We start from the raw sequence: 115,343 nt of genomic DNA on the forward strand, positions 1-115,343 counted from the left end.
TGGACCGCCCGGAATGGATCGTCGTCAGCCCCAAGGATGGCCAGGTTTATTGCACCCTGACCAACAACGCCAAGCGCGGCGAAGAAGGCCAACCGGTCGGCGGGCCAAATCCACGGGAGAAGAACGTCTACGGGCAGATCCTGCGCTGGCGTACCGACCGTGACGATCACGGCTCGAAAAGCTTTGCCTGGGATCTGTTTGTGGTCGCCGGTAATCCGGGGGTGCACGCCGGCACGCCGAAGGGCGGGTCGTCGAACATCACCCCGCAGAACATGTTCAACAGCCCGGACGGTTTGGGCTTCGACAAGGCCGGGCGCTTGTGGATTCTCACCGATGGCGATTCGAGCAATGCCGCAGACTTCGCGGGCATGGGCAATAACCAGATGCTCTGCGCCGACCCGGTGACCGGGGAAATCCGTCGGTTCATGGTCGGGCCGATTGGTTGCGAAGTGACGGGGATCAGCTTTTCGCCGGACCAGAAAACCCTGTTCGTCGGGATTCAGCATCCGGGGGAAAACGGTGGGTCGACGTTCCCTGAGCATTTGCCCAATGGCAAGCCGCGGTCTTCGGTGATGGCCATTTCTCGGGAAGATGGCGGGGTCGTCGGCGCCTGATAGGCCCTCTTCGCGGGCAAGCCTCGCGCCTACAGGTCGTCATGATCGTTCCCACGCTCTGCGTGGGAATGCAGCCCGGGACGCTCCGCGTCCCACAAGCGGACGCGGAGCGTCCGGTGAGGCATTCCCACGCAGAGCGTGGGAACGATCCCCTAAAGAAGCCCCGTCTGCGCTACCATGCTTGGCCGGACGCGGCAGCCTGCTGCGCGCAGGAGTCAGCATGGCCCACCCGTTTGCAACCCTCACCCCAGACCTCGTCCTCGATGCCGTCGAAAGCATCGGCTTTCTCAGCGACGCGCGCATTCTGGCGCTCAACAGCTACGAAAACCGCGTCTATCAAGTCGGCATCGAAGACTCCGAGCCGCTGATCGCCAAGTTCTACCGCCCGCAACGCTGGACCAACGAAGCGATCCTCGAAGAACACCAATTCACCTTCGAACTCGCCGAATGCGATGTGCCGGTGGTCGCGCCAATGATTCACAACGGCGCCAGCCTGCACGAACACGCAGGGTTCCGCTTCACCCTGTTCCCCCGCCGTGGCGGCCGCGCGCCGGAGCCGGGCAATCTGGATCAACTGTATCGCCTGGGCCAATTGCTCGGGCGCCTGCACGCCGTGGGCGCGACCAAGCCGTTCGAGCACCGCGAAGCACTGGGCGTGAAGAACTTCGGCCACGATTCGCTGAACACTTTGCTTGAAGGCAATTTCATCCCCAAGAGCCTACTGCCGGCCTACGAGTCCGTGGCCCGCGACCTGCTCAAGCGAGTCGAAGAGGTCTACAAGGCGACGCCGCACCAGAACATCCGCATGCACGGCGACTGCCACCCCGGCAACATGATGTGCCGCGACGAAATGTTCCACATCGTCGACCTCGACGACTGCCGCATGGGTCCGGCGGTGCAGGACATCTGGATGATGCTCGCCGGGGATCGTCAGGAATGCCTTGGGCAGTTGTCGGAATTGATGGACGGCTACAACGAGTTTCACGACTTCGACCCACGGGAATTGGCGCTCATCGAACCGTTGCGCGCATTGCGCCTGATGCACTACAGCGCCTGGCTCGCCCGGCGCTGGGATGACCCGGCGTTCCCCCACAGCTTTCCGTGGTTTGGTAGCGAGCGGTATTGGGGCGATCAGGTACTGGCGTTGCGTGAGCAGTTGTCGGCGCTCAACGAAGAACCCCTGAAACTCTTCTAAACGCCGCAACCCCTGTAGGAGCGAGGCTTGCCCGCGAAGAACGATAACGCGATACATCAGACAGACCGCGTCATCGTTCTTCGCGGGCAAGCCTCGCTCCTACAAAAAACGAAACACATCTATACAATCCCCCCTTTGTTAGCTGCCTAAGCAAGGACTCTGCATGCAAGCCGCCAACCCGCGTCGCGGGTACATCCTGGGCCTGAGTGCCTACATCATCTGGGGACTTTTCCCGCTCTACTTCAAAGCCATCGCCTCGGTGCCGGCTGTAGAAATCATCATCCACCGGGTGCTCTGGTCCGCACTGTTTGGCGGTTTGCTGCTGATGGTCTGGAAGCATCCGGGCTGGTGGCAGGAGCTGCGCAACAACCCCAAACGCCTCGCGGTCCTGGCCCTGAGCGGCACGCTGATCGCCGCCAACTGGCTGACTTACGTGTGGTCGGTTAACAACGGTCGCATGCTCGAAGCCAGCCTCGGTTACTACATCAACCCGTTGGTGAACGTGTTGCTGGGGATGTTGATCCTCGGTGAACGGCTGCGGCGCATGCAATGGCTGGCGGTGGGTCTGGCGGCGGTAGGCGTGGCGCAGCAGGTGTGGCAAGTCGGCAGTTTGCCGTGGGTGTCGCTGGTGCTGGCGCTGACCTTCGGCTTCTACGGACTGATCCGCAAACAGGCGCCAGTGAAGGCATTGCCGGGGCTGGTGGTGGAAACCTGGATGCTGGTGCCGATTGCGGTCGCATGGTTGCTGTTCAACCCGGCGGCGGCCAGTGCGCAACCGGCGTTCTGGACCACGTCCGAGGCCTGGTGGCTGGTGGCCGCCGGCCCGGTAACGCTGGTGCCGCTGGTGTGTTTCAACGCCGCCGCACGGCATTTGCCCTACACAACGTTGGGATTTCTCCAGTACCTGGCGCCGACGCTGGTGTTGCTGCAAGCCGTGCTGCTGTTTGACGAACACTTGTCGTCCAGCACCCTGGTGGCATTTATCTTTATCTGGGCCGGCCTGGCGATTTACAGCGTCGATGCCGTGATCAGCATGCGCCGTCGCAGCTGATCAGAAAACGCACAAACCTCTACAGGCCATGTTCTGCGTGGCCTGCATCAATCCTTCCCAAGGTTATCCACAGCGTGATCCCCGCCGTTTGTGCGCAACTTGTTGAAACTGATGGTTTTTTGATCAGAACCTGAAAAGCCCCGGCCGGCGTGGCCTGGCGGGGTGTCTCTACAGGTTATCCACAGGCAGGTGCACGTATAACTTGGATAACCCTGTGTCAGGGTTCGCTGCGCAGCACCAATTCAACCATCAAGTCGTCGGCCAGGGTTTCCAGCCGCGATTGCAGCACGTCCAGAGACAGGGTCAGCGGCACCGCGAGAATGGCTTCGGCGTGAAACAGCGGCTCGCTGCTCATTGGCGCCGGACGTACTTCCGTGACCAGACGTTCCAGGTTCACCCCCTGCTCGCTCAACAAACGCGTGATATCGCGCACAATCCCCGGCCGATCATTGCCCACCAGCTCCATCGCTATCGGCTTCCAGGTGCAGGATTGCTCAATACCGCTTTCCGCGATCAATACGCGAATGCCATGGGCCGACAACGCCTGTAGGGCATCGACCAATTCGTCGTAGGCTTCCGCCGGCACACCCACCCGAAGAATCCCGGCGAACTGCCCGGCCATGCGCGACATGCGGCTTTCCAGCCAGTTACCGCCGTGCTCGGCGATGCATTGGGCAATGCGCTCGACCTGCCCTGCCTTGTCCGGTGCGAATACGGTGAGTACGAGGTGGTCCATGGCGCAGTCCTCTTTTGTTATTGAAAAAGAAGTATAGGCAAGGGCTGGTTCTGCGCTGAATGGGCTGACACCTTCGCGGGCAAGCCTCGCTCCTACAGGGATCGCGCAAAACCTTGTAAGAGCGAAGCTTGCCCGCGAATGGCCCACCACCAATGAGCCTGCGAAAAACAAATCGTGTACAAGTTTTTATATTTAACTGGAACAATCCAATACTTTTTTGAGAACATCCCGTTCCCCGACATGACTGCAATGCGTCATGGGGTCGCAGAACGACGTAATTAGTCTAATTTTCACAAGCGCAATTCATCATGTAGTATGCCGCAGCGCGCACTACATAACGTTGGATCGATGTCTGCCACCGGCATACTCGCAACCCTGAAAGCCCCGTCAGCAAGGCCTCCAAGCCGTTGATTGGACCGAACCCAGCCGCCCGCAAGGGCATGTACTGGCGGACGGGTTTGTGGTTTAAATGGCCAGAGGCTTCATTGTCAAAATTGAAGAGCTGAAAAGCGAAATAGCTGAGCAGAGTGAGGCAAGCAATGACTGAACACGTTCAAGTCGGTGGCCTGCAGGTCGCCAAAGTCCTGTTCGACTTCGTGAACAACGAAGCCATTCCCGGTACCGGCCTCACCGCCGATAAGTTCTGGGCCGGTGCCGACAAGGTCATTCATGACCTGGCGCCGAAGAACAAAGCCCTACTCGCCAAACGCGATGATTTCCAGGCTCGTATCGACGGCTGGCACCAGGCCCGTGCCGGTCAGGCCCACGACGCCGTGGCTTATAAAGCCTTCTTGCAAGACATCGGTTATCTGCTGCCAGAAGCGGCCGATTTCCAGGCAACGACGCAAAACGTCGATGACGAAATCGCCCGCATGGCCGGCCCGCAACTCGTGGTGCCGGTGATGAACGCGCGCTTCGCGCTCAACGCCTCGAACGCCCGCTGGGGTTCGCTGTACGACGCGCTCTACGGCACCGACGCGATCAGCGAAGCGGACGGCGCGGAAAAAGGCAAAGGCTACAACAAGGTGCGCGGCGACAAGGTCATCGCCTTCGCCCGTGCCTTCCTCGACGAAGCGGCACCTTTGGCGGCCGGCACTCATGTCGACTCCACCGCCTACAAAATCATCGACGGCAAACTGGTGGTCACCCTTAAAGGTGGCAGCAACACCGGCCTACGCAACGATGCCCAGTTGATCGGCTTCCACGGCGAGGCCTCGGCCCCGACCGCGATCCTGCTGAAGAACAACGGCCTGCATTTCGAAATCCAGGTCGACGCCAGCACCCCGGTCGGCCAGACCGACGCCGCCGGTGTCAAAGACATCCTGATGGAAGCCGCGCTGACCACCATCATGGACTGCGAAGACTCCGTCGCCGCCGTCGATGCCGATGACAAAGTGGTGATCTACCGCAACTGGCTCGGCCTGATGAAGGGCGACCTGTCGGAAGAAGTCTCCAAGGGCGGCAAGACCTTTACCCGCACCATGAACGCCGATCGCACTTACACCGGTATCGACGGTAAAGAATTGAGCCTGCACGGTCGTTCACTGTTGTTCGTGCGTAACGTTGGCCACTTGATGACCATCGACGCAATCCTCGACAGCCAAGGCAACGAAGTGCCGGAAGGCATTCTCGACGGCCTGGTGACGTCCCTGGCGGCGATCCACAGCCTCAACGGCCACAACTCGCGCAAGAACAGCCGCACGGGCTCGGTCTATATCGTGAAGCCGAAGATGCACGGCCCGGAAGAAGCAGCGTTCACCAACGAGCTGTTCGGGCGCATCGAAGACGTGCTCGACCTGCCGCGCAATACGCTGAAAGTCGGGATCATGGACGAGGAGCGCCGCACCACGGTCAACCTCAAGGCCTGCATCAAGGCCGCCAGCGAGCGCGTGGTGTTCATCAACACCGGTTTCCTCGACCGCACCGGCGATGAAATCCACACCTCCATGGAAGCCGGCCCGATGGTGCGCAAGGCTGACATGAAGGCCGAGAAGTGGATCGGCGCCTACGAAAACTGGAACGTCGATATCGGCTTGAGCACCGGCCTGCAAGGTCGCGCCCAGATCGGTAAAGGCATGTGGGCCATGCCCGACCTGATGGCGGCGATGCTCGAACAGAAAATCGCTCACCCACTGGCCGGCGCCAACACCGCTTGGGTGCCCTCGCCGACCGCCGCTGCGTTGCACGCGCTGCACTACCACAAGGTTGACGTGTTCGCCCGTCAGGCCGAACTGGCCAAACGTGCCCGCGCTTCGGTGGACGACATCCTGACCATCCCGCTGGCCGTCAATCCGAACTGGACGCCCGAGCAGATCAAGAACGAACTGGACAACAACGCCCAGGGCATTCTCGGTTATGTGGTGCGCTGGATCGACCAGGGCGTGGGTTGTTCGAAAGTGCCGGACATCAATGACATCGGCCTGATGGAAGACCGCGCAACGCTGCGCATTTCCAGCCAGCACATCGCCAACTGGCTGCGTCATGGCATCGTGACTGAAGATCAGGTGATGGAAAGCCTCAAGCGCATGGCGCCGGTGGTTGACCGTCAGAACGCCAACGATGCGCTGTACCGTCCTTTGGCACCGAACTTCGACAGCAACATCGCCTTCCAGGCCGCGGTCGAACTGGTGATCGAAGGCACGAAGCAGCCGAACGGCTATACCGAGCCAGTGCTGCACCGTCGTCGTCGCGAGTTCAAGGCTGCCAATGGCTTGTAACTGAGCGTTGATGCCGCACAAAAAAAGGCCCTGATCTTTCGATCAGGGCCTTTTTTCATGGGCGAGCGCAATCTCCTGTGGCGAGGGAGCTTGCTCCCGCTCGGCTGCGCAGCAGTCGTAAAACCAGAAAACGAGGTGTGTCAGGAGTGCCGGAATTGGGGCTGCTTCGCAGCCCAGCGGGAGCAAGCTCCCTCGCCACAAAATGCGCCTCAATCCTGAAGCCTGTGTCAGGGCTCCATCCCCAACTCATGCTTGACCAACACCAGCAACTTGCCGGTATCAATTGGCTTGAGCAGGAAGTCCACCACGCTCAAATGCATGGCGGCAATCGCGTCTTTCACGTCGGCATCGCCGGAGACGATGATGATCGGCATCGCCGCCCGGACCGATTCACGCACCTGGCGGATCAGGTCCAGGCCATCCACATGCCCCATCCGCAGATCAGTGATTACCAGGCCAATCGAGGGGGTCGTGTCCAACAGTTTGAGCGCGGACTCGCCACTGGCGGCGGTCATGCAACGTACGCCATCCAGCGCAAGGATCTCCGATAACAGCTCACGAGCGTCTTTGTCGTCATCAACGATCAACACCCGCTGCGGCGGTAGATCAGGTTCCAGCATGATCGCACTGAGCGCCTCGCGCTCGGCGTCACTCAAAATATCGTGGTCGGACATGGCTTTCTCTACGTTTTCAATTCAATCCCCTAGCACAGTGGTCAGACATCGCTAAGCAGAGCTTCAATGTGCACTTCGTCGGATATTTTGCCTAGAGGAAAAATGAGACGTTTTCCCACTATGGGTGTAGGGCATATCCCAAATTTAGCCAAAAGCACCGACTACCTAGACTTACGTCCAATGGGCACCCCGCGCACGGGGGCCGACCATGGCTGAACGATCCGACAACAACAATTCAAAAAAGACTGCGGTAATAGTTATGAGTAAAGCGGATGCCTTCACCCAGGCAGGGAAAACCGCGGTATTGCAGAACATCCAGGGCACTCTGCAATTCCTCCAGCGCTTCCCGCCCTTCAATCAGATGGAACACGCCCACCTGGCCTACCTGGTGGAGCAATGCCAGCTGCGTTTCTACGGTCCCGGCGAGAGCATCATCAAGCCTGCCGACGGCCCGGTTGAACACTTCTACATCGTCAAACAGGGCCGGGTCGTCGGGGAACGCCCGCACACGGCCAAGGGCGGCACCGAAACCACCTTCGAGATCACCACCGGCGAGTGCTTCCCTCTCGCCGCGTTGCTGGGGGAACGGGCGACCCGCACCGAGCACCTCGCCGCCGAAGATACGTTCTGCCTGCAACTGAACAAACTGGCCTTCATCAAGCTGTTCGCCCTCTCCAACACGTTCCGCGACTTCGCCCTGCGCGGGGTCAGCAGCCTGCTGGATCAGGTCAACCAGCAGGTCCAGCAAAAAGCCGTGGAAACCCTCGGCACGCAATATTCCCTGAACACCCGACTCGGCGAACTGGCAATGCGTCACCCGGTGACGTGCAGCCCGACTACCCCGCTGCGCGAAGCCGTGACCCTGATGCATGAGCAGCAGGTCGGCAGCATCGTGATCGTCGACGAACACAAGGCGCCGCTGGGGATTTTCACCCTGCGCGATTTACGCCATGTGGTGGCCCAAGGCACCAACGATTTCAACGAAGTCATCGAACGGCACATGACCCGGGCACCCTTTTTCCTGACCCCGGACCACAGCGCCTTCGACGCGGCGATCGCCATGACCGAACGGCACATCGCCCACGTCTGCCTGGTCAAGGACCAGCGCCTGTGCGGCGTGGTGTCCGAGCGGGATCTGTTTTCCCTGCAACGGGTCGATCTGGTGCATCTGGCGCGGACCATCCGTAGCGCACAGAAAGTCGACAACCTGGTGGCGATGCGCGGCGAGATCGGCCAATTGGTGGAGCGCATGCTCGCCCACGGCGCGTCCTCAACCCAGATCACCCACATCATTACCCTGCTCAACGACCACACCGTGTCTCGCGTAATCGAGTTGACCCTCGCCGAGAAAGGCGACCCCGGTATTCCATTCAGTTGGCTGTGCTTCGGCAGCGAAGGCCGCCGCGAGCAGACCCTGCACACCGATCAGGACAACGGCATTCTGTTCGAAGCCCGGGACGCGGCGCATGCCGCCGAGATTCGCGGCAAGCTGTTGCCCATCGCCCAGCAGATCAACCACAGCCTGGCGCTGTGCGGCTTTACCCTGTGCAAGGGCAACATCATGGCCGGCAACCCCGAGCTGTGTTTGTCCCGGGCCGAATGGGCGCGGCGCTTTGCGGCGTTCATCCGCGAGGCGACGCCGGAGAATCTGTTGGGTTCGAGCATCTACTTCGACTTGCGGGTGGTCTGGGGCGACGAGCAAGGCTGCGAGCAACTGCGTCGAGGGATTCTCGATCAGGTGGCGGACAACCGTTTGTTCCAGCGGATGATGGCCGAGAATGCGTTGCGCAACCGTCCGCCCGTAGGACGATTCCGCGAGTTCGTGCTGGCGCGCAAGAATGGCGAGAAAGCCACGCTGGACCTGAAAGTCCAGGGCCTCACGCCTTTCGTCGACGGCGCCCGCTTGCTGGCTCTGGCCAATGGCATCGAAGCCAACAACACCCAGGAGCGCTTCCGGCAACTGGTGGAAAAAGAAGTCATCGATCGGCTGGACGGCGCGGCGTACGAAGAGGCCTACCACTTCATTCAGCAAACCCGCATGCAGCAACATCAGCTACAGACCCGGGAGAACTTGCCCTACTCCAACCGCGTCGATCCCGACAGCCTCAATCATCTGGACCGCCGTATCCTGCGTGAATCCCTGCGCCAGGCCCAACGCCTGCAAAGCAGCCTGACCCTGCGGTATCAGCTATGAGCCTGTTTTCATGGTTGCGCCCGGCGACGCCGCTGTTGCCGGAGGATCTGCAACTGCGTTTGCAGCGCTTGCCGGCCGGCGCTGAGCTACGTGAATGCAGCCTGCGCGAGCAGCGCTGGGTGGTGCTGGACCTGGAAACCACCGGGCTGAACCTGAACAAGGATCGGGTGCTGTCCATCGGTGCGGTGGTGATCGAGGACGGGGCGATCGATTTCAGCCAGCAGTTCGAACGCACCCTGCAATGCGTTGATATGAAGCTGGCGCCGAGCATGTTGATTCATGGTCTGGGCCCGAGCGCGATTGCCGCCGGCAGCGACCCCGCCGAGGCGCTGCTGGATTTCATGGAGTTCCTCGGCGACAGTCCGGTGCTGGCGTTTCATGCGCCGTTCGATCAGCACATGCTTGGGCGGGCGCTGAAAGATCATCTGGGCTACAAGTTGCAGCATCCGTTTCTGGATGTAGCCGACATCGCCCCGCTGCTCTGCCCCCAGGCGAATATCCGCGAGGCGGGGCTGGATGAGTGGATCGACTGGTTCAAGCTTGAAGTCTTTGAACGGCATAACGCCAGTGCCGATGCGTTGGCCACGGCGGAACTGGCGCTGATTTTGTTCAGCCGGGCGCGGCAGCAGCAGATTCATAGCCCGTTGAATCTGCAGCAGCGGATCAGCCAGTGGAAGCGGCGGCATCGGGCGCCATCGTTCTGAATCGGCGGCGTCGGTTCTGGCGCCATCGCGGGCAAGCCTTGCTCCTACGGGTTCGAGTCGGACGCGAAATGGACGACGACACAAAACCTGTAGGAGCAAGGCTTGCCCGCGAAGAACGATAACGCGGTCTAACTGAATGCCCCGCTGCGGTCTCCCGACCAGCGTTAATTGCTTACCTCCCCCGCCTCTGCCACAATCGCGAACAATTCTCGTTAGTTAACACTTCCCAATCGGTGATGCTACGTGTCGTCAGTCCAAGGCCCCCACAGTGAGCTCGTTGGTGCGTTATATCGCGACCATCGCGGTTGGCTATTGGCCTGGCTGCGCCGCAATGTGGCCTGCCCGCAACGGGCCGAGGACCTGAGCCAGGACACCTTTGTCCGCCTGCTCGGTCGTGACGAACTCAAGGAACCGCGCGAACCCCGGGCGTTCCTGGTGGCCATCGCCAAGGGCCTGTTGTTCGACTATTTCCGTCGCGCCGCACTGGAACAGGCCTACCTCACCGAATTGATGCTCATCCCCGAGGGCGAACAGCCGTCGGTGGAAGAGCAGCAAATGATCCTCGAAGACCTCAAGGCCATCGACCGCTTGCTCGGCAAACTGTCGAGCAAGGCCCGGGCCGCCTTCCTTTATAACCGCCTCGATGGCCTGACCCACGCCGAAATCGCCGAGAAACTCGGGGTCTCGGTGCCTCGTGTGCGGCAGTACCTGGCCCAGGGCATTCGCCAGTGCTACATCGCGCTGTACGGTGAGCCGGTATGAGCCCGGTCAGCTCCAAACCGGTGTCGGCCCAGGTGCTGGATGCGGCGATTGCCTGGCAGCTGTCCCTGGATTCCAGCAGCCCGATCGAGCGCGAAGAGTTCGCCAAATGGCACGCCGCCCACGAAGAACACGCCCGCGCCTGGCGCCAACTGGGCATGCTCGACCAGCGCTTCAGCGTCGCCAGCGGCCCGGCCCGCACCGCGTTGCTGCAATCGCGCGAAAGCATTCGGCGGCGGGTGCGCAAGCTCGGTAGCGGTTTGGCCAGCGTTGTCGCGGTGATCGGTTTGGCGCTGTTCGCCGGTGATCGCTACCTGCCTGTCGACTATTGGCTCGCCGACCAGCGCACCGCCACCGGCGAGCAGCGCACCCTGCGCCTGGCTGACGGCACCGTGATCAACCTCAACACCCACAGCGCGGTGGATGTGCGCTTCGATGAGAAGCAGCGGCGGATCATCCTTCAGGAAGGCGAGATCCTCGTCGAAACCGGCCACGGCGATGCCCGGCCGTTTATCGTTGAAACCCGCGAAGGCAGCATGCGTGCCTTGGGGACGCGGTTCCTGGTCAAGCGCGAAGAGGAAGGCACCCGCCTGAGTGTCTTGAAGTCGGCGGTGGCGGCGCATCCCGAGTCGAGCCCCGAAGAACAGATTTTGCGCGAAGGCCAGCAGGTGTTGATGCGCAGCAATGGCCTGGGCCCGATTGCCGCGCTCACCCTCGGCGCCGACGCCTGGACCCGGGGCATGCTGGTCGTCGACAACGCGCGCCTGGAAGACCTGGTGCATGAACTCGGCCGCTACCGCCGCGGGCATCTGGGCGTGGCGCCGGAGATTGCCGATTTGCGCATCACCGGCAGCTTCCCGTTGCACGACATCGACAAGGCGTTGAGCGCGTTGTTGCCGACCTTGCCGGTGCAGATTGAACAGCACACGGCGTGGTGGGTGACGGTGGCGAAGGCTGACGTTAAGCCCTGAGATTTTTGGCGTCTGATCTGACGCCTTCGCGGGCAAGCCTCACTCCTACAGGGGTTGTATCGTTCGCAGTATTACCGGTCGACACAAAACCTGTAGGAGCGAGGCTTGCCCGCGAAGAGGCCAGCAGCCCCACCACAAATCCTGAATCGAAATTATTTTCATCCACCCCTATCACTTTTGCATTCTCGTCCGGCACCTAGGCAATTGAGAAATATTTCCATTCAGGAGCCGCTGTATGTCCCGTTCGCTCGACACCTTATTGCGCCCCAGTTTGCTGGCGGTTGCCATTGCCCTTTGTGCCCCCCTGGCCAGCAGCCAACTGATCGCCGCTGAACAGGCGTCGAGCGTTCGCGCCTACAACCTGCCGGCCGCGCCATTGGCCAGCACCCTGAACCAGATCGCCAGCCAGGCCGGTCTGGCGCTGTCGCTGAATCCATCGCTGGCGGCGGGCAAGACCTCGGCACCGGTCAAAGGTCAGTTCGACGCGACCGCCGCCCTGCGTGAAGCCTTGCGCGGCACCGGTCTGCAACTGGAACAGAGCAGCACCGGCACCTACAGCCTGGTGGCCGTGCCCGAGGGCGTGATGGCCTTGCCGGAAACTGCCGTCATTGGTGTGGAGAACACAGAAAGTGCCTGGGGCCCGGTCGAAGGTTACGTCGCCACGCGCACCGCTGCGGGTACCAAGACTGACACCGCATTGGTTGAAGCACCGCGTTCGATTTCCGTCGCGACCCGTCAGCAGATGGATGACCGCAGCGTGCACAGTCTGGATGACGCCGTGCGCTACATGCCCGGCATCACTGCCAGCAGCTATGGCAGCGACACCCGAGCCGACTGGTTGCGGGTACGCGGTTTCGAGCCGACCCAGTTCCTCGACGGATTGCCGCTGCCAAAAGGCGTGTACGCCAACCCGAAACAGGAAACCTGGAACCTTGACCGCCTCGCCCTGCTGCGTGGTCCGGCCTCTTCGGTTTACGGCCAGACCCCGCCGGGCGGCCTGCTGGACATGGTCAGCCGCCGTCCAAGCGACGTGACCAGCAGCGAAATCCAACTGCAATACGGCAGTGACAACCACCGTCAGATCAACTTCGCCAGCACCGGCAAGATCGACGACGCGGGCCAGTTCCTTTATGGCATCAGCGGCGTGGTACGTGACAGCGATACGCAGATCGACCACATCGAAAACAAGCGCTACAACATCGCGCCGAGCCTGACCTGGAACATCGACGAAGACACCAGGTTCACCCTGCTGTCCCAGTTCACTCGCGACGATACCGGCATCACTAGCCAGTTCCTGCCAATTCAAGGCACCAAGATCCGTTCCCCGCTCGGCGATATTTCCCATCACAAAAACCTCGGTGACCCGGACTGGGAATACTACGACCGCACTTATTACGCACTGGGCTATGCGTTTGAACACCGCATCAACGATGTCTGGCAGTTCAAGCAAAACCTGCGCTACACCAAATCCGACCTGTCCTTCCAGGCCCTCACCGTCGGTGCTTTTGAATTCAACCCTGTCGATGCCAATGGCAACGTTGGCCGCACCAGTACCTCCGTCGACGAAGACATCAGCCAATTCGCGGTGGATAACAACTTTCAGGCCGACTTCGCCACGGGCGATGTCCGCCATACCCTGCTGTTGGGTCTGGATCACCAACGCAGCAACACCAATTACACCTCGATTTTCGGCGACGGCCTGAAGACCAACGTCAACAACCCGATCTACGGCCAGCCGATCGTTCGTCCTGCACGCTCCACTGCGTTCTATGACTACGACCAGAAGACCTATCAAACCGGCCTGTACGTGCAGGACCAGATGGCGCTCGACCAATGGCGCCTGACCCTCGGCGGTCGTGAAGACTGGGTACACACCGGTACCCAATTCCTCAACAAGGCCGATGCTACCAACACCCAGCGCGACAAGAACTTCAGTGGCAACGCGGCCCTGAGCTACGTGTTTGATTCGGGCTTCGTACCGTACATTTCTTACGCCGAATCCTTCCAGCCCACGTCCGGCGCCGATGCCTCTTCCACGGGCTCGCTGAAACCGACCGAAGGCAAACAATGGGAAATGGGCGTCAAGTACCAGCCACCGGGCAGCAAGACCCTGCTTACCGCGGCAGTGTATGACCTGACCCAGAAGAACGTAGCCGTAACCACCACCGTCGGCAACACGCCGATCACCAGCCAGACCGGCGAAGTGAAAGTCAAAGGCCTGGAACTGGAAGCAGTTTCTGACCTTACCGACAACCTGAAAGTGATCGCCGCCTACACCCTGGCCAAGTCCGAAGTGCAAAAAGGCGATTTCAAAGGCAATCGCCTGCAACTGATGCCAAACCAGCAAGCCTCGCTGTGGACCGATTACACCTGGCACACCGGCGTGCTCGACGGCTTCGGTATCGGCGGCGGCGTGCGTTACACCGGCAACACTTACGGCGACCAGGCCAACACCTGGCTGGGCAAGGCGGATGCTTACACCGTATTCGATGCCGCCGTGCATTACGATTTGGGCCGTCTGGATAACAGCCTCAAGGGCGCGTCGCTGGCACTCAACGCCACTAACCTGTTCGACAAGGACTACATGTCCACCTGCGACAGTTACAACTGCTACTACGGCGACCAGCGCAGTGTCATCGCCAGCGCCACTTACAAGTGGTAATTGCCTGAGCTGATAGCTCCAAGACCAAGCCGTCCTTCAAGGACGGCTTTGGTATTTCTGAAGGCCATGAAATGAAAAGTAAAACAATTCGCCGCTGGTCCTGCATCCACACCTGGACCAGCCTGATTTGCACGGTGTTCCTGCTGATGCTGGCACTGACCGGTCTTCCGCTGATCTTCCATCACGAGATCGACCATTTGCTGGGGGATGCCGCCGAGTTGAAGGTCATGCCGGCGGACACCCCGCAGCTGAATTTGCAACAGTTGGTGGCCGACGCCGAGCAGCATCGGCCAGGCGACGTCATGCAGTATTTCGGCTACGACGATGAAGACCCCAACGGCGTGATCGCGATCATGGCGAAAACCGCTGGCACCGAGCCCAACTCGTCCCACACCTTCATGCTCGATGCCCGCACCGGCGAAGCGCTGGAGATGCCGTCGGCCAACGGTGGGCTGATGATGGTCATGCTGCGCCTGCACGTGGACATGTTCGCCGGGCTGCCGGGCAAGTTGCTGTTGGCGTTCATGGGGATCATGTTTGTGGCGGCGATTGTGTCCGGCACGGTGTTGTATCTGCCGTTCATGCGTCGCCTGAAGTTCGCCACCGTGCGCCAGGACAAATCCACCCGGCTGCGCTGGCTCGACCTGCACAACCTGATCGGCGTGGTGACCCTGACCTGGGCGCTGGTGGTCGGCGTGACCGGCGTGATCAGCGCCTGCGCCGACTTGCTGATCGCCGCCTGGCGCAACGATAGCCTGAGCGCGATGGTCGCGCCCTATCGCGATGCGCCGCCGCTGACGCAACTGGCACCCGCCACGCGACTGCTCGATATTGCCAAGGAAGTCGCGCCGGGCATGCAGCCGGACTTCATCGCCTTCCCCGGCACGCGTTTCTCCAGCGAACACCATTACGCGGTGTTCATGAAAGGCAGCACGCACCTGACCTCGCACCTGCTGACCCCGGTGCTGATCGACGCCAGCACCCTGCAAGTCACGGCCGTGGCCGAGCGTCCGTGGTACATGGACGCCATGGGCATGTCACAGCCGCTGCACTTCGGGGATTACGGCGGCATGCCGATGAAAATCCTCTGGGCGACCCTGGATGTGCTGACCATCATCGTGCTCGGCAGCGGGGTGTATTTGTGGGTGGTGCGGCGCAAAGCGGCGAAGCCAGTGCTCGATAAAGCGGAGCGTGCGGCATGAAGCCCCGACAGTCGAACTTCTGGAAAGTCTTCGCCACGCCGACGGTAATCGCATTGCTCAGCGCGGCCGGGTTGTTTTCCGCGCTGCTGGGGGATGGCGTGTGGGATGCGTTGAGCTGGCTGGGCCTGGGCATCCCTGCGGCCCTGGCCCTGCGCGGGTTGCTGCAACGGCAGTAAAAACCTTTCACCTTGAGCTATCGGGGCAACACGCTATGCTGCCCGGCATTGCCACCGATCGAGACGCTGCCATGTCCGCCCCGAGCATGACCCTGTTCCACAACCCCGCTTCGCCCTTTGTTCGCAAAGTCACGGTGCTGCTGCACGAGACCGGCCAGACCGACCGCGTGGCCCTGCAACTCAGCCAGTTGACGCCGGTCAGCCCGGACCTGGCGCTGTGCGAAGACAACCCGCTGGGCAAGATCCCGGCCCTGCGCCTGGCCGATGGCAACGTCATCCATGACAGCCGGGTGATCCTCGATTACCTCGATCACCAGCACGTCGGCAATCCGCTGATCCCGCGTGACGGCCCGGCCCGCTGGCGGCGCCTGACCCTGGCCTCCCTGGCCGACGGGGTCATGGACGCTGCGGTGATGATTCGTTACGAACAAGCCCTGCGCGCGCCGGAGAAACACTGGGAGCAATGGCTCGATGGCCAGCGCGAGAAGATTCGCCGTGCCTTGGCCGTGTTGGAAGCGGAGGCGATTGCCGAGCTGACCAGTCATTTCGATGTGGCGGCGATCAGCGTGGCGTGTGCCTTGGGCTACCTCGACCTGCGCCATCCCGATCTGGAATGGCGCGTGGCGAATCCGAAGCTGGGCGAGTGGTTTTTTGAGGTGAGTCAGCGGCCGTCCATGTTGGCCACGATGCCTAAGGCCTGATCTTTGCGATGACTGATCTACCGTCATCGCGGGCAAGCCTTGCCCCTACAGACCGCGTGTTCCTGTAGGAGCAAGGCTTGCCCGCGAAGGGATCACCCCCATCCAGAGGAAACAACCCGGCTATCCGCATCGCCAGTTGTTCGCCCAATCGCTGATCCTCCCGCAACCCCAACGACCGGCTCATTCCACCGCTCCCATATCAAATTCCAACGGCTTGGCGGTCTTCGCGCCGATGCCGTACCAGTCCAGTTTGCGGGTCAGCACCATGAACACACCCAACAGCCCGAACAGCAACAGCGAGCCCATCAACAGCGCGTAATCCTCGGCACTCAACAAGCCATAAAGCAAACCGTACAACGCCGCCAGTCCAGCCGAAAAACTCAAGCCGTGGCGCACGCTGCGCAACACGTGGCAGACGTAGAAGCCAATCAGCAGCACACAGCTACTCGCCGACAACAGATACGCCAGGGCAAAGCCAATGTGCTCGGACAGCGACAGCAGCAACAGGTAGAAGAACGCCAGGGCCACGCCGACCAGCGCGTATTGCACCGGGTGCACCGCCAGGCTTTTCAGCACTTCGAAGAGGAAGAAGCCCGCGAAGGTCAGGACGATAAACAGCAAGGCATATTTGATCGCCCGGTCGCTTTTCAGGTACTGGTCCACCGGGTCGATGAAGCTCACGCCGAAGCTACGAGCGTTGAACGCTTCACAGCCCGCCCCGGACGCGCAACTGTTCAACGCTTCTTGCAAGTTGGTGGAGAAAAACGAGGTTTGCCAATTGGCGGTGAAACCCTGGTCGCTGACTTCGCGCTGGGTCGGCAGGTAGTTGCCGACAAAGCTTGGGTGCGGCCAGTTGGCGGCGAATGCGACTTTGCTGGTCTTGCCCACCGGCAGCACTTGCAACTGACCGGTGCCTTGCAAGCGCAGGTCGAAACCGAAGGCCAATTCCGTGGCCTGCTTCGCATCCAGTGCCGGCAGCATGACGTGCACACCCTCCCCCAAAAAGCCCACCTGGCTACCCGGGACGAAGTCCAGGCGCTGGCCATCGAGTTCCAGTTTCAGGGCATTCTCGATGCCACGAATGTCGCTGATGCCGACCGCCAGAAAGGGCTGGTCGAATTGGTAATCCGCAAAGTCTTCCTTGATGCCCAGTTGTTCCGGGATCGAAAAATGCCCGCTGATGCGGTTGTCGGCATGGAACAGTCGCGCTTCATAAATGCCGCGCGAGCGCAGTTCGGTCTGGACCTGGCCATCCAGTTCAAAGCGTTCCGGGAGAAAGTACAAACGCCCGCGCTCTTCTCCGACGTCCTGATAACGCTCGTTGGTTTTTTCGTTGAGCTTCCAGCTGCGCACTACCTTGCGATACGGCACCACCATCAGCGGCCCGCTCAATTGCTGGCTGAAGCTGGAACTGCGGGCGATGTCTTCCAACACACCATCGCGCAATTGCTGACGGTCCTGGATAACGCCGTTGATCATCAGCAATGGAATCAGCAATAACAGAATCAGTAGGGCAATCGCCCCGAGTTTTATGGCCAGGTTACGGTTCATGGGTTCTCTCCCTGTTCGAATGAGGGAGAGTCTGGAAGCGCTGTGTGGGGGTTTTGTGGGGGCGATGTGGAGATTGCGTGGAAATGCCTGTAAAAGCCGTTTCCACCTTGGCAAACTGCCGTGCCTCAAGGCCAAGTCAGGGTGTTTTAAACCCTCGACGGAGATATTCCGGCCGAATACAACTCAGGATTGTGGACGTTGGTTTGCTCCAGACCCGACCAGACAAGGAATGCTGCATTGCGAAACAACTCGTTTGACCTGATCAGGCACCTTGCCGCCCTTATGGTTCTGGTCAGCCACCACTATGTGCTGGCCGGCATGAGCGAGCCCGCCATCGAGGGTTACAACTCACTGGGTGGTATAGCGGTTCTTTGCTTTTTTGCGATTTCCGGGCTGCTGATCACGCTCAGCTACTTGAATGCCACCAGCGTTCAAAATTACCTCGTAAAGCGCGTCGCACGGATCTTTCCTGCACTCATCGTTTGCTCATTCGTCATGACTTATGTGGCCGGGGCATTTTTTGCCAGCGACTATGTTTCGGGCAAAGGCGCCTTCATCGACTTCCTGCGGATTTCAGCGTTCGGGCGGGCGACGATTGATGAGGTGACCCACGACTTCATATTTAGCGAATCCTTCAACGGAAGCCTCTGGACGCTAAAGATCGAATTTGCTTTTTATATTTTGCTGGCGCTGGCCTTGACCCTTTATCGCAGCGCCTTGATGCCGTGGGCACTGCTCTTGCTGTTTTGCGTGGCGACCTATGTCCTGGGTAACTTCCCCGTCAATGCACTGGCACAGAAGTTTCTGGTCTATTGCGCCGCCGGTATCGCGTTCTTCGCCGGATCGTTGATCGCTTTTTACAAGCACCGCTTCAACAGCGCGCGCACCAAGATCGGCGGCCTGGCGGTTGCCAGTCTTCTGGTGTTTTCATCCCTGGGCACTTCGGCGGCCTGGGTCCTGGCGTCATTGGGAATAAGCCTGGCGACGATCAGCCTGGGTTTGTTGTACGTCGATAAAACCATCAGGGGACGATTCGATATCTCCTATGGCATCTACCTGTACGCCTTTCCCGTCCAGCAATTGATCATCAATAAGACGCAACTGGCCTTTTTCCCTTCCATGGCCGTTTCAGCGCTCATCGTCATTGGCCTGGCAACACTTTCATGGCTGATTATCGAACAGCCGGCCCTGGCGCTGGCCCATCGAGGCACGCTTCGAAAATCGGCGCCTGTGCCGGCGGCGCCCTGAGCCCATCAAGCACCTTGAGGCACACTCACCCGTGCCTCAACGCCACCCGCCACATTGCCGACCCACAGTTGACCACCATGCAACTTGACCACTTCTTCAACGAAGTTAAGTCCCAACCCGGTACTTTTGCGCCCACTGTCCGGCCTCGGCAGCGAGTAGAACCGCTCACTCAACCGCGGTAACGCATAGTCAGGAATCGCCTCAGCCTGGTTGAACAGTTTGAACTCGACCCGCTCGCCAACACGCTCGGCGCTGAACCGCAACACACCCCGAGCCGGGGTGAAGTCCAAGGCATTCTCCAACAGATTGCCCAGCGCCTGACGCAACAAAAACGGCTCACCGATCAACGCCAGATCCGAGGCAATCGTCTGCTCGATCCGCAACTGCTTACCTTCGATCCGCGCCGCTTGAGCGTCCAGCAACTCACTCACTAACGCGGCCAACGGCACCTCGACACGTTCTTCCAACCCTTGCCGCTGCTCAACCTGCGCCAGGTTCAACAACCGCTCGATCAACTGCTGCATCCGCGCGCTTTCGCTGTGGATGTTGCTGACGAAACGCTGCTGCTGGGCCACGGGCATCTCGCCTTGTAACAGTTCCGCCGCGCCGCGAATCGCCGCCAGCGGGCTTTTCAACTCATGGGTCAAGGTGTGCACGTAGCGCTCGACGTAGGCTTTGCCTTCCAGTTGTGTGCGCATCTGCTCCACCGCCGTCGCCAGTTGCTCCAGTTCGCCGCCGCGATAATGCGGCACTTCAACTCGCCGCCCTTCGCTGACGGCTTGGGCGTAAGCGGTCAACCGCCGCAGCGCCGCGCTCAACCACCAGGACAGCACGGCGCCAAACAGCAAGCCGAGGCCGATCAACCCGGCGCCATAAGCGAACAAGCGTCTCTCGGTCCGGTCGACGTAAGGCTGCAATGAGCTGTTGGGCTTGGCCACGGTGACCACACCGATGATCTGACCGTTGTCGCGGATCGGCGCGCCAACGTGCATCGCCGAGGTGCGGGCGTCATTGGGATCGGTGCGGGTCGAGCGGGCGCCGTATTCACCGCGCAGGGTCAGGTAGACGTCGTTCCAGCGCGAGTAGTCCTGACCCACGGCGACGCCGCTGGAGTCCAGCACCACGATGCCTTTGGCGTCAGTGACGTAGATGCGGTGGCTGACCTGATTTTTCGGCAGGCCCCAGATGCTCGCCTTCGGCTGCCGTTCGCCGTAGGCCTTGAGCAGTTGCGGCCAGTGATTCTGGTTGAGGGTGCCGGCCTTGAAGTCATCGCGCAGGATCTCGGCCATCAGGTTGGCGGTGTCCACCAGGGTTTCTTCGGTGGACTGGCGCACGCCGGGGCGGATTTCCTGGATGACGGTGTTGAGCACGAAATAACCGGTCAGGCCGATAAACAGCACGTAGACCAGGAAAATCCGGATCGCCAGTGACATCAGCTGTGTCCCGGGCTGTAGCTGTAGCCGAGGCCGCGATGGGTCTGGATCGGTTCGGCGTCGGCCCGCACCAGGCGCAGTTTGGCGCGCACGCTCTTGATGTGGCTGTCGATGCTGCGCTCGTAGCCGGCATCGGCGGGCACGCCCAGGGCGTCGAGCAATTGCTCGCGACTGAAGACACGCTCAGGTTGTTCGAGCAGGCATTGCAGCAGACGGAACTCATGGCGCGTCAGGCTCAGGGGCTGGCCGCGATAGCTGATCTGCACCCGTTCGCTGTCGATGCGGAACAGCGTCGAGGCCACTTCGGCTGAAGCACGCGGGGTCATGCGCTTGAGGATCGCCCGGACCCGCGCCGCCACTTCTCGCGGGCTGAACGGCTTGACCACGTAATCGTCGGCGCCGATTTCCAGGCCCACCACGCGGTCGATTTCCGCATCACGGGCACTAAGGAAGATCACCGGCACGTCGCTGAAACGCCGCAGTTGCTTGCAGGTTTCGAAGCCGCTGATGTCCGGCAGGCCGATGTCGAGGATGATCAGGTCGGCCGGGGTCTGGCGCTGATGTTCAAGCGCGGCGGCGCCAAGGCTCACCCACGTGGTGGTAAAGCCTTCGCCCTGCAAGGCAAAAATCAACGTATCGGCAATGGCCGCTTCGTCTTCGACAATCAGGATATGAGGCATGGCGTCCGGGCACGGCAATTAAGTTGCGCAACGGTGGCCCAAGCCTCACATCCCGTCAATCAGCAGTCGGGTTTATCCGCGGTAAAACGTCGGGCCGGGTTCACCGCCGCGCCGAATTCACGCAAGGCCTTGGCGCCGATCAGCAGCGGGTAATTGAAGCTGCTGCGGTCGGTGAGGTTGACCTCGACCGTGCGCTTGACGTTGCCCAGGCACAGCTCCAGATCGACGACCGGACGCTTGGTGGGTGCGGCTTCGTCCTTCTCGTCCTCGTCTTCTTCGGAGCGGGTCTTGATCTTGCTGATCCGCGCGATCTTGTGCTCGTAGACCTTGTTGCTCGCGTCCTTGGTGGCGAGGCGGAAGCGCACCCAATCGTCGCCGTCGCGGGTGAACATTTCGATGTCCTTGGCCGACAGCGATGCCGTCAGGGCGCCGGTGTCCATCTTGGCCTTGAGGACTTCACCGCCGATTTCCGGCAGCGCGATGTATTCGTAACGCCCGTACAGGGTCGGCTCGGCGGCCATGACCGGCAGGGCCACGAGGGTCAGCAATGCAAGGAGGGATTTCACGTATTGGGCATCCATAAGGAGTGGGCAGCGGGATTTTAGACCTTTATCGGTTAGATCGTTCCCACGCTCTGCGTGGGAATGCCGCCATGGACGCTCTGCGTCCGCTTTGGGACGCGGAGCGTCCCGGGATGCATTCCCACGCAGAGCGTGGGAACGATCAGTACCGCGTGCGTCGGGTTGACGACTGTTTCGCAGCCGAAGCGGGAGCAAGCTCCCTCGCCACAGGGGATCTTCATGATTCTGAGCATATCGCTTCAAAGGTGAAACATTCGTCACCCCCGATTTGGCCTGCCGCCCGAAGCTGCTTATCATGGCGCGCCCAAATGCTTTCAAGAGTTACTTATGCGCCGCCTGCTCACCGGCTGTTTCGTTACCCTGCTGCTGTTGCTCAACACCCTGGTCCTGTTCGGGCCGCTGATGGTGTTTGCCCTGCTCAAACTGGTCCTGCCCGGCCGTTATCGCGATTACGCCTCGTGGTCGGTGATGTGGATCGCCGAGACCTGGGCCGAAATCGACAAGCTGATCTTCCGCCTGTGCATCCCCACCCAATGGGACATTCGCGGGGGCGCTGACCTGCGAGTTGATACGTCCTATCTGGTGATCAGCAACCACCAGTCCTGGGTGGATATCCCGGCGCTGATCCAGACCCTGAACCGGCGCACGCCGTTCTTCAAATTCTTCCTCAAGAAAGAGCTGATCTGGGTGCCGTTCCTGGGCCTGGCCTGGTGGGCGCTGGATTACCCGTTCATGAAGCGCTACACCAAGGCGTTCCTGGCGAAAAACCCTGAATTGGCCGGGCATGATCTGGAGATCACCAAGGCTGCGTGCGAGCTGTATAAGCGTCAGCCGGTGACGGTGGTCAATTACCTGGAAGGCACCCGGTTTACGGCGGCAAAAAGCACCGAGCAGCAATCACCCTTCACCCACCTGCTCAAGCCCAAGGCCGGCGGCGTGGCGTTTGTGCTGGCGGCGATGGGCGAACAGCTGGATGCGATTCTGGATGTGACGGTGGTGTATCCGCAGCAGGCGATTCCGGGGTTCTGGGATTTGATCAGCGGTAACGTGCCGAAGGTCATCATCGACATCCAGACCCGCGAACTGGACCCGGCGTTGTGGCAGGGGGATTACGAAAACGATCCGCTGTTTCGCGAAACGGTCCAGAACTGGGTCAACCAGCTCTGGATCGAGAAGGACAAGCGCATCGACGCGTTGCGCACCGAGCGCCGCTGAATCAGCTACCGGAGCCGGCGCCCCAGATCCCGCCCAGGCTTTCCAGCAATGGACCTCCAACGCCCTGGCCACCGAGGTACTGGAGAATCACCGGGGCAAATTGGCCGATCATGCTGCTGTCCATGCCCAAGGCGCTGAATGCGCTGTTCAGGTCATTGGTGTTCTTCACATTGCCCAAGGCGTTTTCCAGGCCGGCCGATTTGCCGGACGAACCGAGCAAGCCGCTGAGGGCGCCCAGCTCACCGCCACCCGACAGTTTGTCGATCCCCGGTACGCTTTTGGCCAACTCTGAGTAATCCGTCGAACTCAATTGATTTTTGGCCAGACCGAGCATCGCCCCGGTGCCGCCAACGGCTTGTTGCGGGGTCACGTTCAATTGGCTGAGCGCACTCAGCAGGCCGGCCGTCTGCGAGGTGGGCGCGGCTGCGGCGGCGGCGTTGTCGCCTTTCATGCCGGAGATGGCATTGGCCGCATCGTTCAGGTTGAACTGAGCAAACACCGGGCTGGCCGCGAGGGTCATGAGCGAAGCCAGTGCAAAACCGCGTGAAATCTTCATCGAGACAACCTCTATAGGCATAAACCGCCCACCCATGAGCGGCGCAAAACTGTGCGTTCGACTGGTATCGCGCAGGATTGTTCCCACCCCCTGTGGGAGCGGGCTTTTGTGGCGAGGGGGCCACGCTCAGAAAAGAATTCCCTGGCGCTGCATCCAGTCTAGCCCCGCCCGCGTATATCAAGCACGGACAGACACTCCTGGCCGATTCTCCCCACAAGGATCACCACCATGAACCGCACTTCGATCAAAACCCCGTTGATTGCCAGCCTGCTGACCCTGGCCCTTGGCGGCGGACTCGCCCTCAATACCGTGCAAGCGGCAGACATGAGCCACGATAGCGTCATGGTCGGCGGCCAAAGCATGCTGCCGAGCAAGGACATCGTCGATAACGCGGTGAACTCCGCCGACCACACCACCCTGGTGGCTGCGGTAAAAGCCGCCGGTCTGGTCGACACCCTCAAAGGCAAAGGCCCGTTCACCGTGTTCGCCCCGGTCAACTCGGCGTTCACCGCCCTGCCCGCCGGCACGGTCGATACGCTGCTCAAACCCGAGAACAAAGGCACCCTGACCAAGCTCCTCACCTACCACGTCGTCGCCGGCAAACTCGACATGATGACCCTGGCCGCGAAGATCAAGGCGGGCGGCGGCAAAGCCGAACTCACCACCGTCGCGGGCGGCAAGCTGTGGGTGATGATGAACGGCCCGCACAACATCACGCTCAAGGATGAAAAGGGTGACGTCGCCGACATCACCACCTATGACGTGTACCAGTCCAACGGTGTGATTCAGGTCATCGACAAAGTGCTGATGCCCAAAGGTTGAGCAGTGCTCGCCGGCCCTGCGCATCGGGGCCGGCATTTTTCCGAGGTGCCCGTCCGTGAATGGAACAACCCCGCGCGGTGAACTAACCTCTGCCTGCAACCGGCACCGTACGCGGCCCATCGTCGCGAGCTCGATTGCCTGGAGAACCGTCATTTCCATCGCCGACACCGATCAGCTCCGACAGCTTCTGGCCCAGTGTTCACTGGGGGACCGCCGCGCGTTCGAGACGCTTTACCGTAGCGTCGGCCCGCGCTTGCACGGTATCGCCCTGCGTTTCATGGGCCGCCACGACCTGGCCGAAGAAGTGTTGCAGGAAAGCTTCGTGCGCATCTGGAACAACGCCTCGCGCTATGAATCGCACCTGTCGGCACCGTTGACCTGGATGATCAACATCACCCGCAATCAAGCCATCGACCAGCTGCGCAAACACCGCGACCGGCCGCTGACCGATCAGGAAGAACTGGCGCTGGTGGACGAAAGCCCCTCCGCCCACGAATTACTGAACGCCGCCCGCGAGGCCAATGCCTTGAACCGCTGCCTGGAAAGCCTCGAAGGCAGGCAGCGCCAATCGATTACCGTGGCGTACTTTCAGGGGCTGTCCTGCTCCGAATTGGCGGAGCATCTGGCCGCGCCGCTGGGCTCGGTCAAGTCCTGGATCCGCCGTGGCATGGAGCGCCTGCGCAGGTGCCTTGAATCATGAATTACCAAACCCCCACCCTGCGCCGCGCCCTCGCCGCCGACTACGCCATTGGCTTGATGCCCGCCGCGGCTCGCCGACGTTTTGAACAGTTGCTGCTGGAGGATGCGGCATTGCGCGCAGAACTGGCGCACTGGCAGGAAAGCCTCGCCAGCCTGACCGAAGCATTGCCCGAGCAACCGGTGCCAGAGCATGTGTGGCAGGGAATCACCGCACGGATCGAACCGCAGAGGCTGCACGTGCCCGAGAAGCGTTCATTCTGGAACTGGATGCGGGTGACGGCGGCGCTGTGTTCGCTGGTGGTCGTCGTGTTCCTGAGCATGCTCTACAACCGCGACGATGCCCGCTACAGCGCCACTTTGCTCAGCGCCGACGCACAACCTGCGTTGAAAGTTGAAGCGCACGCGAACTTCCTGAACGTCGAGCCGCTGACATTGGCTGCGGTTGATCCAGGACGCAGCCTGGAGTTGTGGGCGATACCAGCGAACGGCAAACCGATTTCCCTCGGCGTGATTCCGGCGGGCGGCAAGGGCAAGGTTGAGTTGAGCGATGCGCAGAAGGCGTTGATCGGCAAACCGATTGCGTTGGCGGTGAGTCTTGAGCCCAAGGGTGGCTCGCCGACCGGACAGCCGACGGGGCCGGTGTTGTATCAAGGGGCGTTGGCGGCGCTTTGAAGCTGATCGTTCCCACGCGCAGCAAAGGAATGCCTCCAGTGACGCTCCGCGTTACGCTTTGGGACGCGGAGCGTCCCGGGCTGCATTCCTTTGCTGCGCGTGGGAACGATCAGTGCTCCAAAAAACGGCGACCCGAAGGTCGCCGTTTTGCATTGCGGTAAAGTCTTACGCCGCGCTGAACAACTTGTGCGGGTCGATCACAAACTTCTTCGGTACGCCGGCATCGAACTCGCCATAGCCACGTGGTGCGTCGTCGAGGCTGATGACTTCCACGCCGACGATGTCGGCAATGTGGATGCGGTCCCACATGATCGCCTGCATCAGCTGGCGGTTGTACTTCATCACGGGCGTCTGGCCGGTGTGGAAGCTGTGGGATTTGGCCCAGCCCAGACCGAAGCGAATGCTCAGGCTGCCCATTTTCGCGGCCGCATCCACAGCGCCCGGATCTTCCGTCACGTACAGGCCCGGAATACCGATTTTGCCCGCCACGCGAACCACGCCCATCAGCGAGTTGAGCACGGTAGCCGGAGCCTCGTGTTTCACGCCGTCATGCCCGTGACCGCGCGCTTCGAAGCCTACGGCGTCGACGGCGCAATCCACTTCCGGTTCGCCCAGCAGTGCAGCGATTTGTTCGTGCAGCGGGGTGTCGAGGGACAGGTCGGCGATTTCGAAACCCTGAGCCTTGGCGTGCGCCAGGCGCACGGTGTTGACGTCACCGATGATCACCACCGCCGCGCCCAGCAGACGCGCGGAAGCCGCAGCGGCCAGACCGACTGGACCAGCGCCCGCGATGTACACGGTGCTGCCAGGGCCAACGCCGGCCGTCACGGCGCCGTGATAACCGGTCGGCAGGATGTCGGAGAGGCAGGTCAGGTCGCGGATTTTTTCCATCGCGCGATCACGGTCCGGCAGTTTCAGCAGGTTGAAGTCGGCGTACGGCACCATGGCGTATTCCGCCTGGCCGCCGGTCCAGTCGCCCATGTCGACATAACCGTAAGCACCGCCGGGACGGGCCGGGTTGACGCTCAGGCAGACACCGGTGTGCATCTCTTTGCAGGAACGGCAGCGCCCGCAAGCGACGTTGAACGGAACGGACACCAGGTCGCCGATTTGCAGGTTTTCGACGTCGCTGCCCTTCTCGATCACTTCACCGGTGATTTCGTGGCCCAGGACCAGGCCGGTTTGAGCGGTGGTACGACCGCGCACCATGTGCTGATCGGAACCACAGATGTTGGTGGAGACTACGCGCAGGATGACAGCGTGATTGATCTTCCTGCCGCGCGGGTCCTGCATTTTGGGATAGTCGATTTTCTGTATTTCGACCTTGCCGTTGCCGAGATACACGACACCACGATTACCAGACATGCTTTCACCTCGCTGTTGTTTTTATGTAGCGGTCGCGTCGCCAGACAGCGGCGGCGCGTTGATTGCTCGGGTTATTGCCTGTGTCTTTTTGCGTTGTTTGTGAGGGCCTCTTCGCGGGCAAGCCTCGCTCCTACGCGATTGAGGTAGCCCCATTTTCACGAGCAACCCCGATCCTGTAGGAGCGAGGCTTGCCCGCGAAGGCGATCTAAAGAACGACGGTTCTGTTGGCGTTGAGGAAAACCCTGCGTTCAATGTGATACCCCACGGCCCGCGCCAGGGTCAGCCCTTCAATATCCCGCCCCTTGGCGATCAAATCTTCCGGGTAATGACTGTGGTCCACGACCTCCACGCCCTGGGCGATGATCGGGCCTTCGTCCAGGTCGTTGTTGATGTAGTGCGCGGTAGCGCCGACCAGTTTCACGCCCTTGTTGTAGGCCTGGTGATAGGGCTTGGCGCCCTTGAAACCCGGCAGCAGGGAGTGGTGAATGTTGATCGCCTTGCCGTCGAGTTTGCGACACAGCTCCGGCGACAACACCTGCATGTAACGGGCAAGAATCACCAGTTCGGCGCCGGACTCCTCGATCACCTGCAACACCTGACGCTCTTGCGAAGGCTTGTCGTTCGGGTCCAGGGGGAAGTGGTAGTACGGAATCTGGTGCCAGTCGGCCAGCGGCTTGAGGTCCGGGTGGTTGGAGACCACGGCGGCCACGTCCATGGACAACTGGCCGATGCGCTGGCGGTAGAGCAAATCGTTGAGGCAGTGATCGGCCTTGGAGACCATGATCACCACTTTCGGGCGGTAGTTCGGCGGAGTCAGCTCGAAGATCATGCCGAAGGCCTGGCCACGCTCCTCCAGACCCGCGCGGAAGGCTTGTTCGTCGAAGCCGTCGGGCTGGCGGAATTCCACACGAATGAAGAAACGACCCGAGAGCCGGTCATCGAAGGAATGGTGCTCGGTGACGTAGCAGCCCTGCTCGAACAGAAAGCGGGTCACCGCATCCACGGTGCCGAGGACGCTTGGGCAGTCGGCGGTCAGAATCCATGTGTCTGGGGCGCGGCTCATAGTGCGGTGACTCCTATCTGATCGTTCCCATGCTCTGCGTGGGAACGCCGCCATGGACGCTCTGCGTCCGCTTTGGGACGCGGAGCGTCCCGGGATGCATTCCCACGCAGAGCGTGGGAACGATCATTACGCCTGGACGCTAAGCCCGTATTCGGCGGCCGCATCCTGCAACCACAACCACCAGTAATCCGAGAAGCTGCGTCGGATCAGCAGTTCCCAGGTGTCTTCAGCGGTGTGGCGAATCACCAGTTGCGACTTGGCGAACACCGTGCCGACTGCCTTGCCCACCGGGAAGCTGTTCGGATGCACGTCGTAGCTGGTGGATTTCATCAGCACCTGGCGCACGTTCGGGCCGCTCAGTTCGAGGATCTGCTGGCCGCCGCTGACGTTGACGATCTGGATGTGCAGGTCGCCCAACGCTTCACGCAGCTTTTGCTCGGCGGCAAATTCTTCGCCGCTCGGCACGATCAGCAGCCACTCATCCGGCCCCATCCATTGCAGGCTGGTTTCGCCTTTGACGATGACGCTCAACGCGCCGGGCAACTCGATGCCCAGGGCCTTGTGCACGCCGGCGCTGAACGCGGCATCGTGGCCATCACCACGAAGGGTCAGGTGGCCGAGGAGTTTTTTCTCACGCACGATCACGCCGGCGCTTTTACGGCCCTTGCCCACGAGGCTGGCGAGGTCGGCGTGATGCAGCGACGACTCGGCCTTGGCCCCGGTGGTTGGGCGTTGTTGGTAAACATTGGCTGCGGTCATAAAGCACCTTTCTTTTGTGGATCGTTCCCACGCTCTGCGTGGGAATGCCGCCATGGACGCTCTGCGTCCGCTCTTGGGACGCGGAGCGTCCCGGGATGCATTCCCACGCAGAGCGTGGGAACGATCAGGTGTCAGATGTTCTGGCGATCACCCTTCGGATCGAAGAACACCGAAGAAACAATCTCCGCCTCGATCACGCTGCCATCCGCCAGCGGTGCGAACACCCGCTCGCCGATGCGCTTCAACCCACCCTTGACCACGCCCATGGCAAACGAATAACCGAGGGAGTTGTGCAGGTAGCTGGAGGTCACGTGACCGACCATGGTCATCGGGATGGTTTGCTTGGTGTTGAACACCAGTTGTGCCCCTTCCGGCAGCCACTTGGTCGGATCGATAGGCTTCAGGCCCACCAACTGTTTGCGCTGATCACGCACGCAGTCTTCGCGATTCATCCCGCGCTGGCCGATCCACGAGAACGGTTTGGTGCGACCGACACACCAGCCCATGTTCAAGTCGTCCGGGGTCATCGAACCGTCGGTGTCTTGGCCCACGATGATGAAGCCCTTCTCGGCCCGCAGTACGTGCATGGTTTCGGTGCCGTACGGGGTCAGGTTGTACTGCTTGCCCGCCGCGACGATTTTTTCGAGCACGCCCATGGCGTAGTCGGCCTGCACGTTGACTTCGTACGACAGCTCACCGGTAAACGAAATCCGGAACACCCGCGCCGGCACGCCGCCGACCAGGCCTTCTTTCCAGGTCATGAACGGGAAGGCTTCGTTGCTCAGATCAATGTCGGTGACTTCGCTGAGCAGCTTGCGGCTGTTCGGCCCGGACAGGGTCATGGTTGCCCAGTGATCGGTCACGGAGGTGAAGTACACCTTCAGGTCTGGCCATTCGGTCTGTTGGTAGATTTCCAGCCATTGCAGCACGCGCGCCGCGCCGCCGGTGGTGGTGGTCATCACGAAATGGTTGTCGGCGAGGCAAGCGGTTACGCCGTCGTCGAAGACCATGCCGTCTTCTTTGCACATCAGACCGTAGCGCGCCTTGCCCACGTCGAGCTTGGTCCAGGCGTTGGTGTAGATGCGGTTCAGGAACTCACGGGCATCCGGGCCTTGAATGTCGATCTTGCCCAGGGTCGAAGCGTCCAGCAGGCCGACGCTGTCGCGCACGGCTTTGCATTCGCGTTTGACGGCGGCATGCAGGTCTTCGCCATTTTTCGGGAAGTACCAAGGACGTTTCCACTGACCGACATCTTCAAACTCGGCGCCGTTTTTCACGTGCCAGTGATGCAGCGCGGTGAAACGCACCGGTTCAAAGATGTGCCCACAGTGACGACCGGCCACGGCGCCGAAGGTCACCGGCGTGTAGTTCGGGCGGAACATGGTGGTGCCCATCTGCGGGATGGTCACGTTCAGCGAACGGGCGGCGATGGCCAGGCCGTTAACGTTGCCGAGCTTGCCTTGGTCGGTGCCGAAGCCCAGCGCGGTGTAGCGTTTGACGTGCTCGACCGACTCGAAGCCTTCGCGGGTTGCCAGTTCGATGGCGGCGGCGGTGACGTCGTTTTGCAGGTCGACGAATTGCTTCGGCGCCCGTGCGGTGTTCTTTTCGTGGGGCACCTGGAACAGCGCCAGGGTCGGCTCTTCGAGGCGGCTCAGGGCTTTGGGCAAGGAACCTTCGACCACACCGAAACCGGCTTCACTGGCGGCGCGGGCGCCGCCTTCAAAACCATCGGCCAACGAATCGCCGAGGCCGTAGACGCCGTTGATGCCACCGACGCACACGCGTTTCTGCGGGGCTTCGCCCGGCACGAAACCGAGGATGTCTTCACGCCAGGTCGGCTTGCCGCCCAGGTGCGAAGCCAGGTGAACCACCGGGCTGTAACCGCCGGAAGTGGCAACCAGATCGCAATCGAGCCATTCGCCAGGACTGGTCACGGCGTGGGCCTTCACATCAATCGCGGCGATGCGAGCAGCGGTCACGCGCTTGGTGCCGCGAGCCTCGATCACGGCGCTGCCGGTGAGGATGCGGATGCCTTTGGCGCGGGCTTCTTCAACCAAAGCGCCACGCGGATTGCTGCGAGCGTCGGCGATGGCCACGACTTGCAGGCTGGCGTCGAGCCAATCCAGCGCCACGCGGTAGGCGTGATCGTTGTTGGTCGACAGCACCAGTTTCTTGCCCGGCGCCACGCCGTAGCGGCGCACGTAAGTCGAGACAGCGCCGGCGAGCATGTTGCCCGGCACGTCGTTGTTGCCGTAAACCAATGGACGTTCGCAGGCGCCGGTCGCCAGGACCACACGCTTGGCGCGAACCCGGTGGATGCGCTGGCGCACCTGGCCAATCGGGGCGCGGTCGCCGAGGTGATCGGTCAGACGCTCGTGAATGGTCAGGAAGTTATGGTCGTGGTAACCGTTGACCGTGGCGCGGGGCAACAGCAGCACGTCCGGGGTGTTTTTCAGTTCTTCGATGACACTGGCGACCCATTCGGTCGCCGGTTTGCCGTCGAGGCTTTCCCGGGAGTCGAGCAGGCTGCCGCCGAACTCTTCCTGCTCATCGGCCAGGATCACGCGAGCACCGCTGCGCGCAGCGGCCAATGCAGCGGCCAGGCCAGCAGGGCCGGCGCCGACGATCAGCACGTCGCAGTGCTGGTTCATGTAGTCGTAGGTGTCCGGATCGTTCTCGGTCGGCGAGCGGCCAAGGCCGGCGGCCTTACGAATGTACTTCTCGTAAGTCATCCAGAACGATTGCGGGTACATGAAAGTTTTGTAGTAGAAACCCGGCGGCATCAGCTTGCCGCCGACCTTGCCGAGAATCCCCATCATGTCGTTGTTCACGCTCGGCCAGCCGTTGGTGCTGGTGGCGACCAAACCCTGGTACAGCGCTTGTTGCGTGGCGCGCACGTTGGGGATTTGCGTAGCTTCGGTGGCGCCGATCTGCAGCACCGCGTTCGGCTCTTCGGCACCGGCGGCGAAGATGCCGCGCGGACGGGAATATTTGAAGCTGCGACCGATGATATCCACGCCGTTGGCCAACAAGGCTGCGGCCAGGGAGTCGCCTTCAAAACCTTTGTAGACCTGGCCGTTGAAGGTGAAGCTCAGCACTTTGTTGCGGTCGATCCGTCCGCCGTTGGACAGGCGATTGGTCTGGCTCATACCTTCTCTCCCAGAGCCGTGCTCGCCGCTTTCGGGCTATCGGTCTTGTCGGTGAATTGGGGCTTGGTGCCGATCTTGTAGGTTTCGAGAATCTCGTAGGTCACGGTGTCGCGGGTCGCGTTGAAGTACTGACGGCAACCGGCGGCGTGAATCCACAACTCATGGTGCAGACCGCGAGGGTTATCGCGGAAGAACATGTAGTCGCCCCACTCCTCGTCGGTGCAGGCATTAGGATCCAGTGGACGCGGGATGTGCGCCTGGCCGGATGCATGGAATTCCTCTTCAGAGCGCAGCTCGCCGCAGTGAGGACAGAAGATATGCAACATGGGGATTTCTCCTGTTAGTGGGCAACCGCAGCAGCGCCGTGTTCATCGATCAACGCACCGTTGTGGAAACGGTCGATGGAGAAAGGTGCGGCCAATGGGTGCATTTCACCCTTGGCCAGGCTCGCGGCAAATACGTTGCCCGAGCCAGGTGTCGCCTTGAAGCCACCGGTGCCCCAACCGCAGTTGAAGAACATGTTCGGGACCGGCGTCTTGGAGATGATCGGGCACGCATCCGGCGTGGTGTCGACGATGCCGCCCCACTGCCGGTTCATGCGTACGCGGGACAGCACCGGGAACATCTCGACGATGGCCTGGATGGTGTGCTCGATCACCGGGTACGAACCACGCTGGCCGTAGCCGTTGTAGCCGTCGATACCGGCGCCGATCACCAGGTCGCCCTTGTCGGACTGGCTGATGTAACCGTGCACGGCGTTGGACATGATCACGCTGTCGATAATCGGTTTGATCGGCTCGGACACCAGCGCTTGCAGCGGGTGGGATTCGATCGGCAGACGGAAACCGGCGAGCTTGGCCATGTGCCCGGAGTTACCGGCAGTCACCACACCGACGCGCTTGGCGCCGATGAAGCCCTTGTTGGTTTCCACGCCGATGCACACGCCGTTTTCCTTGCGGAAACCGATCACTTCGGTCTGTTGGATCAGGTCCACGCCGAGTGCGTCAGCGGCCCGGGCAAAGCCCCAGGCCACGGCATCGTGACGGGCCACGCCGCCGCGACGCTGGACGGTGGCGCCCAGCACCGGGTAGCGGGTGTTCTTCGAGCAGTCGAGGTACGGAATCTCGTCGGCCACTTGCTTGGCTTCCAGCAGTTCGCCGTCCACGCCGTTGAGGCGGTTGGCGCTGACCCGACGCTCGGAATCACGGATGTCCTGCAGGGTGTGGCACAGGTTGTAGACGCCGCGCTGGGAGAACATCACGTTGTAGTTCAGGTCCTGGGACAGGCCTTCCCACAGTTTCATCGCGTGTTCGTACAGGTGCGCCGACTCATCCCACAGGTAGTTGGAGCGAACGATGGTGGTGTTGCGCGCGGTGTTACCGCCGCCCAGCCAGCCTTTCTCGACCACGGCCACGTTGGTGATGCCGTGTTCCTTGGCCAGGTAGTAAGCCGTGGCGAGACCATGCCCGCCACCGCCGACGATGACCACGTCATAGACCTTTTTCGGGGTCGGCGTGCGCCACATTTTCTGCCAGTTTTCGTGATGGCTGAGGGAGTGTTTGAAGAGGCCGAAGCCCGAATAGCGTTGCATAGTCATTTACTCCAAAACCGCGCTCAGCGATAAACCGGGAAGTCCGCGCACAGGGCTGCCACTTGCTGCGCCACATTCGCTTCAACGTCGGCATCGCCGAGGTTGTCGAGGATGTCGCAGATCCAGCCGGCCAGCGTCACGCACTGGGTGACCTTGAAGCCGCGCGTGGTCACCGCCGGGGTGCCGATGCGCAGGCCCGAGGTCACGAACGGCGACTGTGGATCGTTCGGCACAGCGTTCTTGTTCACGGTGATGTGGGCGCGACCGAGGGCGGCGTCCGCATCTTTACCGGTGAGGCCCTGACGGATCAGGCTGACCAGGAACAGGTGATTGTCAGTACCGCCGGACACTACATCGTAGCCGCGTTTGATAAACACGCCGGCCATGGCCTGGGCGTTGTCGATCACTTGTTGTTGGTAAGCCTTGAAACCAGGCTCCAGCGCTTCCTTGAAGCACACCGCTTTACCGGCGATGACGTGCATCAGCGGGCCGCCCTGGGCGCCGGGGAATACGGCGGAGTTGAGCTTTTTCTCGATCTCTTCGTTGGCCTTGCACAGGATCAGGCCGCCACGTGGACCGCGCAGGGTCTTGTGGGTAGTGGTGGTGACCACGTCGGCGTACGGCAGCGGGTTCGGGTACAGACCGGCGGCGACCAGACCGGCCACGTGGGCCATGTCGACGAACAGCAGCGCACCGACCTTATCGGCGATCTGACGGAAGCGCGGGAAGTCGAGCGTCTTGGAGTAAGCCGAGAACCCGGCGACGATCATTTTCGGCTTGCACTCGACGGCCAGGCGTTCAACTTCGTCGTAGTCGATCAGACCGGTCTTGGTGTCGATACCGTACTGCACGGCGTTGTAGAGCTTGCCCGAGGACGACACTTTGGCGCCGTGGGTCAGGTGACCGCCGTGGGCCAGGCTCATGCCGAGAATGGTGTCGCCCGGCTGGATCAGGGCCAGGTAAACGGCGCTGTTGGCGGAGGAACCTGAGTGCGGCTGGACGTTGGCGTAATCGGCGCCGAACAGTTGCTTGGCGCGTTCGATGGCCAGGGCCTCGACCTTGTCCACGTGCTCACAGCCACCGTAGTAGCGCTTGCCCGGATAACCTTCGGCGTATTTGTTGGTCAGGCCACTGCCTTGCGCTTCCATGACGCGTTTGCTGGTGTAGTTCTCTGACGCGATCAGCTCGATGTGATCTTCCTGGCGTTGCTCCTCGGCATTCATCGCCGCCAGCAGTGCATCGTCGTAGCCCTTGATCTGGTCTTGCTTGCTGAACATCGCGTCTCTCCCAGCGGCGGCTTGTGCGCCTTTCGTCTCGGTGAGGCACGTACCTTTCGGCAGTGCCCTTTGGATGCGATGGTATGACCGGCGCAGACAGGTCAAATGCCTATGGACGCCACGCAAAGGTGCGTTTACGACATGGATCAAAATGGCTGGCCTTTGTGGCGAGGGAGCTTGCTCCCGCTGGGCTGCGTAGCAGCCCCAAACCCGGCCGACACCTGATGTCTGATACACCGCGCTGCCTGGGTTTGGGAGGCCTTCGGCCTCCAGCGGGAGCAAGCTCCCTCGCCACAGGTGATCGGATCAGACGATGATTTGGCGTAGTGCCAGCAATAGCAGAAAGTGCGCGGGATAGAGCGCGTACGCCAAACGACGCATGGGCGGTGGCTTGAGGCGACTGGCGTGTCGCAACAGCAGCAATCCCAGCAATGGCGCAATCAGACAAGCGGCAATACCGAAAATCGCCGCGCTGTTCCCCATCCGCGCCGCGCCATACAGCACCTGCCATTGATTCGCCGCCAGGCACACCAGCCCCGGCAACAGGCTGAAATACCAGGGCCGGCGGATCACCAGCAGCATCGCCAGCGGCAACAGCACGCCGAAGAAACCGAACATCAGTCGCTCCGGGAACACCAGCGCAAGCAACACCGCGCCGATCGCCAGCCATCGCGATTGAAGTGTCGGCTGCTGCCAGCCCCGCGCCACCAACAGGCCGAGCACCAGCGTGGGCATCACGTTGAACGTGTCGGGGTCAGGAATGTAGATCCGGTAGGGAATTTCGCTGATGGCGCTGAATACGATCAACCACCCCAGGTAACGCCACTGACCCGTTGCAGTGGCTGCACGCGCCCGCGCCAGATTCGCCGCCATTGCCAGACAAAACCACGGAAACGCCAACCGCCCCGGCACATACAGAAAATCGACGGAGTAACCGACATATCGCAGGTGATCGAGCACCATGCTCAGCAGCGCCAGCCACTTGAGCAGATCCAGCGCGCCGTCCCGTGGCGTCATGTGCATAATTGCCCGTCAACTGTGTACATTTCTGACAGCATCACTGCGTGTGCTCCCCGGACGATCTTCGGTAAAGTGCGCACCATCATTGACCACAAGTCCCTTCACCATAAGGGCCTTGAACACGGAATCAGGCCATGACCGATAAGAGCCAACAATTTGCCAGCGACAACTATTCCGGTATCTGCCCTGAAGCCTGGGCAGCCATGGAACAGGCCAACCACGGCCACCAGCGCGCCTATGGCGACGACGAATGGACCGCCCGCGCGTCCGACGATTTCCGCAAATTGTTTGAAACCGACTGCGAAGTGTTCTTCGCGTTCAACGGCACTGCCGCTAACTCTTTGGCCCTGTCGTCGCTGTGCCAGAGTTACCACAGCGTGATCTGCTCGGAAACCGCCCACGTCGAAACAGACGAATGCGGCGCCCCGGAGTTTTTCTCCAACGGTTCCAAATTGCTGGTCGCGCGCACTGAAAACGGCAAGCTGACCCCGGAATCGATCCGCGAAGTCGCGCTCAAGCGCCAGGACATCCACTACCCGAAACCCCGCGTCGTGACCCTGACCCAGGCCACTGAAGTCGGCAGCGTCTACACCCCGGAAGAAATCCGCGCCATCAGCGTCACCTGCAAAGAGCTGGGCCTGAACCTGCACATGGACGGCGCGCGCTTCTCCAACGCCTGCGCCTTCCTCGGTTGCACCCCGGCGGACCTGACCTGGAAGGCCGGCGTCGATGTGTTGTGCTTCGGCGGCACGAAAAACGGCATGGCCGTGGGCGAGGCGATCCTGTTCTTCAACCACAAACTGGCGGAAGACTTCGACTACCGCTGCAAACAGGCCGGGCAACTGGCCTCGAAGATGCGTTTCCTCTCGGCCCCGTGGGTCGGCATCCTGGAGAACGACGCCTGGCTCAAATACGCCCAACACGCCAACCGCTGCGCGCAACTGCTGGCGGAACTGGTCAGCGACATCCAGGGCGTGGAACTGATGTTCCCGGTACAGGCCAACGGCGTGTTCCTGCAACTCTCGGAACCGGCCATCGCCGCCCTGACCGCCAAGGGCTGGCGCTTCTACACCTTCATCGGCAACGGCGGCGCGCGCTTCATGTGCTCGTGGGACACCGAAGAAGAGCGCGTACGCGAACTCGCAACGGACATCCGCGAAGTCATGTCCCGCTAAGCCCCGACACCGATCGTTCCCACGCTCCGCGTGGGAATGCAGCCCGTGACGCTCCGCGTCACAAGCGGAGTCTGGCCTTGCGCTGGCGGTGAAGCTGGAACGCGGAGCGTCCCTGGAGGCATTCCCACGCGGAGCGTGGGAACGATCAGTGGAGGCGCGTCGCCATTTCCCACGCGCTTCGCGGCGCCGTCCGCTAGCCTGACGTCAAAACCCGGCTCACCCTAGTCATCCCTTCGCAATGGAATGCACCTATGGGCCGAAGCCGCTACACCATCACCGAACCTGACAAACCCCACTTCCTCACCTGCACCCTCCTGGAATGGCTCCCGCTGTTCATCCGGCCTTATATCGTCGATCACCTGCTCAATTGCTGGCGCTATCAGCAAACGCATCAGGATTTAAAGCTGTATGGCTATGTGGTCCTGGAAAACCATCTGCACTTCGTCGCGCAAGCTCCAGACCTGAGTAAATGCCTCCACCAGTTCAAATCCTTCACTGCCCGACAAATCCTGGACGATTTGCAAAGCAAAGGGGCTGAACGCGCATTGCAGCGTCTGCGGTTCAGTAAACGGGCGCACAAGAAGGATCGCGTTTATCAGCTGTGGCAGGAGGGTTCACATGCCGAGATGGTGCTCAGCGAAACAGTGATGCGCCAGAAGCTGGATTACATCCATTACAACCCGGTGAAGCGTGGGTATGTGGACTTACCGGAACAGTGGAGGTACTCAAGCGCCCGAGATTACGCAGGCCAGGAAGGACTGATCGAAATACAGCGGTGGTACTGACACGTTGATCGTTCCCACGCTCCGCGTGGGAATGCAGCCCGTGACGCTCCGCGTCACAAGCGGAGTCTGGCCTTGCGCTGGCGGTGAAGCTGGAACACGGAGCGTCCCTGGAGGCATTCCCACGCGGAGCGTGGGAACGATCATCGTCGATCATCGTGCCACGCGTCTTGGACTACATTAATTCGCTCAGACAATAACAATCAGGAGCGCACCCATGTCCCTTCAAGGCAAAACTCTGTTCATCACCGGCGCCAGCCGCGGCATTGGGCGCGAGATTGCGCTGCGGGCCGCGCGGGACGGGGCCAATATTGTGATTGCGGCCAAAAGTGCCGAGGCGCATGCCAAGTTGCCGGGGACGATTTTCAGCGTGGCGCAGGAAGTTGAAGCGGCGGGTGGCCAGGCGTTGGCGCTGCAGGTGGATGTGCGCGATGAAGTCGCGGTGCGGGAGGCCCTGGCCCGGGCCAATGAACATTTCGGCGGGATTGATGCGCTGGTCAACAATGCCGGGGCGATCAAGTTGACCGGCGTGCAACACATCGAACTCAAGCGCTTCGACCTGATGCACCAGATCAACACCCGCGCCGTGCTGCTGTGCAGCCAGGCGGCCCTGCCCTATCTGAAAAAATCCAATGGCCACATCCTCAACCTGTCGCCGCCACTGAACCTGGCGACGAAATGGTTCGCGCAATACAGCCCCTACACCGTGACCAAGTACGGCATGAGCATGCTGACGCTGGGAATGAGCGAGGAATTTGCCAATTACGGCATTAGCGTCAACTCGCTATGGCCGCAAACCATGATCGCCACGGCGGCCATCGAGTTTCAGCTCGGCTCGCGAGAATCGTTCAAACACGCACGAACGCCGGCGATCATGGCGGATGCCGCGCACATCATTCTGGACAGCAGCGGTCGCAGCATGACCGGGCGGTTGTTGATTGATGAGGAGGTTTTGCGCGAAAGCGGAGTGACGGAGTTCGAGGGTTATCGGTTTGAACCGGGCTGCATCGACAAACTGATGCCGGATCTGTTTGTCGACTGAAAAGCGAACCCTGGAGCTGCCGGAGGCTGCGATCTTTTGATCTTGATCCTGAAAACAAGATCAAAAGATCGCAGCCTCGTTTCACTCGACAGCTCCTACAAGGTTATTGCGCGAGCATCAGAAATCGATCCGCACGTCGCCCTTCGGCACGCTGCAGCACGACAGGATGAATCCTTCGGCCTCGTCTTCCTCGGTAATCCCGCCGTTGTGGTCCATTTCGACCTCGCCCCCCAGCTTCATCACCTTGCATGTCCCGCAGATCCCCATCCCGCACGCCTTTGGAATCAGCAAGCCCAGCTTGGCCGCCGCCGCATGCACGGTTTCACCCGGGGCCACCCGAATGCTCTTGCCGGACGAGATAAATTCGACTTGATGCAGGTCCGCCAGATCGACTTCCGGCGCGTCGGCAGCGATTTCGGCTTGTTCCACCGCATCGGCACGGGCTTCCGCTGGCGTGGCGCCGAAGGATTCCTCGTGATAACGGCTCATGTCGAAACCGGCCGCCTCGAGCATACGTTTGACCGCGTTCATGTACGGCGTCGGGCCGCAACAGAACACTTCGCGCTCCATGAAGTCCGGCGCCATCAGTTCCAGCATCTTGTGGTTCAGGTAGCCGCGATAACCGGCCCATGGCTCGCCCAGACCGTGCTTCTCGCAGATCAGGTGCAGGCTGAAGTTATCGATCCGCGACGCCATGTGTTCCAGCTCGCGGTGATAGATGATGTCTTTGGGCGAACGGGCGCTGTGGATAAACACCATGTCGACGTTGCCGTTGGTGTCGTAGAACCAGCGCGCCATGGACATGACCGGCGTGATCCCGACGCCACCGCTGAGGTAGAGCACCTTCGGCGCGGTGAAGTCCATGGCGTTGAACAGCCCGACCGGCCCGTGCACCGCCAGCTCCTGGCCTTCGTGCAGGGTGTCGTGCAACCAGTTGGAGACCTTGCCCCCCGGCACGCGCTTGATGGTCACCGAAAAGCTGTACGGCACCGACGGCGAACTGGAAATGGTGTAGGAACGCATGATCGGCACGCCGTCGATTTCCAGCTCCAGGGTCACGAACTGCCCGGGCTTGAAGAAGAACAGGATTGGCTGATCGGCCATAAAGCAGAAGGTGCGCACGTCCCAGGTTTCCTGGATGACTTTGACGCAACGGACGATGTGTCGACCATTGGCCCAGGTCTGGGTGGTTACCGGATTCAGGAAGCTGTTGGACATGCTGTTCTCCACCGCCGATGGTCGGCCTTATGTTGGCGATTCTGCGTATAGCGCGAGCCACCCATTTACCTATCTGCGACATTCACATACTTATCGCGACCAGCCCCCAACTACCGGGGGTTGCGCGTCGGGAACAGATTGGGCCATGTCGCCCATGGATAAGGTTCTGGGATGCGCCGGCCCCACACTCGCTCCACACAACTACAGTTTCTTTACGCCTTGCGATGTAACCGTATCAGCCACTTTCGCCGGCCTCACAGAAAGGCCTTGAGGATCAAATCGATGGACGTCACCGCAAAAATCAGCCTGGGCGATCCGCTGGAACCCGCACGCAAGGCCACCGCGCAGATGCTGCAAGAGCGCGAGCGCACTTTCTCGCTGCCACAGCCGTTTTACTCTGACGAACGGCTGTTTGATATCGATATGCAGGAGATCTTCCAGAAAGAGTGGTTGATCGCCGGCATGACCTGCGAAATCCCGGCCAAGGGCAACTACCTGACCCTGCAAGTCGGCAAGAACCCGATCATCGTGATCCGCGGCGCCGACGGCGTGGTGCACGCATTCCACAACGTCTGCCGCCACCGTGGCTCGCGGCTGTGCACCAGTGAAAAAGGCAAAGTCGCCAAGCTGGTCTGCCATTACCACCAGTGGACCTACGAGCTGGACGGTCGCCTGCTGTTCGCCGGCACCGAAATGGGCGCCGACTTCGACATGAAGCAGTACGGCCTCAAACCGGTGAGCGTGAAGACCGCTGGCGGCTACATCTTTATCAGCCTGTCGGAAAACCCGCCGGCCATTGATGACTTCCTGTCGACGCTGAACCATTACATGGAACCGTACGACATGGAGAACACCAAGGTGGCGATCCAGACCACCTTGTTCGAAAAGGCCAACTGGAAACTGGTGCTGGAAAACAACCGCGAGTGCTACCACTGCAACGCGTCGCACCCGGAACTGCTGAAGACCCTGCTGGAATGGGACGACGTCACCGACCCGCGCGCCGACCAGGCGTTCAAGGACCACGTCGCCGCCTCCGCCGCCGCCTGGGAAGCCGAGAAGATCCCTTACGCCCACGCCAGTTTCGGCCTGCGTAACCGCATCGTGCGCATGCCGCTGCTCAAGGGCACCGTGTCGATGACCCTCGATGGCAAACAGGGCTGCGCCAAACTCATGGGCCGGATCAAGAACCCGGACCTCGGTTCGATGCGCATCCTGCACCTGCCGCACTCGTGGAACCACTGCATGGGCGACCACATCATCGTGTTCACCGTGTGGCCGATCAGCGCACAGGAAACCATGGTCACCACCAAGTGGATCGTGCACAAGGATGCCGTCGAAGGCGTGGATTACGACGTCGAGCGCATGCGCAAAGTCTGGGATGCGACCAACGACCAGGACCGGCGCCTGGCGGAAGAGAACCAGCGCGGGATCAACTCCACGGCTTACCAGCCTGGGCCTTACTCCAAGACCTATGAGTTTGGCGTGGTGAATTTTGTGGATTGGTACAGCGAGCGGTTGTTGAACAACCTCGGGGCGGAGCCTGCGCCTTACCTCAAAGGCGTGCCGGTTCAGGGCTGACCTGAGCCTGATCGTTCCCACGCTCCGCGTGGGAACGCAGCCCGGGACGCTCCGCGTCCCAAGAGCCGAACGCGGAGCGTCCGAAGAGGCATTCCCACGCAGAGCGTGGGAACGATCATCATCTAAGGGAAGACCACCGCACCGACCCATCCTCGCCAATAAACGTCTCCTCGATGTTCTCCCCCACCAGCCGCACTTTCACGTAACCGTTCAACACCCGATCCGGGTATTCCTCGTCCCGCGCATTCTCCGTTTCCGACCACAACACCCGCGAATGCCCGTTCAGCTCGCTGGCATTGCCATACGGAATCGCCCCATGCCCGGCGCACCGCGCATGTAGCCCGCCCTGAGCGGCGTAGCAGATGCCGTTGTGCAAATGCCCCCAGTACCAGTAATCCGGCTCACGCCCCAAGGCATCGCACACCGGTTGATACAGCGCCGTCTTGTTGTGCCCGGAAATATCGAAGCCCTGGTGATGGCTGAGCACCATGATCTTCTTGCGCTGCGGCAGCTGTTTCATCCAGGCGATCTGCTCTTTGTTCAGCGTGCCGTCCATGTACAGGTTGATCGCGTCCGAGGCGTAGGCCGTGTCGAGCCCGACCACCAGCCAGTCATCGTTGTACAACGCGAAATAACTGGTGCCCTGCTGCGTCGGGAAGCGCTTGGCCAGTTCCTTGTAGTAGCCATGGGCGCCGCTGTACATCTCGTGATTGGAATTGAGGGTGAACGAGCCGTGCTTGCCCATGGGCCAGCCGACCATGTCGACGTCTTCCTGGGAGTGAGTGCCGGCGTAATACACGTCCCCCAAGTGAATGGTGAAATCGGCCTGGGCCAGTTGCATCTGATTGGCCACCGCCACCGCCGGGGCATGGCTGTCGAACGGCCCGGTGCCCCAGTCGCCGGCAATCGCCAGAATCACGTCGCTGTCCATTTTCATCAGCGCCGGGGTGGTGGCGAACGGCGCGTGATGGCGCAGGTTTTCGATCCACTTCAGCAACGCCTCGCTCCACAGCAAGTCCAGCAGTTCCCACTTGCGACAACCGAGCAGACTGCCGTCCTTGAGCACCCGGGTTTGCAACTCGTCGGTGGATTGCGGCAACGGGGTGGCGTTGCCGATGTGCAGGATCGACAAGCCGTGGGACAACTCCCACGGCACGCTCGGTTCATCGTCCGGCAAGTCGCCGTGCTTGAGCACGTATTGCGCCTGGTCGTGACCGCGCTGCAGCAGCGCGACAATGGCCTCGAACTCTTGCGGCTCCAGCTCGCTGACGAGTTTCTTCCACGACATTTCCAGCCGCGTGAACAGCCCGTGCAGGCGCAGCTTGACCTTGTCGTACTCATGTTCCCAATGACTGACTAATGACATGTTGGCCTTCCTCCATCCGTAGTGGGATCACAGGGTTTTCATGAATTCGATGAGCGCCCGTTTATCGACATCCGACAGCTGCGTGCCATACAGGTGGCCGCTGTTGTGGTTGCCTTCCAGTCGTGTGTCGTATTTGAAGCCGCCCGGGATTTGGGTGGTGGTGACGAAGCCGACCTTCTGCTGGTCGTAGACGTCGGAACCGGTGAAAAACACCGGCGGCCGCTGTTCCGGTGGTTGCAGCAAATCCCACAGGGTCGGCACCGAACCGTTGTGCAGGTAAGGCGCGCGCATCCAGATGCCGTCGGTCGGGGTGTTGCTGTAGCTCTGGGTCTTGCGATAGGCGTTGAAGTCGAACGGCGGTTTCTTGAAGCCGTGGAACGCGGTCACCAGACCGGTGGTGAACGAGTCCAGGCGATGGGGATCGGTGCCCAGTTCCTCGATGTTGGTGGTGACTTGCCCGGTATCGGTGCGGCCGAACTCATGGCACCCGGCGCAGTTCTTGTCCCACACCGGTTTGCCCTGGGCGACCTTGGCCTGATCCAGCGCCCACGGCCACTTCGGTGGCTGGGTGCCGAGCAGCCAATTGGTCACGCGGTTGAAGCTTTCCGGCAGCACCGATTCCGGCGTCGCGCCCACGGCCATGGCCGCCGCGTAGTTGCGCTCGTGGATGTCGTTGTTGTTGCCGTCCCAGTGCAGGTACAGCGACTCTCGGGGTTTCTGGTTCCAGACTTGCGGCAGGTCGACGGTGCCGATGGTCGAGTCATCCGGGAAGCCGAACACCACCATTTTGGTCGGGTTGAAGGTGTCGGTGCGCCCCGGTCCTTGAGGTGGGCGCAGCTTCTGCCAGGCGTACGCCTGTTTCTGCGCGAGCAACGCGCTCTTGGCCATCGGGATGATCAGGTAGCGGTTGTAAATCCGCTCGAAAAAGCCGAGCTGGAACTTGCTGTTGATCGCCGTCATCACCGCGTCGGTGGTGAATTTCGGGTCGCTCGCGCAATCGTAGGCGAACCATTGGAAGGCCTGGAGTTGCAAGGTGTTGGCCGGTGCGGTGGCCACCGTTTTGGCGACGTCGCTGGCATTGGCGCGGTAGGAACCGGTGTGGCACAGGGCGCAGTTCGGCTCCACGGTCGGGTAGCCGATCTGCCGCTTGGCCATGCCGACGGGCAGGTCCTTGCCGTTTTCATATAGGAAGCCGAAGACTTCGTAGCCGCCAGGTTTTGGCAGTTTCTCCGGGCACATCTGCGGCAGTACGGCGAACAGGTAATACGGGATGCGTGCTTCGATACCGAGGCCGATGGCGGCGTATTTGTAGTGGTCTTCATCCGAGGCGTATTTCTCTGCCGGCACCACTCGCAGCATTTGGTACCAGGTTTCGTAGCCGATAAACCCCAGCAGCAGCACCACGACCAGCGTCCCGACCTTGAAGCCGTGGCTTTGCCAGCGCAGCGCCCATCCGGCGCGCCACTCCCGCCAGCCGTCGCACAGCAGCGCCAACGGCCGAGTGGCCGGCGTGGTGCCGAGGTACAGCAGGATCCCGAGGATCAGGAACATGCTCAAGTCGCCGAGGAACATCGGCACGAACACCGTGGCCTGGTTGCTGGTGTTGATCAGGTAGATCCAGAACGCCACGGCGATCAGCCGCGACAACACGCACAACCAGGAATGCACCACGAACCGCGGCGCGTTGAAGCCCGACGGCATGTAGAACACGCTGATCCCCACCAGCAACATGCCGGCATTTTCCAGCCAGGGATCGGAGAGTTGCGGCGGCAGGCCGAGCATCGACGTCAGCAGCGCCGGGGCAAACAGGGCTGGCAGCGCGAAGAACATGTTCATCACGATGCCTAGCCAGATGAAGCGTTGAAACCAGCGGATGTAACTGTCCATATCATCCATTTCCTTGTGCAAGACCCGCAGAGGTGTAGCGCCTGGTAAATCGCCTTCGCGGGCAAGCCTCGCTCCTACAGGTTTCGCGTCGCTTTTGTAGGAGCGAGGCTTGCCCGCGAAGGGGTCGCCTCGGTCTACCGCCTAGCCGATAGCGGTTTTCTCCAGGTGTTGCAGGATGATCGGGTACACATCCACCACCGCATCCTTGCCGAACATGCAGTCGATGTGGCCATACCCCGGCACCACGTGCCGGCTGTAGCGCTCCGGCCCGTGGGCCTTGCACACCCGCTCGAAGGTCTTGAGCGTGCTTTGCGGCAGGTAACACTGGTTGTCCGCGCCGCTGATGAAACAGATCGGCATGCTCAGCCGATCGAAATGCGACATGTACACGTCTTCACCCTTGAAGTTCACCAGATGACCTTTGCGCACGATCAGCGCCAGGTGTTCGAAGGTGTGCATGTTCGACTCGCCGAACAGTTCGTGCAGGTTGTCGTGCAGGGTTTCGTTGAGGGTGTCGTGGCGGTACAGCGACGCATACATGAAGGTGATGCGGTGGCACACCGGGTTGGTGCAATAGCCCTGGGCCTCGATCCGCGCGTAGCCGTTGAGGGCTTTGTCGTAGAGTTTGTTGAACCAGTTTTCCTTGTTGTCGGCGTAGGCAGTGAGGGATTTCACACCCATCGCATCGAGCATCCCCGGCAAGTGCAACCCGGCCTTCAGCCCCGTCGCCGTCGCTACCACGGTATCCGCCGCAATCTGCGAACAAACCACCGAGCGCACCCCTTGCAACCCGGCCAGCAGCGACATGAAGAAGGTCGTCGCGCCGTAGCAATGCACCACGCATTGCACATCTTTCGCCTGAGTCGCCTGCCGGATCTGCGCGATGGCCGCTTTGAAGTCGTACTCGGCGATCTGGTCGCCGTTCCATTCCTGCTTGCTCGCCGGCAGCAGGATGCTCACCCGCAGATCCAGCAGCCACACGTCGTACTCGTGCTTGCACAGGAATTCCAGCAGGTTGGTCTGGATGGTGTCGGTGGAGAAAATGTTCGAGCCCACGCCCAACCCATGCACCAGCATCACCGGGCCTTTAGTGCCGCCCTGATAACGGGTCAGGCGCAGCTCCACGTTGTCCTCGGTCTGGAAGAAATGCACGCTCGGTGGCGGCGCATCCAGCGGTCGTTTCAGCCGCGGCGGCGCGTCCGGGTTGAAGTAGATGTCGCCAGCAAACACCCCGCCGTAACTCTCCCAGAGAATCCCGGCGAAGAACTTGCCGAACCGCGCCAGGCCTTCGATGCGCTCGCGTTCGTTGCGGGCGTTAAGCACTTTCATGGTGGTCATTTGCTTGGCGAAGTCGGTCGGGTGGATGTGCATCACCCCGGAGCCAATCACCGCGCCAGTCTTGTCCGGCCCGTTGTACAGCGTGACGTAGAGGGTGCTGGTGTCGTGCCAGATATTCAGCACGCCGTTGTCTTCGGGCACGGTTTTGAAGGCGCTGAAGAAATAGTCGTGACCGTCCTCGGCGGTCAGTTTCATGTCGTATTTCATGTGGCGTACGCCGACCTGTTCCTCGAACTGCTCGAACAGGTTGAACACGCCGTTGCTGGCGGTCAGTGGCTGCGGCGACAGGCCCGGAGCATTCAGCGTGCCGACCAGGGTCGCGGCATGTTCCGGTTCCTTGATCATGCGGTTGAGGTCGTTGGCGGTGATGGTCAGGGTGAACTCGATGGGCGAGTTTTCCGCTTCGCCACGGGTGGCCGCCGCTTCATACAGCTTGAGGTCGGTGCCTTGGGCCTGGGTGAAATCCTTGGAGAAGTAGCCCTTCATGGTTTCGGTGAACTGCACGCCGAGCGTCGGCGGCGCCACCTGTTTACGCGGCGCTGACGGCAGCGTGTAGTCGATCTGCCAACCGCGATCCGCCGCCAGCAGGCCCATGTTGCGCTCGCTCACCGCCGAGATGGTCAGCAGCGGATTGACCGCCAGGGACGTCGGGATCACCGCGCCGTCGGTCACGTACAAACCGGCGTACACATCAGTGCCACTCGCACCGCTGAACACCTGGCCCTTGTGGTTGACCACGCCCTGCCCCGCGTCCTCGCCCATCACGCAGCCGCCCAACGGGTGGACCGAAACGATGCTGTGCTTGAGCAGTTTGGTCCAGATCGGGTTCTCGACCCAGATCCCGCCCAGCGCCTTGGTGCTCAGGTGCAGGCGCTCGTTGCCGATTTTGACGTTCTCCTGCTCGCCGACGCCCGGCCAATCGATACGCAGTTGATCCTTGCTGTCGAGCACCATCCGGCCTTTGCCATCGTCGTGGCTCATGATCAGGTAGGTCTGCATGTTGTGCAGCGCGCCGTAATACGGGCCACGCAGGAAGCTTTCGGCCTCGCGCTCCTTGTATTTCAGCTTGCCGGTGAAGCTGTCGTCGGTGGCCTTGCCGATCAGCTCGGCGAACCCGGCCATGCTCGGCACCATCGGCCGGCCGAGGGCGCCGGGGATCGAGCCTTCTTCGATGACCATGCGGCTGCGCCAGTCGCCTTCGGTGCGCATGTCGATGATCGAGGTGATGCACGGACCGACTGGCTGCAGTTCCTTGGCCGGATGGGCGCCGAAACCGATGCCGTTGATCGGCTGTTCGCAGTTGTGGCCGAAGCCGAGGATGTCACCGTTACCGCTCATGTTTTCGCCGAGCTGGTTGGACGTGGACAAACCTTTGTCCCTAGAGCGCAGGAGGATTTCGGTGGAGCCCAGGGTGCCGGCGGAAACGACCACGATGTCGGCTTTGACGAACAGCGTTGGCGCCGAGAATTTCTCACGGCCGCTGTCCAGGTACTGGAAGTGCACGATCCAGCCATCGCCGTCGCGCTCCAGATGCCGCACTTCGGCCTGGCAGAAAATCTCCGCGCCGTGGTTCCAGGCGTCCGGCAGATAATTCATCAGCGTGGTGTTCTTGGCCTTGTTGTTACAGCCCGAGACGCAATCGCCGCAGTGGTTGCACGGCAGTTGTTCGACGCCGACGTGGTTGAGGTTGTTCGCCAGTTTGTCGAAGGTCACGTTAATCGGCGGCCGGTAGAAGTGCGCGCCTTGCTTGAGGTAATCCGCCGACTTCTTGTTGGCTTCCAGTTTCGGCAACACCGGGGAGGTGCTGGGATAAGGCGTCGGTTTGAGCATTTCCCGAGCCCGGGCGTAACCGTCCTTGAGCAAGGTGTCGCGATGTTCACGCACCGCCAGCGGCCAGCGCGGATCGTCGAACACGCCAGGCTCCGGTTCCAGGGCCACGTTGGCGTTGATCAGCGACGTACCGCCCAAACCGCAACCGACCACCACGTTCTGTTGGGCGTTGACGTGCAGATCGAACAACCCGGTGCGCGAGCCGATGTGGCCGTCCGGGTCATGCACCTGCAATTCCTCGGTGGCCGCGATCATGGTGTTCGGGTATTCCCCAGGCTGCATCTCCCGCCCGCGCTCCAGCAGGCACACCCGCTTGCCCGCCCGGGACAGGCGCGAAGCCGCAATCCCACCGCCATAGCCGGAGCCGATGACGATCACGTCGTAGTGTTCCTTGATGTCGCTGATGGGCGTAGCGATCCGGGTCATGGTTCTTTTCCTCTCAGGCTGATGGGGCAACTCTGCGGTTGCCTGCAATCAATGGGCGAACGAACACCTGGCCACCGGGCGAACCCGGCGGCAGCAAGCTGTGTCAGTGCAAAGGTCTGGCGCTATAGACGCGCACGCTGATTGACGGCCCGGCGATGGATTCGCTTGCGCAGCGAAGTCGCGGCGGCCGGGACGCAGGTCGTGCAGGGAATGGGGTGCGAGCGGTGTGGCTGGCTATCCATCACGCGTTCTCCCTGAACCAGATGTGGATAAGTGGCGGCTGTCCTTTTGTAACTGGTTAGTGAAGACACGCGGCAGTTTGAAGTCAAGGAAGTGCCTTAGAACTGTATGAAATCTGATCTATAGCGTTCGGGCCTATGAACGGCGTGGCTTGCAGGGTTTAGCGAACAAGTTATCCACACCTTCGCCCACAGCAAATGGGGACAACTATGGGTTTCCCTGGAATTAGCCTGATAAATACTGAAGAAAAACCGTGACTTATCCAGAAGCAGGGTTTGCAGAGGTGATTGGGTGTTTTTTGATCAAAAGCCTGGAGGGCACGTTATGTATGGCGTGTAGCGGATGGCGAACACCTTATCCACAGAAGCGCCAACAGACTTTGGGGGCAACTTTGACGGATCTGTGGAAAACCGCTGGAAGCTTCGATAAATCGGGGTTTTCGAGGGGTTTGGTGCGTGAACTCGTTGATTTGGATGTTTTTTGATCAGTCGCCTAAAAGGCCCGGTTTATATAGCCTGTAGCGGACAGCGAACATCTTATCCACAGAAGCGCCAACAGAGATTGGGGGCAAGTATTGGTTCCTGAGCAAAGTTATCCTCGGGAAAAAGCCCGAAAAAACCGTAGGTTAGGCTGGTTGTTTTTTGTACGGAGGGTTGCAGGGCCCGGTTTGTATGGGGTGTAGCGAGGGACGAACATGTTATCCACAGAAGCGCTAACAGGGATTGTGCATAAATCCTGAAAATCCCCTTGTAGGAGCAAAGCTTGCTCGCGAAAGCGGTGGGTCAGGCGACATTGATGTTGGATGGGTTGGCCTCTTCGCGAGCAAGCTTCGCTCCTACAGAGGGTTGGCTTGGGCCCCCACGACCTGTAGGAGCAGAGCTTGCTCGCGAAAGCGGTGGGTCAGGCGACATCGATGTTGAATGTGATGGCCTCTTCGCGAGCAAGCTTCGCTCCTACAGGGGGTTGGCTTGGGCTCCCGCGACTTGTAGGAGCAAAGCTTGCTCGCGATAGCGTTGGGTCAGACAACATCGATGTTGGATGGGATGACCTCTTCGCGAGCAAGCTTCGCTCCTACAGGGGGTTGGCTTGGGCTCCCGCGACCTGTAGGAGCAGAGCTTGCTCGCGAAAGCGGTGGGTCAGGCGACATCGATGTTGGATGTGATGGCCGCTTCGCGAGCAAGCTTTGCTCCTACAGAGGGTTGGCTTGGGCCCCCGCGACTTGTAGGAGCAGAGCTTGCTCGCGAAAGCGGTGGGTCAGGCGACATCGATGTTGAATGTGATGGCCTCTTCGCGAGCAAGCTTTGCTCCTACAGGGGTTGGTTCGTGCCTTATGGCCGGTACATCAGATAGGCCTCACCGGTGACCCGAATCATCGGATGCGGTGTGATCTGGCAGGTATCGACAATCCGAAACCCATGCCGCTCATAAAACCGCCGGGCGCCGGTGTTCACCGCGTAATCGATCAAACTCAAGCCGTTGAGCCCCAATTGATTGGCGCGGTCGTAAGCGTAAGCGAGGAATTGTTGGCCCAAGCCCTGATTGCGCCAGCCTTCGTGCAGCGCCAGGCTCGAAATGTAGAGGGTGTCGGGGATTTCCATCGTGGCGTACGGCGCCAGGACGGGATCGGTAACCGGCGCGGCCAGCGGATCGTGACGCATCACGTAGCTGTGCAACATGCCGACAACCTCGCCCCCGGCCTCTGCGATCAGGCAGTTCTGGTAAGAGAAATCGACGTCGTCACGGGCATAGCGACTGGCGCCGACGTCCAGCAGATCCTGGCCGGGCCGGGCCAGTTGGCTCCAGATGTAATCCGCCGCGCCTTCCGATGAAATCTGAAACAGACGAGCAATCTCCCGCGCATCCGCGCGCAGGGCCGAACGAAATTCAACGGGCATTATTTTCTCCGACAGGATGGCGAGCTCAGGCGGCAAAGAGGGACGCGGAGCGTCCCGGGCGGCATTCCCACGCAGAGCGTGGGAACGATCAGCGGACGACGCCTTCTTCGATCAACAGTTTGAGGATGGCTTCTGCGCCGGCTTGCGCCGTCACGCCTTTAAGCACTTGCCCACCGCCACCGCTGGCCTTGGCCGTCGCGGCTTTCATGCGGTCGGCGCCGCTTTTGGCCTTGATCACTTTCAGGCGTTTAGGCCGTGGCTTGGCCGGTTGCAAAGTGGCGACCGCCAGCAGTTCATCGTCGATGACTTCGACTTGATCCGCCTGCAACACCCCACGCCGAGCCGGGCCGTAGGCGCTTTGCCGAGGCTTCGGCGCGGCGTTATCCACAGTCGCCAGGAACGGCAACCGCACTTTCAAACGACGACGCTGGCCCCGGGGCAAGGCTTGCAGGACCAAGGCCGAATTGCCGTCGATGGATTCCACCTGAGCCAACCCCACCACCAGCGGCCAGCCGAGGCTTTCGGCCAACAGGAACGGCAACATGCCCGAACCTTCACCGGTTTCCGCCTGGCTGCCTGTCAGCACCACTTGTGCCCCGGCATCACGCAAATAAGCGGTCAACGCGGGCAGCGCATCGGCGCCCGACGGTTGTTCCAGCACGTGCAGTTGTTCGAGTCCCATGCCCAGATAGGCGCGCAACGCCGGTTCTGCAACATCGCCGGCATGCAGCACTTGCAGGTTATCCCCAGCCAGTTGCAGACCCAGCTCCACGGCGCGCGCGTCCTGCTCGGCGCGGCGGGGCCGGCCAGAGGTCGGGTGGGCGCCGATGGACACCAGGCTGATGACTTTTGTACTCATGACCCTTTCCTTCCCTTAAGCCGCATCGCGCTTGGCGTCGTTGCGATAAGCCGCTATCGCATCGATCAAGGCTTGAAGAATCTCGGCGCTCTCACCGATCACCGACAGGTCGGCCCGTTTGATCATGTCGCAGCCCGGGTCGAGGTTGATTGCCACCACCTTGTCGCAGGCACCGATGCCTTGCAGGTGCTGGATCGCCCCGGAAATCCCCACGGCCACGTAGACCCGCGCGGTGACCCAGGTGCCGGACGCGCCGACCTGACGGTCGCGGGCCATGAACCCATCGTCCACCGCCACCCGCGACGCGCCTTCGGTCGCGCCCAAGGCTTCGGCGGTCCTGTGGAAAAGTCCCCAGTCCTTGACCCCGTTGCCGCCAGAGAAGATGAACTCGGCTTCGGCCATGGGGATCGCCGCCGGATCCACCGCCACCGCGCCCAAGTCCTCAATGCGCGACAAACTGCGCACCACGGCTGTGGATAACTCCACCGGCAGGGCTTCGTGACGGGTTTCACTGACCGGTTCGGCGCACTCGACGGCGGCTAGAATCAGTCGAGCAACTGGCCGGGCAAGGTCTTGCAGGCCCGCACCGGCGCGGCCAATGCATTCCTGATCCTTGACCTGCCAGACCCGCGTGGCCGGGCGTTCGCCCAGAGCCGCGGCAAAGCGTCGACCGAGTTCGCCGCCGCCACTGCGACTGTCTGGCAGCAACCAGTGACGGGGGCTGAACTGGTTATCCACAGCCCGCAGGCCCTGGACCCGTTGTTCCGGTGCATAACCGCTGAACTCGTCGCCATCCAGCACCAGCAAGCGATCGACGCCCGCAGTGGCGAAGGCGTTTTCCTTGTGTTCGCCGAAGACCACGGCCAACACCGCGCCATCCTTGCCGGCCAGTTGATGGGCGAGGCCGAGCAAATCGCGGTCGTGGCTGCTCAAACGGCCACCGACCATGTCCGGAACGACGCTGATGTAGAACGCCGGGGCCGGCACTTGATGCAGCGGCAATTGCACTTCAACGGCGGCCGAACGTTTAGTCGCCCCGCCCTGCTGCGCACCACTGCGGTCGATGCGCTTGATGCCGTTCGGCCCGATAAAACCGATGCCATGCAGGTTCTTGCGGATGACGCCGTTGGGCCCCATCCAGCTGTGTTGCGCCGGTTGCATCGCCGCGTGCAGCGGGTGCAGGCGGTTACGGGCAATCCATTCGGCGCGGGGGTCGCGGCGGATAATGTCGCTCATCAGTGGGCCTCCGCAGGTTCACGTTTGGCCGGGGTGTTCGGCTTGCTCGGCGCGGCATCTTCGAGCAATGCATCCGCCACCAGTTCGGCGATGTCCTTGATCAGCGGACGCGGTTCGACCACGCCTTCGAGCATCGCCGTGCATTGCGGGCAACCCACGGCTACCAGTTCGGCACCGGTTTCGCGGATGTCGTCCATGCGCATGTCGGGAATCCGTTGCTTGCCCGGAATGTCAGTGATCGGCGCCCCGCCACCGCCGCCGCAGCAGCGCGAGCGGAAACCGGAGCGTTGCATTTCCTTCACTTCGATACCGAGGGCGCGCAGCACTTCGCGCGGCGCCTCGTATTCGCCGTTGTAGCGACCGAGGTAGCACGGGTCGTGATAGGTCACGCTGCTGCCTTTGTGCTGGCCGAGGTTCAGGGCGCCAGCGCCAATGATTTCGGCCATGTAGGTGCTGTGGTGCTGCACCAGGTAGTTGCCGTCGAAGGCGCCGTATTCGTTTTTCAGCACGTGGAAGCTGTGCGGATCGCAGGTGACGATGCGGTTGAAGTTGTACTTCGCCAGGGTCTGGATATTGCGTTTAGCCAACAACTGGAACGTCGCTTCGTCGCCCAGACGGCGGGCCACGTCACCGCTGTCGCGCTCTTCAAGCCCGAGCACTGCGAAGTCGACCTTGGCCGCTTTCAGCACTTTGACGAACGCGCGCAAGGTGCGCTGGTTGCGCATGTCGAAGGCACCGTCGCCAACCCAGAACAACACGTCAACGGACTTCTTCTCGCTCATTAAATTCAGGTTCAAATCCGCCGCCCAGTTCATCCGCCCGCCCGGCGCGAAGCCGCCCGGGTTGTCGGTGGCGATCAGGTTTTCCAGGACTTCGGCGCCCTTGTTTGGCGTGGCGCCAAGTTCCAGGGTCAGATGGCGGCGCATGTCGACGATGGCATCGACGTGCTCGATCATCATCGGGCATTCCTCGACGCAGGCGCGGCACGTGGTGCAGGACCACAGGGTTTCGGCGTCGACCAGACCGTTGACGATGGGTTGATGTGGATTGCCGGCGTGTTCGCCAACCGCTTTGCCTGGATAGGGGCTACCGGCGAACTTAGCGTCAGTACCGCCAGCGAGGCCAACCACCATGTCTTGAATCAGTTTTTTCGGGTTCAGCGGCTGGCCGGCAGCGAAGGCCGGGCACGCCGCTTCGCACTTACCGCACTGCACGCAGGCGTCGAAGCCGAGCAGTTGGTTCCAGGTGAAATCCTTGGGTTTTTCCACGCCCAGCGGCGCGGTCGGGTCGTTCAGGTCCAGGGGTTTCAAACCGGTGGACCGGCCACCGCCGAAGCGTTCGGCGCGACGGTGCCAGGCCAGGTGCAGGGCACCGGCGAAGGCGTGCTTCATCGGGCCGCCCCAGGTCATGCCGAAGAACAGTTCGCTAACGCCCCACAGGACACCGACGCCGAGGACCGCAGCTACCACCCATCCACCGAAGTTTTCCGGGAGGATGCCAGCGACCGGCAGGGTCAACAGGAAGAAACTCGCCGAGAACGCCAGCAGGCTTTTCGGCAACCGCATCCACGGCCCTTTGGACAGACGCGCCGGTGGGTTGCGACGCCGCAGGAACATGAAAATCGCCCCGCCAAACATCACCGCCGAAGCGATCAACAGGGCGAAACCGAGAATGCGACTGTGCAGGCCGAAACCGTGGACCAGGATCGCCAGCACAATCGACGCCACCGCCCCACCGGCCGTGGCCACGTGGGTGTTGGCGATGTATTTGTCCCGCGCGACGACGTGGTGCAAATCGACCATGTAACGCTTGGGCATGGCGAGCAGGCCGCCGATCAGGTCGACCTTCGAGGCCCGGCCCCGGCGCCACATATTCATCCGCCGCAACGCGCCGAGGACAGCCAGGCCCAGGGCAGCGAACAGCAGGATTGGAAGAAGGGTGTTCAACATCAGAGTCACCTCTAGCGAGGTGCAAGCTACAAGCTACAAGCTGCAAGAAAGACCAGCGGCGAGGCTGAGCTTTTACTTGCGACTTGCAGCTTACGGCTTGCAGCTGCGCCGTCAAAAATCCTTACAGAGCCGGAGTGCGTCATAAATGGCGGCGTGTGTGTTGCGCTGGGCCACGCAGTCGCCGATGCGGAACAGCAAGTAGCCGTCACCCGCCTGGCTCAGCGATGGCTGCGGCTTGATCGCGAACAAGGCTTCGATGTCCATCTGGCCCTTGTTGCGCGACGCGTCCTTCAGCGCGTAATAGATTTCTTCGTCCGGACGCACGCCGTTTTCGACGACGACCTGGTCCACCACCCGCTCCTCTTTGGCGCCGGTGTATTCGTTCTCCAGCACCGCCACCAGCTTGTCGCCTTCGCGGTAGACCTTCTCCAGCATCATGTCGCCGGTCATGATCACTTCTTTCGGGTACATGCTGCGGTAGTAGGTCGGGAACGACGTACCGCCAATCGCCACGCCCGGCTTGATGTCGTCAGTGACGATCTCGACCTGGCTGCCCTTGTCGGCGAGGAAGTCTGCGGTGGACATCCCGGTGAACTCGCAAATGGTGTCGTAGACCAGCACGTTTTTGCCAGGCGCGACCTTGCCGTCGAGGATGTCCCAGCTACTGACCACCAGGCCTTCCGCCGCGCCCCAGTGTTCGTTCTGTTCCAGGAATGGATGTCCGCCGACGGCGAGCACCACCACGTCCGGACGCAGGTCGAGAATGGTCGCCGCATCCGCCGCCACGCCCAGGCGCAGGTCGACTTTCAGACGCGCCAGCTCCAGTTGGAACCAGCGGGTGATCCCGGCAATCTGGTCCCGTTGCGGGGCTTTCGAGGCGGTGGTGATTTGCCCGCCGATGAATTCTTTCTTTTCGAACAGGGTCACGTCGTGGCCCCGTTCGGCGGAGACGCGCGCCGCTTCCATCCCCGCAGGGCCGGCACCGACCACCACGACTTTGCGCTTCACACCGGTCGATTTCTCGATGATGTGCGGCACGCCCATGTATTCACGGGAGGTCGCGGCGTTCTGGATGCACAAAACGTCCAGGCCCTGGTACTGACGGTCGATGCAGTAGTTGGCACCGACGCATTGTTTGATCTGGTCCACCTGGCCCATTTTGATCTTGGCGATCAGGTGCGGGTCGGCGATGTGGGCGCGGGTCATGCCGACCATGTCGACGTAGCCGCCTTCCAGAATACGGGTGGCCTGGTTCGGGTCCTTGATGTTCTGCGCGTGCAGGACCGGGGCCTTGACCACTTCCTTGATACCGGCGGCCAAGTGCAGAAATGGCTCCGGTGGATAACTCATGTTGGGGATAACGTTGGCCAGGGTGTTGTGGGTGTCGCAACCCGAGCCGACCACGCCGATGAAGTCGATCATGCCGGTGTCGTCGTAGTACTTGGCGATCTGCTTCATGTCTTCGTGGGACAAGCCGTCCGGGTGGAATTCATCACCGCACAGACGGATGCCAACACAGAAATCCGGCCCGACTTCAGCGCGCACAGCCTTCAACACTTCCAGGCCGAAACGCATGCGGTTTTCGAAGCTGCCGCCCCATTCGTCGGTGCGTTTGTTGACGCGAGGGCTCCAGAACTGGTCGATCATGTGCTGGTGCACAGCCGACAGTTCTACGCCGTCGAGGCCACCGGCCTTCGCACGGCCAGCCGCCGTGGCGTAGTTGCCGATCACCCGCCAGATTTCTTCCGGTTCGATGGTTTTGCAGGTCGCACGGTGCACCGGTTCCCGGATGCCCGACGGCGACAGCAACGTTGGCCAGTGCTCGCCGTCCCAACGGGAGCGACGGCCCATGTGGGTAATCTGGATCATGATCTTGGCGCCATGCTTGTGCATGGCATCGGCCAGGTTCTGGAAGTGCGGAATGATCCGGTCGTCGGCCAGGTTGACCGATTTCCACCAGCCTTGCGGGCTGTCGATGGCCACACTGGAAGAACCGCCGCAAATCGCCAGGCCGATCCCGCCCTTGGCTTTCTCTTCGTAATACTTGACGTACCGGTCGGTGGTCATGCCGCCGTCGGTGGCATACACCTCGGCGTGCGCGGTGCTGAGCACGCGGTTGCGGATGGTCAGTTTGCCGATCTGGATCGGCTGGAACATTGCTTCGAAAGCCATGGCGGGTTCCTCGACTTACAACGGCTTGACGGTGAACAAACCGTCGTCGTGGCCTTCTTCGGAGCCACCGTAGACTTGCTCGGCAACCGTACGGATCTTGCTGCCGCGCGCCTCAAGAATCTGGTCCATGGCGCCGGCAAACCAACCGGTGAACATGTAGTCGACTTTGCGCCCGACCTTGCCGTAGACGTAGACGAATGCCGAGTGTTCGAGCTTGACGCTCGCGGTGCCTTTGTCGAGGTCGATGTCCTGGATCTTGAACAGGCCCCAGCCGCGCTGCGACAGGCGCTTCATGTAGTGCTCGAACACCGCGACGCCTTCCAGGCCGTGGCATTCAGCTTCTTTCTCACACCAGTGCCAGGCGGATTTGTAGCCAGCCTTGTAGAGGATTTCGGCGTAGGCTTCGGCGCCCAGCACTTCCTCGATGCCCATATGGTTATTCACAAAGAAGTGACGTGGCACGTACAGCATCGGCAGGGCGTCGGAGGTCCAGACACCGGTTTCGCTGTCGACTTCGATTGGCAATTGCGGGGCGATCTTGGCCATGGAAACTTAACTCCAGAAAAATTGGGGTGTTGCCCCCGGCGCGGACGGCCGGGGGAAAGGATTCAGAACGCGGTGGCTTATTCGCCCCAGACGTCTTTCAAGACGTTGACCCAGTTCTCGCCCATGATCTTGCGCACGACTCGCTCGGAGTGGCCGCGCTTGAGCAGGGTTTCGGTCAGGTTCGGGAACTCGCCGACGGTGCGGATGCCCAGCGGGTTGATGATCTTGCCGAAGCTGGTCAGACGGCGGGCGTAGCCCTTGTCATGGGTCAGGTATTCGAAGAAGTCCTGGCCATGGCCCTGGGTGAAGTCGGTGCCAATGCCGATGGCGTCTTCGCCGACGATGTTCATGGTGTATTCGATGGCTTCGGCGTAGTCGTCGATGGTCGAATCGATGCCCTTGGCCAGAAACGGCGCGAACATGGTCACGCCGACGAAACCGCCGTGGTCGGCGATGAACTTCAGTTCTTCATCGGATTTGTTGCGCGGGTGGATTTTCAGACCCGACGGCAGGCAGTGGGAGTAGCAGACCGGCTTCTTGGATTCGAGAATGACTTCTTCGGAGGTCTTGGAGCCGACGTGGGACAGGTCACACATAACGCCGACGCGGTTCATCTCGGCGACGATTTCACGACCGAAACCCGACAGGCCGCCATCGCGTTCGTAGCAACCGGTGCCCACCAGGTTCTGGGTGTTGTAGCACATCTGCACGATACCGACGCCCAGCTGCTTGAACACCTCGACATAGCTGATCTGGTCTTCAAACGCGTGAGCATTCTGGAAGCCGAAGAGGATGCCGGTCTTGCCCTGCTCCTTGGCCTTGCGGATATCGGCGGTGGTGCGCACTGGAATCACCAGGTCGCTGTTCTCGCGGATCAGCTTCTGGCTGGCGGCGATATTGTTGACGGTGGCCTGGAAGCCCTCCCACACCGACACGGTGCAGTTGGCCGCAGTCAGACCGCCCTTGCGCATGTCTTCAAACAGCTCGCGGTTCCACTTGGCGATAATCAGCCCGTCGATAACGATGCTGTCGGCGTGCAATTCGGCTGGGCTCATCAGGCTGTCCCCTATTAGCGATTCGTGCGCCGAATCGTGTGCCGGCGCTTTGGGGCCAGCATATGCCTGAGGACCGGGGCAGCCGGGTGCAAAAACGACAGAGGGTTTGCCGAAAGCGTCAATCTGCGACAAAGGGTCGTCGCCGGGCATGATCGCGTAGCTGTTCAAGGGCCTGCGCATGGGCCAGAATTCGCGGCATTACTGGAAATGCACTGAAAAAGGGGCGACGACGCAATGAAAACGATGTTCCTGGCTTTGGCACTCATAGCGACCGGCGTACAGGCGGCGGAAGAGTCCGACAACAACCCCTGCGATTCAGTCGAAAACGACGTCCAGACCCTGGAATGCTCGGCCTACAGCAGAACCACCGCCGAAGATCTGCTCAAGGAAAACTACCAGGGGCTGAACACGCGTTTGCAGTCGGTCTACGGCAAGAACAAGGCGCAATTGAGCGACATCACTGAAAAGCTCAAGGTCGCCCAGCAGCAATGGCTGAAGAGCCGGGATGCCGATTGCGCCGTGGAAGCGTTTCCGGCGACGAGCGGCAGCAAGGCCTTCACCATTGCGCAGAATGATTGCGTGGCGCGGATGAGTGATGAGCGGTCGGAGTTTTTGGAGTCGATTTCGCAGGAGTGATCTTGAATTTCCGTCGGAAGCTGGCACCGGCGTCGGCTTTCGATCCTGAAGAGATGATGTTTCCTACAAACCTCGCTGACTAAACCTACAGCACTCCCAGTACCTCGCAGCAGACCCTATTGGCCGGGCAACATCCCGACATGCTTCGTTAATTGGCTGAGAGAGAATTATAAGTAAAGATTGTGAAATCTTATAAAAGACTTATATTCTCTCATGAACAGTATTCACTGGACTCGAAAGGCCGTTAAGCAGCTTCTGAAATTGCATTCCGTTCACCAGATCCAGGTCCGTGATGCCGTCGCGGTGCTGACTGACATGCCTGACATCAGCAATGTCAAAGCACTGGTCGGTCATGACTATGCCTATCGACTTCGAGTGGGTAATTATCGAGTCATGTTCGACTGGGATGGCGCAATCAAAGTGGTCAGTATTCAAGAGGTCAAAAAACGCGATGAACGCACCTACTGACGTTCAAATCATCAACGACGCGGAGGGCAATCCTGCTTTCGTGGTCATTCCCTACGCGCAATATGTGGCGCAGAAGATTGAGCCCGATCTGATTCCCCACGAAGTCGTCAGCCGCATTGTCGATGGCTCGACGCCGATTCGCGCCTGGCGCGAACACCTGAACCTTACTCAGGACGAAGTGGCCAAACGCATGGGTATTTCCCAACCGGCCTTCGCGCAGCAAGAGACGGTTGCGAAACCGCGCAAGGCCACCCGCGAGAAAATTGCCGCGGCGTTTGGCATCACGGCCAATCAACTTGAGTTGTAGGCTGCACACCACCATTTCTGAAAGGGATTGATATGAACATCTGCGGCATCGAAATCAAAGGCAGCGAAGCGATTATCGCCGTGGCCTCCCTCGACGGTCAGGCCTTGAGCCACGTCGCCCTGGCCACCAAGAAAATCGCCCTGGACGATGATGACGAGGCCGCCAACGTCAAGGTCTTCGCCGCTCAGGTCGCATCGTTTGTGCGGGAGAATTCCATAGACCGGATTGCGATCAAGAAGCGCAGCAAGAAGGGTGAGTTTGCCGGGGGGCCGACGACGTTCAAGATCGAGGGGATTTTTCAGCTGTTGGAGAGTTGCGAGGTGACGCTGCTGTCGCCGCAGACGATCAATGCCCAGGCCAAAAAGCACAACTTCGAACTGCCGGGAACGCTGAACAAGTATCAGCATGAGGCGTTTAAAGCGGCGTGTTCGGCCCTGATGAAAAAGTAAAACCCTCCACTGATCGTTCCCACGCAGAGCGTGGGAACAATCATGCCTTGGCGGTACGCCGGTCTTCCCGCGGACACCGCTCAAACCGCGCCCGATAACTGCGGGTGAAATACGACGGCGATTCAAACCCGCACGCAATGCTCACTTCCAGCACGCTCATGTCGGTCTGGCGCAATAACTGCCGCGCCTTTTCCAGCCGGAGCCGCAGGTAGAAATTGCTCGGTGTGTCGTTCAGGTGCAACCGAAACAACCGCTCCAACTGCCGCCGCGTCACTTTGATCGATTCCGCCAATTCCAGCGTACTGAGCGGCGGTTCGCTGTGCTGCTCCATCTCGCCGATCACCTGCACCAGTTTCTTGTTGCTGATGCCATAACGCGTGGCGACTTCCATGCGCTGGTGGTCTTTGCGCGGGCGGATGCGCCCGAGCACGAATTGTTCGCTGACCTGGATCGCCAGTTCCGGGCCGTGGGCCTGGCCGATGAGGTCGAGCATCAGGTCGATGGACGCGGTGCCGCCGGCGGAGGTGATGCGGCGGCGGTCGATCTCGAACAGTTCCTGGGTGACGCTGAGCTGTGGGTAGGATTCCTTGAAGGCGTCGATGGCTTCCCAGTGCAGGGTCAAGCGATGGCCGTCGAGCAAGCCGGCTTCGGCGAGGACGAAGCTGCCGGTGTCGATGGCGCCAAGGGTCACGCCCTCGTTGTCCAGTCGGCGCAGCCAGTGCTCCAGGGCCGGGGTGGCGAATTTCAGCGGTTCGAAACCGGCGACCACCAGCAGCGTCGCACCTTTCTTCAGCGGTTCCAGCGCCGCATCGGCGTTGACCGACATGCCGTTACTGGCCAACACCGCCCCGCCATCAGCACTTAATACATGCCAGCGATACAGCTCGCCACGAAAGCGGTTAGCGACCCGTAGCGGCTCGATGGCCGAGATAAAACCGATGGCCGAGAAACCCGGCATCAGCATGAAGTAGAAATCCTGGGACATGGAGCGCACTCGACTGGCAAGTAACGAGAGGGCGGGGAGCGTGTGGACGTTGATACGCCACTTGGCGATGGCATTCAAGAGCGCAGGTCGCTGCAGTGCAAGAGCTGGTCGCCGTAGTGCGTTTGGCCGGGGGCTTAGCTGCGTAACTTGGCATCACCGGCGCACGAAGATGCCGGGACCCACAATAACGACCTGCCGAGGAACCCACCATGAAACGACTGATCAGCAGCTGTGTTCTTGCACTCAGCGGTACCGCTTTCTTGAGCGCCAGTGTCATGGCCGCCGACCCTGCCTCGTGCCAGAACGTGCGCATGGGTGTAGTGAACTGGACCGATGTGATCGCCACCAGCGCCATGACTCAGGTATTGCTCGATGGCCTCGGCTACAACACCAAACAAACCAGTGCGTCCCAGCAAATCATCTTCGCCGGGATCCGCGACCAGCGCCTGGACCTGTTCCTGGGCTACTGGAACCCGCTGATGACCCAGACCATCACCCCGTTCGTCGCAGCCAATCAGGTCAAGGTGCTTGAGGCCCCAAGCCTGAAAGACGCCCGCGCCACCCTCGCCGTCCCGACCTACCTCGCTGACAAAGGCCTGAAAACCTTCGCCGACATCGCCAAGTTCGAAAAAGAACTGGGCGGCAAGATCTACGGCATCGAACCGGGCTCGGGCGCCAACACCCAGATCAAGGCGATGATCGCCAAGAACCAGTTTGGCCTCGGCAAGTTCCAGTTGGTCGAGTCCAGCGAGGCCGGCATGCTTGCCGCCGTGGACCGCGCCGTGCGCCGCAAGGAAGCCGTGGTGTTCTTCGGCTGGGCGCCGCACCCGATGAACGTCAACGTGCAGATGACTTACCTCACCGGCAGCGAAGATGCTCTGGGCCCGAACGAAGGCATGGCCACGGTCTGGACCGTCACCGCCCCGAAATACGCCGAACAATGCCCGAACGTCAGCCGTTTGCTGAGCAACCTGACCTACACCGCCGAAGACGAGAGCCGGATGATGCAGCCGTTGCTGGATCACAAGGACGCCTTCGAGTCGGCCAAGCAATGGCTCAAAGATCACCCGCAAGACAAGCAACGCTGGCTCGAAGGTGTGACGACTTTCGATGGCAAACCAGCGGCTGAAAACCTGTCATTGACCAGTAAATAAACCCGATTGAACCACCGAATCGCAGCCTGCACGGGCTGCGAACGGAATCATCACGCCTGCCACACCCATAAAGAACAGGAATCGCCTAATGAACCACGACGTCATCATCACCTGCGCACTCACCGGTGCTGGCGACACGACCGCCAGAAGCCCACATGTGCCGGTCACCCCGAAACAAATTGCCGCTGCCGCCGTGGAAGCCGCCAAGGCCGGCGCCACCGTGGTCCACTGCCACGTCCGCGATCCCGAAACCGGCAAGTTCAGCCGTGACGTGGCGCTGTACCGCGAAGTGATGGAGCGCATCCGCGAGGCGGACGTGGACATCATCGTCAACCTCACCGCCGGCATGGGCGGCGACCTGGAAATCGGCGCGGGCGAGAACCCGATGGCGTTCGGCCCGAACACCGACCTGGTCGGCCCGCTGACCCGCCTCGCTCACGTCGAAGAACTGCTGCCGGAAATCTGCACCCTCGACTGCGGCACTCTGAACTTCGGCGATGGCGACACGATTTACGTCTCCACTCCGGCGCAGCTGCGCGCTGGCGCCAAACGCATTCAAGAGCTGGGCGTGAAGGCCGAGCTGGAAATCTTCGACACCGGTCACCTGTGGTTCGCCAAGCAGATGATCAAGGAAGGCTTGCTCGACAACCCGCTGTTCCAGCTGTGCCTGGGCATCCCGTGGGGCGCGCCGGCCGACACCACCACCATGAAAGCCATGGTCGACAACCTGCCGGCCGACGCGGTCTGGGCCGGGTTCGGCATCGGGCGCATGCAAATGCCGATGGCGGCGCAAGCGGTGCTGCTGGGCGGCAACGTACGGGTCGGGCTGGAAGACAACCTGTGGCTGGACAAAGGCGTACTGGCGACCAACGGCCAACTGGTGGAACGCGCCAGCGAAATCCTCAGCCGCCTCGGCGCTCGCGTCCTGACGCCGGCCGAAGGCCGGGCAAAAATGGGCCTGACCAAGCGCGGTTAACCCCCCCATAAACCTTGTAGGAGCGAGGCTTGCCCGCGAAGAGGCCGGTACATCCGGTAGATCTCTTGCGACAGGAATGCCGCCTTCGCGGGCAAGCCTCGCTCCTACAGGGTTCACCGAATTTCTTTAAGGACGACGCCATGAGCTTTATCACCGAAATCAAAACCTTCGCCGCGCTGGGCAGCGGTGTCATCGGCAGCGGCTGGGTCTCCCGCGCCCTCGCCCATGGCCTCGACGTGGTGGCCTGGGACCCGGCGCCCGGTGCCGAAGCGGCGCTGCGTAAACGGGTCGCCAATGCCTGGGGCGCACTGGAGAAACAAGGCCTGGCCCCCGGAGCCTCGCAAGATCGCCTGCGCTTTGTCGCCACCATTGAAGAATGCGTGCGCGACGCGGATTTCATCCAGGAAAGTGCCCCGGAACGTCTGGAGCTGAAACTGGATCTGCACGGCAAAATCAGCGCAGCGGCCAAGCCCAATGCACTGATCGGCTCCAGCACCTCGGGGCTGTTGCCGAGTGAGTTCTACGAGGGTTCGACCCACCCGGAACGCTGCGTGGTCGGGCATCCGTTCAACCCGGTTTACCTGCTGCCATTGGTAGAAGTGGTCGGCGGCAAGAACACCGCGCCAGAAGCGATTCAAGCGGCGATCAAAGTCTACGAATCCCTAGGGATGCGCCCGCTGCATGTACGCAAGGAAGTGCCGGGGTTCATCGCCGATCGCTTGCTCGAAGCGCTGTGGCGCGAGGCGCTGCACCTGGTCAACGACGGCGTGGCGACTACCGGCGAAATCGACGATGCGATCCGCTTTGGCGCGGGTCTGCGCTGGTCGTTCATGGGCACGTTCTTGACCTACACCCTGGCAGGTGGCGATGCGGGCATGCGGCACTTTATGGCGCAATTCGGGCCGGCGTTGCAGTTACCTTGGACCTATCTGCCGGCACCGGAGCTGACCGACAAGTTGATTGATGATGTGGTGGATGGGACCAGTGATCAGTTGGGCAGCCACAGCATTTCAGCGCTGGAACGCTATCGTGATGATTGCTTGCTGGCGGTGCTGGAGGCGGTGAAGACCACCAAAGAGAAGCATGGGATGGCGTTTGCCGACTAAAACTGCGCACTGATCGTTCCCACGCTCTGCGTGGGAATGCAGCCCGGGACGCTCCGCGTCCCAAAGCGTGACGCAGAGCGTCACAAGAGGCATTCCCACGCGGAGCGTGGGAACGATCACAACCCAACCATTTTCGGATGTGACGACATGCCCACCCTCACCACCTACCAAACCAAAATCATCCCCGACTGGGTCGACTACAACGGCCACCTGCGCGACGCCTTCTACCTGCTGATCTTCAGCTACGCCACCGACGCGCTGATGGATCGTCTGGGCATGGACAGCAACAACCGCGAAGCCAGCGGCAACTCGTTGTTCACTCTCGAATTGCACCTCAACTACCTGCACGAAGTGAAGCTCGACGCCGACGTCGAAGTGCACACCCAAATCATCGCCCACGACAGCAAACGCCTGCACCTCTACCACAGCCTGCACCTGGTGGGCGGTGACAAGGAACTGGCCGGCAACGAGCAAATGCTGCTGCACGTCGACCTCGCCGGACCGCGCTCCGCACCGTTCAGCGAAGAGACCCTGGGCAAGCTGCAAGCCATCGTCGCCGAGCAAATCGACCTGCCTGCCCCTGACTACATCGGCCGAGTGATCGCACTACCGCCAAAAAAATAACCAGGAGATCGCCATGAACACCGCCGCCGCTTTTGCCGACTTCCGCACCTACCCGTTGATCAGCGCATTAACCGCCGTGCACACCCTGGCGGACCGCGTCCAAGTGACCTGGGCCGATGGCCGCGTCAGCCCTTTTCATCACCAATGGCTGCGGGACAACTGCCCGTGTGCGCTGTGTGTCTATACCGTGACTCGCGAGCAGGTGCTGGAAATCGTCGATGTCGCGGAAGACCTGACACCCAGTGCCGCGCATCTCGAAGCCGACGGTTGCCTGCGCGTCGACTGGCAAGACGGCCACCTCAGCCGCTTCGATCCGGGCTGGTTGCGGGCCCACGCCTACGACGATGAATCCCGCACCGAGCGACGGGCGGGCAAACCGAAATCCAAATTGTGGACCAGCGATTTGCAGCTGCCGGTGTTCGACTATCAGGCATTAATGAACGACAACGACGCCCTGCTGCAATGGCTGCTGGCGGTGCGGGATATCGGCCTGACCCAGGTCCGTGGCGTGCCCACCGAACCCGGCTCGCTGAAGTTGATCGCCCAGCGCATCTCCTTCATCCGCGAGAGCAATTTCGGCGTGTTGTTCAACGTGCAATCCAAGGCCGACGCCGACAGCAACGCCTACACTGCTTTCAACCTGCCGCTGCACAGCGACCTGCCGACCCGGGAGTTGCAACCGGGGCTGCAATTCCTGCATTGCCTGGTGAATGATGCCGAGGGTGGCGAGAGTATTTTTGTCGACGGTTTTGCCATAGCCGAGGCGTTGCGGGTTGAAAGCCCAGAGTCGTTCCAGGCCTTGTGCGACATTCCCGTGGAGTTCCGCAACAAAGACCGCCACAGCGACTACCGCTGCCTGGCGCCGATCATCGCGCTGGATGCGTTGGGGCAAGTCTCGGAGATCCGCATGGCGAACTTCCTGCGCGGGCCGTTTGATGCATCGATCGAGGACATGCCCAAGCTCTATCGGGCGTATCGGCGGTTTATTGCCATGACCCGAGAGGCGCGGTTTCGCCTGATGCAGCGGCTCAATCCCGGCGAATTGTGGTGTTTCGACAACCGCCGCACCCTCCACGCCCGCAACGCCTTCGACCCCGCCACCGGCGCCCGGCATTTCCAGGGGTGTTATGTGGATCGGGATGAGTTGTTGTCGCGGATTTTGGTGTTGCAACGGTAGAACGCGTCATCGTTCTTCGCGGGCAAGCCTTGCTCCGACAGGGGATCGCATACCCCCTGTAGGAGCGAGGCTTGCCCGCGAAGACGTCAGCCCAAACAACACATCCCCACCTGATTCCCCAGACAAAAAAAAGCCCCGATCAAGCCGTGACAGGATCGGGGCACAAGGTACTGTTGAGGAGCCGTTGCGCGAGGGTGACCAAACCATCGTGAAGCCAGCTGAATCCAGTGTGCCTACTCCCCTCCCTGGCAAGTTAGCCGAAAACGACCTGTTCATAGGTATCGCGGCCATTGCGACAAATCGTCCTTGCCGACGCCCCGCCCCCCTACCAGAATCGAGCCACGACACCGTTCCCTGAAGAAGGATTGCGTCATGATGTACGCCGATTTGATTGACCAGGAAGACCTGTTGGGCCAGCTGAAATCGTTGGGCTTTCCAGTACCGAGCGGTGCCACCGCCGAACAGGCTTGCGAGTGTGCGGTGCGGGGTTTGAACGATGAGCGGGCCATCGTGCTGCGCACCATGGTCAAGCAGATGTACACCAGCAGCGCGACCATCCTGCCGGCGGTGCGCCAGGCGATCGACAAGCAATTGTTGCCGGCGTTGGCGGAGTATCAGCAGAAGTCCTAGCGCCCGATTGTCAGCACTGAGCGGCCTTTTGTGGCGAGGGAGCTTGCTCCCGCTCGACCGCGAAGCGGTCGCAAAAACAGCGAATGCGGTTTGTCAGAAAGACCGCATTCGCCGGTTTTGGGACTGCTGCGCAGCCCAGCGGGAGCAAGCTCCCTCGCCACAGTAGCCCGCGCGGTCTAGAGCCTAACGCTGGCGAAGGTTGACTCATTGCGCGCCTGACTCAACGCCGACAACGGCCCGGACAACGGCGACAGCACCAGCGCTTGCGGCAGCGGCATCATCGCCACCTGTTGCGTGGTGTTGGACCCTACGCGCTCGTCACGCGGCGGAATGCCGAAGTATTCGCGGTAGCACTTGGAGAAGTGCGGCGTGGACACGAAACCGCACACCGACGCCACTTCGATGATCGACATCGGCGTTTGCTTGAGCAACTGCCGGGCGCGGATCAGGCGCAGCTTGAGGTAGTAGCGCGACGGAGAGCAATGCAGGTATTTCTGGAACAGCCGCTCCAGCTGACGTCGGGAAACGGCGACGTACACCGCCAGTTCGTCGAGGTCGATAGGCTCTTCCAGGTTGGCTTCCATCAGCGCAACGATTTCCTGCAACTTCGGCTGGTTGGTGCCGAGCATGTGCTTGAGCGGCACGCGCTGGTGATCCTGCTCGTTGCGGATGCGCTCGTAGACAAACATCTCCGAAATTGCCGCCGACAGTTCACGGCCGTGATCGCGGCTGATCAGGTGCAGCATCATGTCCAGCGGCGCGGTGCCGCCGGAGCTGGTGAAACGGTTGCGGTCGAGGGTAAACAAGCGGGTGCTCATGGCCACGCGCGGAAACGCTTCCTGCATAGCCGCCAGGCATTCCCAGTGCACGCTGCAATCGAAGCCATCCAGCAGACCGGCGCAAGCCAGGGCCCAGCTGCCGGTGCACACCGCGCCGAGGCGCTTGGACTGACGCGCCTGGCTTTGCAGCCAAGACACGTGTTCGCGGGTCACAGTGCGCTGGATGCCGATACCGCCGCAGACAATGATGGTGTCCATGGACGGCGCTTTGTGCATGGAGCAATCGGGGGTGATTTGCAGACCGTCACTGGCCCAGACCTGGCCGCCGTCGACGGTGAGGGTGGTCCAGCGATACAGCTCGCGGCCGGACAATTGGTTGGCCATGCGCAGGGGTTCTACTGCTGAGGCCAGAGAAATCAGCGTGAAATTGTCCAGCAGCAGAAAGCCGATGGATTGAGGCGCACGGTTCTGGGGTTGAGCCCCCGAGTTGAACGTCGTCATCGCGGTATCTCCTCACACAAAGCGGGTGATGGCCTCAGGCGGAGGCTCTTGTTATTGCCATCGTTCTCGCGTGGGAGACGGGCTTTGTAATGACAGAGCAAATGCCATGCCTAAAATTGAATGCGCGTTCAATAACTCCTGAAAACGACGTCGCGGCGTGTCTATATAAGCCGTGCGCAGAGTGGGGGTTATAAGTGCCATCAAGGCGGCCAAATGCGCAGTATTGCGGGGTGTGAGCAAATCGGTAGCACTTGTGGGAACAGGGGCTGCGAGGTGCTGGAGCAGAGTGTCACCACAAGCACAGGTGACAGGCGGTAATGGCCAGACTGGATCCCGGATCTCGGGAAGTGCGCTTGTCTGTAAGCGACGCGCTAAAAGGTGGCGCGGTTTTGGTGCGGTGTTCACTTAGCGCGCAGTTTTGACTGGTCTGACGCCTTCGCGGGCAAGCCTCGCTCCTACAGGTTTTGTATTGCCCTTGTAGGAGCGAGGCTTGCCCGCGAATGGCGCGACGCGGTCCTACTGAATCAACACTCCACCGCACTCACCGCCAACCCACCCCGCGACGTTTCCTTGTATTTGTCATGCATATCGGCGCCGGTATCGCGCATGGTGCGGATCACCCGGTCCAGCGAGATAAAGTGCTGACCATCGCCGCGCAACGCCATCTGCGCCGCGTTGATCGCTTTCACCGCGGCAATCGCATTGCGCTCGATGCACGGCACTTGCACCAACCCGCCCACCGGGTCGCAAGTCAGGCCGAGGTTGTGTTCCAGGCCAATCTCCGCCGCGTTGCACAACTGCTCCGGCGTGGCGCCGAGAATCTCCGCCAACCCCGCCGCCGCCATGGCGCAGGCCGAGCCGACTTCGCCCTGGCAACCGACTTCGGCGCCGGAGATGGAGGCGTTCTTCTTGCACAGAATCCCCACCGCTGCCGCACTGAGGAAATAGTCGACCACGTTGGCCTCGGTCACCACCTCGCTGAACTTCATAAAGTAGTGCAACACCGCCGGGATAATCCCCGCCGCGCCGTTGGTCGGCGCCGTGACCATGCGCCCACCGGCCGCGTTCTCTTCGTTGACCGCCAGGGCGAACAGGTTGACCCATTCCATCGCGCTCAGGGTCGAGCCGATCACGTTGGGCTTGCCCAGCTCTTGCAGACTGCGATGCAACTTGGCGGCACGTCGGCGCACGTTCAGGCCGCCGGGCAGGATGCCTTCGTGCTTGAGGCCCTGGTCGACGCAGTCCTGCATGGCGCGCCAGAGTTTCATCAGGCCGGCGCGGATCTCTTCTTCGCTGCGCCAGACCTTCTCGTTGGCCAGCATCAGCTCGGCCACGCGCAAGTTGTGCTTCTGGCACAACTCCAGCAGTTCCACCGCACTGGAGAAGTCATACGGCAACACGGTGCGATCCAGGTCCACAACGCCACTGGACGCTTGTGCCTCATCGACGACAAAACCGCCGCCAATCGAATAGTAGGTGTCGCGGTGCAGCTCCCCGTGATCGCCTTCTACAATTAAGGTCATGGCATTCGGGTGAAAAGGCAGGTTCTCGTCGATCAGGCGCATGTCACGAGCCCAGATGAACGGCACCGACAAACGACCGTCGAGCAACAAGGTGTGGGTTTCGCGCAGGGTTTCGATATGCAGGCCGATTTTCGACGGATCGATCGCGTCCGGCCACTCGCCCATCAGCCCCATGATCACGGCGTTATCGCTGCCGTGACCGATGCCGGTGGCCGATAACGAGCCGTAGAGCTGAACTTCGACACGCCTTACTTGTTCCAAAAGACCCTGCTCACGCAAACCTTGCACGAACAGCGCCGCCGCCCGCATCGGGCCGACGGTGTGCGAACTGGAAGGGCCAATGCCGATTTTGAACAGGTCGAAAACGCTGATAGCCATTACTGCCGAACTCCTGGATGTGCCAACTCCAGGCGCAAAAGCGCCCAGTGACGGAGCTGCTACGCTCAAGCTGCAATCCGCCGAGATGGCCGCATCATCAGGCTTTTGCGGTGTCGTTCGACGTCTCACACCGACGCACTCATGTCCAACAACGCCGCGGGTCGTCGACGCTGCGTTTTCGCCGTTTTTTTGCGGTTCAGAGCGGCAAACAGGGCAGAAAAAAGCTGTAAACGACGTCACTGACACTGGATGCGACCATCCCTGTACTGGTTACGACGCCCCCTGTAGGCGTCAGATTTTCACTGGTACATGATCGTATCGACTCGATTGCAAGGCGCCGTGGTAGAGCTGTCTTAAAAAACGCCACCAACCGCAACCTATAAGTGCGGTGGTCCAGTCGGAACACTGCCAAAAAAAACACCAAGGAGTCCACCCATGAAAGGTTCCCCGTCGTTGTTGTTGGCCGCCATGCTGAGTTTGCCGTTACTGGCTCAAGCCGCAGAACCCGCTCAGTGCAGCACCGTAAACTTCTCTGATGTCGGCTGGACCGACATCACCGCGACTACCGCGACCACCAGCGTTGTCCTCGACGCCCTGGGCTACAAAACCAAGACCACCATGATTTCCGTGCCCGTGACCTACAAGTCCCTGGCCGATGGCAAGAACATGGACGTGTTCCTCGGTAACTGGATGCCGACCATGGAAAACGACATCAAGGCCTACCGCGATGCCGGCACCGTGGACGTCGTTCGCACCAACCTCACCGGCGCCAAGTACACCCTCGCCGTTCCGCAAGCCCTGTACGACAAGGGGCTGCATGACTTCGCCGACATCGCCAAATTCAAGAAAGAACTCGACGGCAAGATCTACGGCATCGAGCCAGGCAACGACGGCAACCGCCTGATCCAGAGCATGATCGACAAGGATGCCTTCGGTCTCAAAACCGCCGGCTTCAAAGTCGTCGAGTCCAGCGAAGCGGGGATGCTGTCCCAGGTCGATCGCGCGCAGAAACGCGATACCGCCGTGGTCTTCCTCGGCTGGGCACCGCACCCGATGAACAAGCGCTTCAAGATTCAATACCTGACCGGTGGCGATGACTTCTTCGGCAAGGACTTCGGTGCCGCCACCGTGGCCACCAATACCCGCAAGGGCTACGTCCAGGAATGCAGCAACGTCGGCACTCTGCTGAAAAACCTGGAATTCACCGTAGACATGGAAAGCGCGCTGATGGGCAACATCCTGGACGACAAGATGAAGCCTGACGCGGCCGCCAAGGCCTGGCTGAAAAAGAATCCACAGGTCCTCGATACCTGGCTCGCTGGCGTGACCACCATTGACGGTAAACCAGGCCTGGAGGCCGTGAAAGCCAAGCTCGCGCAGTAATCGCTTACGCCGGACGGTTTCGGCCGTCCGGGCTGTTTATTTCCTTGCATGCGGACGTTCACTACCATGCTGATTGATCAGAAAATCCCCCTAGGCCAGTACATCGCGGGCTTCGTTGAATGGTTGACGCAACACGGCGCCAACACCTTCGACGCAATCGCTGTGACACTGGAAACGATGATCCACGGCGTGACGTTTGCGCTGACCTGGTTCAACCCGCTGGCATTGATCGGCCTCATCGCGCTACTGGCACATTTCATTCAACGCAAGTGGGGGCTGACCGTTTTCGTCATCGCCTCCTTTCTGCTGATCCTCAACCTGGGGTACTGGCAGGAAACCATGGAAACCCTTGCCCAGGTGCTCTTCGCGACCCTGGTCTGCGTGGTCATCGGCGTGCCGCTGGGCATCGTCGCTGCGCACAAACCGATGTTCTACACACTGATGCGTCCGGTGCTCGATCTGATGCAGACCGTGCCGACCTTCGTGTACCTCATTCCAACCCTGACCCTCTTCGGGCTGGGTGTGGTCCCGGGCCTGATCTCGACGGTGGTGTTCGCGATTGCCGCGCCAATCCGCCTGACCTACCTGGGTATCCGTGATGTTCCCGCAGAACTGATGGACGCCGGCAAAGCCTTCGGCTGCTCGCGACGTCAACTGCTCGCACGCATCGAACTGCCCTACGCGATGCCCAGCATCGCGGCCGGTATCACCCAGTGCATCATGCTGTCGTTGTCGATGGTGGTGATCGCTGCACTGGTGGGCGCCGACGGCCTGGGCAAACCCGTGGTCAACGCACTGAACACCGCCGATATCGCCCTGGGCTTCGAAGCCGGGTTGGCAATCGTACTGCTGGCGATCATGCTCGACCGTATCTGCAAACAACCCGACGCTAAAGTAGGGGGTGACGCATGAGCATTATTCGCTTCGAAGACGTCGACGTGATCTTCGCCAAAGATCCACGTGAGGCGCTCAAACTCCTCGACCAAGGCATGACCCGCGACCAGATCCTGAAAAAGACCGGGCAGATCGTCGGCGTTGAAAAAGCCAGCCTGGATGTCGAAAAAGGTGAAATCTGCGTGCTGATGGGCCTGTCCGGCTCCGGTAAATCCAGCCTGCTGCGTTGTATCAACGGTCTTAACACGGTCAGCCGTGGCAAGTTGTTCGTCGAGCACGAAGGCAAGCAGATCGATATCGCGTCCTGTACCCCGGCCGAACTGAAAATGATGCGCACCAAGCGCATCGCGATGGTGTTCCAGAAGTTCGCCCTGATGCCTTGGCTGACCGTGCGCGAGAACATCAGCTTCGGTCTGGAAATGCAGGGTCGCCCGGAAAAAGAACGACGCAAGCTGGTGGACGACAAGCTTGAGCTGGTGGGCCTGACCCAGTGGCGCAACAAGAAGCCCGACGAACTCTCCGGCGGTATGCAGCAACGTGTGGGCCTGGCCCGTGCGCTGGCGATGGACGCCGACATTCTGCTGATGGACGAACCGTTCTCGGCCCTCGACCCGTTGATCCGCCAAGGCCTGCAAGACGAACTGCTGGCCCTGCAAAGCAAGCTCAACAAGACCATCGTGTTCGTGAGCCATGACCTGGATGAAGCGCTGAAGCTCGGCAGCCGGATTGCGATCATGAAAGACGGGCGCATCGTGCAGTACAGCGTGCCGGAAGAGATCGTGTTGAACCCGGCGGACGATTACGTGCGCACCTTCGTGGCTCACACCAACCCGCTGAACGTGTTGTGCGGCCGCAGCCTGATGCGAACGCTGGACAACTGCAAACGTATCAACGGTTCGGTGTGCCTGGATCCGGGCGGCGATTCGTGGCTGGACCTGGCCGAGGGCAACACCATCAAGGGCGCCCGCCAGAACGGCGCGAGCCTGGACCTGCAGAACTGGGTGCCGGGGCAATCGGTGGAAGGTTTGGGTCGTCGGCCAACACTCGTGGATTCGAACATTGGCATGCGCGAAGCGCTGCAGATTCGTTACCAGACCGGCAACAAACTGGTGCTGCACGACAACAACAAAGTGGTGGGGATCCTCGGCGACAGCGAGCTTTACCACGCGCTGCTCGGCAAGAACCTGGGCTAAGGCAACAGACACAAAAACGCCGCGAGAGGATCGCGGCGTGATCGTTCCCACGCTTGATCGTTCCCACGCTCCGCGTGGGAATGCATCCGGTGACGCTCCGCGTCACGATTCAAAAGCGGACGCGGAGCGTCCGGGGCGGCATTCCCACGCAGAGCGTGGGAACGATCAACCGATCGATCAGGCACAAAAAAGGGGCTCAACTTGAGCCCCTTTGCGTTCCCACGCGTAGCGCAGGAACGCTCATCTCGCTACTCAGCTATAGACACGGCCAAGGAGCTGCCGATGGCTTTCAAACTGATCGAGCACGTCACGGGTGATCTGATCCTGAGCGAAGCCCATCAGGTCATAGTCCTGGCTGCCGTTGTGCAGGTACACCTCGGCGCGGTAGTAGCGTGCGCGGGGTTCATCGGCGCTTTCGGCCGACACCGTGTCACTCGCCGCCGCCAGATAGCCGTCCAGGCTCACTTCGTAGACAAAAGGGTTGCCCTCTTCCATCTCGATCCGCAGGCCCATGCAACGCTTGGACTTGCCGAGCAAGGTCTGCACGTCCAGGCCTTGAGCGCGCAATTGCACCGCCGCATCTTCCAGCGCCGGGCTGACTTGCTTGTCCATGAAGCGCTGCACGATCGACTGGTTCGGTTGCAGGTCCAGCTGGGTCAAGCGCTCGCTGAAACCGCGACGACCGCGTGCGGCCAACTCCGCTTGCTCCTGTTCGATCTGCACGTCCAGGCGCATCTGCTTGTGCAAACCGAACATGAAGAACACCAGCACCACCGAGAACGGCAGACCGGCCAGCACCACCATGGTTTGCATGGCTTCGAAGTTACCGGCAAACAGCAGGCCGATGGTCACCAGGGTGATCACCGCCGACCAGAAGATCCGCAGCCAGTGCGGCGCATCTTCATCCACGTTGCCGCCCTTGCAGGACAGGTTGGCCATCATCACCGCGCCGGAATCCGCCGGGGTCAGGAACAGCACGAAACCGACAAAGATCGACACGCCGATCACAATCTTCGACGCCGGGTAATGCTCAAGCAGTTGGTAGATCGCCATCGACGGCTGTTCCAGCGCCGTCTTCCCGAGCTCCACCGCCCCATGGTTCATCACCAGGTCCAGGGCCGAGTTACCGAAGATCGACAGCCACGCCAGGGTGAAACCCAGCGGAATCAGCAGCACGCCGGCCACCAGTTCACGCACCGTGCGACCACGGGAAATACGCGCGATGAACATGCCTACGAACGGGGCCCAGGAAATCCACCAGGCCCAGTAGAACAGAGTCCACAGGCCCAACCAGCGGTCGGACTTGTCACTGTCGCCTTCGTACACATAGAGGTCGAAGGTCTTCAGCACCACACCGTTCAGGTAATCGCCGATGTTCTGCACGAAGCCGTTGAGCAGGTGCAACGTCGGGCCGAACAGCAGCACGAAAATCAGCAGGCCGCTGAACAGCACGATGTTGAGGTTGGACAGACGACGGATGCCGTTTTCCACGCCCGACACGGCCGCGATGGTCGCCACGGTGCTCATCACGATGATCACGATCAGCAGGTTGGTGTTGCTGTGTTCCATGCCGAACAGGTTTTCCAACCCCGAAGACACTTGCAGCGAACCAATCCCCAGGTTCGTCACCAGCCCCAGCAACGTCACGAACATGCCGAAGCCGTCCACTGCGTGACCGGCCGCGCCTTTGACCCAACGCTCACCCACCAGCGGATACAGCGCCGAACGCAGCGCCAGAGGCTGGTTGTGGCGATAAGCAAAGTAAGCAACAGCCAGACCGACCAGTGCGTAGATCGCCCAGCCATGCAGGCCCCAATGCAGGAACGTCAGCTGAACCGCCTGACGCGCCGCCATGTTGCTCGCGGCCACACCTTCCGGCGGGTTGAAGTAATGGTCCAGCGGCTCGGAGGCACCGAAGTACAGCAGCGAGATGCCGATGCCCGACGAGAACAGCATCCCCGCCCAGGCGCCGTAGCTGAAGTCCGGGGTGTCGTCCTTGCTGCCCAGTTTGAGTTTGCCGTAGGACGAAAACGCCAGGCCGACCACGAACACCAGGTAGGCGGCGATCACCACCATGTAGTACCAGCCGAAGCTGCGGGACAACCAGGCCTGGGCAATGCCGAGCAATCTGCCGGCCTCTTGCGGGGCGATGATCAGAATGGCGGTCAACAACAGGATCAGCGCGGTAGAGGTGTAGAACACCCAACCGTTGACCGTCACCTTCTCGGGCGGGGTCTTTATTAGAGAGGCAGAACTCATGGCACAGATGCTCCGGGCAGTGCGGGAGAAGAACACAAGGCAACGCGATACCCGACCAATCGGTTAGTTGGCAGCCGACCAGCGGGTGATATAAAGACAGCCCGAAAAAAGCCCGAAGCCCGGGAGCGCCTGTGCGCGGGGGTTTCGAGCCGTTTCGGATGTCGTTTTTCCGCCCGCTACACGTAGGAAAAACCGGCAGGCAGCGACGAATTGTCGCAGATCTTATTCTTTGTTGATTGAACGTTCAATCAAAACAAAATAGACTGGCCTTCAATCCGACAGACGTTTTTCGTCCGCCGGAAGGCCTAAGGAGATGTGCAAGATGCCCAAGGTCGGTATGCAACCCATCCGTCGCCAGCAATTGATCGAAGCCACTTTACAGGCTGTCGATCAGGTCGGGATGGGGGACGCCAGCATTGCGCTGATCGCCCGTTTGGCCGGTGTCTCGAATGGCATCATCAGTCACTATTTTCAGGACAAGAATGGCCTGATCGCCGCCACGATGCGGTATCTGATGAGCGTCCTCAGCGAGAACGTCACCGCGCGTCGTCAGGCGCTGGAGGACAGCAGCCCAAGGGCGCACCTTCAGGTGATTATCGAAGGCAACTTCGACGCCAGCCAGGTCAATGGCCCGGCAATGAAAACCTGGCTGGCCTTCTGGGCCACCAGCATGCACCAGCCGTCTTTGCACAGGTTGCAGCGGATCAACGATCACCGCCTGTATTCCAACCTGTGCTGCCAGTTCCGCCGTGCACTGCCGCTCGATGAAGCGCGCAACGCCGCCCGTGGCCTGGCAGCCCTCATTGACGGCTTGTGGTTGCGCGGCGCGCTGTCGGGAGATGCTTTCGACACCGGGCAGGCGCAACAGATCGCTTACGAATACATGGATTTCCAATTGGCCAAGCAGGTGAGCTAGAGCACACATAACCGCTCAGCCCCTGAACCGTCACCGATCGCCAACGCTCCACGGCACCCGGTGGCCAACGCCAACCACTTATGCACTTGCGAGGACACTATGGCCCGTTTCGAACTGCAAAAACTCTACATCGATGGCGGCTACTCCGACGCCAGCAGCGACGCCACCTTCGAAGCCATCAACCCGGCTAACGGTGAAGTCCTCGCAAAAGTACAGCGCGCGACTTTCGACGACGTCGAGCGTGCTGTGGTCAGCGCTGAAAAGGGCCAGAAAATCTGGGCCGCCATGACCGCCATGGAGCGTTCGCGCATCCTGCGTCGCGCCGTGGACATCCTGCGCGAGCGCAACGATGAACTGGCCGCCCTGGAAACCCTGGACACCGGCAAATCCTTCTCCGAAACCAAGTACGTCGACATCGTCACCGGCGCTGACGTGCTGGAATACTACGCAGGCCTGGTGCCCGCCATCGAAGGCGAGCAGATTCCACTGCGCACTACTTCGTTCATCTACACCCGTCGCGAGCCGCTCGGTGTTGTCGCCGGTATCGGCGCGTGGAACTACCCGATCCAGATCGCCCTGTGGAAATCCGCACCGGCCCTGGCGGCCGGTAACGCGATGATCTTCAAGCCAAGCGAAGTCACTTCCCTGACCACGCTGAAACTGGCTGAGATCTACACCGAAGCCGGCGTCCCGGCGGGCGTGTTCAACGTGCTGACCGGCAGCGGCCGTGAAGTCGGCACCTGGCTGACCGAGCACCCACGCATCGAAAAAATCTCCTTCACCGGCGGCACCGACACCGGCAAGAAGGTCATGGCCAGCGCTTCGAGCTCTTCGCTCAAAGAAGTCACCATGGAACTGGGCGGCAAGTCCCCGCTGATCATCTTCGACGACGCCGACCTCGATCGCGCCGCCGACACCGCGATGATGGCCAACTTCTACAGCTCCGGCCAGGTCTGCACCAACGGCACTCGCGTGTTTATCCCGACGCATCTGAAAGCGGCTTTCGAAGCCAAGATCGCCGAGCGCGTTGCCCGTATCCGCATCGGCAACCCGGAAGACGAGAACACCAACTTCGGCCCGCTGGTCAGCTTCGCCCACATGGAAAGCGTGCTGGGCTACATCGCCAAAGGTAAGGAAGAAGGCGCTCGCGTCCTGTGCGGCGGCTCCCGTCTGACCGAAGGCGACCTGGCCAAAGGCGCCTTCGTGGCACCGACCGTGTTCACCGACTGCACCGACGAGATGACCATCGTTCGCGAAGAAATCTTCGGCCCGGTGATGGCGATCCTGACCTACGACACCGAAGAAGAAGTGATCCGTCGTGCCAACGACACCGACTTCGGTTTGGCCGCCGGTATCGTCACCAAGGACCTGAACCGCGCTCACCGCGTGATTCATCAACTGGAAGCCGGTATCTGCTGGATCAACGCCTGGGGCGAGTCCGACGCGAAGATGCCGGTCGGCGGCTACAAGCAGTCGGGCGTGGGCCGTGAGAACGGGATCAGCTCTCTCAATAACTTCACGCGCATTAAGTCCGTGCAAGTCGAACTGGGCGATTACGCCTCAGTGTTCTGAGGAGCTACAAGCGGCAAGCTTCAAGCTGTAAGTAAAAGCAGTTTGTTTTTGCCGCTCCCCCCGATTTCACAGACATAGCTCGCTGCTTTTTCTTGCAGCTTGGAGCTTAGAGCTTGCAGCTCCCCCAGGAGACCACATGACTACCGAATACGACTACATCATCATAGGGGCCGGTTCCGCAGGTAACACACTTGCGACCCGTCTGACTGAAGACGAAGGCGTCACCGTCCTGCTGCTCGAAGCGGGCGGCCCGGATTACCGTTTCGACTTCCGCACGCAAATGCCGGCCGCGCTGGCGTTCCCGCTGCAAGGCCGTCGCTACAACTGGGCGTACGAAACCGATCCAGAGCCACACATGGACGGTCGCCGGATGGAATGCGGTCGCGGCAAGGGCCTCGGCGGTTCTTCGCTGATCAACGGCATGTGCTACATCCGCGGCAACGCGATGGACTACGACAACTGGTCGAAGCTGCCGGGCCTGGAAAACTGGACCTACCTCGACTGCCTGCCGTACTTCCGCAAAGCGGAAACCCGCGACATCGGCCCGAACGACTACCACGGTGGCGACGGCCCGGTCAGCGTGACCACGCCGAAGGCTGGCAACAACCCGCTGTTCCACGCGATGGTTGAAGCCGGCGTGCAGGCCGGTTACCCGCGCACCGAAGACTTGAACGGTTACCAGCAAGAAGGTTTCGGCCCGATGGACCGTACCGTGACGCCGAACGGCCGTCGCGCCAGCACCGCTCGCGGTTACCTGGACATCGCCAAGAAGCGCTCGACCCTGACCATCGTCACCCACGCCCTGACCGACAAGATCCTGTTCGAAGGCAAGCGTGCGGTCGGCGTGCGTTACCTGATCGGCGCCGCTGAAGAGCGCGTTGAAGCCAAGGCCCGCAAGGAAGTGCTGCTGTGCTCCGGCGCCATCGCTTCGCCGCAGATCCTGCAACGCTCCGGCGTCGGCCCGGCCGAACTGCTGAAGAAACTCGATATCCCGGTGGTCCACGACCTGCCAGGCGTCGGCGAAAACCTGCAGGATCACCTTGAGCTGTACCTGCAATACGCCTGCACCCAACCGGTCTCGCTGTACCCGTCGCTGCTCTGGTACAACCAGCCGGCCATCGGTGCCGAGTGGCTGTTCAACGGCACCGGTATCGGCGCCAGCAACCAGTTCGAAGCCGGCGGTTTCATCCGTACCCGTGAAGAATTCGATTGGCCGAACATCCAGTACCACTTCCTGCCGGTCGCGATTAACTACAACGGCAGCAACGGTGTGAAAGAGCACGGCTTCCAGGCGCACATGGGTTCCATGCGTTCGCCAAGCCGTGGTCGCATCCAGGCCAAGTCGAAGGATCCGCGCGAGTACCCGAGCATCCTCTTCAACTACATGGCCACCGAGCAGGACTGGCAGGAATTCCGCGACGGCATCCGCCTGACCCGTGAAATCATGCAACAGCCTGCACTGGACGCTTACCGTGGCCGCGAAATCAGCCCGGGCATCGACGTGCAAACCGATGAACAGCTCGACAAGTTCATCCGCGAACACGCCGAAACTGCGTTCCACCCGTCCTGCTCCTGCAAAATGGGCACCGACGACATGGCCGTGGTTGACGCCGAAGGCCGTGTGCATGGCATGCAGAGCCTGCGGGTGGTCGACGCCTCGATCATGCCGATCATCACCACCGGTAATCTGAACGCGCCAACGATCATGATCGCCGAGAAAATCGCCGACAAGATCCGTGGCCGCCAGCCATTGCCGCGCAGCACCGCTGACTACTTCGTGGCCGGTGATGCACCGGTGCGTGGCAAGCCGATGCGGGATGTGAGTCCTACTGCTCAGTAAGGCGTAATACCGAGGCGCGGCCTTCGCGGGCAAGCCTCGCTCCTACAAGGAATCGCATTCCCCCTGTAGGAGCGAGGCTTGCCCGCGAAGAGGCCCTCACAAACACTGCACAACCCTCTGACACACCCCGGTAATCCTTTCCTACACCGCTTCACGCTTGATCCTACCCCCCGCCCAGGCCTAATCTAGCGCCACGCAAACGTTTCACCCCCCTCGCAGTACCGATACGCCGCTTCTCCAGACCAAGGAGGTTTTCGAATGTTCGATTTCCACCCCCAGCTCAAGCAGCGTTTTGCTGCCTTGCGCACGGGCGCTGAATTCTTTTCGCTGCGTTATGTACGGGAGTCCGGCCAATACCTGTCAGTGCGCAAGAACGTCGCCGAGCCGCCGAGCCTGCGCCGTGATGAAGGCGCGATGCTGACCGTTCGGGTCAACGGCGTCGAAGCCTACGCGGCGACCAATGACCTGTCGCAACAAGGCCTGCAAGCCGCGCTGGAGAAGGCCGAGCAACAAGCCCGCCGCCTCAAGCCCCACGCCTTGCTCGACCTGAGCGCACAAACGGTCTCCAGCGACCGCGCCGACTACTTTTCGCCGAACCTCGACCAGCCCTTCCCGTCCCTGAGTGATTGCTACCAACTGCTCGGCGCCGAATCCGCCGCCGTGCCCAAGGACGAGCGTCTGGTGAACTGGGAAGTGAGCATCGGCATCACCCACGTCGAGCAGATCTACCTCAGCAACGCCGGCGCCGAACTGCGCCAGGCCCAGCGCTTTATCTTCCCGAGCCTGGAGGTCACCGCCTACGACGGCAACGACAGCCAGACCCGCACCCTCGGCCGCGAGAACTTCGGCCAGCAGGGCGGCTTTGACGTGATCAGCCGCTGCGGCCTGGTCGGCGCCGCGCCGAAAATCGCCGATCAGGCGCTGCAATTGCTGCTGGCGCCCAACACCCCGAAAGGCCCGCGCGACCTGCTGTTAATGCCGGACCAAATGATGCTGCAGATCCACGAATCCATCGGTCACCCGCTGGAACTGGACCGCATCCTCGGTGATGAGCGCAATTACGCCGGCACCAGTTTCGTCAAGGCCGAGGACTTTGGCCGCCTGCAATACGGCTCCAAACTGCTCAACGTGACCTTCGACCCGGACATTCCCGAGCAGTTGGCCAGTTACGGTCACGATGACGACGGCACTGCCGCAAGCAAGCAATTCCTGATCAAGGAAGGCCTGTTGCTGCGGCCATTGGGCGGTGCGCTGTCGCAGTTCCGCGCCGGCATGGATGGCGTGGCCAACAGCCGCGCCTGTGGCTGGAACCGTCCGCCGATCGATCGCATGGCCAACCTGAACATCGAGCCCGGCGATCAACCGCTGGAACAGATGATCGGCAATATCGAACACGGCATCTTGATGAGCACCAACCGTTCCTGGTCCATCGACGATGCGCGCAACAAGTTCCAGTTCGGTTGCGAATGGGGCCAGTTGATCGAGAACGGCGAACTCAAAGGCGTGGTCAAGAACCCGAACTACCGGGCGATTTCGGCGCAGTTCTGGAAAAGCCTCAGCGCCGTCGGCGACGCCAACACCGTCAAGGTCCTGGGCACGCCGAACTGCGGCAAGGGCGAACCGAACCAGGTGATCCGCGTCGGCCATGCGTCGCCGGCCTGCGTGTTCAGCAATGTGGATGTGTTTGGGGGAGATGCCTGATGAGCACTGCAAAAAATCAGGCCGATGCGTTCAAGGCCTTGGTCACTTGGCTGCGCGAGGCGATTCGCGAGCCGGAACAATTCACCCTCAGCTACGCCGCCGAGTCCTCGGCCTTCGTGCGCTTCAATCACGCCAAGGTCCGTCAGGCCGGGCAGGTGCAACAGGCGAGTGTCGGTTTCAAGCTGATCAACGACGGTCGCCACGCCGACCTGAACATCACGCTGTCGGGCGAGGCTGAAGTCGATGTGCAGCGCCTGGCCGAAGGGCTGCAACAGTTGCGCGAAACCCTGCCGTTGCTGCCCCAGGATCCGTACCTGCTGCTCAACCACAACGGCTGGCAGAGCAAGAATGTGCAGGATCACCCGTTGCCGGACACCGAGCAGGTCGTCGCTGAAATCACCCAGGCCGCCGAAGGGCTCGACCTGGTCGGTTTCTACGCGGCCGGGCCGATCAGTCGTGGTTTCGCCAGTTCTTCGGGCGCGTTTGGCTGGCATCAGGCCAATAGCTTCAACTTCGATTTCAGCCTGGTGCATGAAAACGGCCAAGCGGTGAAAGCCAGTTACGCCGGGCACGACTGGAGCAGCGAAGGGTTTGCCAAGCGCTTTGCCCTCGCCCGCGAGCAATTGACGTTTCTCGGCCGGCCATTGCGCACCCTGGCGCCGGGCAACTACCGCGCCTACCTCGCTCCGGCGGCCATGGAAGAAATCATGGACATGCTCGGCTGGGGCGGTTTCTCGGCGCAGTCGATTGCCAGCAAGAACAGCCCGTTGCAGAAGCTCTACGCAGGGGACAACGCGTTCAGTCCGTTGGTGTCCGTCGATGAGAAGGTCAGCGGTTCCCTGAGCCCGGCGTTTTCCGGCGAAGGTTATCCGCGCAGTGATCTGGGGTTGATCGTCGCGGGCAAGGCCGGCGCGCAAATGGTCAGCTCGCGCAGCGCCGCGGAATACGGCTTGCCGGCCAACGGTGCCGGCGGTGGTGAGATGCCGAGCGCGTTGAACATGGCGCCCGGTACATTGCCGCAAGCCGAGATTCTCAAGCAACTGGGCACGGGGCTGTACATCAGCAACCTCTGGTACTTGAACTACTCGGATCAACCAGCGGCACGCCTGACCGGTATGACGCGGTTTGCGACCTTCTGGGTCGAGAACGGCGAGATTCAGGCCCCGGTGAGCACCATGCGATTTGATGACAGCGCCTACAGCCTGCTCGGTTCGCAGCTGGAAGCGTTGACCCAGGAGCGCGAGTTGCTGCTGTCGGCGAGTACTTACAGTCAGCGGGCGACGGCGTCGGCGTTGTTGCCGGGGGCGCTGGTCAGCCGATTGACCTTGACCCTCTGACCCAGATCGTTCCCACGCTCCGCGTGGGAATGCAGCCCGGGACGCTCCGCGTCCCATTGAAGGCGTAACGCAGAGCGTCACAGGATGCATTCCCACGCGGAGCGTGGGAACGATCATTGATAAACCCACAGAGGTCCCATGCCCAACCGCCCGCCTCTCGACGCTGTCACTGCCCGCTGGTTGCCGTGGGTCGTCGCCATTGCCTTCTTCATGCAGTCCCTCGACGGGACCATCCTCAACACCGCCCTGCCGGCCATGGCCCTGGACCTGGCGGAAAACCCGTTGCGCATGCAGGGCGTGATCATCGCCTACATGCTCACCGTCGCCCTGCTGATCCCCGCCTCGGGCTGGATCGCCGACCGTTTTGGCACCAAGAAGATCTTCTTCGGCGCGATCCTGTTGTTCAGCATCGGCTCGTTGCTCTGCGCGTTATCGAGCACCCTGACCATGTTGATCGGTGCCCGGATCATCCAAGGCCTGGGCGGTGCCTTGATGCTGCCGGTGGGCAGGCTGGTGGTGCTGCGGGCCTACCCGCGCTCGGAACTGGTGCGGATCATGGGTTTCATCACCATTCCCGGTCTGCTCGGCCCGTTGCTCGGCCCGACCACCGGCGGCTGGATGGTGCAGTACTTGTCGTGGCACTGGATTTTTTTGATCAACCTGCCGGTCGGCGTGATCGGTTGCTACGCCGTGTGGAAGTTCATCCCCGACCTGCGCGGCAGCGAACGCACGCGGTTCGATAGTCTCGGCTTTCTGCTGTTCGGCGCGGCCATGGTGTTGATCACCATTGCCATGGAAGGCCTCGGCGAATTGCATTTGCCGCACCTTCGCGTGATGTTGCTGCTGTTCGGCGGCATGGCCTGCCTCGCGGCTTATTGGCTGCGGGCCGGGCATATCGATAATCCGCTGTTCGCGCCATCGCTGTTCAAGACCCGCACGTTCGCCGTGGGCATCCTCGGCAATCTGTTCGCCCGCCTGGGCAGCGGCGCCCTGCCGTTCCTCGTGCCGTTGCTGCTGCAAGTGGCGCTGGGGTATTCGCCGTCCCAGGCCGGGATGAGCATGTTGCCGCTGGCGGCGGCGGCGATGTTCGCCAAGTCCGTGGCGCGACCGCTGATCGAACGCTTCGGTTACCGCATCGTGCTGACCGGCAACACCCTGGCCCTGGGCATCATGCTGGCGGCCATGGGCCTGGTCAGCGAGCAGACGCCGTATTGGCTGCTGCTGGTGATGCTGGCGATTGCCGGCGCGATCAACTCCTTGCAGTTCACCGCAATGAACACCGTGACCCTGATCGACCTCGACGACGCCAGCGCCAGCAGCGGCAACAGTTTGCTGTCGGTGGTGGCGCAATTGTCCCTGAGCCTGGGTGTGGCGTGCGCCGGTGCGCTGCTCGGTGGCTTTACGGCGGAGGTCGGAAATGATGGCGTGGAGACCATTTTGGGCGCGTTCCAACTCACGTTTGTCACCGTCGGCGTCATGGCGATGCTGGCCGCGACGATCTTCTCGCAGCTCTCAAAGGAAGACGGACGGCGCGTCAAACGTCCGGAAGAACACATCGAGCCTTAGGGCGAACGGCCACGGGCCTGATACACTGCGCGACATTTTGTTTTGCAGGCCCGTCCCGTGACCACCATCGCCACCGCTTTTAATACTTTGCCGCTGTCCGCCGCCATGCTGGCTAACCTCGACTCTTTGGGTTATGCCGAGATGACGCCGATCCAGGCGCAAAGCTTGCCGGTGATCCTCAAAGGGATGGACCTGATCGCCCAGGCCAAGACCGGCAGCGGCAAGACGGCTGCCTTCGGCATCGGCCTGCTGAACCCGATCAATCCGCGCTTCTTCGGTTGCCAGGCGCTAATTATCTGCCCGACCCGCGAGCTGGCGGACCAGGTGGCCAAGGAAATCCGTCGTCTGGCCCGTGCCGAAGACAACATCAAGGTCCTGACCCTGTGCGGCGGCGTGTCCCTCGGCCCGCAGATCGGCTCCCTGGAGCACGGCGCGCACATCATCGTCGGCACCCCGGGCCGCATCCAGCAGCACCTGCGCAAGGGCTCGCTGATCCTGCATGGCCTGAACACCCTGATCCTCGACGAAGCCGACCGCATGCTCGACATGGGTTTCTACGATTCCATCGAAGAAATCATTGCCCAGACCCCGGAACGCCGCCAGACCCTGCTGTTCTCCGCGACCTACCCGTCGGGCATCAAGCAACTGGCCGCCAAGTTCATGCGCAACCCGCAGATCGTCAAGGCCGAGGCGTTCCACGACGACTCGCAGATCGAGCAGCGCTTCTACGAAATCTCCCCGGAAGAACGCATGAGCGCGGTGACCAAGGTGCTTGGCCACTTCCGTCCGGCGTCCACCGTAGCCTTCTGCTTCACCAAGCAGCAGGTTCAGGAAACCGTCGATCACCTGACCTCCAAAGGCATCTCCGCCGTCGGCCTGCACGGCGATCTGGAACAGCGTGACCGCGACCAGGTGTTGGCCATGTTCTCCAACCGCAGTACGTCGGTACTGGTCGCCACCGACGTCGCCGCTCGCGGCCTGGACATCGATGCGCTGGACATGGTGATCAACGTCGAACTGGCCCGCGATTCGGAAATCCACATCCACCGCGTCGGCCGTACCGGTCGCGCCGGTGAAAAAGGCATTGCGATCAGCCTGGTGGCGCCGTCCGAAGCCATCCGCGCCCAAGCCATCGAGAAGCTGCAGCAGTCGCCGTTGAACTGGGATCAGATCGACAACCTCACCTCCCAGGGCGGCGCGCCGCTGCTGCCGGTGATGAGCACGTTGTGCATCGGTGCTGGCCGTAAAGACAAGGTACGTCCGGGCGACATTCTCGGCGCACTGACTGGCGACGCCGGTATTCCGGGTGCCCAGGTCGGCAAGATTGCGATCTTCGACTTCCAGGCATTTGTGGCGGTGGAACGCGGGATCGCCAAGCAGGCCTTGCAGCGCTTGAACGACGGTAAGATCAAAGGTCGTTCGTTGCGCGTGCGCATCCTCTGATCCTGATCGTTCCCACGCTCCGCGTGGGAATGCATCCCGTGACGCTCCGCGTCACATAACGGCGGACGCAGAGCGTCCATGGCGGCATTCCCACGCAGAGCGTGGGAACGATCATTGTGTGAGGACACCGTTTTGCGCTCTACCGAAGTCGTGATCATTGGCGCTGGCGCCGCAGGGTTGATGTGTGCGCTGACCGCCGCCGGGCGCGGACGCCAGGTGATGTTGCTCGACCACGCCAACAAGGCCGGCAAGAAAATCCTGATGTCCGGCGGTGGCCGCTGCAATTTCACCAACATGTACACCGAACCGGGCAATTTCCTCTCGCAGAACGAACACTTCTGTAAATCCGCCCTGGCCCGCTACACCCAGTGGGATTTCATCGGCATGGTCGCCAAACACGGCGTGCCGTACCACGAGAAGAAACTCGGCCAACTGTTCTGCGATAACAAATCCAGCGACATTCTCGAGATGCTTTTGAGCGAGTGCGATCAGGTCGGCGTCAGCCTGCACCTGGACACCTCAATCCAGACCATCGAGAAACTCGAAAGTGGCTACCTGCTGGACACCACGCTCGGCCAAATCACCTGTGAATCCCTGGTGATTGCCACCGGCGGTTTGTCGATCCCAACCCTGGGCGCCACCGGTTTCGGTTATCAAGTGGCCAAGCAATTCGGCCACGAGTTGCTGCCGACCCGCGCCGGCCTGGTGCCGTTCACCATCACCGATCAGCTCAAAGATCTGTGCACCGAACTGTCCGGCACCTCGGTGGACTGTCTGGTGAGCTGCAATGAGCAGAGCTTTCGCGAGAACATCCTGTTCACCCACCGCGGCCTCAGCGGCCCGGCGATTTTGCAGATTTCCTCGTTCTGGGAATCCGGCGACACGGTTGAAATCAACCTGATGCCCGACCACGACGTGCCGACCTGGCTGCAACAGCAGCAAGCAGAACGTCCGAACAGCGAGTTAAAAACCCTGCTGGGGGAAATCTTCACCAAGAAGATGGCCAACCTGCTGGCGGACAACTGGTTCGTGTCCAAACCGATGAAGCAATACACCCACGCGGAAATCGCTGACATCGCCGAAAAACTGGCGAGCTGGAAGATCGTGCCCGCCGGGACTGAAGGCTATCGCACGGCTGAAGTGACCCTGGGCGGGGTCGACACCCATGAGGTGTCGTCCAAGACCATGGAATCGCTGAAAAGCCCTGGGTTGTACTTCATTGGTGAAGTGCTGGATGTGACCGGGCATCTGGGCGGCTTCAACTTCCAGTGGGCGTGGGCTTCGGGTTATGCGGCGGCGCAATACGTCTGACATACCTCGATGCGGGCCTGGCTTTTGTGGCGAGGGAGCTTGCTCCCGCTGGACTGCGCAGCAGGCCCAAAACTCGCCATCACCACTTGTATGACCCACCCCACGCACAGGATTTACGACGGCTGCGCCGCCGAGCGGGAGCAAGCTCCCTCGCCACAGGATTCAATGCAGACCTGAGACCTCCACCTGGAAGGAACAGATTTTGCTGTCAGATGTGATCGGCGCCATTGCGTCGGCGTCATTACTGGCTCAATTTAGCGTCATCGCCTCGGAAGGCCCTCGCACTTCATGTCATCGACCCCATTCAGTCAGTCTCTGCGTCGCCTCTGGGCGCTGGATAAATTCAGTTACAGCGTAAGGGTGTTTATCGCCCTGACCGGCAGCATGGCCGTCTGTTGGTACCAGGATGAAATGGGGCTGTTGATCCCGTTGTTCCTGGGCATCATCGCCAGCGCCCTGGCCGAGACCGACGACAGTTGGCAGGGCCGCCTCAACGCGCTGGCCGTGACGCTGGTGTGTTTCAGCATCGCCGCGCTCTCGGTCGAATTGCTCTTCCCCTACCCCATCATCTTCATCATCGCCCTGGCCCTGGCCGCGTTCGGCCTGACCATGCTCGGTGCGCTGGGCGAACGCTATGGCGCGATTGCCTCGGCGACGTTGATCCTGTCGGTCTACACTATGATCGGCGTGGACCAGCGCGGCGGCGCGGTGACCGATTTCTGGCACGAACCGGTGCTGCTGGTGGCCGGCGCCGCCTGGTACGGCTTGCTCTCAGTGTTGTGGCAGGCGCTGTTTTCCAATCAGCCGGTACAGCAGAGTCTGGCGCGGTTGTTCCGGGAATTGGGGTTGTACCTGAAGCTCAAGTCATCGCTGTTCGAACCGATCCGGCAACTGGACGTGGAAGCCCGGCGCCTGGAACTGGCCCAGCAAAACGGCCGGGTGGTCGCCGCGTTGAACGTGGCCAAGGAAATCATTCTGCACCGGGTCGGCAACGGTCGGCCGGGGTCGAAAGTCAGCCGTTACCTAAAACTCTATTTCCTCGCCCAGGACATCCACGAGCGCGCCAGTTCTTCGCACTACCCTTACAACGCCCTGGCCGAAGCGTTCTTCCACAGCGACGTGATGTTCCGTTGCCAGCGCCTGCTGCGCCAACAAGGCAAGGCTTGCCGGGCCCTGGCCGAATCGATCCAGATGCGCCAGCCCTTCGTCTACGACGCCAGCTTCGCCGAAGCCCTGGGCGACCTGCACGCCTCCCTCGAACACCTGCGCGTCCAGAGCAACCCGGCCTGGCGCGGACTGTTGCGTTCATTGCGCGCACTGGCGGCCAACCTCGGCACGCTGGACCGTTTGCTCAGCGACGCGAGCAACCCCGACGCCCTCGCCGACGCGACCGACAGTAGCCTGCTCGACCGCTCGCCGCGCAACCTCAAGGATGTGTGGCTGCGCTTGCGCACGCAGCTGACGCCGACCTCGTTGCTGTTCCGCCACGCCCTGCGTTTGCCCCTGGCGCTGAGCATCGGCTACGCCATGGTGCATTTGATCCACCCGTCCCAGGGCTACTGGATCATCCTCACCACGCTGTTCGTCTGCCAACCGAACTACGGCGCCACCCGGCGCAAACTCGGGCAGCGGATCATCGGCACCGCCATCGGCCTGACCCTGGCCTGGGCGCTGTTCGATCTGTTCCCCAATCCACTGGTGCAGTCGTGCTTCGCCATCGCCGCCGGGGTGGTGTTCTTTATCAACCGCACCACGCGCTACACCCTGGCGACGGCGGCGATCACGCTGATGGTGTTGTTCTGCTTCAACCAGGTCGGCGACGGCTACGGGCTGTTCCTGCCGCGCCTGTTCGATACCTTGCTCGGCAGCCTGATCGCCGGCCTCGCGGTGTTCCTGTTCCTGCCGGACTGGCAGGGTCGACGCCTGAACAAAGTGCTGGCCAACACCCTGACCTGCAACAGCATTTACCTGCGCCAGATCATGCAGCAATACGCCGCCGGCAAAAGCGACGACCTGGCCTATCGTCTGGCCCGACGCAACGCGCACAACGCCGATGCGGCGCTGTCGACCACATTGGCCAACATGCTGATGGAGCCCGGGCATTTCCGGAAGGAAGCGGATGTCGGGTTCCGCTTCCTGGTGCTGTCCCACACGTTGCTCAGCTACTTGTCAGGGCTCGGCGCGCACCGCGAGACGCAATTGCCGCCGGACGTGCGCGAGCATTTGATCGATGGCGCCGGGGTGAGCCTGGCGGCCAGCATCGACGAAATCGCCCAGGGGTTGGCGAGCAAACTGCCGGTGGCGATCCAAAGCGATGCGGAAGAGGCACTGGCCAATGAGCTGGAGCAGATGCCGGACGAGATCGATGAAGGACAGCGGCTGGTGCAGACGCAGTTGGCGTTGATCTGCCGGCAGTTGGGGCCTTTGCGCACGCTGGCGGCGCATCTGATTAAAGACACCAGCGAGGTCTGAGATTTGTAGCGGCTGGGCGGGCCTCTTCGTGGGCAAGCCTCGCTCCTACACGGGTTGTGTCGTGCCAAAAATCACGGATTCACCCCAACCCACTTGCCGCTTGAAGCTCAAAACCTGCCGCTGCCCTACATCCCATGCTGCTTCATCAACCGCTCATAACTCCCATCCGCCTTCATCGCCGCAATCTCCCGATCAAACCCCGCCACGATCTGCTCATGCGCCGGGTTCTTCAGGCTGACCAGAATGTGCAGGCTGTTCTCGCTCAAGGGCTTGGGCAAAAACTCGACCGTATTGCGCACCCTGGACGATTCCCGGGCCAGGTAATAACGGGCGACGAATTCATCTTCCAGGGTCAACTTGACCCGGTCGGCCGCGAGCATGCGCACGGCCATGGCGAAGTTGTGCACCGGGACTTTCTGCAGCGCTTTATCCTCATCGAATTCCGGCGAATAGGCGTAACCGCGCACCACGGCGATCGGGTAGGTGTGCAGTTGCTGCAGGTTGTTGTATTCGATGGGTGCGTCTTTGCGCTTGATGAAGCGCACGCGGTTGAGCAGGTACTCGGCGGAAAACTGCCCGAGTTTGGTCCGGTCGTCGTTGTACCAGGCGTTGACCAGCACGTCGTAGCGGCCCTCGCCCACGCCCAGCAAGGCGCGCGCCCAGGGCACCTGCTCGAAATCGCTGGCGTAACCGGCCCGGGCCAGTGCCGTGCTGACGATGTCCGTGGCCAAGCCACCGTTGACCAGCGTGGCGTCGGTAAAGGGCGGCCAGGCATCGGCCACCAGACGCAGCTTTTCCGCTGCCGCAGTCTGAGTCAGCAACAGCAAGCCAATCAAAGCAAGAGCTCGATGCAATCGCGGCATGCTAGAAAATCCTTAGCGGGCGGGCGGCCCGACGTGTTTTCAGCCAAAACTCCAAGACTCGAATACCGGCGCAGCGCTACTAAACCTTAGCTCATGCAAGCCAATGCACAGCGCTGACTTGCAGATTACACAAAGAAGACAAGGGCGCGCGAAATGAATGATGGCATTTTGGCCTTTATCACAGATTTCTCAGTCATCAAGACATCTTTCGCCCAGACGCCTAGTATCGCAGGGACGTAATTCAAGGAATGTGAAGATGACAATCGAGTGGGTCTGCAAACATCACAGCGATCTGGGTAAAGAGCAGCTGTATGCCATTTTGAAACTGCGCGCCGAGGTGTTTGTCGTCGAGCAGCGCTGTGCCTATCAGGACGTCGATGGACAGGACCTTGAAGGCGACACCTGCCATTTGATGGGCTGGAGCGGGGATGCGCTGCTGGCGTACCTGCGCTTGCTCGACCCGGAATTGCAGGGTGGCGACGTGGTCATCGGGCGGGTGGTGACGGCGCCTGAAGGCCGTGGCCAGGGGCTGGGGCATGAAATGATGGAACAGGCGTTGAAACAGGCTGAGAAGCGCTGGCCGGAAGTGCCGATCTATCTGTCGGCGCAGGCGCATTTGCAGGGGTATTACGGGCGGTATGGGTTTGTCGCGGTTGGGGAGCAATACCTGGAGGATGATATTCCGCATATTGGGATGCGGCGTACTTGAGGGCCTCTTCGCGGGCAAGCCTCGCGCCTACAGGTTCGCGCGATTTTATGCACGACGCCATACCTGTAGGAGCAAGGCTTGCCCGCGAAGGCGTCAGCCCAGGCGCGGCAAATCTCAGGGATATTCCAACACCGCTTTAATCTGCCGCAAATTGCGCTCGATCCACCCGCGATCAATCGCCCCCCACTCGCGAATCCGGTAACGCCCGGCATGATTGCGTGCGCCGTCTTCCTGCTCGAACTCGCAAACAATGTCCAGATCCGCCAGCGCCGCGATGGTGTCCTGGGCCGTACGCCGGGGCATGCCGGTGACTTCGGTCAGGGTCGGCACGCTGCTGGCCAGTCCGCTGTCGATCAGGTACGCCACGTATAGCCGGCGGTAGAAGCTGCTTTTGGTTTTGCTGACGTCCATCCGGACACTCCTTATTGCATATCCCGCCAAGTCAGATACACCCGCAGATCAAACTCCACCTGGTGATACCCCGGCAACATGTGTTCGCACAGCTTGTAGAACGCCTTGTTGTGATCCGACTCTTTGAAATGCGCCAGCTCATGCACCACGATCATTTTCAGGAACTCCGACGGCGCTTCCTTGAACAGCGACGCCACGCGGATTTCCTTCTTGGACTTGAGCTTGCCGCCCTGCACCCGGGAAATCGTGGTGTGCAGGCCGAGGGCGCGGTGGGTCAGGTCCAGGCGATTATCGAACAACACCTTGTCGATGGCCGGGGCGTTGCGCAGGTATTCCTGCTTCAGGTCCAGGGCGTAGGTGTACAACGCCTTGTCGCTTTGCACCGCGTGCTTTTGCGGGTAACGCTGGGTCAGGTAGTCGCCCAGCCGACCGTCGGCGATCAACTGGCGCACCTGGTCCTGCAACGCAGCGGGATAGGCCTGGAGGTATTTCAACGCGGTCATTGGGCGGGCAACACGAATCACGAAAAGGTCGCCAGTGTAGCGAATTCAGCGATGCAGCGCGCTCCAGTCGAAGGGCTGCACAAACTCCCCGGCATCGTCCGAGGTCATGGGCCGCGCCACCAAAAAACCCTGCACATACTCGCAGCCGTTGGCCTGCAGCCAGTCATATTGCGCCACCGTTTCCACCCCTTCGGCGATCACCAGCAGACCGTATTGCTTGCACAGATCGATCACCGTGCGCACCAGCGAGGCATCCCGCGTCGACTCCGGCAGCCGCGCAATCAAATGCCGGTCGAGCTTGAGAGTGTCCAGCTCCAGGTCCCGCAGATGCGCCAGCGAACACGGTCCCGAACCGAAGTCATCCAGCGCCACCCGCACCCCCAGATTGCGCAGCAAACGCAGCTGCTTGCGGGTTTCGTCGGGGTTGATCATCAACGCTTCTTCGGTGACCTCGACTTCTATCTGGCTCGGCCGCAATGCATGGCGCTCCAGGGTTTGCCGCAACTCCGTGACCAGGTTCGGCATGCCGAATTGCGTACTGCTCAAACTCACCCCCAGCACTAGGTCCTCGGCGAACAAGGTTTCCCAGGCCTTACGCTGCTTGGCGCTGCGATGGTAAATCCAGCTGCCCAGGCGACTGATCAACCGCGCCTCTTCCAGCAACGGCAAAAACAGCCCCGGCGGCACATCGCCGACACTCGGGTGCTGCCAGCGCAGCAACGCCTCGAAACCGCGAGTCTGCCCGCCATTGATCGCCACTTGCGGCTGATACACCAGGTTGAAATCACGGTTCTCAATGGCGGTGCGCACACTCTCTTCCAGCATCAAGCGCGAGCGCGCCCGGCCGTTCATTTCGTGATCGTAGAAGCGATATTGCTGACGCCCGGCGCGCTTGGCTTCGTACATCGCGATGTCGGACGCGCGCAGCAAACCGTCGAGGTTGGAACCACAATCCGGGTACGTGGCAATACCGATGCTGGCGCCGAGGGCGATGTCCAACCCTTCGATCTGCTGACAGATCGACACCCGCTCGATCAGCTTCTCGGCAATCTTTGCCGCTTGCTCCGGAAACTCCAGGTCCAGCAGCGCGGTGAACTCATCACCCCCCATGCGCGCCAAAATATCGAACGGCCGCAGGCACGCTTTCAACTGCTCGGACACCCAGCGCAACACCCGGTCCCCAGCGTCGTGACCGAGGGAATCATTGACCCGTTTGAAACCGTCCAGGTCCAGGTACAACAGCACCCAGGCACTGTCGGAACGTTCGCCGCGCAGCAGCAGGTTTTCCACGGTCTGGTGGAAACCACGGCGATTGAGCAACCCAGTCAGCGGGTCGGTAACCGCCTGGAACTCCAGTTGCTGATGCAGATGGCGCACCACCGACATGTCCAGCACCGTCACCACCATTGCGTGTTGCTCGGAGGGCAGCGGCGCGCAGGACAACGCCACCGGCACCTGCTGGCCCGGCGCCGTGCGCAGCAGCGCATCGTGCAGGCGCAGGGTTTCGCCGCGCTTGTAACCGGTATACAGGTCGGAATCGGCCCAGATCGGGATGTGCGGTTTTTGCAGGAAGTCCAGAAACTCCCGGCCCTGCAAGTCCTTGACCGTGGCATTGAGCAGCCGCGACATCGCCGGGTTGGCAAAACGAATCAGACCGTCCTCTCCCACCACCAGAATGCCTTCGGCGGCGTTATCCAGCACCGAGGCATTAAAGGCGCGGGCGACCTCCAGATCGTGGCTCAGGCGCTGCAAGGCCCGGCGGTTGCGCTGATGCTCCAGCAACGCCTGGACTTTGGGCTTGAGGATTTGCGGGTCGAAGGGTTTGAACAGGTAATCCACCGCGCCGCTGGCGTAGCCCTTGATCACGGCGTCCTGGGACTGTTCGTTGGCGGTGAGGAAAATAATCGGGGTCAAACGGGTGCGCTGACTGCCGCGCATCAACCGCGCGACTTCGAAACCATCCATGCCCGGCATCTGCACATCCAGCAGCACCAGGTCGACATCGTGTTCAAGCAGCAAGCTGAGGGCCTCGAAGCCCGAGGCGGCGGTCATGACCTGCCAGTCCTGGCGCTGTAACAAAGCGCGCATGCTGATCAGGTTTTCAGGGTAATCATCAACGATCAAAAGGACAGAGCTGCCTTCACTTGGCGTGGGTTGCGCGCATTCCATGCTGCTTCTCTTGTTCGGGGCGACAGGCCGGTTTCTCGTGAAAACCGGACAAATACTACGCCTTCACTCTAGACCCGGATCCGAAAAAGCAGTAGGTGTCATCGCGCCATCATGTAACCAAACCGTCCATAACCCGACTAACGGTCGGCGCTACAGCCCCCGAAAACCGGGAAAGATGGCTTTTTGACAGGATGTTGACGTCAATCTTCTGCCCGGCGGGCATTAACAAAGCACGCGACTACGCTTATAAAGGCAGCCCTCCAAGGCCCGTGCTAGAGCTTGTGGCACGGGCGTGCAGCATGAATTCGTGGAAGCTTTGTCTATGATCGATCTCGCAACATGGAACCTCAGTGTTCCTGTCGGCAATCCGCCTTACACCGTCGAAACAGCCAAACTGGTGAAGGGTTTCAAGGACCAATACTTCCATTCCGACACCGGCACCCTGTTCTTCTGGTCCCCGGTCACCGGCTCCAAAACTGAAAACGCCAAATACCCCCGCACCGAACTTCGCGAAACCTACAGCAACGGCACCCTGCGCAACTGGCTCTACCCGGACGCCGACAATTCCCTGCGCGCCACCCTCGCGGTGAACCAGGTGCCGAGCTCCGGCAAGATCGTCATCGGCCAGATCCACGCCTATGAAAGCCAGAAACCGTTGATCAAGCTTGAATATCAATTCAAGACCAGCACGCAAACGGGCAACATCGTCGCCAAAGTGCGCATGCACCCCGATGACGGCGAAGGGCGGGTGATCACCATCGCCACCGGCGTGAAGCTGGATCAGGAGTTTTCCTACCTCCTCCACCTGAGCCCGGGCGGTCAATTGGGTATCAGTGCGGCGGGTTATCAGTGGGATTCGAACATCAGCGCGACGTGGCGCGACAAGCCGCTGTATTTCAAGGCGGGCGTGTATGTGCAGGACCACACCGGGTACACCAGCGAGGGTGGGAAAGTGACGTTCAGCAAGCTGGATATTGATCACGACAAGTAAGCCTTCTGCCCTGATCGTTCCCACGCGCAGCAAAGGAATGCAGCCCGGGACGCTCCGCGCCCCATTCAGAAGCCGAATGCAGAGCGTCCGAAGAGGCATTTTGTGGCGAGGGGGCTTGCCCCCGTTGGGCTGCGCAGCAGCCCCAATTAATCTCAAACCTTCCGCAAATCCCGTAGGAATAATGCCTTTATGGCGAGGGAGCTTGCTCCCGCCGGGCGGCGAAGCAGCCCCATCCACCTGCCACCGCATTCCTACAGCCCCACCGCAACGCCCGGTTTTGCGGCGGCTGCGCCACCGAACGGGGGCAAGCCCCCTCGCCACAAGGGTTATGCGCCGTCCTACACCCCGGTTGCAGCCATCAAAGTCGCCGCTTATAGTTCGCCCCGTCGCTGACAGCAGTCGGCGATAGGGTTTCGCAGCCCTACAGCACAATGGCAACCAAGCTCCATAACAAACGATGGTCGTTTTAACGCCCGCAGTTCGTTTTATGGTGGCTGCGTGTGGGAGACCTTCGGGTCTGCCGGGTTCCTTGTGCCTCGGTCTGCGAACCCGCACGCAGCTACCACCCATTCGATTCGCAGCGAAAAGTAGTAGCTCTTCTTTTATGCACAGGAAGATTTACTTATGACAACGAACAACCCGCCGCGCCGCTTCACCCCCATGTCCCAATTCGCCACCGACTACCCCGTCCTGCTCATCGACAGCGACGCCCCGATCCGCGAATTGCACAACTGCGTCAGCGAACGCCTCAACGCCGTCGTCAAATACCTCAACCTCATGGCCTGCACCAGCCTGCCGGACTACGCCGAAAACGACATCAACACCGTCAGCAACATCGCTTTGATTCTGCTGCGGGACGTGGGGGATGTGTTTCGGGTGATTGAGCGGCGTGGGTTTGATACGCCTTAAGTTCAACAATCAATTTTAAAATCATAAAAACCCGCATTTCTGCGGGTTTTTCGCGACAGATTTTTCAAGATTTTTTCGTGCATCTCACGTCTAAATACGAAAGGCCATAAGCGGCTTTCAAACTCTCCGCATCTTTTTTAGCTTTATCGACCGCCTCACCTGAAGAGGAAGCGGTAACGACAGTTGATGCGTTTCCTGGGACATTCTTAACAATGCAGTTATAGGAATCTTCGGCGGCATGGGTGGCGAGAGATAGCGTCATTGATGAGACAAAAGCGAGCATTAGAAGTGTCAGTTTATTCATAATAGCGAGCTCCAAAAAGCAAAAAAAAGAAAGACTTAAAAAGGACTTAAAAAGGGGACAGATTTATTTATATACCCTATTTGCACTTAACGATAAAACAACCTCCCCAACAAAACACCTGTAAGAAATAACAGTTCCTAATACAATTTTGCGATAACAGAGCAATAAGATATGACACAAAATCTTACAGCGAATCCATAGACTATTTCCTGCCACAGCCTGCTACGCTTCCTGAAACGTACAAGGAAGTAGGTGGCTATATGCCTAGAGCAGCACGCATTGTATTACCCAACCATCCGCATCATGTTGTGCAACGAGGCCACAACAAACAGGTGGTCTTCGCCCACACAAACGACTTCGGAGGTTACCTGGCGGACTTGCAAGAACTCAAAACCGTCTTTGATGTGAAGGTGTACGCATTTTGTCTAATGACCAACCATGTCCACTTGTTACTTGCGCCTAGTGACTCAACAGGCCTAGGCAAGCTGATGAAAGCCTTGGCAGCACGAATGACGCGGCACCGCAACAAACTGGAAGGACGCTCGGGCACGCTATGGGAAAGTCGCTACAAATCCAGCATCGTTCAGACCGATACCTACTTGCTGGCCTGTAGCCGATATATCGAACTTAACCCCGTACGCGCGCAAATGGTTCAACGTGCACAAGACTACCCTTGGTCCAGCCTGCGTCTACGGCTCAACGAATCACCTGAAAGCAATTGGCTGGACAATCCCCCTGGCTACCTTGACCTCGGCGCAACGCCCGCCGAACGCCTTGCCCGCTACCACTCCTTCATGGACCAGCCGATTCCCACCTCGGAACTGCAACTGATAAGAGGGGCTCTTCAACGAGGGCAACTGACAGGCAACTCGCAATTTACGGATGAAATTGAAAAAATTACGGGATTGCGGATAACAGAAAGAGCACGGGGTCGGCCGGCGAAATAGGTCAATACGATAGTTGTCATTAGAGGGGATCGATTAAATAAATCTGTCCCCTTTTCCCCAGTCCCCTTTTCCCCAAAATAAATCCGCCCCCTTTTCCTTTGTTTTAATATCCATAACAAAAAGATCTTAAGAACTGTCAACTTTTACAGCTGACAGCGAAACCTGCGCCACCTACCATTCGATACGAAACAAACAAAAGGAAAAGAACAGACAAATAAACCTGACCCTTTTCCTCCAGCAAAAAAACTATTAAACATTTTAAAAGGATTACTATCATGGGTGCTCTAGTCGGAACTTTCTATGGCGCGTATGGCCAGGATCATATATACCTTACCGTCAACAGTAGTGACGACATTGGCGGAGCGGTAAACGCAACTGCCATTGTTAATGGGCAAACTGGCCCGCTAACAGGAACGCAAAAAATCGGCGCTACCACTACAACAATTATGCTGACCGGCAGTGTAGGCGTGAACGCAGAAAGTTGGACATTCAACACTTCCGACTTTAATGCTTTGCAGGGAAGTCGCAACTTTGCAGGCGCCACAGGAGTCTGGAACTCTCAGCAATTTGGCTTGGGACGAATTTCTTAGCCCCCAAGAAAAAACAGATAAAAAAAGTAAATAGATTTATTTAATCTACCCCTTAATTCTCTCCACAAAAAACCCGCCTCTCGGCGGGTTTCTTATCAACGCAGCTTAACGCCCAGGCTTAGTTCACCTTAGCGTTCAACTCACCTTTCAGGTAACGCTGATACATCGCTTCCAACGAGATCGGCTTGATCTTCGAAGCATTACCGGCAGTACCAAACGCTTCATAACGAGCGATACACACATCACGCATGGCGGTCACGGTCGCGCCGAAGAACTTGCGCGGGTCGAATTCGCTTGGGTTGGTGGCCATCAGGCGACGCATCGCACCGGTGGACGCCAGACGCAGGTCGGTGTCGATGTTGACCTTGCGCACGCCGTGCTTGATGCCTTCGACGATTTCTTCAACCGGCACGCCGTAGGTTTCTTTGATGTCGCCGCCGTACTGGTTGATGATCGCCAGCCAGTCTTGTGGCACGGAGGACGAGCCGTGCATCACCAGGTGGGTGTTGGGGATGCGTTTGTGGATTTCTTTGATGCGGTCGATGGCCAGTACGTCGCCGGTCGGTGGCTTGGTGAACTTGTAGGCGCCGTGGCTGGTGCCGATGGCGATGGCCAGGGCGTCGACCTGGGTGCGTTTGACGAAGTCAGCGGCTTCTTCCGGGTCGGTCAGCATTTGGCTGTGATCCAGAACGCCTTCGGCGCCGATGCCGTCTTCTTCACCGGCCATGCCGGTTTCCAGGGAACCCAGGCAGCCCAGCTCGCCTTCTACCGAAACGCCGCAGGCGTGAGCCATGGCCACGGTTTGTTGGGTGACGCGGATGTTGTAGTCGTAGTCGGTCGGGGTCTTGCCGTCTTCGCCCAGGGAACCGTCCATCATCACCGAGCTGAAGCCCAGTTGGATGGAGCGCTGGCAGACGTCAGGGCTGGTGCCGTGGTCCTGGTGCATGCACACCGGGATGTGCGGGAATTCTTCGATGGCCGCCAGAATCAGGTGACGCAGGAACGGGGCGCCGGCGTATTTGCGAGCACCGGCCGAAGCCTGGACGATCACCGGGGAGTCAGTCTTGTCAGCGGCTTCCATGATGGCGCGCATCTGCTCAAGGTTGTTGACGTTGAAGGCTGGAACGCCGTAGCCGAATTCGGCTGCGTGGTCCAACATCTGGCGCATGCTGATAAGTGCCATTGTGTGTGTCTCTCCCGGTTTGGGTCGTTAATCGTGCCAGCCTGCCGTAGCGGCGGCGGCTATTCAAGTTATTGCAGATCGGGGGTGGGTCCGGTCCGCTCATTCGGTCTGACAAAAATCTCTACGAGCCATCGATGACCTGTAGGAGCAAAGCTTGCTCGCGAAAGCGGTTTAACCGCCAACACATGTGTTGAATGTGCTGGCCTCTTCGCGAGCAAGCTTCGCTCCTACAGGTTTGGCGCGAGCCTTCGATTACTGCGCTTTACAACCGCGGCCAATCAAATCATTGGTGGCGACCCAGTAAACCAGGCCTTCCTCACCTTTTACGTGAAACGCCAGCATGTCGTTGCTGTACAGCGAACCTTCGGCGCCCGGTTCAAGCTTCAAGCGGTAGACCTGATCGGCCCCACCGAGGCGCACGTCGACTTCCCTAAGGCTGTCGTCGGTGTAGCGCCAGAGCACTTTGGCCTGGCTGTCGCAGGTCCAGGTGGTCCAGTTGTCCGCGGGCGCCGAGGTGTTGAACAGGTTGAAATTGGAGCAACCTGCCAGCAGTGCCAGCGCCATGACGGCGATAAAACCTTTCATCCATGTTCCTCGACCGACGGCGCACGCCGCCAGCCTTGAGTAAAGAGTCAGACCCGTCAAGGGCAGCCATGTTCCTTGGCCGGGGTCTGTGTCTCGTATTTGTCCAGGCCATCGGGCCCGGAACGCTTGTTGAGCACCGGGTTGGTTTCAGCCTGCCAGTCGGCCTGGTAACAGCCTCTATCCGCCGGCGCAGACGGCGCGGGGTCCGGCTTGGCTTTCGGGTTACTCCCGCAAGCCGCCAGCGACACCGCGACGATCAACAGCGCTATCGTCCTGACCATATCAACACTCCTTTGCCTGGTCATTTGAGTGATCTCAGGCCTTGGCCCGGCTTTCCAGGACTTCAACCGCCGGCAGTACTTTGCCTTCGACGAACTCAAGGAACGCGCCGCCGCCGGTAGAAATGTAGGAGATCTGATCGGCAACGCCATATTTATCGATGGCCGCCAGGGTGTCGCCACCGCCGGCAATGGAGAACGCCGAGCTGTCCGCGATGGCCTGGGCCAGGACTTTGGTGCCGTTGCCGAACTGGTCGAATTCGAACACGCCCACCGGGCCGTTCCACAGGATGGTCTTGGACGACTTCAGCAACTCGGCGAAATTCGCCGCGGTCTGTGGGCCGATGTCCAGGATCATGTCGTCGGCGGCTACGTCGGCAATCAGCTTGACGGTAGCGGTGGCGCTTTCCGCGAATTCCTTGGCAACCACGACGTCCACCGGCAGCGGCACGCTGACTTTGGCGGCGATGGCGCGGGCGGTGTCCAGCAGGTCCGGTTCGTACAGGGATTTGCCGACCGGGTGACCAGCGGCGGCCAGGAAGGTGTTGGCAATGCCGCCGCCGACGATCAGCTGGTTGCAGATCTGGCTCAGGCTGTTGAGCACGTCGAGTTTGGTCGAGACCTTGGAGCCGGCCACGATGGCAGCCATTGGCTGGGCCGGGGCGCCGAGGGCTTTGCCCAGTGCGTCCAGTTCAGCAGCCAGCAGCGGGCCGGCGGCGGCGACTTTGGCGAACTTGGCCACGCCGTGGGTCGAACCCTCGGCGCGGTGAGCGGTGCCGAAGGCGTCCATCACGAACACGTCGCACAGGGCGGCGTATTGCTGGGCCAGTTCGTCAGCGTTCTTTTTCTCGCCTTTGTTGAAGCGCACGTTTTCGAACAGCACGATGTCGCCGGCCTTGACGTCAACGCCGCCCAGGTAATCGGCCACCAGCGGCACGTCGCGGCCCAGGGCCTTGCTCAGGTAGTCGGCGACGGGCTTGAGGCTGTTCTCGGCCGAGAACTCGCCTTCGGTCGGACGGCCAAGGTGCGAGCAGACCATCACGGCCGCGCCTTTTTCCAGGGCCAGCTTGATGGTCGGCAGCGAAGCCAGGATACGCGCATCGCTGGTGACAACACCGTCCTTGACTGGGACGTTGAGGTCTTCGCGGATCAGTACGCGCTTACCTTGCAGATCGAGGTCGGTCATCTTCAACACGGTCATGGGTCGCAATTCCTGAGTTACTGTTTTTGAGTGACAGAAAGTGGAGCAGCTATGTGCAGATAGTGTTCTGCAACGTCCAGCATTCGGTTGGCAAACCCCCATTCGTTGTCGAACCAGGCCAGGATGTTCACCAGCCGTGGGCCGGAAACGCGGGTCTGACTGGCATCGACGATGGCCGAATGTGGGTCGTGATTGAAATCACAGCTTGCGTGGGGAAGCTCGGTGTAAGCCAGCAGACCTTTGAGCGGGCCACTGGTGGCGGCTTCGCGCAGGATCCGGTTGACCTCCACGGCGTCGGTGTCGCTGACGGTTTGCATCGTAATGTCGAGACACGACACGTTCACCGTCGGCACGCGTACGGCTTTGGCCTGAATTCGCCCGGCAAGTTCCGGCAGCAGGCGTTCGATACCACGCGCCAGACCAGTGGACACCGGGATCACCGACTGGAACGCCGAACGGGTGCGGCGCAGGTCTTCATGATGGTAGGCGTCGATCACCGGCTGGTCGTTCATCGCCGAGTGGATGGTGGTGATCGACACGTATTCCAGACCAATGGCCTGGTCCAGCAGACGCAACAGCGGCACGCCGCAGTTGGTGGTGCAGGACGCGTTGGACACCAGCAGCTCGTCGCCGGTCAGGCAATCCTGGTTCACGCCGTAGACGATGGTGGCGTCGACATCCGCCTCGCTGGCCATCGGCTGGGAAAACAAAACCCGTGGCGCGCCGGCGTCGAGGAAGCGCTGGCCATCGGCACGGGTGTGGTAAGCGCCGGAGCATTCCAGCACCAGATCGACGCCCAACGACGCCCAATCGATGCCTTCGGGGGTAGCACTGCGCAGGACCTTCACGCAGTTGCCATTAATATGCAGACAATCGTCCTCCACCCGCACTTCGCCGGGAAAACGCCCGTGAGTGGAGTCGAAGCGTGTCAGGTATTCGATGCTGGCCATGTCTGCCAGATCGTTGATCGCGACAATTTCAAACCCGGCCTTCTCGCCTCGCTCAAACAACGCACGCAAGACGCAACGACCAATCCGGCCGTAGCCGTTGAGTGCAACTTTGTAGGGATGCGGTTGGGGCATGGGGTTCTCGATTACCGTGGTGAATCCGTTGTTGCAGTGCTGGCAGGGCCGACGCCTTCGCGGGCAAGCCTCGCTCCTACAGGTTTTCGGTTGTCATGAAAAACAACACGATCCCTTGTAGGAGCGAGGCTTGCCCGCGAAGAGGCCAGCCCGGACAACGCAACCTTCGGACTTAGTCTTCCAGCAGCTCTTCAGCCTGACCCAGGATGTTTTCCAGGGTGAAACCGAATTCTTCGAACAAGGCTGGCGCAGGCGCCGACTCGCCGAAGGTGGTCATGCCGATGACACGACCTTCCAGGCCCACGTACTTGTACCAGTAGTCCGCGTGAGCGGCCTCGATGGCGATACGCGCACTGACCTGCAACGGCAGAACGGCTTGCTTGTAGCCAGCGTCCTGAGCGTCGAACACGCTGGTGCACGGCATCGAAACGACGCGTACCTTGCGGCCTTGCTCGGTCAGTTTGTCGTAAGCCTGAACCGCCAGGCCCACTTCCGAACCGGTGGAGATCAGGATCAGCTCAGGCTCGCCTGCGCAGTCCTTCAACACGTAACCGCCACGGGCGATGTCGGCGATCTGGCCGGCATCACGCTCCTGGTGCTGCAGGTTCTGACGCGAGAAGATCAGCGCCGAAGGGCCGTCCTTGCGCTCGATGGCCAGTTTCCAGCAAACAGCCGATTCAACGGCATCGGCTGGACGCCAGGTGTCCAGGTTCGGGGTGCTGCGCAGGCTGGTCAGTTGCTCGATAGGCTGGTGAGTCGGGCCGTCTTCGCCCAGACCGATGGAGTCGTGGGTGTAGACGAACACCACGCGTTTCTTCATCAGCGAGGCCATGCGCACCGCGTTGCGCGCGTATTCCATGAACATCAGGAAGGTCGCGCCGTAAGGCACCAGGCCACCGTGCAGGGACACGCCGTTCATGATCGCGCTCATGCCGAACTCGCGAACGCCGTAGTACATGTAGTTGCCGCTGGCGTCTTCAGCCGAGACACCTTTGCAACCTTTCCACAGGGTCAGGTTGGAACCGGCCAGGTCAGCGGAGCCGCCGAGCAGTTCAGGCAGCAGCGGGCCGTAGGCATTCAGGGCGTTCTGGCTGGCTTTACGGCTGGCGATGGTTTCGCCCTTGGCCGCAACTTCCGCGATGTAAGCCGAGGCTTTTTCCGCGAAATCGGCTGGCAGTTCACCGCTGAGGCGACGCACCAATTCGTTGGCTTCGGTCGGGAACGCGGCGGAGTAAGCGGCGAAACGCTGGTCCCACTCGGCTTCGGCAGCGCGGCCTTTTTCCTTGGCGTCCCACTCGGCATAGATGTCAGCCGGGATTTCGAACGGGCCGTGGTTCCAGTTCAGCGCCTTGCGGGTCAGGGCGATTTCCGCGTCACCCAGTGGGGCGCCGTGGCAGTCTTCCTTGCCTTGCTTGTTCGGCGAACCGAAACCGATGGTGGTCTTGCAGCAGATCAGGGTCGGCAGCTCGCTTTTGCGCGCGGTCTCGATCGCAATCTTGATTTCTTCCGGGTCGTGACCGTCGACGTTGCGGATCACTTGCCAGTTGTAGGCTTCGAAACGCTTCGGCGTGTCGTCGGTGAACCAGCCTTCGACTTCGCCATCGATGGAGATGCCGTTGTCATCGTAGAAGGCGATCAGTTTGCCCAGGCCCAAGGTACCGGCCAGGGAGCCGACTTCGTGGGAAATGCCTTCCATCATGCAGCCATCACCCAGGAACACGTAGGTGTGGTGGTCGACGATGTTGTGGCCAGGACGGTTGAACTGCGCCGCCAGGACTTTTTCCGCCAGGGCGAAACCCACGGCGTTGGCCAGGCCTTGGCCCAGTGGACCGGTGGTGGTTTCAACGCCTGGGGTGTAGCCAAATTCCGGGTGACCCGGGGTGCGGCTGTGCAGTTGGCGGAACTGCTTGAGGTCTTCGATCGACAGGTCGTAGCCGGTCAGGTGCAGCAGCGAGTAGATCAGCATCGAGCCGTGGCCGTTGGACAGCACGAAGCGGTCACGGTCGGCGAACGATGGATTGCTTGGGTTGTGCTTGAGGTAGTCACGCCACAGCACTTCGGCGATATCCGCCATACCCATAGGGGCACCCGGATGGCCGCTGTTGGCTTTTTGCACGGCATCCATGCTGAGGGCACGAATGGCGTTGGCACGCTCACGACGGCTTGGCATCGCTGATCTCCTAGGGTTTGAATAAAACGAAACGGAAAAAAGGCGAGCATTTTCCCTCACCCACCCGCCTCGGGGCAATGACAGATAGTCATCTAGAGGCGTTTTTCCAATGGATAACGACGGTTTCGGCGGGTGAAACCTTTCTGCTATTCGTTTGTAGAGACAACAGCGCCTTGAGAAGTGCCATCTATCGAGCAATATCAAAACTTTTTGATATTGCTCTTGCGAGGCTTTCTGACCATCACTAGACTGCTGGCCCTATGAATCTACGCGTGCCTTCCATTCAACATGACGATTGCGATGAGCTGGCGGCCTTGTGCAAGGCCGGTGGCGATCCTCTACGCCTGAATGTATTGCGCGCGCTGGCCAACGATTCGTTTGGCGTACTGGAACTGGCGCAGATCTTCGGCATCGGTCAATCCGGCATGAGTCACCACCTCAAGGTCCTGGCCCAGGCCGACCTGGTGGCGACCCGCCGTGAAGGCAACGCGATTTTCTACCGTCGCGCCCTGCCCCACACCGACTTGCTGGGCGGCAAGCTGCACGCAGCCTTGCTGGACGAAGTGGACAACCTGACCCTGCCGGCCGATGTGCAATTGCGGATCGCTCAGGTACACGGGCAACGGGCGGCGGCCAGCCAGGACTTTTTCTCACGGGTCGCGGAGAAGTTTCGCGCCCAGCAAGACCTGATCGCCGGCCTGGCGCAGTACCGCGAAAGCGTGGTGGCGCTGCTCGACAAGCTGAGCTTCAGCGAAGGCGCCACGGCGATTGAAGTCGGCCCCGGCGATGGCGGTTTCCTGCCGGAACTGGCGCGCCGCTTCACCCAGGTCACGGCGCTGGACAACAGCCCGGCGATGCTCGAACTGGCGCGCCAGGTCTGTGAACGTGAACGGCTGACTAACGTCAGCTTGCAATTGGCCGATGCATTGAATGGCGTAAGCCTGACCGCCGATTGCGTTGTACTGAACATGGTGCTGCACCATTTCGCCGCACCGGCCGAAGCGCTCAAGCACATGGCCGGCTTGCTGCAACCAGGCGGTAGCCTGTTAGTGACAGAGTTATGTAGCCACAACCAGAGTTGGGCCAGGGAGGCCTGCGGTGATCTATGGTTGGGGTTTGAACAGGACGATCTGGCCCGTTGGGCCACCGCTGCGGGACTCGTTCCCGGGGAAAGCCTCTATGTAGGCTTACGTAATGGTTTCCAGATTCAGGTCCGCCATTTTCAGCGGCCGGCTGGCGACACTCACCATCGGTAAATTCAGGAAAACATCGAGATGAGCGAATACTCCCTCTTCACCTCCGAGTCCGTGTCTGAAGGGCATCCGGACAAAATCGCCGACCAGATTTCCGATGCGGTGCTGGACGCCATCATTGCTGAAGACAAGTTCGCCCGTGTGGCGTGCGAGACGCTGGTCAAGACCGGCGTGGCAATCATCGCAGGTGAAGTGACCACAACGGCTTGGGTCGATCTCGAAGAGATCGTGCGTAACGTCATTCTGGACATCGGCTACAACAGCTCCGATGTCGGCTTCGACGGTGCCACTTGCGGCGTGATGAACATCATCGGCAAGCAGTCCCCTGACATCAACCAGGGTGTCGACCGTGCCAAGCCTGAAGATCAGGGCGCCGGCGACCAGGGCCTGATGTTCGGCTACGCGAGCAACGAAACCGACGTGCTGATGCCAGCACCGATCACCTTCTCGCACCAGCTCGTGCAACGGCAAGCCGAAGCCCGTAAATCCGGCCTGCTGCCTTGGCTGCGCCCGGACGCCAAGTCGCAAGTGACTTGCCGTTACGAAGGCGGCAAGGTGGTCGGGATCGACGCCGTTGTACTGTCGACCCAGCACAACCCTGAAGTGTCGTACAAAGACCTGCGCGAAGGCGTGATGGAGCTGATCGTCAAGCACGTGCTGCCTGCCGAGTTGCTGACCAAGGACACCCAGTTCCACATCAACCCGACTGGCCAGTTCATCATCGGCGGCCCGGTTGGCGACTGCGGTCTGACCGGTCGCAAGATCATCGTCGACAGCTACGGCGGCATGGCCCGTCACGGCGGCGGCGCGTTCTCCGGTAAAGATCCATCGAAGGTTGACCGTTCGGCGGCTTATGCCGGTCGTTACGTGGCCAAGAACATCGTCGCGGCCGGCCTGGCCGAGCGTTGCGAGATCCAGGTTTCCTACGCGATCGGTGTTGCCCAGCCGACTTCGATCTCGTTGAACACCTTCGGCACCGGCAAAATCAGCGACGACAAAATCGTCAAACTGGTTCGCGAAGTGTTCGACCTGCGTCCATACGCCATCACCACCATGCTCGACCTGCTGCACCCGATGTACCAGGAAACCGCTGCGTACGGCCACTTCGGTCGCACCCCGGAAACCAAGACCGTGGGCGAAGACACCTTCACCACGTTCACCTGGGAAAAGACCGACCGCGCCGATTCGTTGCGCGCTGCTGCCGGCCTGTAAGACTTCCCCGGCGGTACCCAAAGCCCCGCACGGTTCGCGCCGTGCGGGGCTTTTTCATGCTGGAAAATCTGTCCTCGAAACACCCCGAAAAACACCCCGCTTTTACAAAACTGATGACCGACTATTCTTCCAGACATCCCAACGAGCAAGGACGCTCTCGATGCTCCCCAGCCTGCGCCTGTTTTTCGCCCTCCTGCTGACATCCCTGACCGCCAGCGCCGCCGATTGCCCCAACTGGGCACCCGCGCGTGCCCAAGCCGAAATCACCACCCTGCAACAGCAACTCGACCGTTGGGACGACAGCTACCACCGCAAGGGCCAATCCCTGATCGGTGACGAACTCTACGACCAGTCCCGAGCCCGGCTGACGCAATGGCGCACCTGTTTAAACCTCGCCCCTGCCCCTGAACCGCTGCGAACGGCGGGCGGCAAGGTGCCTCACCCCATCGTCCACACGGGGTTGGAAAAACTCCACGACGGACCCGCCGTCGAACACTGGCTGCGCGATCGCAAGGATGTCTGGATTCAGCCAAAGGTCGACGGCGTGGCGGTATCGCTGATCTACAGCAAAGGCCTGCTGCAACAGGCGATCAGTCGCGGCGACGGCATGAACGGCCAGGACTGGACCGCCTCCGCACGCCAGATCGCCGGCATCCCCCAGCAACTGAAGCAACCAATGGACGTCCTCGTGCAAGGCGAACTCTATTGGCGCCTGACCGATCACATACAAGCCAAAGCCGGCAGCCTCAACGCCCGCGCCAGCGTGGCCGGGTTGATGGCGCGCAAGTCGCTGAGTGCGGAGCAGGCTGCCGGGATCGGGTTGTTTGTCTGGGATTGGCCGCAAGGTCCGGAAAGCTGGCCTGCCCGGGTCACCGCTTTGGATAGGCTGGGATTCCCGGCCACCGGCGTCTACAGCCAATCGATCAACACCTTTGCCGATGCAGACCGCTGGCGCGATCACTGGTATCGCTCGCCCCTGCCTTTCGCCAGCGACGGCGTCGTCCTGCGCCAGGATTCACGTCCACCCGCCGAACGCTGGCAGGCCCGGCCGCCTTACTGGAGCGTCGCCTGGAAATACCCCTTCGCCCAGGCATTGGCCGAGGTGCGCAAGGTGCATTTCAAGATCGGCCGGACCGGGCGGATCACCCCGGTACTGGAGCTGTCGCCGGTAAAGCTCGATGACCGGCAGATCAAACGAGTGAGCGTCAGCTCCATGCAACGCTGGGAGCAATTGGACATTCGCCCCGGTGATCAGGTTGCCATCAGCCTCGCGGGCCTGACCATTCCCAGGCTCGATGACGTCGTGCTGCGCAGCGCCGAGCGCGCGGAAGTGAATGCACCGCTGGCGGCTGACTTTCATCCGCTGAGCTGCTGGCAGCCAACGCCGGGCTGCGAAAGCCAATTTCTCGCCCGGCTGACCTGGCTAAGCGGCAAGCAAGGGCTGGCCTTGCCGCATGTCGGGCCGGGCACCTGGGAGAAACTTCTCGAAACAGGCCGCCTCAACAGCCTGCTGGATTGGTTGACCCTCGATGCCCAAGAGCTTGCTAACATTGCCGGCTTCGGCGAGCGCAGCAGCGCTCGTCTTTTAAACAGTTTTGAAAGTGCCCGGCAGCGTCCGTTTGCTCGCTGGCTCAAAGCCCTTGGCTTGCCGCCGACGGGTCAGGCGAAGCTTGCCGATTCATGGCAGACCCTGGCGCAACGCAGCCACGAACAGTGGCAGGCCGAAGCCGGCATCGGCCCGGGACGCGCAGCGCAATTGAGCGCGTTTTTTCGCGACCCGCAGGTCCTGGCCTTGAGTGAAACATTACGTATGGCGGGGATTGACGGTTTTTAGCGACCAACAATGCCTGTCAGCCCGGGAACCCAATGGTGGCGCTGCGCTCAAACAGCCCATTGCCACCTCGACCCGCTTGCCTTTTTTTGCATGGAGCTTTTATGAAATTTCTTGCACCGCTCGCCCTGCTGACCCTTTGCGGCATGATGGCTGCTCCGCTGATGGCAGCCGAAGAGATCCCGGAACTGACCGGTTGCGCCGCCAAGAAACAGGGCATCGTCAACCAGATCGAACTGGCCAAATCCCATGGCAACGCCGATCAGCAGGCGGGCCTGGAAACCGCCCTGAACGAAGTCACCACCCACTGCACCGACGCCTCCTTGAAGAAGGAACGGGAAAACAAGGTGCTCGACGCCAAGCATGAAGTCAGCAAGCGCCAGGCCGATCTCGACAAGGCCATGAGCAAGGGCGATGCCGAGAAAATCAACAAACGCAAAGACAAACTGGCCGAGTCCCGCAAGGAATTGCAGGAAGCGCTGGATGAACTGGATAAGTAGGACCTCGGCGTTGCGAGGGAGCTTTTGTGGCGAGGGGGCTTGCCCCCGCTGGGTCGCGAGCGACCGCAAAATCAGCAGACGCGGATAATCAGATAGACCGCGCGGGCCGAATTGACGACTGCTTCGCAGCCGAACGGGGGCAAGCCCCCTCGCCACAGGGAATACACACCGCTAGATCAATGATCCCGAAACTGTTTATGGCAAGCACTGCAGGCATCTTCAACTTTCTGCACCGCCGGCCCGAGGTTGCTGGCCTTGTACGGCTGGACCTTGCTGGCAATCACCAATTCACCGGTGGCGCCTTCAAGGTTGCGGGCCATTTCCTGGAAGCGTGCCTGTTGCTTCCACACATCGTCCTTGGCGCTGGTGTGATCTTCTTCGCGCACCTGCGGGAAATGTTTCCACGGCTCATGGGACAGCGCATCGAGTTTCACCGCACCCTCGGCAAATTTCGGCCCGTCGAACGGAATGCGTCCGCGCAACATGCCACCCAGGTCTTCGCCGGTCTTGAGCATTTGCTTGAAGATCGCCTTGCGTTGACCCAATGGCGAATTCGGATCAACACCGCCGCAGGCGGACAAGGTCAGGCAGGCCAGCAATACAACAGAAATTCTTTTAAGAGTCATGGTGGCTTCAGGTCACGGGGAACGGCGGCCAGTATCCTCGCGTCATCGTTAAACACCAATAGCCCTATTATCAATAAGGGTTGTTTGAGCGCATGGAGCACTCAGGCAGCCGTCAAAGGAATTACTCCATGAACAGCCGTTTCATGGCCTGGCGCCCGCGCCTGGCCTGGACCCTTCCGATGGTAGCCGTGCTCGCGGGCTGCACCGGCGGCGAAAACAACACCCCGAAAACCCACGCCCTGGCCACCTACACCAGCGCCACCTGGGAAGCGTTGCCAACGGTGTCCGACGATGATCTGGTGGCCGGTTTCGGTACCTGGCGCAGCGCCTGCACCCGACTCAAGGCCGACCCGGTCTGGGGCTCGACCTGCGCGGCGTCGGCCACTGTGCCGCAAACCGCCGCTGAGATTCGCGGCTTTCTCAAGCAGAACCTGGACGTCTACGGCCTGCGTGCCGCCAACGACAATCCCAATGGCCTGATCACCGGCTACTACGAACCGGTGTACCCCGGCAGCCTGACCCAGACCGAAGTGGCTAATGTCCCGGTTTACGGCGTGCCCGAGGACATGATCATTGTGTCCCTGGACAGCCTCTACCCGGAACTCAAGGGCAAACGCCTGCGCGGTCGACTTGAAGGTCGCGTGCTCAAACCCTACGACGACGCCGCCACCATCGAGAGCAAAGGGGTCAAGGCGCCGGTCGTGGCCTGGCTGACCGACCCGATGAACCTGCAATTCCTGCAAATCCAGGGTTCCGGGCGGATCCAGCTCGACAGTGGTCGACAACTGCGTATCGCTTATGCCGACCAGAACGGCCATCCGTATCGTCCCATCGGCCGCTGGCTGGTGGATCAGGGTGAACTGAAGAAGGAAGACGTGACCATGGGCGCTATCAGCGCCTGGGCCAAGGCGAATCCGTCGCGAATTCCGCAGTTGCTCGGCAGCAACCCCAGCTACGTGTTTTTCACCCAAAATCCGGACAGCAACGAAGGGCCTCGCGGCTCGCTGAACGTACCGCTGACGGCGGGCTACAGCGCGGCGGTGGATCGCAAGGTGATTCCGCTGGGCAGTCTGCTTTGGTTATCCACCACCAAACCGGATGGCAGCGCACTGGTGCGGCCGGTGGCGGCCCAGGACACTGGCGGCGCGATTGCCGGCGAAGTGCGGGCGGACCTGTTCTGGGGCACCGGCGAAGCGGCCGGGCAATTGGCGGGGGATATGAAGCAGCAGGGGCAGATCTGGATGTTGTGGCCTAAAGGTGCAGCGTTGCCGCAAGTGCCGCAGGTGGCTGACAAGCCTTAACGTCAAAAGATCGCAGGCTCCTACGGGGAATCGTTGTGAACACGGTCCCTGCAGGAGCTACCGAAGCCTGCGATCTTTTGCTTTTGCTTCAATCAGATCGACACAAAAAAGAAACTGGCAATCAACCCCATCCCCACAAACCACACCAGCGACCGCAAGATCGCCCAGTCCGCCAGGTAGCAAATGATGTACAGCAGCCGACTGGTGATAAACAGCACCGCCAGCACGTTGACCGTCACCAACTGCGCCGTGCCCACCAGATGGGCCGCGAGCACTGCCACCGCGAACGCCGGCATCACTTCAAAACTGTTCAACTGCGCCGCATGGGCACGCCGGCCCAAGCCATTCAGCGATTCGAGAAAGTCCCGGGGATCATGGTTGTCTTTCAGGTTGTACCTGCCACTGGCCTTGGCGATGGCCGTGCAGACATAGGGCAGGAAAATCGCAATCAAAACGCACCACAGCGCAACCGTCATAAAGCAGTCCCTTCTTCAGTTTTCAGAAATTCGGTGGTCGGTCAAAACTTCATCACCAGGATGCCGATCAGCACCAACCCACAGGCTAAGAGCCGCGGCCGGCCGAAAGGTTCTTTCAAGTAGCGCATGCCGAACAGCACCACCAGGATCACACTGATCTCACGCAACGCCGCCGCTTCGGCAATCGAGCCCAGTTGCATCGCCCACAGCACCAGAGCGTAGCTGAACAACACGCAAAACCCGACCGCCAACCCCAGTCGCCACTGTTCTCGCCAGAACAGCATGAACGCCGGTCGCTTGCGCACCAGCGCCAGCAACGGGAATGGCCAGGCACTGAGCAGCGTGACCCACACCAGGTAATCCAGCGGATGCGACCAGCGCCGCAACGCCTGGCCATCGATGAAGGTGTAGCAGCCGATGCACAGGCCAATCAGCGCCACCACTGGCAGCATTGACCACGGCAATCGCGCACCGCCACCGCCCTGCCACAGCAGGCACAGCATGCCGAACGGGATCAGCAAAATGCCGAAGATCTGCTGATTCGTCAGCACTTCCCCGGCGAAGATCAGCGTCAGCGCCAGCACCACCAGTGGCGACAGGCCCCGCATCAGCGGATAGACCAGCCCCAGGTCGCCAACCCGGTAGGCCTGGATCAGCAAATAGCGATAGAGCAACTCGAACGCCGCCGACGCCAGGATCCACGGCCAGATTTCAATCGGCGGCACGTTCACGAACGGCAGCATCACGGCGACAAACAGCATCGCCACCGAGTCCATGCACGCCACCACCAGCAGCCGCTCGGCGCTGAATTTGATCAGGGTATTCCACGCCGCGTGCAACAGCGCCGCGACCAACACCAGTGCTGTTGCAAGCACGGTTCACTCCTTCTGTTGCCCACCCCCATCCCTGTAGGAGCGAGGCTTGCCCGCGAAGGCGATCTCAAGGACGCCTTCGCGGGCAAGCCTCGCTCCTACGGAAAGCGGGCAGATAATTGATTCGCCATATGTCCGCAGCTGTTTATACTGCAAGCGACCACGCCGCACTCAGTTGCGCACAGACTAATTCCAATAATTCCTGCCCCCGCCCGCTCTCCTCGAGAACGGCCGATGGCCTGCGTATGCCTGATCCGAGCGTCAAGACTACCGACAGAGACCTTGCGCATGCCACTCGCCTTGCTTGCCCTCGCTGTTGCCGCGTTCGGCATCGGCACCACTGAATTCGTCATCATGGGCTTGCTGCCCGATGTCGCCCGCGACCTCGCCGTGAGCATTCCCCACGCCGGCCTGTTGATTACCGGCTACGCCCTGGGCGTGGTGTTCGGCGCGCCGATCCTGGCGATCGGCACCGCGAACATGCCACGCAAAGCCACGCTGCTGGGCATGACGCTGATGTTCATCCTCGGCAACATCCTCTGCGCCCTGGCGCCGAACTACGCGACGCTGATGGCTGCGCGGGTGGTCACCGCGTTGTGCCACGGAGCGTTCTTCGGTATCGGTTCGGTGGTCGCGGCCGGTCTGGTGGCGCCGAACAAACGGGCCCAGGCGATTGCCATGATGTTCACCGGCTTGACCCTTGCCAACGTGCTCGGCGTGCCACTGGGCACGGCGCTCGGCCAATATGCCGGTTGGCGCTCGACGTTCTGGGCGGTGTCGGTGATCGGCGTGATCGCGGCCATCGCCCAATGGGTGTGGTTGCCGAAAGACATCGTCATGGACAAGGCGAACCTGGCCAGCGAGTTCAAGGTGCTGGGCAAGGTCAACGTGTTGCTGGCCCTGGGCATGAGCGTGCTGGCGTCCACCAGTCTGTTCAGCGTCTTCACCTACATCGCACCGATCCTGCAAGACATCACCGGCGTCAGCCCCCACGGCGTGACGATCATGTTGCTGTTGTTCGGCGTGGGTCTGACGGCGGGCAGCATGCTCGGCGGGCGCTTGGCGGACAGTCGCTTGCTGCCTTCGCTGGTGGGCATGGCCCTGGCGGTCGCGGTGGTGCTGGCGGCGTTCAGCCAGACCAGCCATTCGGTGATTCCGGCGGCGATTACGCTGGTGTTGTGGGGGATTTTTGCGTTTGCCCTGTGCCCGATCCTGCAACTGCTGATCATTGATCAGGCGCATGAGGCGCCGAACCTCGGCTCGACGTTGAACCAGAGTGCATTCAACCTCGGCAATGCCGCTGGCGCGTGGATTGGCGGGCTGGTGGTGGCCAGTGGCGCGGACCTGGCGGATTTGCCGTGGACGGGGGCGCTGGTCAGCGGGCTGACGGTGCTGACGGCGCTGTTCTATATCTACCTGCAACGGCGCGGGGCGGCTGCGGTCAATGTGTCCGGCTGACTCGACGCACTGCATTAACCTGTGGCGAGGGGGCTTGCCCCCGTTCGGCTGCGCAGCAGTCGCAATCCAGACACCGCGCTCATCCTGATTTACCGCGATTGCAGATTTGAGGGCCGCTTCGCAGCCCAACGGGGGCAAGCCCCCTCGCCACAGGGGATCGTATTTGTGTCCCTGACTTGCGACAGCCCATCCAACCTCATGCACGACCCGCATCGTGCCCAACTCCACCCACCATCCAAAGGACCCCGGATGCTTGAACTTGTCGCTGCGTTTATCTGCCTCACGTCCCTCCTCACCTACGTGAATTTCCGCTTCATCGGCCTGCCCCCCACCATCGGTGTGATGGTCACGGCGCTGATGTTTTCCCTGCTGTTGCAAGGCCTGAGCCTGCTCGGCTACCCCGGTCTCGAAGAGCGCGTACAACAGCTGATCGGCCAGATCGACTTCGGTGATCTGCTGATGAACTGGATGCTCTCGTTCCTGCTGTTCGCCGGCGCCCTGCACGTCAATCTGAGCGACCTGCGCAGTTACCGCTGGCCCATCGGCCTGCTCGCGACCTTCGGCGTATTGATCGCCACGGCGGTGATCGGCAGCCTCGCCTATTACATTTTTGCCCTGTTCGGCTGGCACGTGAGCTTCTTGTATTGCCTGCTGTTCGGCGCGCTGATCTCCCCCACCGACCCGATTGCGGTGCTCGGTGTGCTGCGG

Annotated in this window: 99 protein-coding genes (2 of these 99 only partly in view); 55 read left to right on the forward strand and 44 right to left on the reverse strand. The window is 60.8% G+C overall.

The features are described from left to right. From ACY4LX_RS30950 to rarD, 3 genes are all read left to right on the forward strand, one after another. Positions 1-614: the 3' end of a PhoX family protein gene (locus ACY4LX_RS30950; protein WP_463258674.1), read on the forward strand. 1,288 nt of this gene lie to the left of the window's left edge; the window shows 614 of its 1,902 coding nt (coding positions 1,289-1,902); its start codon lies beyond the left edge, outside the window; its stop codon occupies positions 612-614. A gap of 220 nt (positions 615-834) precedes the next feature. Then, a complete protein-coding gene (locus ACY4LX_RS30955) occupies positions 835-1,809 on the forward strand; it encodes a serine/threonine protein kinase (protein WP_282481793.1) in 975 nt (324 codons plus the stop codon). A 163-nt stretch (positions 1,810-1,972) separates the two neighbouring features. Beyond that, positions 1,973-2,860, forward strand: coding sequence for an EamA family transporter RarD (gene rarD, locus ACY4LX_RS30960; RefSeq protein ID WP_149659606.1), 888 nt, complete (start codon positions 1,973-1,975; stop codon positions 2,858-2,860). Between the two features lie 217 nt (positions 2,861-3,077). Here the strand turns inward: rarD and ACY4LX_RS30965 are convergent, their stop codons facing one another. Continuing rightward, positions 3,078-3,596 (reverse strand): glycine cleavage system transcriptional repressor, encoded by a 519-nt coding sequence (locus ACY4LX_RS30965; RefSeq protein WP_123410579.1) that lies wholly within the window; start codon positions 3,594-3,596, stop codon positions 3,078-3,080. A gap of 539 nt (positions 3,597-4,135) precedes the next feature. On the opposite strand from ACY4LX_RS30965, the gene ACY4LX_RS30970 reads away from it, so the two are divergent. Next, a complete protein-coding gene (locus tag ACY4LX_RS30970) occupies positions 4,136-6,313 on the forward strand; it encodes a malate synthase G (RefSeq protein ID WP_463258675.1) in 2,178 nt (725 codons plus the stop codon). Between the two features lie 227 nt (positions 6,314-6,540). On the opposite strand, the gene ACY4LX_RS30975 is transcribed toward ACY4LX_RS30970, so the two are convergent. Further along, positions 6,541-6,987, reverse strand: a complete 447-nt coding sequence (locus ACY4LX_RS30975; protein ID WP_149659608.1) for a response regulator — start codon at positions 6,985-6,987, stop codon at positions 6,541-6,543. Positions 6,988-7,246: 259 nt separating this feature from the next. Between ACY4LX_RS30975 and ACY4LX_RS30980 the strand changes: the two genes are divergently transcribed. The 8 genes from ACY4LX_RS30980 (at position 7,247) to ACY4LX_RS31015 (ending at position 16,356) form a co-directional block, all read left to right on the forward strand. After that, positions 7,247-9,181, forward strand: a complete 1,935-nt coding sequence (locus ACY4LX_RS30980; protein WP_463258676.1) for a putative nucleotidyltransferase substrate binding domain-containing protein — start codon at positions 7,247-7,249, stop codon at positions 9,179-9,181. Then, positions 9,178-9,885, forward strand: a complete 708-nt coding sequence (locus ACY4LX_RS30985; RefSeq protein ID WP_463258677.1) for a 3'-5' exonuclease — start codon at positions 9,178-9,180, stop codon at positions 9,883-9,885. Before ACY4LX_RS30980 ends, ACY4LX_RS30985 begins: the two co-directional genes overlap by 4 nt. A 243-nt stretch (positions 9,886-10,128) precedes the next feature. Next, positions 10,129-10,647, forward strand: coding sequence for an RNA polymerase sigma factor (locus ACY4LX_RS30990; RefSeq protein ID WP_149659611.1), 519 nt, complete (start codon positions 10,129-10,131; stop codon positions 10,645-10,647). Continuing rightward, positions 10,644-11,615, forward strand: coding sequence for a FecR domain-containing protein (locus ACY4LX_RS30995; protein ID WP_463258678.1), 972 nt, complete (start codon positions 10,644-10,646; stop codon positions 11,613-11,615). The genes ACY4LX_RS30990 and ACY4LX_RS30995 overlap by 4 nt, the downstream gene beginning before the upstream one ends. A 235-nt stretch (positions 11,616-11,850) precedes the next feature. Beyond that, the gene (locus ACY4LX_RS31000; RefSeq protein WP_463258679.1) at positions 11,851-14,277 is read left to right on the forward strand and encodes a TonB-dependent siderophore receptor; all 2,427 of its coding nucleotides are present in this window, start codon (positions 11,851-11,853) and stop codon (positions 14,275-14,277) included. Positions 14,278-14,348: 71 nt separating this feature from the next. Continuing rightward, a complete protein-coding gene (locus tag ACY4LX_RS31005) occupies positions 14,349-15,479 on the forward strand; it encodes a PepSY-associated TM helix domain-containing protein (RefSeq protein ID WP_463258680.1) in 1,131 nt (376 codons plus the stop codon). Beyond that, on the forward strand, positions 15,476-15,655 hold the full coding sequence (locus ACY4LX_RS31010; protein WP_149659615.1) for a hypothetical protein: 180 nt from the start codon (positions 15,476-15,478) through the stop codon (positions 15,653-15,655). Before ACY4LX_RS31005 ends, ACY4LX_RS31010 begins: the two co-directional genes overlap by 4 nt. Positions 15,656-15,726: 71 nt before the next feature. Further along, complete coding sequence (locus tag ACY4LX_RS31015; protein WP_463258681.1) at positions 15,727-16,356, forward strand: glutathione S-transferase N-terminal domain-containing protein; 630 nt, start codon at positions 15,727-15,729, stop codon at positions 16,354-16,356. A 180-nt stretch (positions 16,357-16,536) separates the two neighbouring features. Here ACY4LX_RS31015 and creD read toward each other — a convergent pair whose 3' ends face one another. After that, positions 16,537-17,907 carry a cell envelope integrity protein CreD gene (gene creD, locus ACY4LX_RS31020; protein ID WP_463258682.1) on the reverse strand — a complete coding sequence of 457 codons (1,371 nt, stop codon included), beginning with the start codon at positions 17,905-17,907 and terminating at the stop codon, positions 16,537-16,539. A 237-nt stretch (positions 17,908-18,144) separates the two neighbouring features. Here creD and ACY4LX_RS31025 point away from each other — a divergent pair, with 237 nt between their 5' ends. Beyond that, on the forward strand, positions 18,145-19,155 hold the full coding sequence (locus tag ACY4LX_RS31025) for an acyltransferase family protein (protein WP_463258683.1): 1,011 nt from the start codon (positions 18,145-18,147) through the stop codon (positions 19,153-19,155). A 5-nt stretch (positions 19,156-19,160) separates the two neighbouring features. On the opposite strand, the gene creC is transcribed toward ACY4LX_RS31025, so the two are convergent. From creC to rloA2, 3 genes are read right to left on the reverse strand one after another with little or no spacing between them, the layout of a single operon-like run. Next, positions 19,161-20,588 (reverse strand): two-component system sensor histidine kinase CreC, encoded by a 1,428-nt coding sequence (gene creC / locus ACY4LX_RS31030; RefSeq protein ID WP_463258684.1) that lies wholly within the window; start codon positions 20,586-20,588, stop codon positions 19,161-19,163. After that, positions 20,588-21,268: a two-component system response regulator CreB gene (creB, locus tag ACY4LX_RS31035; protein ID WP_149659620.1), complete on the reverse strand. Its 681-nt coding sequence runs from the start codon at positions 21,266-21,268 to the stop codon at positions 20,588-20,590. The genes creC and creB overlap by 1 nt, the downstream gene beginning before the upstream one ends. A 59-nt stretch (positions 21,269-21,327) precedes the next feature. Beyond that, positions 21,328-21,834, reverse strand: coding sequence for a retropepsin-like aspartic peptidase RloA2 (gene rloA2, locus ACY4LX_RS31040; protein WP_169372764.1), 507 nt, complete (start codon positions 21,832-21,834; stop codon positions 21,328-21,330). A 342-nt stretch (positions 21,835-22,176) separates the two neighbouring features. On the opposite strand from rloA2, the gene ACY4LX_RS31045 reads away from it, so the two are divergent. Continuing rightward, on the forward strand, positions 22,177-23,064 hold the full coding sequence (locus tag ACY4LX_RS31045; protein ID WP_463258685.1) for an acyltransferase: 888 nt from the start codon (positions 22,177-22,179) through the stop codon (positions 23,062-23,064). Between the two features lies 1 nt (position 23,065). Here the strand turns inward: ACY4LX_RS31045 and ACY4LX_RS31050 are convergent, their stop codons facing one another. Beyond that, complete coding sequence (locus tag ACY4LX_RS31050) at positions 23,066-23,620, reverse strand: DUF2780 domain-containing protein (RefSeq protein ID WP_463258686.1); 555 nt, start codon at positions 23,618-23,620, stop codon at positions 23,066-23,068. Between the two features lie 228 nt (positions 23,621-23,848). Here ACY4LX_RS31050 and ACY4LX_RS31055 point away from each other — a divergent pair, with 228 nt between their 5' ends. From ACY4LX_RS31055 to ACY4LX_RS31065, 3 genes are read left to right on the forward strand one after another with little or no spacing between them, the layout of a single operon-like run. Then, a complete protein-coding gene (locus ACY4LX_RS31055) occupies positions 23,849-24,442 on the forward strand; it encodes a fasciclin domain-containing protein (RefSeq protein ID WP_149659624.1) in 594 nt (197 codons plus the stop codon). 55 nt (positions 24,443-24,497) lie between these two features. After that, the gene (locus tag ACY4LX_RS31060; RefSeq protein ID WP_149659625.1) at positions 24,498-25,142 is read left to right on the forward strand and encodes a sigma-70 family RNA polymerase sigma factor; all 645 of its coding nucleotides are present in this window, start codon (positions 24,498-24,500) and stop codon (positions 25,140-25,142) included. Then, complete coding sequence (locus ACY4LX_RS31065; RefSeq protein WP_149659626.1) at positions 25,139-25,813, forward strand: anti-sigma factor; 675 nt, start codon at positions 25,139-25,141, stop codon at positions 25,811-25,813. The genes ACY4LX_RS31060 and ACY4LX_RS31065 overlap by 4 nt, the downstream gene beginning before the upstream one ends. 165 nt (positions 25,814-25,978) lie before the next feature. On the opposite strand, the gene fdhA is transcribed toward ACY4LX_RS31065, so the two are convergent. The 8 genes from fdhA to ACY4LX_RS31105 form a co-directional block, all read right to left on the reverse strand. After that, a complete protein-coding gene (gene fdhA, locus ACY4LX_RS31070; protein WP_007947729.1) occupies positions 25,979-27,178 on the reverse strand; it encodes a formaldehyde dehydrogenase, glutathione-independent in 1,200 nt (399 codons plus the stop codon). A gap of 205 nt (positions 27,179-27,383) precedes the next feature. After that, complete coding sequence (purU, locus tag ACY4LX_RS31075) at positions 27,384-28,241, reverse strand: formyltetrahydrofolate deformylase (RefSeq protein ID WP_123513155.1); 858 nt, start codon at positions 28,239-28,241, stop codon at positions 27,384-27,386. 126 nt (positions 28,242-28,367) lie between these two features. Continuing rightward, on the reverse strand, positions 28,368-29,000 hold the full coding sequence (locus ACY4LX_RS31080) for a sarcosine oxidase subunit gamma (RefSeq protein ID WP_149659627.1): 633 nt from the start codon (positions 28,998-29,000) through the stop codon (positions 28,368-28,370). Positions 29,001-29,131: 131 nt separating this feature from the next. Next, the gene (locus ACY4LX_RS31085; protein WP_463258687.1) at positions 29,132-32,149 is read right to left on the reverse strand and encodes a sarcosine oxidase subunit alpha; all 3,018 of its coding nucleotides are present in this window, start codon (positions 32,147-32,149) and stop codon (positions 29,132-29,134) included. Next, the gene (locus ACY4LX_RS31090) at positions 32,146-32,475 is read right to left on the reverse strand and encodes a sarcosine oxidase subunit delta (RefSeq protein ID WP_123410389.1); all 330 of its coding nucleotides are present in this window, start codon (positions 32,473-32,475) and stop codon (positions 32,146-32,148) included. Before ACY4LX_RS31090 ends, ACY4LX_RS31085 begins: the two co-directional genes overlap by 4 nt. 14 nt (positions 32,476-32,489) lie before the next feature. After that, entirely contained in the window at positions 32,490-33,740 is a 1,251-nt protein-coding gene (locus ACY4LX_RS31095) for a sarcosine oxidase subunit beta (protein ID WP_463258688.1), read from the reverse strand. A 23-nt stretch (positions 33,741-33,763) separates the two neighbouring features. Then, positions 33,764-35,017, reverse strand: a complete 1,254-nt coding sequence (gene glyA, locus ACY4LX_RS31100) for a serine hydroxymethyltransferase (protein WP_149659736.1) — start codon at positions 35,015-35,017, stop codon at positions 33,764-33,766. 306 nt (positions 35,018-35,323) lie between these two features. Further along, on the reverse strand, positions 35,324-36,040 hold the full coding sequence (locus tag ACY4LX_RS31105; protein ID WP_463258689.1) for a TraX family protein: 717 nt from the start codon (positions 36,038-36,040) through the stop codon (positions 35,324-35,326). Positions 36,041-36,171: 131 nt separating this feature from the next. On the opposite strand from ACY4LX_RS31105, the gene ACY4LX_RS31110 reads away from it, so the two are divergent. From ACY4LX_RS31110 to ACY4LX_RS31120, 3 genes are all read left to right on the forward strand, one after another. Further along, positions 36,172-37,212 (forward strand): threonine aldolase family protein, encoded by a 1,041-nt coding sequence (locus ACY4LX_RS31110; protein ID WP_463258690.1) that lies wholly within the window; start codon positions 36,172-36,174, stop codon positions 37,210-37,212. Positions 37,213-37,463: 251 nt separating this feature from the next. Beyond that, positions 37,464-37,997, forward strand: a complete 534-nt coding sequence (locus ACY4LX_RS31115; RefSeq protein WP_149659631.1) for an REP-associated tyrosine transposase — start codon at positions 37,464-37,466, stop codon at positions 37,995-37,997. 214 nt (positions 37,998-38,211) lie between these two features. Then, complete coding sequence (locus ACY4LX_RS31120) at positions 38,212-39,036, forward strand: SDR family oxidoreductase (RefSeq protein WP_463258691.1); 825 nt, start codon at positions 38,212-38,214, stop codon at positions 39,034-39,036. A gap of 117 nt (positions 39,037-39,153) precedes the next feature. On the opposite strand, the gene gbcB is transcribed toward ACY4LX_RS31120, so the two are convergent. Beyond that, complete coding sequence (gene gbcB / locus ACY4LX_RS31125; protein ID WP_463258692.1) at positions 39,154-40,254, reverse strand: glycine-betaine demethylase subunit GbcB; 1,101 nt, start codon at positions 40,252-40,254, stop codon at positions 39,154-39,156. Positions 40,255-40,536: 282 nt separating this feature from the next. Between gbcB and gbcA the strand changes: the two genes are divergently transcribed. Next, the gene (gene gbcA / locus ACY4LX_RS31130) at positions 40,537-41,832 is read left to right on the forward strand and encodes a glycine-betaine demethylase subunit GbcA (RefSeq protein WP_149659635.1); all 1,296 of its coding nucleotides are present in this window, start codon (positions 40,537-40,539) and stop codon (positions 41,830-41,832) included. A gap of 118 nt (positions 41,833-41,950) precedes the next feature. On the opposite strand, the gene ACY4LX_RS31135 is transcribed toward gbcA, so the two are convergent. From ACY4LX_RS31135 to ACY4LX_RS31180, 10 genes are all read right to left on the reverse strand, one after another. Beyond that, positions 41,951-43,198, reverse strand: a complete 1,248-nt coding sequence (locus ACY4LX_RS31135) for a metallophosphoesterase family protein (protein WP_149659636.1) — start codon at positions 43,196-43,198, stop codon at positions 41,951-41,953. Between the two features lie 27 nt (positions 43,199-43,225). Continuing rightward, the gene (locus tag ACY4LX_RS31140; protein WP_463258693.1) at positions 43,226-45,085 is read right to left on the reverse strand and encodes a c-type cytochrome; all 1,860 of its coding nucleotides are present in this window, start codon (positions 45,083-45,085) and stop codon (positions 43,226-43,228) included. A 141-nt stretch (positions 45,086-45,226) separates the two neighbouring features. Continuing rightward, positions 45,227-48,679 carry a GMC family oxidoreductase N-terminal domain-containing protein gene (locus tag ACY4LX_RS31145; protein ID WP_463258694.1) on the reverse strand — a complete coding sequence of 1,151 codons (3,453 nt, stop codon included), beginning with the start codon at positions 48,677-48,679 and terminating at the stop codon, positions 45,227-45,229. A 1,568-nt stretch (positions 48,680-50,247) separates the two neighbouring features. After that, positions 50,248-50,814 (reverse strand): N-acetyltransferase family protein, encoded by a 567-nt coding sequence (locus tag ACY4LX_RS31150; protein WP_463258695.1) that lies wholly within the window; start codon positions 50,812-50,814, stop codon positions 50,248-50,250. Positions 50,815-50,902: 88 nt separating this feature from the next. Then, positions 50,903-51,673, reverse strand: a complete 771-nt coding sequence (gene etfB / locus ACY4LX_RS31155; protein WP_149659640.1) for an electron transfer flavoprotein subunit beta — start codon at positions 51,671-51,673, stop codon at positions 50,903-50,905. 15 nt (positions 51,674-51,688) lie between these two features. After that, positions 51,689-52,909, reverse strand: a complete 1,221-nt coding sequence (gene etfA, locus ACY4LX_RS31160; protein WP_463258696.1) for an electron transfer flavoprotein subunit alpha — start codon at positions 52,907-52,909, stop codon at positions 51,689-51,691. Beyond that, positions 52,909-54,858, reverse strand: a complete 1,950-nt coding sequence (gene dgcB / locus ACY4LX_RS31165; protein WP_463258697.1) for a dimethylglycine demethylation protein DgcB — start codon at positions 54,856-54,858, stop codon at positions 52,909-52,911. The genes etfA and dgcB overlap by 1 nt, the downstream gene beginning before the upstream one ends. A 111-nt stretch (positions 54,859-54,969) precedes the next feature. Continuing rightward, positions 54,970-57,030 (reverse strand): dimethylglycine demethylation protein DgcA, encoded by a 2,061-nt coding sequence (dgcA, locus tag ACY4LX_RS31170; RefSeq protein ID WP_463258698.1) that lies wholly within the window; start codon positions 57,028-57,030, stop codon positions 54,970-54,972. Between the two features lie 15 nt (positions 57,031-57,045). Further along, complete coding sequence (locus tag ACY4LX_RS31175; RefSeq protein WP_008083165.1) at positions 57,046-57,576, reverse strand: DUF5943 domain-containing protein; 531 nt, start codon at positions 57,574-57,576, stop codon at positions 57,046-57,048. Positions 57,577-57,653: 77 nt separating this feature from the next. Beyond that, positions 57,654-58,631, reverse strand: a complete 978-nt coding sequence (locus ACY4LX_RS31180) for a dipeptidase (protein ID WP_463258699.1) — start codon at positions 58,629-58,631, stop codon at positions 57,654-57,656. A gap of 234 nt (positions 58,632-58,865) precedes the next feature. Here ACY4LX_RS31180 and ACY4LX_RS31185 point away from each other — a divergent pair, with 234 nt between their 5' ends. The 4 genes from ACY4LX_RS31185 to ACY4LX_RS31200 all read left to right on the forward strand — a co-directional run bounded on the left by ACY4LX_RS31185 (position 58,866) and on the right by ACY4LX_RS31200 (position 60,491). Beyond that, positions 58,866-59,267 (forward strand): lysozyme inhibitor LprI family protein, encoded by a 402-nt coding sequence (locus ACY4LX_RS31185; RefSeq protein WP_149659645.1) that lies wholly within the window; start codon positions 58,866-58,868, stop codon positions 59,265-59,267. 213 nt (positions 59,268-59,480) lie between these two features. Then, complete coding sequence (locus tag ACY4LX_RS31190) at positions 59,481-59,735, forward strand: type II toxin-antitoxin system RelE family toxin (protein ID WP_149659646.1); 255 nt, start codon at positions 59,481-59,483, stop codon at positions 59,733-59,735. Further along, entirely contained in the window at positions 59,719-60,042 is a 324-nt protein-coding gene (locus tag ACY4LX_RS31195; protein WP_149659647.1) for a helix-turn-helix domain-containing protein, read from the forward strand. The genes ACY4LX_RS31190 and ACY4LX_RS31195 overlap by 17 nt, the downstream gene beginning before the upstream one ends. Before the next feature lie 32 nt (positions 60,043-60,074). Continuing rightward, positions 60,075-60,491, forward strand: a complete 417-nt coding sequence (locus tag ACY4LX_RS31200) for a DUF3010 family protein (protein WP_463258700.1) — start codon at positions 60,075-60,077, stop codon at positions 60,489-60,491. A gap of 40 nt (positions 60,492-60,531) precedes the next feature. Here ACY4LX_RS31200 and ACY4LX_RS31205 read toward each other — a convergent pair whose 3' ends face one another. After that, positions 60,532-61,476: a GlxA family transcriptional regulator gene (locus ACY4LX_RS31205; RefSeq protein ID WP_169372742.1), complete on the reverse strand. Its 945-nt coding sequence runs from the start codon at positions 61,474-61,476 to the stop codon at positions 60,532-60,534. Between the two features lie 209 nt (positions 61,477-61,685). On the opposite strand from ACY4LX_RS31205, the gene choX reads away from it, so the two are divergent. The 6 genes from choX to ACY4LX_RS31235 all read left to right on the forward strand — a co-directional run bounded on the left by choX (position 61,686) and on the right by ACY4LX_RS31235 (position 67,143). Then, complete coding sequence (gene choX, locus ACY4LX_RS31210) at positions 61,686-62,630, forward strand: choline ABC transporter substrate-binding protein (protein ID WP_463258701.1); 945 nt, start codon at positions 61,686-61,688, stop codon at positions 62,628-62,630. Between the two features lie 88 nt (positions 62,631-62,718). Then, positions 62,719-63,606: a 3-dehydrocarnitine:acetyl-CoA trimethylamine transferase CdhC gene (cdhC, locus tag ACY4LX_RS31215; RefSeq protein WP_149659651.1), complete on the forward strand. Its 888-nt coding sequence runs from the start codon at positions 62,719-62,721 to the stop codon at positions 63,604-63,606. A gap of 140 nt (positions 63,607-63,746) precedes the next feature. Further along, positions 63,747-64,712 (forward strand): L-carnitine dehydrogenase, encoded by a 966-nt coding sequence (locus tag ACY4LX_RS31220; RefSeq protein ID WP_463258702.1) that lies wholly within the window; start codon positions 63,747-63,749, stop codon positions 64,710-64,712. A 147-nt stretch (positions 64,713-64,859) separates the two neighbouring features. Then, positions 64,860-65,336, forward strand: a complete 477-nt coding sequence (locus tag ACY4LX_RS31225; RefSeq protein ID WP_463258703.1) for a thioesterase family protein — start codon at positions 64,860-64,862, stop codon at positions 65,334-65,336. A gap of 13 nt (positions 65,337-65,349) precedes the next feature. After that, positions 65,350-66,513, forward strand: coding sequence for a gamma-butyrobetaine dioxygenase (locus ACY4LX_RS31230; protein ID WP_463258704.1), 1,164 nt, complete (start codon positions 65,350-65,352; stop codon positions 66,511-66,513). Positions 66,514-66,885: 372 nt separating this feature from the next. Continuing rightward, positions 66,886-67,143, forward strand: a complete 258-nt coding sequence (locus ACY4LX_RS31235) for a hypothetical protein (protein ID WP_463258705.1) — start codon at positions 66,886-66,888, stop codon at positions 67,141-67,143. A gap of 176 nt (positions 67,144-67,319) precedes the next feature. Here ACY4LX_RS31235 and gbdR read toward each other — a convergent pair whose 3' ends face one another. Then, on the reverse strand, positions 67,320-68,423 hold the full coding sequence (gene gbdR, locus ACY4LX_RS31240) for a choline metabolism transcriptional regulator GbdR (protein WP_123513212.1): 1,104 nt from the start codon (positions 68,421-68,423) through the stop codon (positions 67,320-67,322). A 524-nt stretch (positions 68,424-68,947) separates the two neighbouring features. Further along, a complete protein-coding gene (locus tag ACY4LX_RS31245) occupies positions 68,948-70,324 on the reverse strand; it encodes an L-serine ammonia-lyase (RefSeq protein ID WP_149659657.1) in 1,377 nt (458 codons plus the stop codon). A 435-nt stretch (positions 70,325-70,759) separates the two neighbouring features. Here ACY4LX_RS31245 and ACY4LX_RS31250 point away from each other — a divergent pair, with 435 nt between their 5' ends. The 3 genes from ACY4LX_RS31250 to choV all read left to right on the forward strand — a co-directional run bounded on the left by ACY4LX_RS31250 (position 70,760) and on the right by choV (position 73,794). Continuing rightward, entirely contained in the window at positions 70,760-71,707 is a 948-nt protein-coding gene (locus ACY4LX_RS31250; RefSeq protein WP_149659658.1) for a choline ABC transporter substrate-binding protein, read from the forward strand. Positions 71,708-71,773: 66 nt separating this feature from the next. Further along, positions 71,774-72,619 (forward strand): choline ABC transporter permease subunit, encoded by an 846-nt coding sequence (choW, locus tag ACY4LX_RS31255; RefSeq protein ID WP_133835662.1) that lies wholly within the window; start codon positions 71,774-71,776, stop codon positions 72,617-72,619. Next, positions 72,616-73,794, forward strand: a complete 1,179-nt coding sequence (choV, locus tag ACY4LX_RS31260) for a choline ABC transporter ATP-binding protein (protein WP_348132067.1) — start codon at positions 72,616-72,618, stop codon at positions 73,792-73,794. The genes choW and choV overlap by 4 nt, the downstream gene beginning before the upstream one ends. 252 nt (positions 73,795-74,046) lie before the next feature. On the opposite strand, the gene ACY4LX_RS31265 is transcribed toward choV, so the two are convergent. Beyond that, a complete protein-coding gene (locus tag ACY4LX_RS31265) occupies positions 74,047-75,996 on the reverse strand; it encodes a BCCT family transporter (RefSeq protein WP_256672302.1) in 1,950 nt (649 codons plus the stop codon). 379 nt (positions 75,997-76,375) lie between these two features. On the opposite strand from ACY4LX_RS31265, the gene betI reads away from it, so the two are divergent. The 9 genes from betI to yccS all read left to right on the forward strand — a co-directional run bounded on the left by betI (position 76,376) and on the right by yccS (position 90,211). Further along, entirely contained in the window at positions 76,376-76,969 is a 594-nt protein-coding gene (gene betI / locus ACY4LX_RS31270; RefSeq protein ID WP_149659662.1) for a transcriptional regulator BetI, read from the forward strand. Between the two features lie 99 nt (positions 76,970-77,068). Continuing rightward, entirely contained in the window at positions 77,069-78,541 is a 1,473-nt protein-coding gene (betB, locus tag ACY4LX_RS31275) for a betaine-aldehyde dehydrogenase (protein WP_149659663.1), read from the forward strand. A 136-nt stretch (positions 78,542-78,677) separates the two neighbouring features. Beyond that, positions 78,678-80,381, forward strand: coding sequence for a choline dehydrogenase (betA, locus tag ACY4LX_RS31280; protein ID WP_463258706.1), 1,704 nt, complete (start codon positions 78,678-78,680; stop codon positions 80,379-80,381). A gap of 258 nt (positions 80,382-80,639) precedes the next feature. After that, positions 80,640-82,082 (forward strand): TldD/PmbA family protein, encoded by a 1,443-nt coding sequence (locus tag ACY4LX_RS31285; RefSeq protein WP_463258707.1) that lies wholly within the window; start codon positions 80,640-80,642, stop codon positions 82,080-82,082. Continuing rightward, positions 82,082-83,419: a TldD/PmbA family protein gene (locus ACY4LX_RS31290; protein ID WP_463258708.1), complete on the forward strand. Its 1,338-nt coding sequence runs from the start codon at positions 82,082-82,084 to the stop codon at positions 83,417-83,419. Before ACY4LX_RS31285 ends, ACY4LX_RS31290 begins: the two co-directional genes overlap by 1 nt. Positions 83,420-83,557: 138 nt before the next feature. After that, the gene (mdtD, locus tag ACY4LX_RS31295; RefSeq protein WP_463258709.1) at positions 83,558-84,985 is read left to right on the forward strand and encodes a multidrug transporter subunit MdtD; all 1,428 of its coding nucleotides are present in this window, start codon (positions 83,558-83,560) and stop codon (positions 84,983-84,985) included. A gap of 57 nt (positions 84,986-85,042) precedes the next feature. Beyond that, positions 85,043-86,428, forward strand: a complete 1,386-nt coding sequence (gene dbpA, locus ACY4LX_RS31300; RefSeq protein ID WP_149659668.1) for an ATP-dependent RNA helicase DbpA — start codon at positions 85,043-85,045, stop codon at positions 86,426-86,428. A 132-nt stretch (positions 86,429-86,560) separates the two neighbouring features. Beyond that, the gene (locus ACY4LX_RS31305) at positions 86,561-87,739 is read left to right on the forward strand and encodes a BaiN/RdsA family NAD(P)/FAD-dependent oxidoreductase (protein WP_463258710.1); all 1,179 of its coding nucleotides are present in this window, start codon (positions 86,561-86,563) and stop codon (positions 87,737-87,739) included. A gap of 288 nt (positions 87,740-88,027) precedes the next feature. Continuing rightward, positions 88,028-90,211: a YccS family putative transporter gene (gene yccS, locus ACY4LX_RS31310; RefSeq protein WP_463258711.1), complete on the forward strand. Its 2,184-nt coding sequence runs from the start codon at positions 88,028-88,030 to the stop codon at positions 90,209-90,211. Positions 90,212-90,336: 125 nt separating this feature from the next. On the opposite strand, the gene ACY4LX_RS31315 is transcribed toward yccS, so the two are convergent. Beyond that, entirely contained in the window at positions 90,337-91,074 is a 738-nt protein-coding gene (locus ACY4LX_RS31315) for a substrate-binding periplasmic protein (RefSeq protein ID WP_463258712.1), read from the reverse strand. Between the two features lie 256 nt (positions 91,075-91,330). On the opposite strand from ACY4LX_RS31315, the gene ACY4LX_RS31320 reads away from it, so the two are divergent. Further along, complete coding sequence (locus ACY4LX_RS31320) at positions 91,331-91,783, forward strand: GNAT family N-acetyltransferase (protein WP_463258713.1); 453 nt, start codon at positions 91,331-91,333, stop codon at positions 91,781-91,783. A 114-nt stretch (positions 91,784-91,897) separates the two neighbouring features. Here ACY4LX_RS31320 and ACY4LX_RS31325 read toward each other — a convergent pair whose 3' ends face one another. From ACY4LX_RS31325 to ACY4LX_RS31335, 3 genes are read right to left on the reverse strand one after another with little or no spacing between them, the layout of a single operon-like run. Next, positions 91,898-92,194, reverse strand: coding sequence for a winged helix-turn-helix domain-containing protein (locus ACY4LX_RS31325; RefSeq protein WP_123404302.1), 297 nt, complete (start codon positions 92,192-92,194; stop codon positions 91,898-91,900). A gap of 11 nt (positions 92,195-92,205) precedes the next feature. Continuing rightward, on the reverse strand, positions 92,206-92,697 hold the full coding sequence (locus ACY4LX_RS31330) for a M48 metallopeptidase family protein (protein WP_149659737.1): 492 nt from the start codon (positions 92,695-92,697) through the stop codon (positions 92,206-92,208). Between the two features lie 45 nt (positions 92,698-92,742). Continuing rightward, positions 92,743-94,866, reverse strand: a complete 2,124-nt coding sequence (locus tag ACY4LX_RS31335; protein WP_149659673.1) for a putative bifunctional diguanylate cyclase/phosphodiesterase — start codon at positions 94,864-94,866, stop codon at positions 92,743-92,745. Positions 94,867-95,188: 322 nt separating this feature from the next. Between ACY4LX_RS31335 and ACY4LX_RS31340 the strand changes: the two genes are divergently transcribed. After that, a complete protein-coding gene (locus ACY4LX_RS31340) occupies positions 95,189-95,857 on the forward strand; it encodes a polysaccharide lyase family 7 protein (RefSeq protein WP_463258714.1) in 669 nt (222 codons plus the stop codon). A 624-nt stretch (positions 95,858-96,481) separates the two neighbouring features. Continuing rightward, positions 96,482-96,766: a fructose-bisphosphate aldolase gene (locus ACY4LX_RS31345; protein ID WP_463258715.1), complete on the forward strand. Its 285-nt coding sequence runs from the start codon at positions 96,482-96,484 to the stop codon at positions 96,764-96,766. A 64-nt stretch (positions 96,767-96,830) separates the two neighbouring features. On the opposite strand, the gene ACY4LX_RS31350 is transcribed toward ACY4LX_RS31345, so the two are convergent. After that, the gene (locus tag ACY4LX_RS31350) at positions 96,831-97,070 is read right to left on the reverse strand and encodes a hypothetical protein (RefSeq protein ID WP_463258716.1); all 240 of its coding nucleotides are present in this window, start codon (positions 97,068-97,070) and stop codon (positions 96,831-96,833) included. A 260-nt stretch (positions 97,071-97,330) separates the two neighbouring features. On the opposite strand from ACY4LX_RS31350, the gene ACY4LX_RS31355 reads away from it, so the two are divergent. Then, entirely contained in the window at positions 97,331-98,017 is a 687-nt protein-coding gene (locus ACY4LX_RS31355; RefSeq protein WP_463258717.1) for a transposase, read from the forward strand. Positions 98,018-98,292: 275 nt separating this feature from the next. Then, a complete protein-coding gene (locus tag ACY4LX_RS31360; protein WP_463258718.1) occupies positions 98,293-98,607 on the forward strand; it encodes a hypothetical protein in 315 nt (104 codons plus the stop codon). A 118-nt stretch (positions 98,608-98,725) separates the two neighbouring features. Here ACY4LX_RS31360 and fba read toward each other — a convergent pair whose 3' ends face one another. The 6 genes from fba to tkt all read right to left on the reverse strand — a co-directional run bounded on the left by fba (position 98,726) and on the right by tkt (position 105,106). Further along, positions 98,726-99,790, reverse strand: a complete 1,065-nt coding sequence (gene fba / locus ACY4LX_RS31365) for a class II fructose-bisphosphate aldolase (RefSeq protein WP_054044249.1) — start codon at positions 99,788-99,790, stop codon at positions 98,726-98,728. Between the two features lie 252 nt (positions 99,791-100,042). After that, entirely contained in the window at positions 100,043-100,375 is a 333-nt protein-coding gene (locus tag ACY4LX_RS31370) for an MliC family protein (RefSeq protein ID WP_463258719.1), read from the reverse strand. Positions 100,376-100,431: 56 nt separating this feature from the next. Further along, complete coding sequence (locus ACY4LX_RS31375) at positions 100,432-100,656, reverse strand: hypothetical protein (RefSeq protein WP_149659682.1); 225 nt, start codon at positions 100,654-100,656, stop codon at positions 100,432-100,434. Between the two features lie 34 nt (positions 100,657-100,690). Then, on the reverse strand, positions 100,691-101,854 hold the full coding sequence (locus ACY4LX_RS31380; protein WP_149659683.1) for a phosphoglycerate kinase: 1,164 nt from the start codon (positions 101,852-101,854) through the stop codon (positions 100,691-100,693). 17 nt (positions 101,855-101,871) lie between these two features. Next, positions 101,872-102,936, reverse strand: coding sequence for an erythrose-4-phosphate dehydrogenase (epd, locus tag ACY4LX_RS31385; RefSeq protein WP_463258720.1), 1,065 nt, complete (start codon positions 102,934-102,936; stop codon positions 101,872-101,874). Between the two features lie 172 nt (positions 102,937-103,108). Beyond that, positions 103,109-105,106, reverse strand: coding sequence for a transketolase (tkt, locus tag ACY4LX_RS31390; RefSeq protein ID WP_149659685.1), 1,998 nt, complete (start codon positions 105,104-105,106; stop codon positions 103,109-103,111). A gap of 260 nt (positions 105,107-105,366) precedes the next feature. On the opposite strand from tkt, the gene ACY4LX_RS31395 reads away from it, so the two are divergent. From ACY4LX_RS31395 to ACY4LX_RS31410, 4 genes are all read left to right on the forward strand, one after another. Further along, complete coding sequence (locus ACY4LX_RS31395; RefSeq protein WP_463258721.1) at positions 105,367-106,362, forward strand: ArsR/SmtB family transcription factor; 996 nt, start codon at positions 105,367-105,369, stop codon at positions 106,360-106,362. 18 nt (positions 106,363-106,380) lie between these two features. After that, complete coding sequence (gene metK / locus ACY4LX_RS31400) at positions 106,381-107,571, forward strand: methionine adenosyltransferase (RefSeq protein ID WP_463258722.1); 1,191 nt, start codon at positions 106,381-106,383, stop codon at positions 107,569-107,571. Positions 107,572-107,731: 160 nt separating this feature from the next. Further along, positions 107,732-109,405, forward strand: coding sequence for an NAD-dependent DNA ligase LigB (ligB, locus tag ACY4LX_RS31405; RefSeq protein ID WP_463258723.1), 1,674 nt, complete (start codon positions 107,732-107,734; stop codon positions 109,403-109,405). A gap of 101 nt (positions 109,406-109,506) precedes the next feature. Further along, the gene (locus ACY4LX_RS31410; protein ID WP_149659689.1) at positions 109,507-109,902 is read left to right on the forward strand and encodes a DUF1090 domain-containing protein; all 396 of its coding nucleotides are present in this window, start codon (positions 109,507-109,509) and stop codon (positions 109,900-109,902) included. 176 nt (positions 109,903-110,078) lie between these two features. Here the strand turns inward: ACY4LX_RS31410 and ACY4LX_RS31415 are convergent, their stop codons facing one another. Next, complete coding sequence (locus ACY4LX_RS31415; protein WP_149659690.1) at positions 110,079-110,528, reverse strand: c-type cytochrome; 450 nt, start codon at positions 110,526-110,528, stop codon at positions 110,079-110,081. A gap of 128 nt (positions 110,529-110,656) precedes the next feature. Between ACY4LX_RS31415 and mltA the strand changes: the two genes are divergently transcribed. After that, positions 110,657-111,829: a murein transglycosylase A gene (gene mltA, locus ACY4LX_RS31420; RefSeq protein WP_463258724.1), complete on the forward strand. Its 1,173-nt coding sequence runs from the start codon at positions 110,657-110,659 to the stop codon at positions 111,827-111,829. A gap of 92 nt (positions 111,830-111,921) precedes the next feature. Here the strand turns inward: mltA and ACY4LX_RS31425 are convergent, their stop codons facing one another. Then, a complete protein-coding gene (locus ACY4LX_RS31425) occupies positions 111,922-112,305 on the reverse strand; it encodes an MAPEG family protein (RefSeq protein ID WP_123404270.1) in 384 nt (127 codons plus the stop codon). 41 nt (positions 112,306-112,346) lie between these two features. After that, the gene (locus ACY4LX_RS31430; RefSeq protein ID WP_149659693.1) at positions 112,347-113,180 is read right to left on the reverse strand and encodes an EamA family transporter; all 834 of its coding nucleotides are present in this window, start codon (positions 113,178-113,180) and stop codon (positions 112,347-112,349) included. 285 nt (positions 113,181-113,465) lie between these two features. Between ACY4LX_RS31430 and ACY4LX_RS31435 the strand changes: the two genes are divergently transcribed. Both ACY4LX_RS31435 and ACY4LX_RS31440 read left to right on the forward strand, forming a co-directional pair. Next, positions 113,466-114,635, forward strand: a complete 1,170-nt coding sequence (locus ACY4LX_RS31435) for an MFS transporter (RefSeq protein WP_149659694.1) — start codon at positions 113,466-113,468, stop codon at positions 114,633-114,635. Positions 114,636-114,884: 249 nt separating this feature from the next. After that, positions 114,885-115,343, forward strand: the 5' end (the start) of a protein-coding gene (locus tag ACY4LX_RS31440) for a cation:proton antiporter (protein ID WP_149659695.1). The gene runs 807 nt beyond the window's last position; only the first 459 of its 1,266 coding nucleotides appear in the window; its start codon is at positions 114,885-114,887; the stop codon falls past the right edge of the window.

It is taken from the genome of Pseudomonas sp. Emmai (assembly GCF_055179735.1).

What these genes read in the sequence shown, in the direction of transcription:
- ACY4LX_RS30955 (WP_282481793.1), top strand. Translation starts at nt 835, where the DNA reads ATGGCCCACCCGTTTGCAACCCTCACCCCAGACCTCGTCCTCGATGCC.
- rarD (WP_149659606.1), top strand. Translation starts at nt 1,973, where the DNA reads ATGCAAGCCGCCAACCCGCGTCGCGGGTACATCCTGGGCCTGAGTGCC.
- ACY4LX_RS30965 (WP_123410579.1), bottom strand. Translation starts at nt 3,596, where the DNA reads ATGGACCACCTCGTACTCACCGTATTCGCACCGGACAAGGCAGGGCAG.
- ACY4LX_RS30970 (WP_463258675.1), top strand. Translation starts at nt 4,136, where the DNA reads ATGACTGAACACGTTCAAGTCGGTGGCCTGCAGGTCGCCAAAGTCCTG.
- ACY4LX_RS30975 (WP_149659608.1), bottom strand. Translation starts at nt 6,987, where the DNA reads ATGTCCGACCACGATATTTTGAGTGACGCCGAGCGCGAGGCGCTCAGT.
- ACY4LX_RS30980 (WP_463258676.1), top strand. Translation starts at nt 7,247, where the DNA reads ATGAGTAAAGCGGATGCCTTCACCCAGGCAGGGAAAACCGCGGTATTG.
- ACY4LX_RS30985 (WP_463258677.1), top strand. Translation starts at nt 9,178, where the DNA reads ATGAGCCTGTTTTCATGGTTGCGCCCGGCGACGCCGCTGTTGCCGGAG.
- ACY4LX_RS30995 (WP_463258678.1), top strand. Translation starts at nt 10,644, where the DNA reads ATGAGCCCGGTCAGCTCCAAACCGGTGTCGGCCCAGGTGCTGGATGCG.
- ACY4LX_RS31000 (WP_463258679.1), top strand. Translation starts at nt 11,851, where the DNA reads ATGTCCCGTTCGCTCGACACCTTATTGCGCCCCAGTTTGCTGGCGGTT.
- ACY4LX_RS31005 (WP_463258680.1), top strand. Translation starts at nt 14,349, where the DNA reads ATGAAAAGTAAAACAATTCGCCGCTGGTCCTGCATCCACACCTGGACC.
- ACY4LX_RS31010 (WP_149659615.1), top strand. Translation starts at nt 15,476, where the DNA reads ATGAAGCCCCGACAGTCGAACTTCTGGAAAGTCTTCGCCACGCCGACG.
- ACY4LX_RS31015 (WP_463258681.1), top strand. Translation starts at nt 15,727, where the DNA reads ATGTCCGCCCCGAGCATGACCCTGTTCCACAACCCCGCTTCGCCCTTT.
- creD (WP_463258682.1), bottom strand. Translation starts at nt 17,907, where the DNA reads ATGAACCGTAACCTGGCCATAAAACTCGGGGCGATTGCCCTACTGATT.
- creC (WP_463258684.1), bottom strand. Translation starts at nt 20,588, where the DNA reads ATGTCACTGGCGATCCGGATTTTCCTGGTCTACGTGCTGTTTATCGGC.
- creB (WP_149659620.1), bottom strand. Translation starts at nt 21,268, where the DNA reads ATGCCTCATATCCTGATTGTCGAAGACGAAGCGGCCATTGCCGATACG.
- ACY4LX_RS31045 (WP_463258685.1), top strand. Translation starts at nt 22,177, where the DNA reads ATGCGCCGCCTGCTCACCGGCTGTTTCGTTACCCTGCTGCTGTTGCTC.
- ACY4LX_RS31050 (WP_463258686.1), bottom strand. Translation starts at nt 23,620, where the DNA reads ATGAAGATTTCACGCGGTTTTGCACTGGCTTCGCTCATGACCCTCGCG.
- ACY4LX_RS31055 (WP_149659624.1), top strand. Translation starts at nt 23,849, where the DNA reads ATGAACCGCACTTCGATCAAAACCCCGTTGATTGCCAGCCTGCTGACC.
- ACY4LX_RS31065 (WP_149659626.1), top strand. Translation starts at nt 25,139, where the DNA reads ATGAATTACCAAACCCCCACCCTGCGCCGCGCCCTCGCCGCCGACTAC.
- fdhA (WP_007947729.1), bottom strand. Translation starts at nt 27,178, where the DNA reads ATGTCTGGTAATCGTGGTGTCGTGTATCTCGGCAACGGCAAGGTCGAA.
- purU (WP_123513155.1), bottom strand. Translation starts at nt 28,241, where the DNA reads ATGAGCCGCGCCCCAGACACATGGATTCTGACCGCCGACTGCCCAAGC.
- ACY4LX_RS31080 (WP_149659627.1), bottom strand. Translation starts at nt 29,000, where the DNA reads ATGACCGCAGCCAATGTTTACCAACAACGCCCAACCACCGGGGCCAAG.
- ACY4LX_RS31085 (WP_463258687.1), bottom strand. Translation starts at nt 32,149, where the DNA reads ATGAGCCAGACCAATCGCCTGTCCAACGGCGGACGGATCGACCGCAAC.
- ACY4LX_RS31090 (WP_123410389.1), bottom strand. Translation starts at nt 32,475, where the DNA reads ATGTTGCATATCTTCTGTCCTCACTGCGGCGAGCTGCGCTCTGAAGAG.
- ACY4LX_RS31095 (WP_463258688.1), bottom strand. Translation starts at nt 33,740, where the DNA reads ATGCAACGCTATTCGGGCTTCGGCCTCTTCAAACACTCCCTCAGCCAT.
- glyA (WP_149659736.1), bottom strand. Translation starts at nt 35,017, where the DNA reads ATGTTCAGCAAGCAAGACCAGATCAAGGGCTACGACGATGCACTGCTG.
- ACY4LX_RS31105 (WP_463258689.1), bottom strand. Translation starts at nt 36,040, where the DNA reads ATGCACATGACGCCACGGGACGGCGCGCTGGATCTGCTCAAGTGGCTG.
- ACY4LX_RS31110 (WP_463258690.1), top strand. Translation starts at nt 36,172, where the DNA reads ATGACCGATAAGAGCCAACAATTTGCCAGCGACAACTATTCCGGTATC.
- ACY4LX_RS31115 (WP_149659631.1), top strand. Translation starts at nt 37,464, where the DNA reads ATGGGCCGAAGCCGCTACACCATCACCGAACCTGACAAACCCCACTTC.
- ACY4LX_RS31120 (WP_463258691.1), top strand. Translation starts at nt 38,212, where the DNA reads ATGTCCCTTCAAGGCAAAACTCTGTTCATCACCGGCGCCAGCCGCGGC.
- gbcB (WP_463258692.1), bottom strand. Translation starts at nt 40,254, where the DNA reads ATGTCCAACAGCTTCCTGAATCCGGTAACCACCCAGACCTGGGCCAAT.
- gbcA (WP_149659635.1), top strand. Translation starts at nt 40,537, where the DNA reads ATGGACGTCACCGCAAAAATCAGCCTGGGCGATCCGCTGGAACCCGCA.
- ACY4LX_RS31135 (WP_149659636.1), bottom strand. Translation starts at nt 43,198, where the DNA reads ATGTCATTAGTCAGTCATTGGGAACATGAGTACGACAAGGTCAAGCTG.
- ACY4LX_RS31140 (WP_463258693.1), bottom strand. Translation starts at nt 45,085, where the DNA reads ATGGACAGTTACATCCGCTGGTTTCAACGCTTCATCTGGCTAGGCATC.
- ACY4LX_RS31145 (WP_463258694.1), bottom strand. Translation starts at nt 48,679, where the DNA reads ATGACCCGGATCGCTACGCCCATCAGCGACATCAAGGAACACTACGAC.
- ACY4LX_RS31150 (WP_463258695.1), bottom strand. Translation starts at nt 50,814, where the DNA reads ATGCCCGTTGAATTTCGTTCGGCCCTGCGCGCGGATGCGCGGGAGATT.
- etfB (WP_149659640.1), bottom strand. Translation starts at nt 51,673, where the DNA reads ATGAGTACAAAAGTCATCAGCCTGGTGTCCATCGGCGCCCACCCGACC.
- etfA (WP_463258696.1), bottom strand. Translation starts at nt 52,909, where the DNA reads ATGAGCGACATTATCCGCCGCGACCCCCGCGCCGAATGGATTGCCCGT.
- dgcB (WP_463258697.1), bottom strand. Translation starts at nt 54,858, where the DNA reads ATGTTGAACACCCTTCTTCCAATCCTGCTGTTCGCTGCCCTGGGCCTG.
- dgcA (WP_463258698.1), bottom strand. Translation starts at nt 57,030, where the DNA reads ATGGCTTTCGAAGCAATGTTCCAGCCGATCCAGATCGGCAAACTGACC.
- ACY4LX_RS31175 (WP_008083165.1), bottom strand. Translation starts at nt 57,576, where the DNA reads ATGGCCAAGATCGCCCCGCAATTGCCAATCGAAGTCGACAGCGAAACC.
- ACY4LX_RS31180 (WP_463258699.1), bottom strand. Translation starts at nt 58,631, where the DNA reads ATGAGCCCAGCCGAATTGCACGCCGACAGCATCGTTATCGACGGGCTG.
- ACY4LX_RS31185 (WP_149659645.1), top strand. Translation starts at nt 58,866, where the DNA reads ATGAAAACGATGTTCCTGGCTTTGGCACTCATAGCGACCGGCGTACAG.
- ACY4LX_RS31190 (WP_149659646.1), top strand. Translation starts at nt 59,481, where the DNA reads ATGAACAGTATTCACTGGACTCGAAAGGCCGTTAAGCAGCTTCTGAAA.
- ACY4LX_RS31195 (WP_149659647.1), top strand. Translation starts at nt 59,719, where the DNA reads ATGAACGCACCTACTGACGTTCAAATCATCAACGACGCGGAGGGCAAT.
- ACY4LX_RS31200 (WP_463258700.1), top strand. Translation starts at nt 60,075, where the DNA reads ATGAACATCTGCGGCATCGAAATCAAAGGCAGCGAAGCGATTATCGCC.
- ACY4LX_RS31205 (WP_169372742.1), bottom strand. Translation starts at nt 61,476, where the DNA reads ATGTCCCAGGATTTCTACTTCATGCTGATGCCGGGTTTCTCGGCCATC.
- choX (WP_463258701.1), top strand. Translation starts at nt 61,686, where the DNA reads ATGAAACGACTGATCAGCAGCTGTGTTCTTGCACTCAGCGGTACCGCT.
- cdhC (WP_149659651.1), top strand. Translation starts at nt 62,719, where the DNA reads ATGAACCACGACGTCATCATCACCTGCGCACTCACCGGTGCTGGCGAC.
- ACY4LX_RS31220 (WP_463258702.1), top strand. Translation starts at nt 63,747, where the DNA reads ATGAGCTTTATCACCGAAATCAAAACCTTCGCCGCGCTGGGCAGCGGT.
- ACY4LX_RS31225 (WP_463258703.1), top strand. Translation starts at nt 64,860, where the DNA reads ATGCCCACCCTCACCACCTACCAAACCAAAATCATCCCCGACTGGGTC.
- ACY4LX_RS31230 (WP_463258704.1), top strand. Translation starts at nt 65,350, where the DNA reads ATGAACACCGCCGCCGCTTTTGCCGACTTCCGCACCTACCCGTTGATC.
- ACY4LX_RS31235 (WP_463258705.1), top strand. Translation starts at nt 66,886, where the DNA reads ATGATGTACGCCGATTTGATTGACCAGGAAGACCTGTTGGGCCAGCTG.
- gbdR (WP_123513212.1), bottom strand. Translation starts at nt 68,423, where the DNA reads ATGACGACGTTCAACTCGGGGGCTCAACCCCAGAACCGTGCGCCTCAA.
- ACY4LX_RS31245 (WP_149659657.1), bottom strand. Translation starts at nt 70,324, where the DNA reads ATGGCTATCAGCGTTTTCGACCTGTTCAAAATCGGCATTGGCCCTTCC.
- ACY4LX_RS31250 (WP_149659658.1), top strand. Translation starts at nt 70,760, where the DNA reads ATGAAAGGTTCCCCGTCGTTGTTGTTGGCCGCCATGCTGAGTTTGCCG.
- choW (WP_133835662.1), top strand. Translation starts at nt 71,774, where the DNA reads ATGCTGATTGATCAGAAAATCCCCCTAGGCCAGTACATCGCGGGCTTC.
- choV (WP_348132067.1), top strand. Translation starts at nt 72,616, where the DNA reads ATGAGCATTATTCGCTTCGAAGACGTCGACGTGATCTTCGCCAAAGAT.
- betI (WP_149659662.1), top strand. Translation starts at nt 76,376, where the DNA reads ATGCCCAAGGTCGGTATGCAACCCATCCGTCGCCAGCAATTGATCGAA.
- betB (WP_149659663.1), top strand. Translation starts at nt 77,069, where the DNA reads ATGGCCCGTTTCGAACTGCAAAAACTCTACATCGATGGCGGCTACTCC.
- betA (WP_463258706.1), top strand. Translation starts at nt 78,678, where the DNA reads ATGACTACCGAATACGACTACATCATCATAGGGGCCGGTTCCGCAGGT.
- ACY4LX_RS31285 (WP_463258707.1), top strand. Translation starts at nt 80,640, where the DNA reads ATGTTCGATTTCCACCCCCAGCTCAAGCAGCGTTTTGCTGCCTTGCGC.
- ACY4LX_RS31290 (WP_463258708.1), top strand. Translation starts at nt 82,082, where the DNA reads ATGAGCACTGCAAAAAATCAGGCCGATGCGTTCAAGGCCTTGGTCACT.
- mdtD (WP_463258709.1), top strand. Translation starts at nt 83,558, where the DNA reads ATGCCCAACCGCCCGCCTCTCGACGCTGTCACTGCCCGCTGGTTGCCG.
- yccS (WP_463258711.1), top strand. Translation starts at nt 88,028, where the DNA reads ATGTCATCGACCCCATTCAGTCAGTCTCTGCGTCGCCTCTGGGCGCTG.
- ACY4LX_RS31315 (WP_463258712.1), bottom strand. Translation starts at nt 91,074, where the DNA reads ATGCCGCGATTGCATCGAGCTCTTGCTTTGATTGGCTTGCTGTTGCTG.
- ACY4LX_RS31320 (WP_463258713.1), top strand. Translation starts at nt 91,331, where the DNA reads ATGACAATCGAGTGGGTCTGCAAACATCACAGCGATCTGGGTAAAGAG.
- ACY4LX_RS31325 (WP_123404302.1), bottom strand. Translation starts at nt 92,194, where the DNA reads ATGGACGTCAGCAAAACCAAAAGCAGCTTCTACCGCCGGCTATACGTG.
- ACY4LX_RS31330 (WP_149659737.1), bottom strand. Translation starts at nt 92,697, where the DNA reads ATGACCGCGTTGAAATACCTCCAGGCCTATCCCGCTGCGTTGCAGGAC.
- ACY4LX_RS31335 (WP_149659673.1), bottom strand. Translation starts at nt 94,866, where the DNA reads ATGGAATGCGCGCAACCCACGCCAAGTGAAGGCAGCTCTGTCCTTTTG.
- ACY4LX_RS31340 (WP_463258714.1), top strand. Translation starts at nt 95,189, where the DNA reads ATGATCGATCTCGCAACATGGAACCTCAGTGTTCCTGTCGGCAATCCG.
- ACY4LX_RS31345 (WP_463258715.1), top strand. Translation starts at nt 96,482, where the DNA reads ATGACAACGAACAACCCGCCGCGCCGCTTCACCCCCATGTCCCAATTC.
- ACY4LX_RS31350 (WP_463258716.1), bottom strand. Translation starts at nt 97,070, where the DNA reads ATGAATAAACTGACACTTCTAATGCTCGCTTTTGTCTCATCAATGACG.
- ACY4LX_RS31355 (WP_463258717.1), top strand. Translation starts at nt 97,331, where the DNA reads ATGCCTAGAGCAGCACGCATTGTATTACCCAACCATCCGCATCATGTT.
- ACY4LX_RS31360 (WP_463258718.1), top strand. Translation starts at nt 98,293, where the DNA reads ATGGGTGCTCTAGTCGGAACTTTCTATGGCGCGTATGGCCAGGATCAT.
- fba (WP_054044249.1), bottom strand. Translation starts at nt 99,790, where the DNA reads ATGGCACTTATCAGCATGCGCCAGATGTTGGACCACGCAGCCGAATTC.
- ACY4LX_RS31370 (WP_463258719.1), bottom strand. Translation starts at nt 100,375, where the DNA reads ATGAAAGGTTTTATCGCCGTCATGGCGCTGGCACTGCTGGCAGGTTGC.
- ACY4LX_RS31375 (WP_149659682.1), bottom strand. Translation starts at nt 100,656, where the DNA reads ATGGTCAGGACGATAGCGCTGTTGATCGTCGCGGTGTCGCTGGCGGCT.
- ACY4LX_RS31380 (WP_149659683.1), bottom strand. Translation starts at nt 101,854, where the DNA reads ATGACCGTGTTGAAGATGACCGACCTCGATCTGCAAGGTAAGCGCGTA.
- epd (WP_463258720.1), bottom strand. Translation starts at nt 102,936, where the DNA reads ATGCCCCAACCGCATCCCTACAAAGTTGCACTCAACGGCTACGGCCGG.
- tkt (WP_149659685.1), bottom strand. Translation starts at nt 105,106, where the DNA reads ATGCCAAGCCGTCGTGAGCGTGCCAACGCCATTCGTGCCCTCAGCATG.
- ACY4LX_RS31395 (WP_463258721.1), top strand. Translation starts at nt 105,367, where the DNA reads ATGAATCTACGCGTGCCTTCCATTCAACATGACGATTGCGATGAGCTG.
- metK (WP_463258722.1), top strand. Translation starts at nt 106,381, where the DNA reads ATGAGCGAATACTCCCTCTTCACCTCCGAGTCCGTGTCTGAAGGGCAT.
- ligB (WP_463258723.1), top strand. Translation starts at nt 107,732, where the DNA reads ATGCTCCCCAGCCTGCGCCTGTTTTTCGCCCTCCTGCTGACATCCCTG.
- ACY4LX_RS31410 (WP_149659689.1), top strand. Translation starts at nt 109,507, where the DNA reads ATGAAATTTCTTGCACCGCTCGCCCTGCTGACCCTTTGCGGCATGATG.
- ACY4LX_RS31415 (WP_149659690.1), bottom strand. Translation starts at nt 110,528, where the DNA reads ATGACTCTTAAAAGAATTTCTGTTGTATTGCTGGCCTGCCTGACCTTG.
- mltA (WP_463258724.1), top strand. Translation starts at nt 110,657, where the DNA reads ATGAACAGCCGTTTCATGGCCTGGCGCCCGCGCCTGGCCTGGACCCTT.
- ACY4LX_RS31425 (WP_123404270.1), bottom strand. Translation starts at nt 112,305, where the DNA reads ATGACGGTTGCGCTGTGGTGCGTTTTGATTGCGATTTTCCTGCCCTAT.
- ACY4LX_RS31435 (WP_149659694.1), top strand. Translation starts at nt 113,466, where the DNA reads ATGCCACTCGCCTTGCTTGCCCTCGCTGTTGCCGCGTTCGGCATCGGC.